The 115,343-nt window shown below is 71.7% G+C and carries 102 protein-coding genes (2 of these 102 running past the window's edge); 46 read left to right on the plus strand and 56 right to left on the minus strand.

Going from position 1 to position 115,343, the window contains the following annotated elements; translation table 11 throughout:
- The 3 genes in view from ACIQVT_RS10525 to ACIQVT_RS10535 are tightly spaced (at most 6 nt apart) and all read right to left on the minus strand, a layout consistent with a single transcriptional unit that may run on beyond the window.
- Positions 1–97 carry the start of an ABC transporter permease gene (locus ACIQVT_RS10525; RefSeq protein WP_403750460.1) on the minus strand. Its footprint begins 902 nt before the window's first position, so only the first 97 of its 999 coding nucleotides appear in the window; its start codon is at positions 95–97; its stop codon lies beyond the left edge, outside the window.
- A complete protein-coding gene (locus ACIQVT_RS10530) occupies positions 90–1,016 on the minus strand; it encodes an ABC transporter permease (RefSeq protein ID WP_403750462.1) in 927 nt (308 codons plus the stop codon). The genes ACIQVT_RS10525 and ACIQVT_RS10530 overlap by 8 nt, the downstream gene beginning before the upstream one ends.
- A 6-nt stretch (positions 1,017–1,022) precedes the next feature.
- Positions 1,023–2,654 (minus strand): ABC transporter substrate-binding protein, encoded by a 1,632-nt coding sequence (locus ACIQVT_RS10535; RefSeq protein ID WP_403750464.1) that lies wholly within the window; start codon positions 2,652–2,654, stop codon positions 1,023–1,025.
- 514 nt (positions 2,655–3,168) lie between these two features.
- On the opposite strand from ACIQVT_RS10535, the gene ACIQVT_RS10540 reads away from it, so the two are divergent.
- The 6 genes from ACIQVT_RS10540 to ACIQVT_RS10565 all read left to right on the plus strand — a co-directional run bounded on the left by ACIQVT_RS10540 (position 3,169) and on the right by ACIQVT_RS10565 (position 10,226).
- Entirely contained in the window at positions 3,169–4,158 is a 990-nt protein-coding gene (locus ACIQVT_RS10540; RefSeq protein WP_403750466.1) for an ABC transporter permease, read from the plus strand.
- 80 nt (positions 4,159–4,238) lie between these two features.
- Positions 4,239–5,999 (plus strand): ABC transporter substrate-binding protein, encoded by a 1,761-nt coding sequence (locus ACIQVT_RS10545; protein WP_403750468.1) that lies wholly within the window; start codon positions 4,239–4,241, stop codon positions 5,997–5,999.
- A 96-nt stretch (positions 6,000–6,095) separates the two neighbouring features.
- Entirely contained in the window at positions 6,096–7,076 is a 981-nt protein-coding gene (locus ACIQVT_RS10550; protein ID WP_403750470.1) for an ABC transporter permease, read from the plus strand.
- Positions 7,077–7,143: 67 nt separating this feature from the next.
- Positions 7,144–8,181: an ABC transporter ATP-binding protein gene (locus ACIQVT_RS10555; RefSeq protein WP_403750472.1), complete on the plus strand. Its 1,038-nt coding sequence runs from the start codon at positions 7,144–7,146 to the stop codon at positions 8,179–8,181.
- Between the two features lie 26 nt (positions 8,182–8,207).
- Positions 8,208–9,251 carry an ABC transporter ATP-binding protein gene (locus tag ACIQVT_RS10560; RefSeq protein WP_403750474.1) on the plus strand — a complete coding sequence of 348 codons (1,044 nt, stop codon included), beginning with the start codon at positions 8,208–8,210 and terminating at the stop codon, positions 9,249–9,251.
- A gap of 219 nt (positions 9,252–9,470) precedes the next feature.
- Positions 9,471–10,226, plus strand: coding sequence for a class I SAM-dependent methyltransferase (locus ACIQVT_RS10565; protein WP_403750476.1), 756 nt, complete (start codon positions 9,471–9,473; stop codon positions 10,224–10,226).
- A 75-nt stretch (positions 10,227–10,301) separates the two neighbouring features.
- Here the strand turns inward: ACIQVT_RS10565 and ACIQVT_RS10570 are convergent, their stop codons facing one another.
- From ACIQVT_RS10570 to ACIQVT_RS10600, 7 genes are all read right to left on the minus strand, one after another.
- The gene (locus tag ACIQVT_RS10570; RefSeq protein ID WP_403750478.1) at positions 10,302–11,429 is read right to left on the minus strand and encodes an ABC transporter ATP-binding protein; all 1,128 of its coding nucleotides are present in this window, start codon (positions 11,427–11,429) and stop codon (positions 10,302–10,304) included.
- A gap of 29 nt (positions 11,430–11,458) precedes the next feature.
- Positions 11,459–12,523: an ABC transporter ATP-binding protein gene (locus tag ACIQVT_RS10575; RefSeq protein ID WP_403750480.1), complete on the minus strand. Its 1,065-nt coding sequence runs from the start codon at positions 12,521–12,523 to the stop codon at positions 11,459–11,461.
- 10 nt (positions 12,524–12,533) lie between these two features.
- Positions 12,534–13,514 carry an ABC transporter permease gene (locus ACIQVT_RS10580; RefSeq protein ID WP_403750482.1) on the minus strand — a complete coding sequence of 327 codons (981 nt, stop codon included), beginning with the start codon at positions 13,512–13,514 and terminating at the stop codon, positions 12,534–12,536.
- An 85-nt stretch (positions 13,515–13,599) separates the two neighbouring features.
- Positions 13,600–15,408 carry an ABC transporter substrate-binding protein gene (locus tag ACIQVT_RS10585; protein ID WP_403750484.1) on the minus strand — a complete coding sequence of 603 codons (1,809 nt, stop codon included), beginning with the start codon at positions 15,406–15,408 and terminating at the stop codon, positions 13,600–13,602.
- Positions 15,409–15,485: 77 nt separating this feature from the next.
- On the minus strand, positions 15,486–16,520 hold the full coding sequence (locus tag ACIQVT_RS10590) for an ABC transporter permease (protein WP_403750486.1): 1,035 nt from the start codon (positions 16,518–16,520) through the stop codon (positions 15,486–15,488).
- Positions 16,521–17,084: 564 nt separating this feature from the next.
- Positions 17,085–18,992, minus strand: coding sequence for a translational GTPase TypA (gene typA, locus ACIQVT_RS10595; protein ID WP_403750488.1), 1,908 nt, complete (start codon positions 18,990–18,992; stop codon positions 17,085–17,087).
- A 193-nt stretch (positions 18,993–19,185) separates the two neighbouring features.
- A complete protein-coding gene (locus ACIQVT_RS10600; protein WP_403750490.1) occupies positions 19,186–21,354 on the minus strand; it encodes an ABC transporter family substrate-binding protein in 2,169 nt (722 codons plus the stop codon).
- A 315-nt stretch (positions 21,355–21,669) separates the two neighbouring features.
- On the opposite strand from ACIQVT_RS10600, the gene ACIQVT_RS10605 reads away from it, so the two are divergent.
- Genes ACIQVT_RS10605 through ACIQVT_RS10620 form a run of 4 tightly spaced genes read left to right on the plus strand, consistent with a single transcriptional unit; the run spans position 21,670 to position 25,530 of the window.
- The gene (locus tag ACIQVT_RS10605) at positions 21,670–21,960 is read left to right on the plus strand and encodes a hypothetical protein (RefSeq protein WP_403750492.1); all 291 of its coding nucleotides are present in this window, start codon (positions 21,670–21,672) and stop codon (positions 21,958–21,960) included.
- A gap of 28 nt (positions 21,961–21,988) precedes the next feature.
- Positions 21,989–22,810, plus strand: a complete 822-nt coding sequence (locus ACIQVT_RS10610) for a hypothetical protein (protein ID WP_403750494.1) — start codon at positions 21,989–21,991, stop codon at positions 22,808–22,810.
- A 24-nt stretch (positions 22,811–22,834) separates the two neighbouring features.
- The gene (locus ACIQVT_RS10615; RefSeq protein ID WP_403750496.1) at positions 22,835–24,763 is read left to right on the plus strand and encodes a fumarate reductase/succinate dehydrogenase flavoprotein subunit; all 1,929 of its coding nucleotides are present in this window, start codon (positions 22,835–22,837) and stop codon (positions 24,761–24,763) included.
- A complete protein-coding gene (locus ACIQVT_RS10620; protein ID WP_403750498.1) occupies positions 24,760–25,530 on the plus strand; it encodes a succinate dehydrogenase/fumarate reductase iron-sulfur subunit in 771 nt (256 codons plus the stop codon). Before ACIQVT_RS10615 ends, ACIQVT_RS10620 begins: the two co-directional genes overlap by 4 nt.
- A gap of 31 nt (positions 25,531–25,561) precedes the next feature.
- On the opposite strand, the gene ACIQVT_RS10625 is transcribed toward ACIQVT_RS10620, so the two are convergent.
- Positions 25,562–26,638 carry a hypothetical protein gene (locus ACIQVT_RS10625; RefSeq protein ID WP_403750500.1) on the minus strand — a complete coding sequence of 359 codons (1,077 nt, stop codon included), beginning with the start codon at positions 26,636–26,638 and terminating at the stop codon, positions 25,562–25,564.
- Between the two features lie 371 nt (positions 26,639–27,009).
- On the opposite strand from ACIQVT_RS10625, the gene ACIQVT_RS10630 reads away from it, so the two are divergent.
- Complete coding sequence (locus ACIQVT_RS10630; RefSeq protein ID WP_403750502.1) at positions 27,010–28,584, plus strand: hypothetical protein; 1,575 nt, start codon at positions 27,010–27,012, stop codon at positions 28,582–28,584.
- Positions 28,585–28,623: 39 nt separating this feature from the next.
- On the opposite strand, the gene ACIQVT_RS10635 is transcribed toward ACIQVT_RS10630, so the two are convergent.
- From ACIQVT_RS10635 to ACIQVT_RS10655, 5 genes are all read right to left on the minus strand, one after another.
- Complete coding sequence (locus ACIQVT_RS10635) at positions 28,624–31,209, minus strand: SpoIIE family protein phosphatase (RefSeq protein ID WP_403750504.1); 2,586 nt, start codon at positions 31,207–31,209, stop codon at positions 28,624–28,626.
- 268 nt (positions 31,210–31,477) lie between these two features.
- Positions 31,478–31,885, minus strand: coding sequence for an ATP-binding protein (locus ACIQVT_RS10640; protein WP_403750506.1), 408 nt, complete (start codon positions 31,883–31,885; stop codon positions 31,478–31,480).
- 625 nt (positions 31,886–32,510) lie between these two features.
- Entirely contained in the window at positions 32,511–32,972 is a 462-nt protein-coding gene (locus ACIQVT_RS10645; RefSeq protein WP_403750508.1) for a (deoxy)nucleoside triphosphate pyrophosphohydrolase, read from the minus strand.
- A 30-nt stretch (positions 32,973–33,002) separates the two neighbouring features.
- Positions 33,003–33,194, minus strand: a complete 192-nt coding sequence (locus ACIQVT_RS10650; protein ID WP_121787116.1) for an SPOR domain-containing protein — start codon at positions 33,192–33,194, stop codon at positions 33,003–33,005.
- A gap of 461 nt (positions 33,195–33,655) precedes the next feature.
- Positions 33,656–34,408, minus strand: coding sequence for a GntR family transcriptional regulator (locus ACIQVT_RS10655; RefSeq protein ID WP_403750510.1), 753 nt, complete (start codon positions 34,406–34,408; stop codon positions 33,656–33,658).
- Between the two features lie 396 nt (positions 34,409–34,804).
- On the opposite strand from ACIQVT_RS10655, the gene ACIQVT_RS10660 reads away from it, so the two are divergent.
- Positions 34,805–36,031 (plus strand): serpin family protein, encoded by a 1,227-nt coding sequence (locus tag ACIQVT_RS10660; protein ID WP_403750512.1) that lies wholly within the window; start codon positions 34,805–34,807, stop codon positions 36,029–36,031.
- Between the two features lie 442 nt (positions 36,032–36,473).
- Positions 36,474–37,412: a restriction endonuclease gene (locus ACIQVT_RS10665; RefSeq protein WP_403750514.1), complete on the plus strand. Its 939-nt coding sequence runs from the start codon at positions 36,474–36,476 to the stop codon at positions 37,410–37,412.
- A 67-nt stretch (positions 37,413–37,479) separates the two neighbouring features.
- Here ACIQVT_RS10665 and ACIQVT_RS10670 read toward each other — a convergent pair whose 3' ends face one another.
- Both ACIQVT_RS10670 and ACIQVT_RS10675 read right to left on the minus strand, forming a co-directional pair.
- Positions 37,480–38,010 (minus strand): NUDIX domain-containing protein, encoded by a 531-nt coding sequence (locus ACIQVT_RS10670; RefSeq protein WP_403750516.1) that lies wholly within the window; start codon positions 38,008–38,010, stop codon positions 37,480–37,482.
- 1 nt (position 38,011) lies between these two features.
- Positions 38,012–39,367 carry a tetratricopeptide repeat protein gene (locus tag ACIQVT_RS10675; RefSeq protein ID WP_403750518.1) on the minus strand — a complete coding sequence of 452 codons (1,356 nt, stop codon included), beginning with the start codon at positions 39,365–39,367 and terminating at the stop codon, positions 38,012–38,014.
- Positions 39,368–39,591: 224 nt separating this feature from the next.
- Between ACIQVT_RS10675 and ACIQVT_RS10680 the strand changes: the two genes are divergently transcribed.
- From ACIQVT_RS10680 to ACIQVT_RS10695, 4 genes are all read left to right on the plus strand, one after another.
- Positions 39,592–40,341, plus strand: coding sequence for a hypothetical protein (locus ACIQVT_RS10680; RefSeq protein WP_403750520.1), 750 nt, complete (start codon positions 39,592–39,594; stop codon positions 40,339–40,341).
- A gap of 80 nt (positions 40,342–40,421) precedes the next feature.
- Positions 40,422–41,333: an aminoglycoside phosphotransferase family protein gene (locus tag ACIQVT_RS10685; protein ID WP_403750522.1), complete on the plus strand. Its 912-nt coding sequence runs from the start codon at positions 40,422–40,424 to the stop codon at positions 41,331–41,333.
- A gap of 1 nt (position 41,334) precedes the next feature.
- Positions 41,335–42,027, plus strand: coding sequence for a class I SAM-dependent methyltransferase (locus ACIQVT_RS10690; protein ID WP_403750524.1), 693 nt, complete (start codon positions 41,335–41,337; stop codon positions 42,025–42,027).
- A gap of 31 nt (positions 42,028–42,058) precedes the next feature.
- The gene (locus ACIQVT_RS10695) at positions 42,059–42,604 is read left to right on the plus strand and encodes an HAD domain-containing protein (protein WP_403750526.1); all 546 of its coding nucleotides are present in this window, start codon (positions 42,059–42,061) and stop codon (positions 42,602–42,604) included.
- A 66-nt stretch (positions 42,605–42,670) separates the two neighbouring features.
- Here the strand turns inward: ACIQVT_RS10695 and ACIQVT_RS10700 are convergent, their stop codons facing one another.
- Together ACIQVT_RS10700 and ychF are read right to left on the minus strand one after the other, a co-directional pair.
- Positions 42,671–43,174, minus strand: coding sequence for a hypothetical protein (locus ACIQVT_RS10700; protein WP_403750528.1), 504 nt, complete (start codon positions 43,172–43,174; stop codon positions 42,671–42,673).
- A gap of 267 nt (positions 43,175–43,441) precedes the next feature.
- Complete coding sequence (ychF, locus tag ACIQVT_RS10705; protein ID WP_403750530.1) at positions 43,442–44,530, minus strand: redox-regulated ATPase YchF; 1,089 nt, start codon at positions 44,528–44,530, stop codon at positions 43,442–43,444.
- 365 nt (positions 44,531–44,895) lie between these two features.
- Here ychF and ACIQVT_RS10710 point away from each other — a divergent pair, with 365 nt between their 5' ends.
- Positions 44,896–45,261 (plus strand): DUF6542 domain-containing protein, encoded by a 366-nt coding sequence (locus tag ACIQVT_RS10710; RefSeq protein WP_403750532.1) that lies wholly within the window; start codon positions 44,896–44,898, stop codon positions 45,259–45,261.
- Between the two features lie 43 nt (positions 45,262–45,304).
- Here ACIQVT_RS10710 and ppgK read toward each other — a convergent pair whose 3' ends face one another.
- Positions 45,305–46,051: a polyphosphate--glucose phosphotransferase gene (gene ppgK / locus ACIQVT_RS10715; protein WP_403750534.1), complete on the minus strand. Its 747-nt coding sequence runs from the start codon at positions 46,049–46,051 to the stop codon at positions 45,305–45,307.
- 29 nt (positions 46,052–46,080) lie between these two features.
- Entirely contained in the window at positions 46,081–47,097 is a 1,017-nt protein-coding gene (locus ACIQVT_RS10720; RefSeq protein ID WP_403750536.1) for a 4-hydroxy-3-methylbut-2-enyl diphosphate reductase, read from the minus strand.
- A 166-nt stretch (positions 47,098–47,263) separates the two neighbouring features.
- On the opposite strand from ACIQVT_RS10720, the gene xseA reads away from it, so the two are divergent.
- From xseA to ACIQVT_RS10735, 3 genes are all read left to right on the plus strand, one after another.
- Positions 47,264–48,472 carry an exodeoxyribonuclease VII large subunit gene (gene xseA, locus ACIQVT_RS10725; RefSeq protein WP_403750538.1) on the plus strand — a complete coding sequence of 403 codons (1,209 nt, stop codon included), beginning with the start codon at positions 47,264–47,266 and terminating at the stop codon, positions 48,470–48,472.
- Complete coding sequence (locus ACIQVT_RS10730; RefSeq protein WP_403750540.1) at positions 48,469–48,717, plus strand: exodeoxyribonuclease VII small subunit; 249 nt, start codon at positions 48,469–48,471, stop codon at positions 48,715–48,717. The genes xseA and ACIQVT_RS10730 overlap by 4 nt, the downstream gene beginning before the upstream one ends.
- A gap of 157 nt (positions 48,718–48,874) precedes the next feature.
- Positions 48,875–49,465, plus strand: coding sequence for a malonic semialdehyde reductase (locus ACIQVT_RS10735; RefSeq protein ID WP_403750542.1), 591 nt, complete (start codon positions 48,875–48,877; stop codon positions 49,463–49,465).
- 68 nt (positions 49,466–49,533) lie between these two features.
- Here ACIQVT_RS10735 and ACIQVT_RS10740 read toward each other — a convergent pair whose 3' ends face one another.
- A complete protein-coding gene (locus ACIQVT_RS10740; RefSeq protein ID WP_403750544.1) occupies positions 49,534–50,061 on the minus strand; it encodes a DUF4245 domain-containing protein in 528 nt (175 codons plus the stop codon).
- 128 nt (positions 50,062–50,189) lie between these two features.
- Here ACIQVT_RS10740 and glpX point away from each other — a divergent pair, with 128 nt between their 5' ends.
- On the plus strand, positions 50,190–51,224 hold the full coding sequence (gene glpX / locus ACIQVT_RS10745) for a class II fructose-bisphosphatase (protein WP_403750546.1): 1,035 nt from the start codon (positions 50,190–50,192) through the stop codon (positions 51,222–51,224).
- 503 nt (positions 51,225–51,727) lie between these two features.
- On the opposite strand, the gene ACIQVT_RS10750 is transcribed toward glpX, so the two are convergent.
- Entirely contained in the window at positions 51,728–52,102 is a 375-nt protein-coding gene (locus ACIQVT_RS10750) for a WhiB family transcriptional regulator (RefSeq protein WP_403750548.1), read from the minus strand.
- 124 nt (positions 52,103–52,226) lie between these two features.
- Positions 52,227–52,928: a DUF1707 domain-containing protein gene (locus tag ACIQVT_RS10755; protein ID WP_403750550.1), complete on the minus strand. Its 702-nt coding sequence runs from the start codon at positions 52,926–52,928 to the stop codon at positions 52,227–52,229.
- A gap of 259 nt (positions 52,929–53,187) precedes the next feature.
- On the opposite strand from ACIQVT_RS10755, the gene ACIQVT_RS10760 reads away from it, so the two are divergent.
- The 4 genes from ACIQVT_RS10760 to ACIQVT_RS10775 all read left to right on the plus strand — a co-directional run bounded on the left by ACIQVT_RS10760 (position 53,188) and on the right by ACIQVT_RS10775 (position 59,586).
- Positions 53,188–54,858: a fumarate hydratase gene (locus tag ACIQVT_RS10760; RefSeq protein WP_403750552.1), complete on the plus strand. Its 1,671-nt coding sequence runs from the start codon at positions 53,188–53,190 to the stop codon at positions 54,856–54,858.
- A 155-nt stretch (positions 54,859–55,013) separates the two neighbouring features.
- Positions 55,014–56,411 carry a class II fumarate hydratase gene (locus tag ACIQVT_RS10765; RefSeq protein ID WP_403750554.1) on the plus strand — a complete coding sequence of 466 codons (1,398 nt, stop codon included), beginning with the start codon at positions 55,014–55,016 and terminating at the stop codon, positions 56,409–56,411.
- Between the two features lie 84 nt (positions 56,412–56,495).
- Positions 56,496–57,185: a DUF402 domain-containing protein gene (locus tag ACIQVT_RS10770; RefSeq protein ID WP_403750556.1), complete on the plus strand. Its 690-nt coding sequence runs from the start codon at positions 56,496–56,498 to the stop codon at positions 57,183–57,185.
- A gap of 307 nt (positions 57,186–57,492) precedes the next feature.
- Positions 57,493–59,586, plus strand: coding sequence for a SpoIIE family protein phosphatase (locus ACIQVT_RS10775; protein ID WP_403750558.1), 2,094 nt, complete (start codon positions 57,493–57,495; stop codon positions 59,584–59,586).
- Between the two features lie 76 nt (positions 59,587–59,662).
- Here the strand turns inward: ACIQVT_RS10775 and ACIQVT_RS10780 are convergent, their stop codons facing one another.
- Positions 59,663–62,011: a transglycosylase domain-containing protein gene (locus tag ACIQVT_RS10780; protein ID WP_403750560.1), complete on the minus strand. Its 2,349-nt coding sequence runs from the start codon at positions 62,009–62,011 to the stop codon at positions 59,663–59,665.
- Between the two features lie 274 nt (positions 62,012–62,285).
- Here ACIQVT_RS10780 and ACIQVT_RS10785 point away from each other — a divergent pair, with 274 nt between their 5' ends.
- The 5 genes from ACIQVT_RS10785 to ACIQVT_RS10805 all read left to right on the plus strand — a co-directional run bounded on the left by ACIQVT_RS10785 (position 62,286) and on the right by ACIQVT_RS10805 (position 67,083).
- On the plus strand, positions 62,286–63,179 hold the full coding sequence (locus ACIQVT_RS10785) for an SPFH domain-containing protein (RefSeq protein WP_403750939.1): 894 nt from the start codon (positions 62,286–62,288) through the stop codon (positions 63,177–63,179).
- Positions 63,125–63,451 carry a hypothetical protein gene (locus ACIQVT_RS10790; RefSeq protein ID WP_403750562.1) on the plus strand — a complete coding sequence of 109 codons (327 nt, stop codon included), beginning with the start codon at positions 63,125–63,127 and terminating at the stop codon, positions 63,449–63,451. The genes ACIQVT_RS10785 and ACIQVT_RS10790 overlap by 55 nt, the downstream gene beginning before the upstream one ends.
- A 94-nt stretch (positions 63,452–63,545) precedes the next feature.
- On the plus strand, positions 63,546–64,070 hold the full coding sequence (locus ACIQVT_RS10795; RefSeq protein ID WP_403750563.1) for a PadR family transcriptional regulator: 525 nt from the start codon (positions 63,546–63,548) through the stop codon (positions 64,068–64,070).
- Positions 64,067–64,756, plus strand: coding sequence for an ABC transporter ATP-binding protein (locus tag ACIQVT_RS10800; RefSeq protein ID WP_403750564.1), 690 nt, complete (start codon positions 64,067–64,069; stop codon positions 64,754–64,756). Before ACIQVT_RS10795 ends, ACIQVT_RS10800 begins: the two co-directional genes overlap by 4 nt.
- Positions 64,753–67,083, plus strand: coding sequence for an ABC transporter permease (locus ACIQVT_RS10805; RefSeq protein WP_403750566.1), 2,331 nt, complete (start codon positions 64,753–64,755; stop codon positions 67,081–67,083). Before ACIQVT_RS10800 ends, ACIQVT_RS10805 begins: the two co-directional genes overlap by 4 nt.
- 72 nt (positions 67,084–67,155) lie before the next feature.
- On the opposite strand, the gene ACIQVT_RS10810 is transcribed toward ACIQVT_RS10805, so the two are convergent.
- Entirely contained in the window at positions 67,156–68,112 is a 957-nt protein-coding gene (locus ACIQVT_RS10810; protein WP_403750568.1) for a LysR substrate-binding domain-containing protein, read from the minus strand.
- Positions 68,113–68,244: 132 nt separating this feature from the next.
- Between ACIQVT_RS10810 and ACIQVT_RS10815 the strand changes: the two genes are divergently transcribed.
- Together ACIQVT_RS10815 and ACIQVT_RS10820 are read left to right on the plus strand one after the other, a co-directional pair.
- Positions 68,245–68,799: a peroxiredoxin gene (locus ACIQVT_RS10815; RefSeq protein WP_403750570.1), complete on the plus strand. Its 555-nt coding sequence runs from the start codon at positions 68,245–68,247 to the stop codon at positions 68,797–68,799.
- Positions 68,800–68,802: 3 nt separating this feature from the next.
- Entirely contained in the window at positions 68,803–69,336 is a 534-nt protein-coding gene (locus ACIQVT_RS10820; RefSeq protein ID WP_356818321.1) for an alkyl hydroperoxide reductase, read from the plus strand.
- Positions 69,337–69,361: 25 nt separating this feature from the next.
- Here ACIQVT_RS10820 and ACIQVT_RS10825 read toward each other — a convergent pair whose 3' ends face one another.
- From ACIQVT_RS10825 to ACIQVT_RS10855, 7 genes are all read right to left on the minus strand, one after another.
- Positions 69,362–70,765 (minus strand): AI-2E family transporter, encoded by a 1,404-nt coding sequence (locus tag ACIQVT_RS10825; RefSeq protein WP_403750574.1) that lies wholly within the window; start codon positions 70,763–70,765, stop codon positions 69,362–69,364.
- A gap of 139 nt (positions 70,766–70,904) precedes the next feature.
- Positions 70,905–71,627 (minus strand): transglycosylase SLT domain-containing protein, encoded by a 723-nt coding sequence (locus ACIQVT_RS10830; protein WP_403750576.1) that lies wholly within the window; start codon positions 71,625–71,627, stop codon positions 70,905–70,907.
- 399 nt (positions 71,628–72,026) lie between these two features.
- On the minus strand, positions 72,027–73,352 hold the full coding sequence (locus ACIQVT_RS10835) for a PhoH family protein (protein ID WP_403750578.1): 1,326 nt from the start codon (positions 73,350–73,352) through the stop codon (positions 72,027–72,029).
- 403 nt (positions 73,353–73,755) lie between these two features.
- Complete coding sequence (locus ACIQVT_RS10840; RefSeq protein WP_403750579.1) at positions 73,756–74,529, minus strand: isoprenyl transferase; 774 nt, start codon at positions 74,527–74,529, stop codon at positions 73,756–73,758.
- A gap of 568 nt (positions 74,530–75,097) precedes the next feature.
- Positions 75,098–75,886, minus strand: coding sequence for a class I SAM-dependent methyltransferase (locus ACIQVT_RS10845; protein WP_403750581.1), 789 nt, complete (start codon positions 75,884–75,886; stop codon positions 75,098–75,100).
- Complete coding sequence (locus tag ACIQVT_RS10850) at positions 75,883–76,380, minus strand: GNAT family N-acetyltransferase (protein WP_403750583.1); 498 nt, start codon at positions 76,378–76,380, stop codon at positions 75,883–75,885. The genes ACIQVT_RS10845 and ACIQVT_RS10850 overlap by 4 nt, the downstream gene beginning before the upstream one ends.
- Positions 76,381–76,421: 41 nt before the next feature.
- Positions 76,422–77,294, minus strand: coding sequence for an LLM class flavin-dependent oxidoreductase (locus tag ACIQVT_RS10855; RefSeq protein WP_403750585.1), 873 nt, complete (start codon positions 77,292–77,294; stop codon positions 76,422–76,424).
- An 89-nt stretch (positions 77,295–77,383) separates the two neighbouring features.
- Here ACIQVT_RS10855 and ACIQVT_RS10860 point away from each other — a divergent pair, with 89 nt between their 5' ends.
- Positions 77,384–77,812 carry a DUF192 domain-containing protein gene (locus tag ACIQVT_RS10860; RefSeq protein ID WP_403750587.1) on the plus strand — a complete coding sequence of 143 codons (429 nt, stop codon included), beginning with the start codon at positions 77,384–77,386 and terminating at the stop codon, positions 77,810–77,812.
- Between the two features lie 10 nt (positions 77,813–77,822).
- On the opposite strand, the gene ACIQVT_RS10865 is transcribed toward ACIQVT_RS10860, so the two are convergent.
- The 14 genes from ACIQVT_RS10865 to ACIQVT_RS10930 all read right to left on the minus strand — a co-directional run bounded on the left by ACIQVT_RS10865 (position 77,823) and on the right by ACIQVT_RS10930 (position 89,339).
- The gene (locus ACIQVT_RS10865) at positions 77,823–78,446 is read right to left on the minus strand and encodes an OmpA family protein (RefSeq protein WP_403750589.1); all 624 of its coding nucleotides are present in this window, start codon (positions 78,444–78,446) and stop codon (positions 77,823–77,825) included.
- Positions 78,447–78,453: 7 nt separating this feature from the next.
- Positions 78,454–79,035 (minus strand): hypothetical protein, encoded by a 582-nt coding sequence (locus ACIQVT_RS10870; protein ID WP_403750591.1) that lies wholly within the window; start codon positions 79,033–79,035, stop codon positions 78,454–78,456.
- A gap of 20 nt (positions 79,036–79,055) precedes the next feature.
- The gene (locus ACIQVT_RS10875; RefSeq protein ID WP_403750941.1) at positions 79,056–79,664 is read right to left on the minus strand and encodes a pilus assembly protein TadG-related protein; all 609 of its coding nucleotides are present in this window, start codon (positions 79,662–79,664) and stop codon (positions 79,056–79,058) included.
- On the minus strand, positions 79,661–79,858 hold the full coding sequence (locus ACIQVT_RS10880; protein WP_121787164.1) for a Flp family type IVb pilin: 198 nt from the start codon (positions 79,856–79,858) through the stop codon (positions 79,661–79,663). The genes ACIQVT_RS10875 and ACIQVT_RS10880 overlap by 4 nt, the downstream gene beginning before the upstream one ends.
- Positions 79,859–79,983: 125 nt before the next feature.
- The gene (locus ACIQVT_RS10885; protein ID WP_403750594.1) at positions 79,984–80,748 is read right to left on the minus strand and encodes a response regulator; all 765 of its coding nucleotides are present in this window, start codon (positions 80,746–80,748) and stop codon (positions 79,984–79,986) included.
- Between the two features lie 11 nt (positions 80,749–80,759).
- Positions 80,760–82,157, minus strand: coding sequence for a sensor histidine kinase (locus ACIQVT_RS10890; protein WP_403750596.1), 1,398 nt, complete (start codon positions 82,155–82,157; stop codon positions 80,760–80,762).
- Positions 82,158–82,531: 374 nt separating this feature from the next.
- A complete protein-coding gene (locus ACIQVT_RS10895) occupies positions 82,532–83,419 on the minus strand; it encodes a DUF5936 domain-containing protein (RefSeq protein ID WP_403750598.1) in 888 nt (295 codons plus the stop codon).
- A 10-nt stretch (positions 83,420–83,429) separates the two neighbouring features.
- Positions 83,430–84,374: a type II secretion system F family protein gene (locus tag ACIQVT_RS10900; RefSeq protein WP_403750600.1), complete on the minus strand. Its 945-nt coding sequence runs from the start codon at positions 84,372–84,374 to the stop codon at positions 83,430–83,432.
- 4 nt (positions 84,375–84,378) lie between these two features.
- Positions 84,379–85,716: a CpaF family protein gene (locus ACIQVT_RS10905; protein ID WP_403750602.1), complete on the minus strand. Its 1,338-nt coding sequence runs from the start codon at positions 85,714–85,716 to the stop codon at positions 84,379–84,381.
- Positions 85,713–86,087: a TadE/TadG family type IV pilus assembly protein gene (locus ACIQVT_RS10910; protein ID WP_403750604.1), complete on the minus strand. Its 375-nt coding sequence runs from the start codon at positions 86,085–86,087 to the stop codon at positions 85,713–85,715. Before ACIQVT_RS10910 ends, ACIQVT_RS10905 begins: the two co-directional genes overlap by 4 nt.
- Before the next feature lies 1 nt (position 86,088).
- Positions 86,089–86,502: a TadE/TadG family type IV pilus assembly protein gene (locus tag ACIQVT_RS10915; protein ID WP_403750605.1), complete on the minus strand. Its 414-nt coding sequence runs from the start codon at positions 86,500–86,502 to the stop codon at positions 86,089–86,091.
- Between the two features lie 7 nt (positions 86,503–86,509).
- Positions 86,510–87,742, minus strand: coding sequence for a CpaE family protein (locus tag ACIQVT_RS10920; RefSeq protein WP_403750607.1), 1,233 nt, complete (start codon positions 87,740–87,742; stop codon positions 86,510–86,512).
- A gap of 9 nt (positions 87,743–87,751) precedes the next feature.
- Positions 87,752–88,456: a Flp pilus assembly protein CpaB gene (gene cpaB, locus ACIQVT_RS10925; RefSeq protein ID WP_403750609.1), complete on the minus strand. Its 705-nt coding sequence runs from the start codon at positions 88,454–88,456 to the stop codon at positions 87,752–87,754.
- A 61-nt stretch (positions 88,457–88,517) separates the two neighbouring features.
- Positions 88,518–89,339: a hypothetical protein gene (locus tag ACIQVT_RS10930; RefSeq protein ID WP_403750943.1), complete on the minus strand. Its 822-nt coding sequence runs from the start codon at positions 89,337–89,339 to the stop codon at positions 88,518–88,520.
- A gap of 337 nt (positions 89,340–89,676) precedes the next feature.
- Between ACIQVT_RS10930 and ACIQVT_RS10935 the strand changes: the two genes are divergently transcribed.
- The 7 genes from ACIQVT_RS10935 to ACIQVT_RS10965 all read left to right on the plus strand — a co-directional run bounded on the left by ACIQVT_RS10935 (position 89,677) and on the right by ACIQVT_RS10965 (position 100,378).
- The gene (locus tag ACIQVT_RS10935) at positions 89,677–91,401 is read left to right on the plus strand and encodes a chitinase (protein WP_403750611.1); all 1,725 of its coding nucleotides are present in this window, start codon (positions 89,677–89,679) and stop codon (positions 91,399–91,401) included.
- Between the two features lie 145 nt (positions 91,402–91,546).
- Positions 91,547–92,053: a hypothetical protein gene (locus tag ACIQVT_RS10940; protein ID WP_403750613.1), complete on the plus strand. Its 507-nt coding sequence runs from the start codon at positions 91,547–91,549 to the stop codon at positions 92,051–92,053.
- Entirely contained in the window at positions 92,050–92,646 is a 597-nt protein-coding gene (locus ACIQVT_RS10945) for a hypothetical protein (protein ID WP_403750615.1), read from the plus strand. Before ACIQVT_RS10940 ends, ACIQVT_RS10945 begins: the two co-directional genes overlap by 4 nt.
- Positions 92,646–97,337 (plus strand): putative T7SS-secreted protein, encoded by a 4,692-nt coding sequence (locus ACIQVT_RS10950; protein WP_403750617.1) that lies wholly within the window; start codon positions 92,646–92,648, stop codon positions 97,335–97,337. Before ACIQVT_RS10945 ends, ACIQVT_RS10950 begins: the two co-directional genes overlap by 1 nt.
- Before the next feature lie 242 nt (positions 97,338–97,579).
- Positions 97,580–97,819 (plus strand): hypothetical protein, encoded by a 240-nt coding sequence (locus ACIQVT_RS10955; RefSeq protein ID WP_403750619.1) that lies wholly within the window; start codon positions 97,580–97,582, stop codon positions 97,817–97,819.
- Between the two features lie 372 nt (positions 97,820–98,191).
- Entirely contained in the window at positions 98,192–98,755 is a 564-nt protein-coding gene (locus ACIQVT_RS10960) for a lamin tail domain-containing protein (protein ID WP_403750621.1), read from the plus strand.
- A 282-nt stretch (positions 98,756–99,037) separates the two neighbouring features.
- Positions 99,038–100,378, plus strand: a complete 1,341-nt coding sequence (locus ACIQVT_RS10965; protein WP_403750623.1) for a M14 family metallopeptidase — start codon at positions 99,038–99,040, stop codon at positions 100,376–100,378.
- A 10-nt stretch (positions 100,379–100,388) separates the two neighbouring features.
- Here ACIQVT_RS10965 and ACIQVT_RS10970 read toward each other — a convergent pair whose 3' ends face one another.
- From ACIQVT_RS10970 to ACIQVT_RS10990, 5 genes are all read right to left on the minus strand, one after another.
- Positions 100,389–101,021, minus strand: coding sequence for a hypothetical protein (locus tag ACIQVT_RS10970; RefSeq protein WP_403750625.1), 633 nt, complete (start codon positions 101,019–101,021; stop codon positions 100,389–100,391).
- A 37-nt stretch (positions 101,022–101,058) separates the two neighbouring features.
- Positions 101,059–102,537 carry a GntP family permease gene (locus ACIQVT_RS10975; protein ID WP_403750626.1) on the minus strand — a complete coding sequence of 493 codons (1,479 nt, stop codon included), beginning with the start codon at positions 102,535–102,537 and terminating at the stop codon, positions 101,059–101,061.
- A gap of 129 nt (positions 102,538–102,666) precedes the next feature.
- Positions 102,667–103,077 (minus strand): RidA family protein, encoded by a 411-nt coding sequence (locus ACIQVT_RS10980; protein ID WP_403750627.1) that lies wholly within the window; start codon positions 103,075–103,077, stop codon positions 102,667–102,669.
- Positions 103,074–103,838 carry an IclR family transcriptional regulator gene (locus tag ACIQVT_RS10985; RefSeq protein WP_403750629.1) on the minus strand — a complete coding sequence of 255 codons (765 nt, stop codon included), beginning with the start codon at positions 103,836–103,838 and terminating at the stop codon, positions 103,074–103,076. Before ACIQVT_RS10985 ends, ACIQVT_RS10980 begins: the two co-directional genes overlap by 4 nt.
- Positions 103,835–104,833, minus strand: coding sequence for a sugar kinase (locus tag ACIQVT_RS10990; protein WP_403750631.1), 999 nt, complete (start codon positions 104,831–104,833; stop codon positions 103,835–103,837). The genes ACIQVT_RS10985 and ACIQVT_RS10990 overlap by 4 nt, the downstream gene beginning before the upstream one ends.
- Positions 104,834–105,012: 179 nt before the next feature.
- Here ACIQVT_RS10990 and ACIQVT_RS10995 point away from each other — a divergent pair, with 179 nt between their 5' ends.
- The gene (locus ACIQVT_RS10995; protein WP_403750633.1) at positions 105,013–106,284 is read left to right on the plus strand and encodes an alanine racemase; all 1,272 of its coding nucleotides are present in this window, start codon (positions 105,013–105,015) and stop codon (positions 106,282–106,284) included.
- Positions 106,285–106,293: 9 nt separating this feature from the next.
- Positions 106,294–107,904 (plus strand): amidohydrolase family protein, encoded by a 1,611-nt coding sequence (locus ACIQVT_RS11000; protein WP_403750635.1) that lies wholly within the window; start codon positions 106,294–106,296, stop codon positions 107,902–107,904.
- Positions 107,905–107,921: 17 nt separating this feature from the next.
- Here the strand turns inward: ACIQVT_RS11000 and ACIQVT_RS11005 are convergent, their stop codons facing one another.
- Together ACIQVT_RS11005 and ACIQVT_RS11010 are read right to left on the minus strand one after the other, a co-directional pair.
- Positions 107,922–108,800: a trypsin-like serine peptidase gene (locus ACIQVT_RS11005; protein ID WP_403750637.1), complete on the minus strand. Its 879-nt coding sequence runs from the start codon at positions 108,798–108,800 to the stop codon at positions 107,922–107,924.
- 1,114 nt (positions 108,801–109,914) lie between these two features.
- Complete coding sequence (locus ACIQVT_RS11010; RefSeq protein ID WP_403750639.1) at positions 109,915–110,640, minus strand: hypothetical protein; 726 nt, start codon at positions 110,638–110,640, stop codon at positions 109,915–109,917.
- A gap of 125 nt (positions 110,641–110,765) precedes the next feature.
- On the opposite strand from ACIQVT_RS11010, the gene ACIQVT_RS11015 reads away from it, so the two are divergent.
- Together ACIQVT_RS11015 and ACIQVT_RS11020 are read left to right on the plus strand one after the other, a co-directional pair.
- Positions 110,766–111,977 (plus strand): pyridoxal phosphate-dependent aminotransferase, encoded by a 1,212-nt coding sequence (locus ACIQVT_RS11015; RefSeq protein WP_403750641.1) that lies wholly within the window; start codon positions 110,766–110,768, stop codon positions 111,975–111,977.
- Positions 111,978–112,102: 125 nt separating this feature from the next.
- Positions 112,103–112,522: a hypothetical protein gene (locus ACIQVT_RS11020; RefSeq protein ID WP_403750643.1), complete on the plus strand. Its 420-nt coding sequence runs from the start codon at positions 112,103–112,105 to the stop codon at positions 112,520–112,522.
- 208 nt (positions 112,523–112,730) lie between these two features.
- Here the strand turns inward: ACIQVT_RS11020 and ACIQVT_RS11025 are convergent, their stop codons facing one another.
- The gene (locus ACIQVT_RS11025; RefSeq protein WP_403750645.1) at positions 112,731–114,569 is read right to left on the minus strand and encodes a phosphoenolpyruvate carboxykinase (GTP); all 1,839 of its coding nucleotides are present in this window, start codon (positions 114,567–114,569) and stop codon (positions 112,731–112,733) included.
- 280 nt (positions 114,570–114,849) lie between these two features.
- Here ACIQVT_RS11025 and ACIQVT_RS11030 point away from each other — a divergent pair, with 280 nt between their 5' ends.
- On the plus strand, positions 114,850–115,343 hold the 5' portion of the coding sequence (locus ACIQVT_RS11030) for a hemolysin III family protein (RefSeq protein ID WP_403750647.1). 220 nt of this gene lie beyond the right edge of the window; only the first 494 of its 714 coding nucleotides appear in the window; the start codon lies at positions 114,850–114,852; the stop codon falls past the right edge of the window.

Raw genomic sequence — 115,343 nt, forward strand, 5'->3', positions numbered from 1 at the left:
CCTCCAGCGTGACGGCCTCGCTCGCGCCCAGGTCCATCGCGCCGCCCATGCCGGTGCCGGCGACGGCGCCCTCGGGCTCGTACGGCTGCTCAGGCATAACGGATCCTCGGGTCGAGTGCGGCGTAGAGCAGGTCGACGAGGAGGTTGGCGGCCAGGAAGACGAGGACCAGCACCGTCACGAAGCCGACCACCGTCTGGGTGTTCTGCCGCAGGATGCCCTGGTAGAGCTGGTAGCCGACGCCGTGGATGTTGAAGATCCGCTCCGTGACGATCGCACCGCCCATCAGCGCGCCGATGTCGAAGCCGATGAAGGTGACGACCGGGATCAGGGAGTTGCGCAGCAGGTGCCGGGTGATGACGCGGCGCCGGGGCAGGCCCTTGGCGACGGCGGTGCGGACGTAGTCGGACCGCTTGTTCTCCGCGATGGAGGTGCGGGTCAGCCGGGTGACGTAGGCGAGCGAGACGGAGGCCAGCACCAGGCCCGGCACGAGCAGCTCGCCGAAGCCGGCCTCCGGGGAGACGGACGGGCTGATCCAGCCCCATCTGACGCCGAGGAGCAGCTGGAGCACCAGTCCGGTGACGAAGGTGGGCACGGAGATCACCACCAGGGTGAGCAGCAGCACCCCGGTGTCGACGGGCCGGCCGCGCCGCAGACCGCCGAGCACGCCGAGCGTGATGCCGACGACGACCTCGAGCACGATCGCCACGACGGTGAGCCGGATGGTGACGGGGAACGCCGTCGCCATCAGCTCGGTGACCTTCTGCCCGTTGAACGCGGTGCCGAAGTCGCCGGTGAAGACCCTGCCCATGTAGGCGAGGTACTGCTGCGGGAAGACCGGCCGGTCGAGCCCCAACTCCCGCTCCAGCTGCGCGGCGGTCGCCGGGTCGCACTGCCGTTCCCCGCACAGGCCGGCGACGGGGTCGCCCATCACGTTCACCATGAGGAAGATCAGCAGGGTGGAGCCGATGAACACGGGGATCATCTGGAGCAGTCGCCGGGCGACGTAACGTCCCATCGCGGCTCAGCTGACCTTGATCTCGTTGTAGACGGGGACGCTGAAGGGGTTCAGTGCCACGCCGGACAGCCGCTGGGAGTAGCCGGCGCTGCCGTTCTGGTACCAGAGCGGGATGGCGGCCATGTGGTCCCGGACGACCTCCTCGGCCCGCTGGAACAGCCGGACGGACCGGGCCTGGTCCGTCTCGGCGTTGGCCCGGTCCACGAGCCCGTCGAACTCCGGGTCGGACCACTTGCCGTCGTTGGAGGACGCGTCGGTGTAGTACAGCGGCTGGAGGAAGTCCTGGATCAGCGGGTAGTCCATCTGCCAGCCCGCGCGGAACGGCCCGGTCATCCGGTGCTGGCCGATCCGGTTGCGGAAGTCGGCGAAGGTGCCGACCGGGTTGCCGACGCAGGCCCTGCCGTCGCCCAGGGCGTTGTTGATGGAGTTGCACACGGCGTCCACCCACTGCCTGTGCGAGCCGGTGTCCGCGTTGTAGGTGATCCTGACCTGTCCGCCGGGGATGCCGCCGCCCTCCCGGACCAGCTTCCTGGCCTGGTCCGGGTGGTACTCGCAGGCCCGGCCGCACAGCCCGGGTTTGTAGCCGCCGGCCGGGCCGAGCACCGGGGACGTCCAGTCGGTGGCCGGGGTGCGGGTCCGTTCGAAGATCCTGTCCGTGATCTGCCGGCGGTCGATCGCCATGGACAGGCCGGTGCGGACCTTCTCCGACCCCGGCCGGTTCCACGCCTTGTCGTAGTAGGGGAAGGCCAGGGTCTGGATGATGCCGGCCGGTCTGTTGAGGTAGCGGTCGCCGAGGTCGCCGCCGACGTTCTTCAGCTGGGCGGCGGGCACGTCGTCCACGAGGTCGAGGTTGCCGGCCATCAGGTCGGTGTAGGCGGTGTTGTTGTCCGTGTACACCTTGAGGGTCACCCCGCCGTTGAGCGCCTTGTCGGGGCCGGGGTAGCCGTCCCACTTCCGCAGGAACATCTGCGCGCCCTTGGTGTAGGACGAGACGGCGTACGGGCCGTTGCCGACCGGCTTGGCCAGCCAGGCCGCGTGGTGGGTGAAGAAGGCGCGGGGCAGCGGGGCGAAGGCCGGGTAGCCGAAGGTGTCGGGGAAGGCGGAGAACTTCTGGCCGAGCCGCACGGTGAAGGTGCGCTCGTCCACGACCCGCAGGCCCGACAGGGTGTCGGCGCTCTGCCTGCCGTGGGAGGGGTGGACCTTGTCGTACCCGTCGATGTAGGCGAAGAAGAAGGCGTTCTTCTGGCCGTTGCGCAGGCTCGCCCCGTAGTTCCAGGCGTCCACGAAGGAGTGGGCGGTCACCTTCTCGCCGTCGGAGAAGGTCCAGCCGTCCTTCAGCTTGATCGTGAAGTTCCGCGAGTCGTCGGTGACGATGGACTCGGCGAGCATGTCGGTGGCCCTGCCGGTCCTCGGGTCGTACTTCTTCAGGCCCCGGAAGATCATGTCGAGCACCTTGCCGCCCTGCACCTCGTTGGTGTTGGCGGGCTCGAGCGGGTTCTGCGGGTCGCCCCAGGAGGAGCTGAGCACCGCGGCGCCGGTGCCGCCGGAGGTGCCACCGCCCCCGCAGCCCGCGGCGGCGAGCGCCATCACCGCCGCCACCGCGCGGGCGGCACGTCGGGTGTGGGCGGTTCCCCGCATGGGCGTGCCTCCTCCACATGAACACCGATCCGGTAAAAACAAATATCAGTTGATATGACCAGCTTTGCCTGCCCTCAGTCCGATTGAGGGCCTTTTGGTCGTACAGGTCATCCGAATGCAGGCACGCCCCGTCCGCCGCCTTGATGATCTTGCGTGTGGAGTGCAACGGATCTCTGCGCAACGATGCGGAAACGTTGGATTCGCACGCGGCGATGTACGCATTCCGACACTCCACCGTCCGCATATCGAACTCATTGACCGTTTAGCCCGAATAGTCCGATGTGAAGCACGGATTGATTACGGCGTGCTACCCGCGTAGCTACGGAACGGCCAAGTACAGGCAAAGAAGGTAAAGAGAAACCCAAGCCGACCGAGAATTTATTGACCTTGAATGAATTGCGTTGAAAAAGTCCGCCGTAGCCCGTAGGGGAGCGCCCTGCGGAGTCATCAGACCCTCGCTTGGGCCAGGAGCACCATGACCCCCCCAACTCCATCCGCGGCTGCCCCGCTTGAGGTGACCGACGAGACCGCCGCGAAGTCGACCACTTCGGGCGTCTCGAAGGGCAGCGAGGGCCGCTCTCCGGGACGGCTTGCCTGGAAGCGCTTCAAGCGTGACAAGACGGGCGTCATATCCGCGTACGTCGTGATCTTCTTCTTCGTGATCGGCATCGCCGCACCGCTGATCTCCAAGCTCTACGGCAAGGACCCCTACACCACCTACGCGAGCAAGGACCCGAGCCTGCTCAACCCGTTCGCCTACCCCTCCGGCCCCAACGGCGGCATGAGCTCGGACTTCTGGTTCGGCGTCGAGCCGCAGCTGGGCCGGGACGTCTTCTCGTTCCTGCTGTACGCGATCCGGAACTCGCTGGGGATCGCACTCGCCGCCACCCTGCTCACCGTGTTCTTCGGTGTCGTGATCGGTGTCACCGCGGGCTACCTGGGCGGCCGGGTCGACTACCTCGTCGGCCGCATCATCGACATCCTGCTGTCGTTCCCGTCCACGCTGTTCTTCATCGCCTTCCTCCCCGTCGTCTACGGCCTGTTCGTGGCCGCCGACGACGACATCCCGGCCTCGCTGCGCGCCACCGCCCTGATCGTGGTCCTCACGTTCTTCGGCTGGGCGTCCATCGCCCGTCTGCTGCGCGGCCAGGTCCTCAGCCTGCGCGAGCGGGAGTTCGTCGAGGCGGCGAAGGTCACGGGCGCGTCACCGGCACGCATCGTGTTCAAGGAGCTGCTGCCCAACCTCTGGACGCCGATCATCATCCAGGCCACGCTCCTGCTGCCGGCCCTGGTGACCACGGAGGCGGGCCTCGCGTTCCTCGGTGTCGGCATGATCGACCCCACCCCGGACTGGGGCGTCATGATCGCCCGCGGCTCCCAGTTCTACTCCGAGGACCTCACCTTCATGCTCTTCCCGGGTCTGGCGATGATCATCTTCGTCCTCGCCTTCAACCTGCTCGGGGACTCCGTACGCGACGCCCTCGACCCCAAGTCCAGGCGGTAGCGCCCCGTTCCACCCGGCCCGGTTCGATGATGTCCGGCTGGCTCCGACCGTCCGAATTGACCCGTATAGGCAGGCTCAGCATGTCTTTTTCGCGTAGAAACTTCCTGATCGCCACCGGTGTGGCCGCGGCCTCCACCTCCGTGCTGAGCGCGTGCAGCAGCGGCGGCGACAGCGACGGCAAGGGGGACAAGGTCCCCTCGGTCAGCGGCAGCAAGACGACCCAGATCTCGGTCGGCACCAAGGCCGACTCGACGGGTCCGGCGACCGAGGTCACGGGTGCGGTCAAGGGCGGCACCATCTACTCCCTCGACCAGTTCGACATGGACCACCTGGACCCGGCCCAGATCTACTCCTCCACCGAGGCCGCGATCTCCGTCCCGATCCTGCGTGGTCTGACCGGCTACAAGATCGACGACAAGGGCGGCGCCGTCCTCGTCGGCGACCTCGCCACCGACGCCGGCACCATGAAGAACGGCGGCAAGACCTGGTCCTTCACGCTGAAGGACGGTCTGAAGTGGGAGGACGGCTCGGACGTCTCCATGGACGACGTGCGCCACACCTTCGAGCGCATCTTCGCCGACTTCATCACCGAGGGTCCGCGCTACGTCCAGAACTGGCTGGAGGGCGCCAAGGCCTACAAGGGCCCCTACGGCGGCAAGCACCTCGACTCCATCGAGATCTCCGGCAAGACCGTCACCTTCCACCTCAACGAGGCGCGCGGTGACTTCAACTTCACCCTGGCCATGCGCGGCTACGCCCTGGTGGCGAAGAAGCACGACAACAAGGAGAAGTACGACAAGCGTCCGTTCTCCTGCGGCCCGTACAAGATCGGCAGCCGTCAGATCGGCAAGTCGATGACCTACGAGCGCAACGCGCACTGGGACCCGAAGACGGACTCGATCCGCAACGCCTACCCGGACAAGTTCGTCTTCCAGTTCGGCTTCCAGAACCTGGCCTCGACCGACCGCTACATCTCGGACCGCGGCAACGACCAGTACACGATGTCGATCTTCAACGAGATCGCCGCCGAGCGCGTCGCCCAGGTGCTCCCGAACCCGAAGTACAAGGGCCGCATCCTCACCGCGATCGACACGGCCACCTACTACTGGCCGATCAACTCCAAGCGCATCACGGACGTCAAGGTCCGCCAGGCCATCAACTTCGCCTGGCCGCTCCAGCAGCTCCAGACGATCCGCGGCGGCGCCTCCGTCACCGAGATGGCGACCACGGTCTTCAGCCCGGTGACCCCCGGCTACCACAAGTTCGACCTGTACGGCAAGGCGCAGAAGCCGGGCGGCGACCCGGTCAAGGCCAAGGCCCTGCTGAAGGAGGCCGGCAAGGTCGGCACGAAGCTGGTCATCGCCTACCAGCAGTCCGACAACTCGGTGAAGCAGGCCATCGCGATCAAGAACGCGCTGGAGGCGGCCGGCTTCCAGGTGGTCAACAAGCAGGTCGACAAGTCGACCTTCTACACCCAGATCAGCAAGCTCGACAACGGCTACGACATGTTCGCCGCGGGCTGGAGCCCGGACTGGCCGGCCGGTTACTCGGAGTTCTACCCGACCTGGGACGGCAGCCAGATCCACGACGGTGGCCAGAACTGGTCGCAGTTCGACAACACGAGCGTCAACAAGGCGATCGAGGCCGCGTCGAAGATCACCGACCCCGAGAAGGCCAACGCCGCCTGGGGCGCGATCGACCGCCAGATCATGGAGCTCGCGGGCTGCGTGCCGGACTACCACCCCATCCGCCACTGGATGTACGGGTCCAAGGTCGGCCACGTCGTCTACGACAGCGCCAACACCTGCGTCGCGCTCTGCAAGCTCTACGCCAAGAAGTAGTCACGCCCGACCCCTGGGGGGCGGCCACCACCCGGCCGCCCCCTCCGGCCCACCCCTCACACCGGCGACGGCGCCCCGTCCGGAAAGTCACGCCCCATGTTCCGCTTCCTTGTCCGCCGAACCTTCGGCGCGCTGGTCATCCTCCTGATCATCAGCGCCGTCACCTTCTGGCTCTTCTACGCCATCCCGCGTGACCCCGCCATGATGTCCTGCGGCAAGAACTGCACCAAGCCGATTCTGGAACAGGTGCGGCACAACATGGGCATCGACCATCCGGTACCGGTCCAGTACTGGTACTGGCTCAAGGGCCTCTTCGTCGGCCGGGACTACGGCAGCTTCGGGCACTGCAACGCGCCCTGCCTCGGCTACTCCTTCGCCAACCGTGAGCCCGTCCTGGGCACCATCCTGGACCGGCTCCCGCTGACCCTCTCCCTCGCCTTCGGCTCCGCCGTCGTCTTCCTCTTCTTCGGTGTCGGCGCCGGCATGGCCGCCGCCGTCAAGCAGGGCAAGTGGCAGGACAAGGCGGCCAGCTCCGCCTCGCTGGTCGCGTCGTCGATGCAGATCTACTTCGTCGGGTACATCGCGATGTACTTCCTCGTCGGAAAGCTCGACATCCTCGACAACCCCTCCTACACGCCCCTCACCGAGAACCCCGGCGCCTGGATCTCCGGCCTGCTGCTGCCCTGGCTGGTGCTGGCCCTGATCTGGACCGCCAACTACACCCGTATGACGCGCTCCCAGCTGGTCGAGACGCTGAGCGAGGACTACGTCCGCACCGCCCGGGCCAAGGGCCTGTCCCGCCGCAACGTCTTCTTCCGGTTCGCCTGGCGCGGCGCGATGGGGCCGATCGTCACCATCTTCGGCATCGACCTCGCCACCCTCATCGGCGGCGCGATCATCACCGAGCAGGTCTTCAGCCTCCAGGGCGTCGGCCAGCTCGCGCTGAGGTCGGTGGAGCAGAGCGACCTGCCCATGGTGCTCGGCGTCACCCTGCTGGCCGCCGGTGCCATCGTCTTCTTCAACATCATCGTGGACGCCGTCTACGCCCTCATCGACCCGCGGATCCGGCTCGCCTGACCTCCGCCCCGCCCCCTTCCCCACCGCCCCACCCGGCGACCTCGCATCACCCCCCAGGAGCGTCCCCGTGACGAGCACCGATCAGCAGCCGTTCCTCTCCATCAGGGACCTCAAGGTCCACTTCTCCACCGAGGACGGCATCGTCAAGGCCGTCGACGGACTCAGCTTCGACCTCGCCAAGGGCCAGACGCTCGGCATCGTCGGCGAGTCGGGCTCGGGCAAGTCCGTCACCAACCTGACGATCCTGGGCCTCCACGACCGCGAGCGCACCGCGATCGAGGGCGAGATCGTGCTGGACGGCAAGGAGCTGCTCACCGCCTCCGAGCGGGAGCTGGAGCGGCTGCGCGGCAACAAGATGTCCATGATCTTCCAGGACGCGCTGGCCTCGCTGTCGCCGTACCACACCGTCGGCACGCAGATCGGCGAGACGTACCGCAAGCACACCGGCGCCTCCAAGGCCGAGGCCCGCAAGCGCGCGGTGGAGATGCTGCGCCGGGTGGGCATCCCGCAGCCGGACATGCGGGTGGACGACTACCCGCACCAGTTCTCCGGCGGTATGCGCCAGCGCGCGATGATCGCCATGGCGCTGGTCTGCGACCCCGAGCTGCTGGTCGCCGACGAGCCGACCACCGCGCTCGACGTGACGGTCCAGGCCCAGATCATGGACCTGCTCAAGGACCTCCAGCAGGAGTTCGGCACGGCCATCATCTTCATCACCCACGACCTCGGCGTCATCGCCGACATCGCGGACGACGTGCTGGTGATGTACGGCGGCCGGTGCGTGGAGCGCGGCACCAAGCAGGAGGTCCTGCGCGATCCGCAGCACCCCTACACCGTGGGTCTGCTCAACTCGATGCCCAGCCTGACCGGGCCGGTCGACGTGCCGCTGACGCCGATCCCCGGCTCGCCGCCCTCGCTGCTCAACCCGCCGACGGGTTGCCGCTTCCACCCGCGGTGCACCTTCACCGACAAGGTCGCCGGCGAGCGGTGCTCGGGTGAACGCCCGCTGCTGGAAGTGGTCGACGGCCGCGGTTCGGCCTGCCACCTCACCACGGAGCAGAAGCGGGAACTCTTCCCCGACTACGCCGCGACCCGGCACAACTGACGGACACGAGAGCGGACTTCACGAACATGAGCAACACGAACCCCCTCCTGGACGTCTCGGGGCTGACCAAGCACTTCCCGATCAAGGGCGGCTTCCCGATCCGCCGCACGGTCGGCGCGGTGCAGGCCGTCGACGGGCTGGACTTCCAGGTCGCCGAGGGCGAGAGCCTGGGCCTGGTCGGCGAGTCGGGCTGCGGCAAGTCGACCACCGGCCGGCTGATCACCCGTCTGCTGGAGCCGACCAGCGGCAAGATCATCTACCGGGGCCAGGACATCACGCACGCGGGTCGCAGGGGCCTGGCCCCGATCCGCTCCGAGATTCAGATGATCTTCCAGGACCCGTACGCCTCGCTGAACCCGCGGCAGACGGTCGGCAAGATCATCTCGGGCCCGATGGAGATCAACGACATCGACCCGGCCAGCGGACGCGAGGCCCGGGTCCGGGAGCTGCTGGAGATCGTCGGTCTCAACCCCGAGCACTACAACCGCTTCCCGCACGAGTTCTCCGGCGGCCAGCGCCAGCGCATCGGGGTCGCCCGCGCGCTCGCCCTGGAGCCGAAGCTGATCGTCGCCGACGAGCCGGTCTCCGCCCTCGACGTCTCCATCCAGGCGCAGGTCGTCAACCTGCTCCAGAAGGTGCAGCGCGAGCTGGGCATCGCCTTCGTCTTCATCGCCCACGACCTCGCCATCGTGCGGCACTTCTCCCAGCGCGTCGCGGTCATGTACCTCGGCAAGATCGTGGAGATCGCCGACCGCGCGGACCTGTACGACAACCCCCGCCACCCCTACACGCGGGCCCTGCTCTCCGCCGTCCCCGAGGCGACGGTCGACGAGGAGCCGCGTGAGCGCATCCGCCTGGTCGGAGACGTGCCGTCCCCGATCAACCCGCCCTCCGGCTGCCGCTTCCGCACCCGGTGCTGGAAGGCGACCGAGAAGTGCGCCACCGAGGCGCCGCCGCTGGTGCAGGTCGAGGGCAACAAGCCGGGCCACCTGACGGCGTGCCACTACCCGGAGACGGTCGACACCGTCCCCGCCCCGCGCCTCTCCAAGGACCCCGAGGCGGCGGTCTGACACACCCCTTTCCCGTCAGCCGCCCCCTTGCGGAACGGACTCTCACGGCCCATTGACCCGAGCCCACGAACGTCCGCTCCAGGGGACAAGGCCCGCACCTCCCCAGGTGCGGGCCTTCTTCCATGCCCGGCCGGCCACCCCGACGCTCCCCCCATCGGGAGGACTTGGATATTGCCTGTTCCTGACGCGCCGTTCAGCATGGTGTGGCAGACTGCCGCGGTGGTGGATCACGTCTTTGCCGATCTCTCGCTCGCCGCGCTGTACGACAGCCTCAACCCCTGGGGACCGGGTGACGACTTCTACCTCGGCCTGGTGCGGGAGGCGGGGTCCGTGCTGGACATCGGCTGCGGCACCGGGCAGTTACTGCGGCGGGCCCGCGAGGAGGGCCACCGGGGGCGGCTGATGGGGCTGGATCCGGCCGCCGCCATGCTCGTCCAGGCGCGGCGGGCCCGGCCCGACGTCGACTGGGTGCTCGGCGATGTGCGGGTGCGGCAGTGGCGGGCGGAGTTCGACCTCGTCGTCATGACCGGGCACGCCTTCCAGGAACTGGTGGGCGACGAGCAGATCCGGCACTGCCTGCGGGCCGTGCGCGCGGCCCTGCGGGACGGGGGCCGGTTCGTCTTCGAGACCCGCAATCCGGGCGCCCGGGCCTGGGAGCGGTGGACCCCGGACCGGGTCCACGAGATCACCGCCGCCGACGGCACGCCCGTACGCGTGTGGCACGAGGTCCAGGACGCCGGGCTCCGGCGGGACCGGGTGCACTTCACCGAGACCTACGCCGGCCCCCGCTGGCCCGAGCCCCGGGCCCACCACGGCGTCCTGCGCTTCCTGGACACCGCGGCCCTGGACGGTTTCCTCGCCGAGGCGGGCCTGACGGTGGCCGAGCGGTACGGCGACTGGCAGCGGGGACCGCTCACCCCGACCGCACCGGAGATCATCACCGTGGCCCGGCCCGCCCGGGCGCCCCGGCGCTGAACGTCCGCCGGGGCCGCGCTCGCCCGGGCCGGACCCCGCCGCCTCCACGACGCCGCTTCGGCCCGCCCGGTGACGCTACGGCTGTCCCGGCTTGCCCTCCTCCAACGCCGCCAAGGCCGGGTCCAGGACGATGTCCTCGTCCCGGGCCTCGACGGTCGGGTCCTCCGGGAAGTGGCAGGCCGTCAGGTGGCCGGCGTGGTTGCCGGTGATCCGGACGAGCGGGGGCTCCTCCATGGCGCACTTGTCCTGCGCCTTCCAGCACCGGGTGCGGAAACGGCAGCCGGACGGCGGGGAGATGGGCGACGGCACGTCACCGGCGAGTCGGATGCGCTCCCGCGGCGGCGCCTCCTCCTCGGTGAGGCTGACCTCGGGGACGGCGGAGAGCAGGGCGTGGGTGTAGGGGTGGCGCGGACGGGCGTAGATGGAGTCGCGGTCGCCCACCTCGATGATCTTGCCGAGGTACATGACCGCGACGCGCTGGGAGAAGTGCCGCACGATGGCGAGGTCGTGGGCGATGAAGACGAAGGCGATGCCCAGCTCGCGCTGCACCTTCTGGAGCAGGTTGACGACCTGCGCCTGGATGGAGACGTCGAGGGCGGAGACCGGCTCGTCGGCGACGATCAGCTTCGGCTCCAGGGCGAGCGCGCGGGCGACCCCGATGCGCTGGCGCTGGCCGCCGGAGAACTCGTGCGGGAAGCGGTTGTAGTGCTCGGGGTTGAGACCGACGATCTCCAGCAGCTCCCGGACCCGGGCCTCGCGTCCGCTGGCCGGGTCGATATCGTTGATCTCCATCGGGCCCGAGATGATCTTGCCGACCGTCTGCCGCGGGTTCAGCGACGAGTACGGGTCCTGGAAGATCATCTGTATCTCGGAGCGGATCGGGGTCAGCTGCCTGCGCGTGGCACGGCTGATGTCCCGGCCACGGTAGGCGATCGTGCCGCTCGTCGGCTCCATGAGACGAGTGATCAGCCGGCCGGTGGTCGACTTGCCGCAGCCCGACTCGCCGACCAGGCCGAAGCTCTCCCCCTCGTACACGGTGAGGTCGACGCCGTCGACGGCCTGCACCGCGCCGACCGTGCGACGGATCGGGAAGCCGCCCTTGACCGGGAAGTGCTTGGTCAGCCCCGAGACCCGGAGCAGCGGCTCCCCCTCCGGGCCGGCGCTCGTGTCGGCCGGGGCCGGGAGGACCAGGTCCTCTTTCATGACGGTGTCCTCCTAGGACGACTGACGACCTAGCCCAGTCGGGGCTTGATCTCCTCGATGAAGATGGTCCGCTTCTGGTCGGCGGTGAGGTGGCACGCCGACGCCCGGCCGGGGCCGATCGGCGGGCGCTCCGCCACGCAGCGCCCCGTGCCCTCCACCCGGTCCTGGAAGGTGCAGCGGGGGTGGAAGCGGCAGCCGGACGGCGGGGTGAGCAGCGACGGCGGGGCACCCGGGATCGGGGCCAGCGGGGCGCCCGGGTCGGAGTCGAGCCGCGGCATCGAGTTGAGCAGGCCCCAGGTGTACGGGTGCTGGGGTGTGCGCAGCACCTCGGCGGTGGTGCCCCGCTCCACCGCGCCGCCCGCGTACATCACCATGATGTCGTCGGCCATGTCGGCGATCACCCCGAGGTCGTGGGTGATGAAGACGATGCCGGAGCCGAACTCCTGTTGGAGGCTCTTGAGCAGGTCCAGGATCTGCGCCTGCACGGTCACGTCCAGGGCGGTGGTCGGCTCGTCGGCGATCAGCAGGTCCGGGTCGCAGATCAGCGCCATGGCGATCATCGCGCGCTGGCGCATCCCGCCGGAGAACTGGTGCGGGTAGTCCTTGGCCCGCTCCCGGGGATGGGGGATGCCGACCTTCCCGAGCATCTCCACGGCCCGTTCCCACGCCGCCTTCTTGGAGGCGCCGGTGTGCTTCCGGTACGGCTCGGCGATCTGCCGGCCGACGGTGTAGTACGGGGACAGCGCGGTCAGCGGGTCCTGGAAGATCATGGCGACCTTGTTGCCGCGCAGTTTCTCCAGCTCCGACTCCCGGGCCGAGGTCAGTTCCCGCCCGTCCAGGAGGATCTCCCCCTCGACGGTGGTGAACATCGGGTTGTGCAGGCCGAGGATCGTCAGGTTGGTCACCGACTTGCCCGAGCCGGACTCCCCCACGATGCCGAGCGTGCTGCCGCGCTCCACGTCGAAGGAGAGGCCGTCCACGGCCCGTACGACGCCGTCCTCGGTCCGGAAGCTGACGTGCAGGTCCCGCACCGAGAGCAGGGGACCGGCACCGGCCGGGGCCGGCACGCCGGCCTCCTTGGTCACTGTGGTCACGACGGTGCTCCTAGGCCAGCCGCACGCGCGGGTCGATGAAGGCGTACGCGGCGTCGACGACGATGTTGAACAGCAGGATCATGCTGGCGGAGAAGAGCATCACGCCGAGCAGGAGCGGCAGATCGCTGAAGCTGACGGCCTGGACGGCGAGTTGCCCGAGCCCCGGCAGCGAGAAGGTGAACTCGGTGATGATGGCGCCGCCGAGCAGTGAGCCGAGGTCGATGCCGAAGATGGTGACGATGGGGATCAGCGAACCGCGCCAGGCGTAGCGGAAGAAGACGTACCGCCGGGACATGCCCTTGGCGCGGGCGGTGCGGACGTGTTCCTCCTGGAGCTGTTCGATCATCGAGGACCGCGACATACGGGTGTACTGCGCCGCGAAGATCGTGGAGAGGACCACCCAGGGGATGATCAGGCCCGTGAACCAGGTGGCCGGGTCCTGGGTGAACTCGTTGTACGCCGGCTTGTCGAACCAGTGCGTCTGGTAGACGAGGATCGCCAGCGCCAGCGGGCCCAGGAAGTAGATCTGGAGCGAACTGACCACCATGGCGCCGCCGGTGGCCGCCTTGTCGATCAGCGTGCCCCGCCGCCACGCGGCGAGCAGGCCGGTGCCGAGACCGACGATCAGGAAGCACACAGCCGCGCCCAGGGTGAGCGAGACGGTGGTGGGCAGCCGGTCCATCAGGGTGGCCCACACCTGCTCGTTGGTGTGGTACGAGTAGCCGAAGCAGGGGGCCGGGCAGGGACCCTGGGCGAACCGGTCGCTGCCCATGAGCAGGTTGTGCAGGAACAGCCAGTACTGCTCGGGGATCGACTTGTCGAGGCCGAGCACGTGGTGGATGTTCGCGATGCTGTCCGGGTTGCAGGTCTTGCCGCACATCAGCAGCGCCGGGTCCCGGGGCACCCCGAAGAACAGCAGGAACGCGACGATGCTCAGCAGGAAGAGGATGACGACGGCACCGAGGGTCCGGCGCATGAGGAAGCGCAGCATGGCAGGGGCAGCTCTCTGACGTCGGCGGTCCGGGCGGTACCCGGCGCACTGCCGGTGCGGTGTGCCGGGTACCGGACAGGGACGGTTACTTGATGTAGAGGCGACGCGGGTCGACGCCGCCCAGCACGTCGTCGTAGACGAGGCCGCCGACCTTGGAACCGGCGATCTGGGTCTGCTTGTAGTACCCGGTGGGGACGACGTTGACGACGTCCTTGATGAGGTACTGGTCCAGCTTCTCCCACGCGGCGGCCGACTTGACCGGGTCGGTGATCTTGTTGATCCGGTCGATCTCGCTGTTGACCTTCGGGTCGTTGACCTGCGAGTAGTTCTGCGCGCCCTCGGCGATCAGCCGGCCGTCGTACAGCGGCGGGATGACGGTCGAGGCGGACGGCCAGTCGGCGCCCCAGGCGGTGTGGAAGATGTCGTAGTTGTTGTCCAGCTTGGAGACCTGGTCGTAGTAGGTCTCGGCCGGGATCTCCTGGCGCTGGACGTTGAAGCCGGCCTTCTCCAGGCCCGCGGCCATGGCGGTGGAGTACTGCTGTCCCTCGGGCGTGTTGATGTAGCCGAAGGTCAGTTTGAGGTTGAGCTTGCCGGCCTTCTTCAGCAGCGCCCTGGCCTTGTCCGGGTCACCGGCGGGCTTCTTCTTCTTGCCGTGCGGGTCGAAGGCGGCGTCGTAGCCGGAGACGGTGGGGGAGATCGCGCCGCCCGCGACCTCCATGGCGTCGTTGCCGCCGTAGGCGCGGACGAAGGGGGTGATGGGCAGGGCGTAGGCGATGGCCTCGCGGACCGTCTTGTCCTTCAGCGCCGGGTGGCTCATGTTGATGTTCATCTGGCCCACGTACGGCTGGTAGCCGGAGACCGTGCGGGACTTGAGCTTCGGGTCCTTCAGGACCTTGGACAGGTTGCCCGCGTCGACCTGGTTGTTGAGGCTGACGCCGGTCCGGTCCGCGCCGCTGTCGGCGAGCAGGGCCTTGGTGGAGGTCTCGTACTGCTGGTTGAAGGTGATGGTGAACCGGTCCACGTACTGGTGGCGGATCGGGTCGGTCTTCGGGTCCCAGTTGGTGTTCTTGACCAGCACCATCGACTTGCCGGACTTGAACGACTGGATCTTGTACGGGCCGGTCACCACCGGCGCCTTGTCGTACCGCTGCTTGGTGTCGCCCTTCTGGGAGACGACCGCGTAGCCGGCCATCGCCAGCGCGTAGGGCAGGTCGGGGTGCGGGGTCTTGAAGTGGAAGACGACCGTCTTGGCGTCCGGCGTCTCCAGGACGGAGGAGGGCAGGTGCTTGCCCTTGTACGGGCCGTCCTTGAGCAGCTTGCGGTAGGCGGTGCCCGGCTGGTCGGCCAGCCACTGCTGGAGGTAGGTGGGGCCCTGGTTGATGAACGGCGCGAAGAGCCGCTCGATGCTGTGCCGCACGTCCTTGGACGTGATCGGGGACCCGTCCTCGAACTTGACGCCGTCCTTGAGGGTGTACTTCCAGGTCTTGCCGCCGTCGGTGGTGGTACCGGAGTCGGTGGCGAGGTCGCCGACCACCTCGTGCTTGCTGCCGTCGTCGCTCGTCGCCTTGTAACCGGTCAGGCCCCGGTGGATCAGCGAGGCGAGGGAGCCCTCGTTGGAGACGTAGATCTGGCCCGGGTCCAGGTGGGCGTAACTGTCGCGCTGGAGCACCTCCATGGTGCCGCCGGGCTTGGCGCCGGGCACCTCGGCCGCGGGGCCCGTGGAGGCGGCGGCGTCGCCGAACTCGATGGACGCCTGCTGCCGTTTGGCGTTCTCCTGCTGCTTCTTGTCGTCACCGCCGCCGTCGCTGCCGCCCTTGCTGCAACCGGTGAGCACAAGAGCCCCGGCCGCGAGCACGGAGAGTGCGCCGTAGGCATGGCGTCCGCCCCTACTCATCACGAAGATTCCCACCCATCTGTGTGTCACCAGTGCGATCTGTGTGTCACCAGTGCGAAAGAGAGAGCCCGCTCCGGTCAGCGCGCCGTCTTGGGATCGAAGGCGTCCCTGACCGAGTCCCCGAGCAGGTTGAACGCGACCACGAAAATGATCATCGAGATGCCGGGGAAGAACATGTAGGTGATGTCGTTCTGCATCACCAGTTCGGTGGACGCCTTGGAGAACATCTGCCCCCAGTCCGGCGTCGGTTCGACGATGCCCACGCCGAGGAAGGACAGACCGGCCTCGGCGGTCACGAAGCCGGGCAGCAGGTACGTCGACTGCACCAGCAGCGGGGTGACGATGTTCGGCAGGATCTCCTTGCGGATGATCCGCCACGGCGAGGCCCCGCTGACCCGGGCCGCCTCGATGAACTCCCGTTCCCGCAGGGAGAGTGCGGTGCCGCGCAGGATGCGTCCGAGGCCCATCCAGCCCAGGAGCCACTGCACGAGGATCAGCGCCACCACGCGGACGTAGGTGGGGGTCTCGTCACGCGGGCTGACGAACAGGGAGACCACGACCGGCATGCTCGCGATGAAGAACAGCTGGGCCGGGAAGGCGAGCAGGAAGTCGGTGATCCGGCCGATGGCGTAATCGGTCTTGCCGCCGAGGTAGCCGGCGGTGACGCCGAGCAGGATGCCGGTCACGACGACCGCGACGGTGACGGCGACCGAGATCATCAGCGAGGTGCGGATGCCGTAGATCAGCTTGGTGAACACGTCGTAGCCGTTGCCGGGTTCGAGACCGAACCAGAAGTCGCCGCTGATACCGCCGTTGGGCTGCACCGGCACGCCCGCGCTGTCGAAGAGGTCGGGACGCTCGTCCGCGTACACCGTGTACGGGTCCTTGCCGTACACCTTGGATATCAGCGGGGCCAGCAGCCCCACCAGGAAGAAGAAGCCCACGACGCAGGCCGAGATGATTCCCGTGCGGTCACGCTTGAAGCGCGTCCACATCAGCTGGCCGGGGGACCGGCCTTCGAGCCTGACGGGTTCGTTCCTCGCCGGCGGCCCTGGTTCGCCGCCGACGACGACCGAAGTCCCGCCGTCCTCGATGTCGATAGGACTTGTCACGGTTCGTCCGTTTCACAGGTATGAGTGTGAGAGGTGCCCGGGTACTCCGAGGACGCGCGGGACCGCAGTCGGACGCGCGTAGTTCTACAGCCGAATCACACCGCTGGAAGCGACGAACTGACCCACTTGGTGTTCGTGACACCGCGCATGGGGGTTCCTCCTCATGACTCCACGTGTTCACCAACAGGAGAGGGTTTCCGTCTTCCCTCCGACACCCCTGACGGAGGGTCAGACACCCCCTGGTGCTCGTGAGTCGGCGCTGTCCCCACAGCGCGTGACCCATTGACCCGAGCGCTACGCGGCTAACTATCTGGCATGAGGCAGGTGGCGACCACTGTCTTTAAATCTCAATTCAGTCACAGCTGACGCGAAGAACTTCCAAAAACTGGACAAACTGTTCGCGGTGAGAAGGCCGCGAAACGGACGTGTTACATGGGTATCGGTCCGGGATCACCGCAATCCGGACACCATCGCCACGTCACCGCCCGCCGGCCCCCGGAAAACGGGTTGCAAAAAGCCCGGGCACCCCCGTCATGGGGGTGCCCGGGCTCAAGTCGCCTCGGATCAGCCGTGCTTGGCGCGGCTCGCGGCGCGGGCGCGCTCCCGCTGGTCCAGGTTGACCTTGCGGATGCGAACGGCCTCCGGGGTCACCTCGACGCACTCGTCGTCGCGGCAGAACTCCAGCGACTGCTCCAGGGAGAGCTTGCGCGGCGGCACGATCGCCTCGAACGAGTCGGCCGAGGACGACCGCATGTTCGTGAGCTTCTTCTCCTTGGTGATGTTGACGTCCATGTCGTCGGCGCGCGAGTTCTCGCCGACGATCATGCCCTCGTACACCTCGGTGCCCGGCTCCACGAAGAGCACGCCGCGCTCCTGGAGGTTCGTCATCGCGAACGCGGTGACGGCGCCGGCGCGGTCGGCGACCAGCGAACCGTTGTTACGGGTCGTCAGGTTGCCGAACCAGGGCTCGAAGCCCTCGTGGATGGAGTGGCCGATACCGGTGCCGCGGGTCTGGGTCAGGAACTCGGTACGGAAGCCGATGAGACCGCGCGAGGGCACCACGAACTCCATGCGGACCCAGCCGGAACCGTGGTTCGACATGTTGTCCATGCGGCCCTTGCGGACGCCCATGAGCTGCGTGACGGCGCCCATGTGCTCCTCGGGCACGTCGATCGTCATGCGCTCGACCGGCTCGTGGACCTTGCCGTCCACGTCCTTGGTGACCACCTGCGGCTTGCCGACGGTCAGTTCGTAGCCCTCGCGGCGCATCTGCTCGACCAGGATGGCCAGCGCCAGCTCGCCGCGGCCCTGCACCTCCCAGGCGTCGGGGCGCTCGGTGTCGAGGACCCGCAGGGAGACGTTGCCGATCAGCTCGCGGTCCAGCCGGTCCTTGACCTGGCGGGCGGTGACCTTGCGGTCCTTCACGGCGGCCTTGGCGTCGGCGCCCTTGCCGGTGCCGCCGCGGCCGACCAGCGGCGAGGTGTTCGTCCCGATGGTCATCGAGATCGCGGGCTCGTCCACCGTGATCAGCGGCAGCGGGATCGGGTTCTCGGTGTCGGCGAGGGTCTCGCCGATCATGATGTCCGGGATACCGGCGACCGCGCAGATGTCACCCGGGCCGGCCTTCTCGGCGGGCTTGCGGGTGAGCGCCTCGGTCATCATCAGCTCGCTGATGCGGACGTTGCTGATGGTGCCGTCGCGCTTGATCCAGGCGACCGTCTGGCCCTTGCGCAGCTCGCCCTGCTCGACGCGGAGCAGCGCGATGCGGCCGAGGAAGTTGTCGGCGTCGAGGTTGGTGACGTGCGCCTGGAGCGGCGCTTCCTCGTCGTACGTCGGGGCCGGGATGTGGTCCAGGATCGTGGAGAAGAACGGCTCCAGGCTGTCGCTGTCCGCCGGGACCGTGCCGTTGTCCGGCTTGGTCAGCGAGGCGATGCCGTCACGGCCGCAGGCGTAGACGATCGGGAACTCGATCTGCTCCTCGTCGGCGTCCAGGTCGAGGAAGAGGTCGTACGTCTCGTTGACGACCTCGTCGATCCGGGCGTCGGGGCGGTCCGTCTTGTTGATGCACAGGATGACGGGGAGCCGGGCCTGGAGGGCCTTGCGCAGCACGAAGCGGGTCTGCGGGAGCGGGCCCTCGGAGGCGTCCACCAGCAGCACGACACCGTCCACCATCGACAGACCACGCTCGACCTCGCCACCGAAGTCGGCGTGGCCGGGGGTGTCGATGATGTTGATCGTGATCGGGTCCCCGCCGTCCTTCGGGTGGTACTTGACCGCCGTGTTCTTGGCGAGGATCGTGATGCCCTTCTCACGCTCCAGGTCGTTCGAGTCCATCATGCGGTCGTCGACGCCCTCGAGCTGGTGGGCGGCGAACGCGCCGGCCTGCTTCAGCATGCCGTCGACGATGGTGGTCTTGCCGTGGTCGACGTGGGCGACGATAGCGACGTTGCGGATGTCGTGGCGCGTGGCCATATTGCGGCGTACTCCCGGAGTGGTGAGAAGGCCCTGCTCTGACGTCCGTGTGACGCGGGCCTGCCGGGCTTGACACGCCACGGCCTCACCCCATGGTACGTGTCCTTCGCGGCGGGGGCGCGCCGGGCCGACGTAAGGGGCGCGGAGCGGCGCCGCCCCCCTCACGTCCGCGGGCCGCCGGGCGGCCGTGCCGTCACTTGTCCGGGCTCGCGCTCGCGGGGCTCGGGGAGACCTTCACGCCCTTCTTCAGGAAGCCCATGTCCTCGTACACCGGCGTCTGGAATCCGAACGCGCCCGCGTTGACCAGGTTCTTGCGCGCCCCCAGCAGTTGCGGCCGCTGGTAGAGCGGGATGGAGCCGGCGGCGGCCCAGATGCGGGCGTCCGCCTTCCTGATCAGGTCCCGCTCCTCGTCCTCGTCCAGCGTGGTCGCCGCCTGGTCGAAGAGCTGGTCGACCTGATCGGTGCCGACCCGGGTGAAGTTCTGCTCGACGTTCACCGAGCCGTCGGCCGCCGCGACCGGCTTGGCGTAGACCGGCCGGGCGTCGGTGGCCGGGTAGGCCGAGGACGGCCAGGAGTACAGGGCAAGGTCGTAGTCGCCGGAGGCGATGTGGTCCTTGAAGTAGCTCGCGTCCGGGACCCGGGTGATCGTGGTGCGGATGCCGACCCGCTCCAGCATCGTGGAGATCCGCGCGGCGACCGCGCCCAGGGTGTCCGAGCCCGGGCCGGAGGGCAGGACGAAGCGGAGCGTGAGCGCCTTGCCGTCCTTGGCGAGCGGTCCGGCCGGCGCGGCGGCCGGGGCGGCCGTGCCCCGCGGGGCGTACGCGCCGGGCGCGCCGCCGCGCCGGCCCTCCTGGGCGAGGTCCTTGTCGCGGTGCTCGCGCTTGTCGTCGCCGGGCGCGTGCCTCTTCCCCTTGTCGTCGTCGTCCTCTCCGACGATGTACTGGCCGTCCTTGCCACCGTCCGAGACGTCCTCGGAGGGTTTCTGCGGGCCGGCCGCCTTCTCGCCCTTCTTCTCCGCCTTGACCGGGCCGCCGGCCACCCAGCCGGCGTCGGCGAGCAGCGCCTGCGCCTCCTTGGTGTCCTGGTCGCCGATCGCGCCGCTGCTGTCGGCGTAGGCGGCCTGCCCGGACAGGGCGAGGTGGCTGCCGACCGGTACGGCGGGCAGGCCCAGCGGGGTGAGGACGAGCCGGGCCAGTTCGGCGCGGTCCAGGGCGCGGGCGACCGCCCGGCGGACGCGCTCGTCGGCGAGGGGGCCCGCGGAGCCGTTGAGGGCGAGCTGGGTGTAGGCGGGCTCCAGCGACTTGCGGACCTCGAAGTCGCGCAGCGCCTCCTGCTGCTCCAGGTACCGCTTGACGGCCTTCCGCAGCTTCTTCTGCCCCCGGGGCACCTTCTCGGAGTCGACGCCCTGCGCGAGCATCCAGGAGCGGAGCTTCTTCGCGGACGTGCGGCCCGCCCCCTGGAGCGGGGTGCCGGCGCCCTTCTGCCGGTTGGCGAGGCCGATCCGCTGGGCCTCGGTGGAGTCGACCTCGGCCAGGTCGACGCTGCCGTCGGCGAGCGCGGCGGCCCGCTTCTCCCGGGACACGGCGTGCAGCACGATCGTGTTCAGCTTGGCCGGCCGGCCCCACCAGCGCGGGTTGCGAGTGAGGACGACGTCCTTCCGGGCGGTGTCGACCTTGTCCACGCGGAACGGCCCGGCGGTGATCTTCAACTTGCGCCGGGCGCCGTCGTTGAAGGCGTCCGGGGTGCCCGTGACGTCCTTCGGGTAGAGGGGGGAGAACAGCGACTTCCAGTCGGCGTAGGGGCGGGCGAAGGTGACCCGGACCTGGAGGTCGTTGGCGCCGCGCTCGATCGAGGCGATGCGGTCGTACCCGGCGTTGCGGGCGGTCCAGTAGGCGCTGTTCTTCCCGGACAGGGCACGCCACTGGGCGGCGAAGTCGGCCGCGCCGATCTCCCGGCCGTCGCTCCAGACGGCCTGCTGGTTCAGCTTGTACAGCACGACCTGGCGCGGCTCGGTCTCGATGACCTTCGCCGATTCCAGGTAGGCGGGATCGGCCACCGGGCGGCCGTTCGCGTCGAGCCGGAACATCGCCGGGAGCACGGCCTGGGCGACGCGGCTGGTCCCGGCGTCGGCGTCGGCCTGGAAGGTGTTGAGGGTCTCCGGGACGGCGTCCACGGCCCATTTCAGGGTGCCCCCGTCGGCGACCTGGGCGCGGGCCACGGGGACGATGTCCTGCCGGGCCAGCGGGCCGGCGAGTGCGTCGTCGGAGCCGCAGCCGGCCAGGAGCGGCACCGCGAGCGCGCCCGCGGTGAGGAAGACGGCCGAGCGCATGACGGCGCGCGGGCCGACGCCGTGGTGGGACATCTCTGCTACCTCCGGGAAGCCGCGGGGCTTATGCTCACTTTTGTAGCCATATGGAACTGATCACTTTTGGCGGTATATGGAGCTGATCAGATCTATGCGGCCACTGAAGTGGAAAGGTTCCAGCCACAGCGGGCGACACGGCGACAGCGGGCGGTAACCCCACCCGTGCGGCGCAACACCCCCGGAGATGCATCCGTGCGCCTCCGTCAATCGCTGCACACGCCTTCACACCGGCACGTGTGACGCGCGAGACTCCAAGGCGCATGAACGTTGCCGCCCAGGGCCCCCGGGGCCCGTCAGAGTGAGGGGCAAGTCATGACCGTGCACGACGACATCACCTCCGCCCAGCGCTCCCTCGACGACCTGCACCGGTCGCTGGGACGCCTGGAGCACCAGCTCGACCGCGGCAGCCTGGAGATGCGCCGCGTCCGGCTGGACGCCGATCACCTGCGGGAGAGCCTGGCGCTGCTGCGGGCGGCGGTCGCCACCCCGGACGCGGCCCTCCGGCCGGACCTCGTGACCATCTCCGACACGCCCTACGACATCAGCCTGTGGACGGACTCGGACGACGAGGGCTTGGGCGCCCGCGACCGTCGCGCCCCCTGAGGATCCCCTACCGAACCGGAGTGCTGACGTGGCCACTGGTACGGAACCCCGACCGGACAGCGGCGGCGTGCGGGCCCGTCCGCGCGCCGCGATTCCCGCCCCGCACCTGCGGACCGACCGCTGGTGGCTGGCGCCCGCCATCACCGCGGCCGGCCTGTTCGCCTTCGTCGTCTACTCGACCTGGCGGGCCTTCGCCGACACCCACTACTACGCGGCGCCCTACGTCTCGCCGTTCTACTCGCCGTGCCTGGCGGAGAACTGCCGGACCATGCGGGCCGGGCCGAACGCCGCCCTCCTCGGCGGCTGGTGGGGCCTGTCCCCCGCGATCATCATCCTGATCTTCCCGCTCGGCTTCCGCCTGACCTGCTACTACTACCGCAAGGCCTACTACCGCGCGTTCTGGGCGTCCCCGCCCGCCTGCGCGGTGGCCGAGCCGCACCGCCGGTACACCGGCGAGACCCGCTTCCCGCTGGTCCTCCAGAACATCCACCGGTACTTCTTCTACGCCGCCCTGCTGGTCGCCGGGGTGCTGAGCTACGACACCGCGCTGACCTTCCGGGACACCCACTACCGGTGGGGCCACATGGGCCTGGGCACCCTGGTCTTCCTGGCCAACATCGCGCTGATCTGGGCTTACACCCTCTCCTGCCACTCGTGCCGGCACATCGTCGGCGGCAAGCTCAAGCACTTCTCCCGCCACCCCCTGCGCTACCGGGCGTGGCGGTTCGTCGGACGGCTCAACGGCCGCCACATGCAGCTGGCCTGGGCGTCGCTGCTGAGCGTGGCGCTCACCGACTTCTACGTGTACCTCGTCGCGTCCGGCGTCTTCGACGACCCGCGCTTCTTCTAGAGAAACCAGTGAGGGACCGAACTGATGTCCGTGGTGGACCGGCAGGAATGGGATGTCGTCGTGGTCGGTGCCGGCGGCGCGGGGCTGCGGGCCGCGATCGAGGCACGCGAGCGGGGCGCCCGTACGGCCGTCATCTGCAAGTCCCTGTTCGGCAAGGCGCACACCGTGATGGCCGAGGGCGGCATCGCGGCGGCGATGGCCAACGCCAACGAGCACGACACCTGGCAGGTCCACTTCCGCGACACCATGCGCGGCGGCAAGTTCCTCAACCAGTGGCGGATGGCCGAGCTGCACGCCCAGGAGGCCCCCGACCGCGTGTGGGAGCTGGAGACCTGGGGCGCGCTGTTCGACCGGACCGCGGACGGCCGCATCTCGCAGCGCAACTTCGGCGGCCACGAGTACCCGCGGCTCGCGCACGTCGGCGACCGCACCGGCCTGGAGCTGATCCGCACCCTCCAGCAGAAGATCGTCGCGCAGCAGCAGCGCGACCACGCCGAGACCGGGGACCACGAGTCCCGGCTGAAGGTCTTCCAGGAGTGCACGGTCACCCGCATCCTCAAGGACGGCGACCGGGTCTCGGGAGTCTTCGCCTACGAGCGGGAGACCGGCCGCTTCCTCGTCCTGGAGGCGCCCGCCGTGGTCCTCGCGACCGGCGGCATCGGCAAGTCCTTCAAGGTCACGTCGAACTCCTGGGAGTACACCGGCGACGGCCACGCGCTGGCCCTCCTGGCGGGCGCACCCCTGCTGAACATGGAGTTCGTGCAGTTCCACCCGACGGGCATGGTCTGGCCGCCCTCGGTGAAGGGCATCCTGGTCACCGAGTCCGTGCGCGGGGACGGCGGGGTGCTCAGGAACTCCGACGGCAGGCGGTTCATGTTCGACTACGTGCCGGACGTCTTCAAGGACAAGTACGCCGAGGCGGAGGACGAGGCCGACCGCTGGTACGAGAACCCCGACGACAACCGCAGGCCCCCCGAGCTGCTCCCCCGCGACGAGGTGGCCCGGGCGATCAACGCCGAGGTCAAGGCCGGCCGGGGCTCCCCGCACGGCGGCGTGTTCCTGGACGTGTCGACCCGGATGCCCGCCGAGGTGATCCGGCGCCGGCTGCCGTCGATGTACCACCAGTTCAAGGAGCTGGCCGACGTCGACATCACGGCCGAGGCGATGGAGGTCGGGCCGACCTGCCACTACGTGATGGGCGGCGTCGCCGTCGACTCCGACACCGCGGCGGCCCGCGGGGTGCCGGGCCTCTACGCGGCCGGCGAGGTGGCCGGCGGCATGCACGGCTCCAACCGGCTCGGCGGCAACTCCCTCTCCGACCTGCTGGTCTTCGGCCGCAGGGCGGGCCGGCACGCCGCGGAGCACGCCCGGCGGCCGGAGCGCCGGCCGCGGGTGGACGACACCCAGGTCGACACGGCCGCCGCGGAGGCGCTGCGCCCCTTCTCCGCCGAGACGCAGAGCGCCACGGACGCGCCGGAGAACCCCTACACCCTGCACCAGGAACTCCAGCAGACCATGAACGACCTGGTCGGCATCATCCGCCGCGAGGGCGAGATGGAACAGGCCCTGCACCGGCTGGGCGAACTGCGGGCCCGGGCCCGCAGGGCCGGCGTCGAGGGCCACCGCCAGTTCAACCCCGGCTGGCACCTCGCCCTCGACCTCCGGAACATGCTGCTGGTCAGCGAGTGCGTGGCCCGGTCCGCGCTGGAACGCACCGAGTCGCGCGGCGGGCACACCCGCGAGGACCACCCGGCGATGGACCGCGCCTGGCGCAACGTGAACCTGCTGTGCGCCCTCGCCGACCCCACCGGCGGCCTCGCGGCGGCCGACCCCGCCCGCGGCCAGATCCGGCTGACCCGCGAGAGAACCGACCCCATCCGCCCGGACCTGCTCGCCCTCTTCGAGAAGGAGGAGCTGGTCAAGTACCTCGCCGAGGAGGAGCTGTACGAGTGAGCAGCTACGAGGCCCGTTTCAGGGTGTGGCGGGGCGACGCGCAGGGCGGCGGCCTGACGGACTACACGGTCGAGGTGAACGACGGCGAGGTGGTCCTCGACATCGTCCACCGGCTCCAGGCCACCCAGGCACCCGACCTGGCCGTGCGCTGGAACTGCAAGGCCGGCAAGTGCGGTTCGTGCTCCGCCGAGATCAACGGCCGACCGCGGCTGCTGTGCATGACCCGCATGTCCGTCTTCGACCGCGCGGAGACCATCACGGTCACCCCGCTGCGCGCGTTCCCGGTGATCCGGGACCTGGTGACCGACGTCGGCTTCAACTACCAGAAGGCGCGGGAGGTCCCGGCGTTCGTACCGCCCGCCGGGGTCGGGCCCGGCGAGTACCGCATGATGCAGGAGGACGTGGACCGCTCGCAGGAGTTCCGCAAGTGCATCGAGTGCTTCCTGTGCCAGGACACCTGCCACGTCGTGCGCGACCACGAGGAGAACAAGCCGGCGTTCGCGGGCCCGCGCTTCCTGATGCGGATCGCCGAACTCGACATGCACCCCCTGGACGCGGCCGCCGCGACTGGCCTCGACCGCGCGCGCACCGCCCAGGACGACCACGGCCTCGGCTACTGCAACATCACCAAGTGCTGCACGGAGGTCTGCCCCGAGGGCATCCACATCACGGACAACGCCCTCATCCCGCTGAAGGAACGGGCGGCCGACCGCAAGTACGACCCGCTGGTGTGGCTGGGCTCGAAGATCAGGCGGCGGTCCCCGTAGCGCCGGGCTCCCGGACACCGCGGGCCCCGGATCAGCCGGCCCAGCCCTCCCCGTAGGCCCGCCAGTCCGCCTCCGTCGCCGCGAAGTCCACGTACAGGGCGACACCGAAACGGGCGCGGCGGGCGTCGGTGCGGGACAGCCCGAGCCGGACACCGCGCACGGCGGCCGGCACCGTCTCCGCGCGGGCCCGGTGGCCGACACGGTTCTCGTGGTAGAAGGGCAGGCCCATCAGGAGGTCGGTGGTGTCCGGGGTGACCTCCAGGGCGAGGCGGGTCTGCTCGGCCACGTACCCCCCGTACAGGCTCGCCAGCGGCTGCATCGTGTCGTACGACATCACCGCGATCTGGTCCACCCGGCGCGCCACCTGCCCGAAGTACGACTGCGACCACCACTTGGGGTGCCCCGACGCCGCACCCCACACGGAGTGCAGCGCGGGCAGCGGGTCGATCTGGTGAGCGGCCACGGAGAGCAGCGCGTGCCGGGAGCGGGTGAGCGTCCGCAGGTCGTCGAGGAGGCGCAGATAGTCACGGTCGCCCGAGTGCAGGGGCTCCAGGTCCAAGTGCACGCCCTGGAAACCGGCGTCCAGCACCCGGCCGGCGGAGACGGCTGTCGCGGCCCGCGTCGCCGGCCGCTCCAGCCGCAGCCCGTCCGGCCCCTCACTGGCCAGCGTGTCACCCAGCCAGGCCTGGACCCGGACACCGGGCAGCTCCCGGTGCACGGCCCCGACCAGCCACCGGGACCTCCGGTAGGCGGAGGCGGGAAGCGTGCCGTCGTGCTCCAGCGGCCCCGCGTGCACGTACAGGTCCCGGACGCCGGTGCCCCGCAGCCGTCCGGCCAGCGCCCTGACGTCCCGGCCGCTCTTCCGCCCGTCCACCCAGGCGTGCCCCAGCCACAGCGCGTCCCGGTGCCGGGTACGGGTGCCGGGGGCCGGGTCGCCGGTGTACTCCAGCCGCAGGGCGCTCTCCGCGACGAGGACCGGGAGCAACAGCACGACGAGAACGACACCGCCCCAACGGCCCACCCGCCACCACCGGGGCCGCGCCTTCTTCCCCGACGCCCCGGGTTCCGGTTCGGGGTCGGGTTCCAGTTCGGGGTCGGGTACGGGCACGGGTGCGGGTTCCAGTTCGAGGTCGGGTACGGGTTCGGACCTGTCAGCCGGTCCGGCGTCGATTTGGGGGCCGTCAGCCGGGCGGGAGTCGGCTTCCGGTCCGGCAACCGGTCCGGCATCCGGTGCGGTTGTCAGGTCGTCGGCGCTTCGGGGGGCGTCTGCTCGGTGGGCATCGGCTCGGGGATCGTCCGACCGGCGGGCGTCGGTTCCTGGGAGGGCGGGGTGGTGGGGGGTGGGACCGGGGTGACCGGGGTGGTCCCCGCTCGCGTCGGTGTGCCGGTGTTCGTCCATCGCGTCCCCCTGTCCACCTGGTCCCCCACCCGTCCCCGCCCCGCTCGCGGAGCCGCCGACCTGCCCATACGCTCCGAAAGGTGACGTCCTCCCTGATCCGGGGCCGGTCCCGGCGTGCCGCGGTGCACACGAGGGTGCGGGTGGCGCGTGCGGTGCTGGGCGGCCTGGCCGGAGCCGGGTGGCTGGTGTTGCCGTTGATGACGGTGGCGGCGCATGATCCGGTTCCCGTGGCCTCGTCCGGCGCGGTGGCCGGTGCCGCCGCGCAGCGGGACGAGACGTCCTCGGCCGACCTGGTGCTGCCGCTCGTCGCCGGCGCCGCGGCCGTGTCCCTGGCCGGCTACGGCTACCTGCGCCGCACCCGGCGCGCCCGCACCCGCACCACCCCGGGCAGGGTCTCCGCGCAGCCGCCCGCGCCCACCGCCGCCGACACCGAACGGCAGGCCGGCGCCGCGCTGCTGCTGGCCGACGAGTGCGTGCGGACCAGTCGGGAAGAACTGTCCTTCGTCACGGCCCTGTTCGGGGAGGAGCGGACGGAACCGTTCACGCACGCGTTGCGGGCCGCCGGGACCGAGCTGTCGGCCGCGTTCGCGATCTGGCGGCGGTACGAGCAGGGCGCCCCGGAGGACGCGGGGGCCCGGCGGCAGGCCCTGGTGGGCGTGATCGGCCGGTGCGCGGAGGCCGGCCGCCGCCTGGACGCGGAGGCGGCGGCGCTGGACGCGCTGCGCGGGCTGGAGGCCACTGGGCCCGGCGGTGTCGGTGGTGCCGGCGCGGCGCTGGAGGTGGCCGAGGGGCGGTTCCGCGAGGTGGCGGGCCGGACGGTGACCGCGCAGGAGACCCTGGCCGCGCTCGCGCAGCCGTACGCGCCCACCGCGTCCGTGTCCGTCGCCGGGTACGTCGAACAGGCCAAGGACCGCTTGGTGTTCGCCACGTCCCGGCTCAACGAGGCCCGTCAGGCCGCCGATCTGGACGACGGGGCCCGGACCGCCCGGCACCTGCGCGCCGGGGAGGCCGCGGTGGCCCAGACCGAGATCCTGGTGGACGCGGTGGAACGGCTCGCGGCGCGGTTGCGGGAGGCGGCGGCGCTGGTGCCGGCCGCGCTGACCGGCGCGGAGGCGGAGCTGGCGGCGTTCCGGCCCGGTGGGCGGGGCTCGCCGGCGTCGGACGAGCCGCGTGGCCCCCTCGCCCACGCCGACGGTGTGCTGGCGGCGGTCCGCGAGGAGCTGACCGGTGGACCGTACGACCCGCTGGACGCCCTGCGCCGGATCAGCCGGGCGGTGGAGCGGCTGGGCGGGGCGCGGTTCGGGGTGCTGCACACCGCGGCGCTGCTGGTGGCCGGTGGTTGCGTCGCCGGGGCGGAGGAGTTCGTGGCGGTGCACCGGGGAGCGGTGGGCACGCCGGCCCGGGCCCGGCTGGCGGAGGCGGTGCGGGAGCTGGGCGCGGGCCGCCCCGGCCGGGCCGACCCGGTGGCCCGGGAGGCGCGGGAGCTGGCCGAACGGGACGTCCGGGCGTACGGCGGCCGGTACGCCGGTGCCGGAGGGGATGCGGCCGGTCCCACCGGTGCAGTGCTGGGCGGCATCGTGCCGGCCGACGACCCGGACGGCGGTCCCCCGGCGAGCTACGGCGGTCCCCTCACCCGGTACCGCCACCACCTCTGACCCGCTCGGCCCCGGCGCGCCAGGTGGGCCGGGGTGATGTCAGAACAGGCTCAGCAGTGCCTCCGCCGGGTCCGTGAGGGCCTCGCCGCCCGGCAGGGGCAGCTCGAACCAGACCGTCTTGCCGAGCGGTGTCCGGCGCGATCCCCAGGCCGCGCTGAGCAGTCCGACGAGCTGGAGTCCCCGGCCGCCCTCGTCGGTGTCCCGGGCCCGGCGTCGCCGCGGCTGGACCAGTCCGGAGTCCCAGACCTCGCAGACCAGGGTGCGGTCCAGCAGCAGCCGTAGCCTGATCTCCCCCTCGCCGTACCGCAGCGCGTTGGTGACCAGCTCGCTCACCAGCAGCTCCGCGGTGTCGATCAGCGGCTCCAGGCCCCAGCCGGCGAGCTGTCCGCGGGCGTACTCCCGGGCCCGTCCGACGCTGCGCGGTTCGCGAGGCAGCGTCCAGTCGCCGACGGACTCCTCGGGCAGCCCCTGCACCCGGGCCATGAGCAGCGCGATGTCGTCCTCGCCGTGGTGGGTGTCGAGGGTGTTGAGGACGTGGTCGCAGACGTCCTCCAGCGGGCGGGAGGGGTCGGTGAGCGCGCCGACGAAGGCCTGGAGCCCCTCGTCCAGGGGGTGGTCGCGGGACTCGACCAGTCCGTCGGTGTAGAGGGCGAGCAGCGCGCCCTCGGGGAGTTCGACCTCGACCTCCTCGAACGGCTCCCCGCCCACGCCGAGCGGCATCCCGGGCGGCACGTCCAGCATCAGCGCGGGCTCGCCGGGCTCGACCAGGACCGGCGGCAGATGGCCGGCGTTGGCGAACGTGCAGCGCCTGGTCACCGAGTCGTACACGGCGTACACGCAGGTCGCCAGGTACACCTCGGACAGGTCGGCGTCCCGGGGCTGGCGGGCGGCCCGGGTGGCCTGCTGGACCCCGCCCGGGGTGCCGAGTCCGCGCGCGATCTCGTCCAACGCCGAGAGCACCTCGGCCGGTTCCAGGTCGAGCAGGGCCAGGGTGCGGACAGCGGTGCGGAGTTCACCCATGGCGACGGCGGCGCGCAGGCCCCGCCCCATCACGTCACCGACGACCAGCGCCGTACGGTGACCGGGCAGTTCGATGACGTCGAACCAGTCGCCGCCCACCTCGGTGGCCGCGTTGCCGGGCAGGTAGCGGCAGGCGATGTCCAGGCCGGACGCCTCGGGGTCGCCGGGCGGGAGCAGGGACCGCTGGAGTATCAGCGCCCGTTCATGCTCACGCCGGTACAGGCGCGCGTTGTCGATGCAGACCGCGGCCCGTGCGGCCAGCTCCACCGCCAGGTCCCGGTCGCGGTCGCCGAACGGCTCGCTGCCCTTGGTCCGGGCGAACTGGGCGAGTCCGACGACCGTGTCGTGGGCGACCATCGGCACGGCCAGCGTGGACTGCACCAGTCCGCCCTCCTCGGCGGGCACGCGCTGCGGGCGGGCGGTGCGCAGGGCGTCCGCGCAGGGCGAGCTGAACGGGAAGTGGTGGACGGCGCCGACCTCGACGGGTTCGCCGGAGCCGCTGAAGGGGGCGCCGGAGACGGCGCTGGCGAAGGCGACGCGCCGCAGTTCGGCGCTGCCGTCGGCGAGACCGGGCGGGGCCTCGTCGCCGGACAGCAGGCCCTGGTAGAGGTCGACGGTGGCGAGGTCGCAGAAGCCGGGGACGACGACGTCCAGGAGTTCGCGGGCCGTGGTCTCCAGGTCGAGGGAGTTCCCGATGCGCGCGCCGGCGTCGTTGAGGAGGGCGAGATTGCGCCGGGCGGCGGCGGCCTCGCGGGCGGCCTCGCGGCGGGCGGTGATGTCGGTGCCGAGCCAGGCGATGCCGATGGGCCGGCCGCTGCCGCTGTGCACGCGGTAGAGGTTGATGGACCAGTGCCGGCGTTCCTCGGAGCCGGGGACGAACCCGGTGACGTGCATGTCGGTGATCGACTCACCGCTCTCCAGGACCCGCCGCAGGGTGGCCGAGACCCGCTCGGCCTCACCGCGCGGCAGATAGTCGTTGACCTGCCGGCCCCGGTGGTCCTCCGGGGTTCCGCCGAAGATGGAGGCGAAACGGTGGTTGGCCCGACGGACCCTCAGGTCGTCGTCGATGAGCAAGAATCCGAACGGGGACTGACCGAAAATCGCCTGCGAGGCGGCGAGGTCGGTCTCGATGCTGCGCAGTGTGCGGACGTCCACGACGATACAGACGGCGGCCTTGTCGCCCTCGGCGGTGCGGGTCGGCATGACGTAGACCTCGGCCAGCCCCTCCTCGCCGCGCGCGCCGTCCGGGCGGTCCGGCATCCGGAAGGGGACCACTCCGGTCCACTCGCGGCCGTCGAGTATTTCGGCCATCTTCCGCTGCCCGCGGTCGTGCAGGTCGGGATCGACGAACGCCTCGATGGGGTCCATCCCGACGGCGTGCGCGGCGGGGATGCCGAACAGCTGCTCGGCGCGCAGGCTCCACTGGTCGACCAGCCCGCCGGGACCGATGGCGAAGGACGCGACCTTGATGTAGTCGTAGATCGAACCGGGCGGACTGCTCTGCCACATGGCGTCGCCGGGTGCCGCGGCCGCCTCCGCGGCCTGGTTCCTCGCGCCGTCCGACGGGTCCTCGGACTCCGTGGCCTTCGCTGGTATCTCGCTCACGCGAACCGTCCCCTCCAGCTCACCGCACCCGGCACCGGTCACCGGGGGCGGCTGCCCGCAGTATCCAGCACTACGGCGCCGCACGACACGGTGTTCACGATCACAGCTCGGTCCAGGTGTTTTTCGGACCGGTCCGTGACAACACTCCCACTCTTCTAACCAGGGAACACACCGCCGAACCACCCTCCTCGGGACCGGGCGCGTACCCGGCGCGCACCTGGACGCCGCACCGGCGGCTGTACACCCCCGTGCGCCCGCGGCCGCCGCCTCACCCGGGCACCGCCAATTCGAACCAGACGGTCTTTCCGCGGGCCCCGGGCCGGGTGCCCCAGCGCCGCGCGGACCCGGCGAGCAGCTGGAGGCCACGCCCGCCCTCGTCCTCCGGCCGGGCGACACGCTCGCGCGGCGGGTCGGGGAGCGGGTCGGACACCTCCACCCGCAGGGTGCCGTCGACCGCGTCGGGCCGGACCAGCCGCACCCCGATGGGGCCGGTGGCATGCCGCAGGGAGTTGGTGACCAGCTCACTGACCAGCAGGGCGGTGAGGTCGGCCAGGCAGTCGAGGTCCCAGCCGCGCAGCTGGTCCCGGACGGCCGCGCGGGCGCTGCGCACGGCACCCGGGTCCGCGGGGAAGGACCACTCGGCGCAGTCACCGTCGGTGTCGATCACGCCGCTCACTTCCCCGGCCAACAGAGCCCGCCCATGTCCGTTTTCATAGGATTAATGGGCCCATACCCGATATTCGACGGGCAGTACCGCGCGCGAGGGCGCACTGTGGCACGAACGGCGTATGCGGCGCTCCGGGGGGCCGGCGCGAGCGCCGTGTGCCGCGGGGACGGCGGCGCCTGGCTCCCCGCGCGGGCATTCCGCCCCCTCCGGCACCCGGCCCGGGGGCGTCGTTCGGGTCCGGAACCGGGTGCGGGGAAGGGAACGGGGTGCGGGAGAGGCGGACGGGCGGGTGCGGCGGCGCCGGCCGGCGCCCCGGGGGGGGCGGGCCGGGATCCGGGGCGCGGGACATCGGAGCGCGGGGGTCGGGTGGCGCCGGGAGGAAGTAGCCGCCGGCGGACTCGACCGGACCATCGGCGGATCCGGGCGGACCGTCGGTGGACGACACCGGGCGGTCGACGTGCTCACCCAGGCCATCGGCGGACCCGCTCGGGACCATCAGCGGACTGGACTCGGCCGGACCGGCGACGGACACGCCCCAGTCATCGGCGGACCCGGTCCGACCGCCGGCAGACTCCACCGAACCGCCGGCGGCCGCTCCCCGGCCCCGGGCGGCCTCGACCGGACGGTCAGCGGACTAGGTCGGGCCGTCGACGGACCCCTCCGAGCCCTCGGCGGGCCCGGTCGGCCGGAGTCCCGCGGCCTCGCGGACCGCCGGGACGTCCTGGTCCAGCCACGGGACGTCCCAGAGCCGCGCCGGGGTCAGCCAGCGCAGCTCGTCATGGTCCTGGAGGGGCCGGGGCGCGGGCGAACCGGGGCGCAGCCGAGCGGTCCACACCCACAGGACGTACGGCGCGCGCAGCGGCCACTCCCCCGGCACCCGCCGGACGGGCTCGGCGTCGACACCGAGTTCCTCGCGCAGTTCGCGCACCAGGGCGTCCTCGGGCCGCTCGCCGGGCTCCACCTTGCCGCCGGGCAGCTCCCAGCGCCCGGCCAGGTCGGCGGGGGCGCTGCGGCGCGCGGCGAGCAGCTTGTCGCCGTCGAACAGGGCGGCTCCCACCACGACGATGCGTTCCGTCCGGGATGGCGTGCGCGTCATGCACGGGAGCCTATGCCAGGGCGCGACCGGTCAGTTGCGCGCTCCGTCCCCGTTCTGGCCGATGCGCTCGACCCAGTACATCTGCTTGTGCCCACGGTCGTCGAAGCTGTCGGCGATCTTCTGCGCCTCCGCCCGGGTCGCGTACCGGCCGACGCGGTAGCGATTGCCGTTGTCGTCCTGCCGTATCACGATCCAGGGCAGTGAGACCGTGCCCTCACTCATGCCCCCCACCGCCCGCGTTCCTTCCCGCACCGCACCGCCCTCCCCCACGTTCGGCTGCGCTCTCGGGCCCCCGTCGCGCACCGCCTAAGGAAACCGCAATCCGCATATGCCCGAGCGTACGCCCAACCTTCACGCTGCGCATACGACTTTTCACAAAGAGGTACGCAACCAGCCAGACCGTCGGGGGCGCATCGAACCGAACGCGCCGTCGCGAGCACCGACACCCCGGGTCGGGGGTGCGCCGGGCACATGCGGACCACCTGCAAGAACGGCCGGATCGCTGCGGGCCCCCGAACGCCGGTGACGGCCGGGGAGGGCGCGACGAGCATTCACCGGGTGCGCCGGAGTGTGCGCTACCTCACTCCCAGCCGCACGCGCCGTACGCCCGGCGCCCCGTCACCCCCGCCGCCCCACCCCGACACCATGACGGCCCGCCCCGCCCAACGGCCGTACGTCACAGCTCACTTGACGGGCAAGTGATAGGCGACCCGATAACGGTCGGCCGGGACGACCACGTCGGCGGTCTCGACCGGGCGGCCCGAGGCGTAGTACGTGCGCTGGACGACCAGGACCACGTGCCCGGGGACACCGCCGAGCAGGTGCAGTTCCTCGGCGAGGCCGGGGCGCGCGCCGACCTCCTCGGTGACGTTGTCCACGATGACGTCGATGGCCCGCATGCGCTCGACCACGCCCATCCCGCCGAGCGGCCCTTCCTCGGGCAGCATCACCGGAGTGCGTCCGGTGACGGCGAGGGGCTCCCAGGAGGTGGAGAGCATCATCGGCTCGCCGCCCTGCCGGAAGAGGTACTTGGTGCGCATGACCCGGTCGCCGGGCTGGATCGCGAGGCGCTCCGCGAGCGCCACACCCGCCTCGGCCTGTTCGCTGCTGGACTCCCAGGTGCCGCGCACGGTGGCGTCGGCCTGCTCCTGCCGGAACGGGGTGGCGCCGCCGGCCGGACGGAATCCGGAGCGCGCCACCTGCCGGGGCACGGGCCGCTCACGCACGTACGTCCCCGAGCCGGACCGGCCCTCGACCAGCCCCTCGGCCATCAGCACCTTGCGGGCCTCCAGCGCGACCGTGTCCGAGACGCCGTACTCCTCGCGGATGCGGGCCTGGGACGGGAGCCGGGTGTGGGGCGGGAGCGAACCGTCGACGATCTTCTTGCGGAGGTCACCCGCGACACGCAGATACGCCGGCTGCTCACCGAAACTCACTGGCCGCTCCCATCAGGTTGTACAGACAGCAAGAGCCTGGCAACCCTGGGTTCCGCCGTGCAAGCAAAGGCCAGAGAATCACTCGATGTGATGACAAAGAGCGGAGGAGCCCTTTACCCAGGCGCTTTCTTTCCCGTACGGGCGGGCTCACACCTGAGGGCCGGCCCTCACGACGATCACCGCAGTGGCGGGACGGCACCCGAACCGTGACGGCAAGTCAACTGACCCCGACGGTACGGGGGTCTGCTCGCAAGGGCTCCGGAGGCACGGACGGAACACCGGTACCGTGCTCCTGGGGCGGGGCGGTGACGCACGGGACCGGTGATCGACCGGTGACCGGGCTCCCGCGGGGACCGGCCGCATGACGAGCGGGACACGAACGGGGGCGGAACGAGGGTGGAGACCAGGCCGGACGGCCGGGTGGGCGACGAGGTCGTCCACGCGGTGAACGGACTCACGGCCCGATGGGCGACGACCACGCACCACGGGACGGCCTTCTCCGCGGCCGGCGTCTGGCCGCTGCTGGCCTTCCTCGCCGACGGCGCGGCAGGCCCGGCGCGGGCGGAACTGGCCGGGGCGCTGGGCGTCCCCGCGGAGCGGGCGGCCGGTGCCGCGCGGGAGCTGCTGGCCCGGCTCGCGGCGGTGCCCGGCCTGGAAGCGGCGCTCGGCCTCTGGACGCACCACGGCCTGCCCCTGCGCGAGGAGTGGCGGGCCGGACTGCCCGCCGGGACCCAGGGCGTCTTCGGCGACGACCTGGTCACGGCCCAGGAACGGCTGGACCGCTGGGCGGCCGAGCGGACCGGCGGACTCGTCGAGCGCATGCCGGTGACGCTGACCCGGGAGGCACGGATGGTGCTGGCCGGCGCGCTCACGCTGCGCACCGACTGGCGTCAGCCGTTCACGGAGCTGCCGCTGCGCCCCGCCGCCGGACCCTGGCAGGGCCGCATTCTGCGCGGACTGCACCGGCGCAGCGTCCGGCCGGACCGCGTCGGCGTGGCGGGCACCCCCGACGGCTTCGTCACCGTGCTGACGGTGCCCGGGGGCGGCGGCATCGACGTCCACCTGGTGCTCGGCGAGGAGCGGATGACCTCGGGTCAGGTGCTGACGGCCGGCGTGGGCGTCGTGGGACGCGGCCTGCCCCTCACCGGGGGCGGTGGGCTGCCGCACGGGCACGTCGGCCCCGGCGTGCACGTCGAGCAGCAGCCGGCCGCCGGGCCGGAACCCCGCACCCTCGACATGACGACCGTCTCCTACGAAGTGCGGGCCGACCACGACCTGCTCGCCCTGCCCGGCCTGTTCGGTCTCACGACGGCCTCGGACCCCCGGACCGGCCACTTCCCCGGGGTGAGCCCCCACCCGCTGGCCGTCGGCGAGGCACGCCAGTCGGCGGTGGCCCGGTTCGGCGCGCTCGGTTTCCGGGCGGCGGCGGTCACGGCGGTCATGCCGGCACCGGCCGGCGGGGCCCCGTCCTACACGCACGAGACGACGGTCGTCCGCGTCGCCTTCGACCGCCCCTTCGCCTTCCTCACCACCGATCGCGAGTCCCGCCTGATCCTGCTCGCAGGCTGGGTGACGGACCCGTCCCCGCACCCGACCCCGGGCTTCGGCCCACCATCACGCTGACGCGGGCCCGCGACATCGCGCTTCGCAGCCTGGCCGAGCTGACGAGCGGGAAAGCGGCTACAGCGGAGCGAAACGAGCCTCACTCGGCGCCCTCGGCGGCGTCCCGGGCGTCGGGGTCGATCAGCTCGTGTTCCGACACGTTGGTGTGGGCCAATCTGTCTTGCCATCGTGCCGACCATCCAGCGGCTGCGGCGCCGCCAGTAGAACGAGGCGTTCAAAGCCGACCGACCGGCACCAACCAGAACGCTGCTCGACTGCTGAGCAGCGTTCCTGGCGGACCGTCAGGCACGGAAGCAGAATGTACGCGGACCAACCCTGACCTGCGGCGCCGCACAGGACGGGCAATCCAACGCGAAGGCAGGTAAGCACCCGACTTCCCTCTGTAGCATCATCTGACCAGGCGTTAGCAGCCCCGCACAGAGACTGGGAGGTCGGACGAGGGATGACGAGCACGCCGAAACCAGCGCAGCCGATCAGCCCAGCCGCTTACGGAGCCCTGGCCGGCGCGCTTAAGTCGATCTTCTGGTACAAGCGCGACCTCGAACGATTCATCCGCTTATGGGCCACGGACCACCCTTCACTGCTGGCCCACATGGACTTCAGTGGCTACAAGTGGGCCACCGCAGATGAGTTCGTGGACCGGTTGATGGCAAATGAGCGCCAATACCGCGACCTTTCGCTTCGGATGATGGCGGAAGTTTCTCAGCTGACGAGCTTCCCTGCACTGAAACGGCACGAGAACGCCGAATCCCTGATCGCCGAGGCAAAGGAAGCAGTCGACCATCTCAGGGGGCTGGTGGACCGCCAGCGCGTTGCCCACGAGCAACAGTCGAAGTTCGATGACGAACTTCTCACGTACCGCGCCGTGGTAGAGACCCAGCATAGCTTTGAAGCTAAGCTTTCCGCCCTTAAGGAACGCTTTCTCGAACTGGAGCGTATGGATAACCGCCAGAAGGCTGGCAGACTTTTCGAACCATTCCTGAATGACATCTTCAGGCTATTCGACATGGAACCTCGCCTGTCATACAGCCTGGAGTACGAGCAAATCGACGGCTCGCTTACTTTCGACACGGACGACTACATCGTTGAGGCCAAGTGGTGGCGGGAGGCGATCCAGCCCCACCACCTCTACAGCTTCAATGAGAAGGTGAGACGGAAGGGAAAAAATTCGCTTGGAATCTTTATCAGCGTAAATGGATTCACTAGCGGAGCCCGAGAAGCATACAGGGAGAGTACGCCGTTCCTAACGATGGAGGGCCTCGATTTCTTCTATGTTCTCGACGGGCGCCTCACGCTCGACGAACTTTTGCGACGCAAGAAGCGTCATGCAAATGAGACCGGAAGCTGCTACTTCCCAGCCACGATGTTCCCGGGTGAGTAGCCTAACCAGACCGTCGCCATCAAGCCGAAGTCGGCGGAAGGTGCTGCCCCACACTCAGGAGGCGCAACTAGCGCCACCCGTTAAGTGACACCTGAGAGCTGCCTCGCAGGTACTGACGGAGAGCACTGGCAGTCGTGTCGACAAAGGCGTCAGGGATTACGTTGGCATCAACCCAGCAGACCCGGGAGTGCTTGCGCGGTTCGCGGTTCTCGGGTTCGCCAGTCCACTCGTGGACGGCGAAGACGACCGTCAGGAAGCCGTTGGGGGCTTCGACGCCCCAGGCGCCGTGGATGATGTGGGCGACCTTGAGGGACTCGGGCTTCACCATGAGGCCGGTCTCCTCGTAGAGCTCGCGGACCGCGGTTTCGGTGATGGGCTCGCCGGGCTCGCTCTTGCCGACGGGGAGGTCCCACAGGCCCTGGGCGAACTTGGCGTTCTCGCTGCGCTGGAGGAGGACGACGCGGTTGGTGGCCTTGTCGTGGACGATGACAGCCGCGACCAGCAAGGTCATCGATTTGAGCGCCGGCTTGAGGGCTTGGGAGCGGTCGTCGGTCTGCTGGGCCACGGTGTTCCCTTCGTCGGGCGGGTTGTTGGGCATGTTAGGCGAGGGCCTCGCGGGCGCGGCGGGCGAGATCGGCGGCACCAGGAACGCGGCGGCGCTGGTAGACCGCGAGGGTGGAGCGGATCGAGGTGATCGCCTTGCGGGTGCGGTCGGAGGTCATGCCTTCCATGAGGACCACGGCTTGGGTCCAGGCGGCTACGGCCTCGTCGGCGCGGGCCTGGGCGGCGAGGCTGTCGCCGAGATCTGCGTGGGTGAGGGCGTGGACGCGCTTGTATTTCGCGGGGTCCCAGCGGGTGAGGGCGTCTCGGTGCTGCTGCTCGGTGCCAATGTGGTCTGCGAGGTCGGTGAGGGTGCGGGCGGTGTGGCTGGCCACGGTGCCGGCGGCGGGGCCACTCACGCGGGAGTAGCTGGGCTGGGGGTCGTCATCGCGGAGGAGGGCGTCCTCGGCGGCGAGCAGGGCGCGTGCAGCCGACGGGTTCTCGTCGGTGGCTGCGTAGGCGCGGGCGTGGGTGATGTGGAGGAGCGCCTCGGTCTGGCCGTCTACGTGGTCGAGGCCGCGCTTCAGGGCGCCTTCGACGAGGTCGACGCAGTGGTGGGGCTGTTTGAGGCTCAGGGCTTGGTGGGCGAGAGCGCGCATCATCCAGGCGGCGTGGCCGTGGGGGTCGGCTTCGCAGGCGAGCTTGTAGCCGACCTGGTAGTAGCGCTGGGCGGCGCCTTCCTGGCCGAGGTCGTGGTGTTTCCAGCCTGCGAGGTAGGCGAGTTCGGCGACGGCGCCGAAGGCGGCCCGGCGTAAGGCTTCGCTGGGGAAGCGTCCGCGCAGCATGGGGGCGGCGGTGTCGGCGAGGTACGCGGTGACGGTGGTCAGGCCGTGCCCGCCGCCGAGGCGCTCGTCGGCGGCGCTGAAGGCCGCGGTGATCTGGCGTACGACGTCCACGTCCTCCACGCCGACCAGCGACGTGCCCGTGCGGGCGCGGAGCATGCGGGCGGTGGCTTCGTGGTCGTATCCGAGAGGCATGGCGACGCCGGCGGTGGTGAAGGCCGCGATGGCGAGGAAGCGGCGGCGCTCGACGTCGGCCCGGCCCAGGTCGGTGACCGCGAGGACGGGGTCGGATTCCGCCGGCTCTTCGTCATCACCGACGTGAAGGCCGATCTCGGTCTGGGTGATCGTACGCCCCGCTCGCCGGGACAGCGCCTCGGCCAGGTACTGACCTACCCGGCCCGACGGGGTACGGGTCCCGTTCACCCAGTGCGAGATGGCCGACTTGTTGGTCTGGAGGATCTCGCCGTTCTCGGCGGCGATGCGCCGCACGTCTCTGGCGAGGGCCTCGTAGGTGCAGTCGACCGCCGCGATGACGTCGCGCAGACGGGAGTTGGCTTCTCTCGGCGCCGCCACGATCGCCTCCACTCCGGACCTGTAAACCGCGTATACCGCTTCAACTGCCTTCCACCGTACCCACTCAGCGTGACCACCGGTTCACTTATCAGCAGCCGCCCGGAACGGTGTGACCGTGTTCCAGGCTCCCCCTTGGTCCGGGCGGCACCCCGAATTTCCGTACGTCCACACCGGGCTCGGGCATTCCTGTGCCCGAACCCGGCCAATCAGAGACGGAGAACACGGTGACCACCATCGACACCACGGCCATCACGGTCGAGCTGCCCGAGGCGTTCGACCCGCGCTGGAGCCGCCTGCCCGGCATCCAGGTCGACGGCCGGCACATCACGATCGACCCGGCCGAGTACTTCTTCCGCTTCGAGTCGAACACCTGGCTCGTCGCCGACTGGGAGCTGGTCAAGTCCCAGCTCCTGAACGTGGACGAGACGACCGAGAGCGCGGTCGAGCAGCTCGCGCTCGACTTCATCAAGCAGCACAGCGAATCCACCTCCGACTCCACCCGCGTCCTGGTCACCGCGTACGAGGTGTACGCGTACCTGTTCCGCGAGGAGCACCTGGCCGGCCTCGGCCTGCCGCAGATCACCGCCGACCACCTGCGGATGCTCCGCGAGGCCGCCACGCTCATGGCGCTCAACAAGGTCGAGCTCGACGGGCACATCTCCAACGTCGGCCCGTGCTGGTTCTTCCCCGCCGCCACCTCCGTCGTCTTCGACCTGGACGACCAGATGGGCGGGATGCTCGACGAGGTCTACCACGGCGGCTGGTTCAACGAGCACCGCCGCATCGAGTCCATCAAGGCCCACGCCGCCCTCGGCGGCCGGCTCGTGCACGGCTGCCAGTCCGTGCCGGACCAGTCCGGCGGCGTGGTCGCGCCCTACGGTGCCTCGATGGCGAACTTCCGCGACGACCTCGCGGCCTTCAAGGCGGGCTGGATCGAGCAGGTCTACGCCCACCGCGTGAACCCCGCCGCGTAACCCACACCAGCTCAGGCTCCAGGGCGGGCTGGCATCCCTCGCCCGCCCCGGACGCCACCACCCCTCCCCGGAGCCCTTACGTGACCACGAACCCCAGCGCCGAACTCCTCGACAACCTGCTCACCGCGACCGGCCAGACCACCGCCCTACGGGAGGAGGTACGCGTGTGGTCCATGTCCGGCGTCGAGCGCGTCACCTTCCCCGACGGCACCACGGCCATCTTCAAGTACGCCAAGAAGCCCTTCGACAGCGAGGACCAGGCCCTCCGCCTGGCCCACACCCTCGGCGTACCCGTCCCCCAGGTCCACGCCTCCGCCGTCCTGGACGGCTGGCTCGGCATGCTCATGGAGGACCTCGGACCGTCCGTCCGCGAGGCCGACGACCTCGACGGCGTCGCCGCGGCCGTGGTGCTGCACGGAACCCGTACCGCTCCGCCCTTGCCCGTACTCGACCAGAACCAGCTGCGGACGCTGCCAGCCAGAACGCTGGAGCATCTCGAACAGCTACGCAAGGCCGACCGGTGGCAGGACGCCGACGACGTCGAGGACGCGCTCGACCGGATCGCCCAGGCCGCCGAGGCCCGCTCGGCCGGAGCGACACTGGAACCCTTCGGCTGGGTGCACTCCGAGTTCCACCCCACCAGTCTCCACATCGGCGAGCGCGGCTGGCGGCTGCTCGACTTCGCCCGCGCCTTCACGGGTCCCGGCCTGCTCGACCTCGCCAGCTGGCACGGAACGATCGATCCCCCACACCCCGTGCGCCTGCGCGTCTTCCTGGAGCAGTACGTCACCGCCGGCGGCACCCCCGACGCCCTCGCTCCGCGCGGCGGGCTCACCGCCGAGAACTGGGCCTTGGGCTGGCACCGCATGTGGGCCGTCGAGTGGTTCATGGAGCAGGCCATCCGCTGGATCAACGACCCGGCAACCGACCCCGCCTACATCAAGGCCGTCCGCCGCCACCTCACCGACGTCCTCCACCTCCTGGAGATCTGACGTGCTCGCCCAGGCATCCCCCTGGCACGCCCACGCCCTCCAACGCACCGCCACCGGACTCGCCGAACCTCTGGCAGTACCCGCCCGGATGGAGTGGACGACGAGACCCGGCCAAGGTCCCGGCGCCGACGTCCTCGGCCCCGACCTGCACGGCAAGCGACTCCTGGAACTCGGTTGCGGCCCTGGCCACAACGCCGCCCACCTCGCCACCCGCCATGGCGCCCGTGCCACCGGCGTCGACCTGGTCGGCCTCCAGGTCCGCCGCGCCCGCTCCCACTACGGACGACTGAACAACCTCACCTTCGCAGCCGGCCACGCCCTGCACTACCTGCAAGCCTCCGACGAGCAGTTCAACGCGATCTACTCCGTCTTCGGCGCCGTCGGTCTCGTCGCCCCCGAGCTCCTGCTCCCGGCTATCGCCCAACGCCTCACGCCCGGCCGGGTACTCGCCTTCTCCATCCCCCACCCACAGCGCGGCGGCCGCAGCCCCTCCGGCGACGACTGGCCCCGCCGCGACCACGTCACCCTGCCCGACCGCTCCCGGCTCCCCATCGCCCGCTGGGAGTTCTCCACGGACCGCTGGGAGAGGCACCTCAGCCGGGCGGGCTTCTGGCTCACCTCGGCCCAGGAGTTCCACGACCCCCGCATGGGCCACTGGCCCACCACCCTGCTGATCCGCGCCCGCAAGCTCTGACATCCGCGTTCATCCGGACTATGGAGGACCGATGCGCCCGCCTTACCTGCTCCTCGACATCGACGGCGTCCTCATACCCTTCCCCGACGAGCACGGCTCGACCCCGGCCACCCACGCCCGCCACGACGTCGTCCCCGCCGGCCGCAGCGCCGACAACCCGGTGACCATCTGGCTCCACCCTGCCCACGGCCGCCTGCTCATGAACTTGATCCGTACCGGCCTGGTCACCCCTGTCTGGTGCACCAGCTGGCGGCAGGACGCCGCCACCCTCATCGGCCCGCTCCTGGGCCTCCCGGACCTGCCGCACGTCGACCTGCCGCGTCCGCAGATCACCACCAGCCACCCCAACGGCTACCTGTGGAAGCGCGACCACGTCGACGCCTGGCTGGCAGACGCACCCGTCGTCTGGATCGACGACGACTTCACCGGTCTTGACCTCGCCTGGGCGGCGGAGCGCACCGCCAAGGGAACACCAACACTCCTTGTTCAGCCCGACCCGTGCCTTGGGCTGCAGCCCGAGCACCTGAACGAGGTCACGAGGTGGGTCGCGCAGTTTCGCGCAGTCCGCGCCACCTGACGACTGATGCCATCCCTGCCACGAACAGCGAGAGCATCAGGGTGCGCTGCGGGTCCTGCACCAGGACTATTGCAACAAGTCCGCTCCATCGCGCCCACTCGGGTCCATGGCCAAGAGATCTTCGTGCAGGCCCGAGAGGGCTCGACCAGTCGGGGCGCCGTCTTCGGCTGACTCCATGACGAGCCAGCCGACATCGATGCCCGATACGTTCACATCACTCCCGGTGTCGAGCTCATCGAGCGTTGCGAACACTGCCTCATAGGCGACCGCTCGCGCCAGGCGAGCGAGATCCTCCTTGTTGGCCCCAGCAGCAATGAGCCGCTGGGCAACAGGAAGCTGATCGATGGCATCCGGATCGGCCCAATAGCCGATCGGACCGCGCCACAGACTTCGCAGCAGCATGAACCGCGCGAGGTGTGGAAGGTCCTCGCGGATCTCCGATTTGGCCCAGTCGCCAGCATCGGCTGCTCCGAGTGCTTCGAGTCGCGCGCGCAGCGACTCCGCTGCCGCCCTTCCACGCGCGTCCAGACTGTTCAACCAAGCCTGCCACCCGCTCGAGGATTCACTCACCGTGACAGCATGCCCCACGCGTACCTCGGCTGGAGATCCGCCAGCACTATCAGCAGCTTGGCAGCCCAAGCCGATCGCTACTGTTGTCTGCGACTGAGGCGACGAATCCGGCGCAAGCTAGCACCCCTCTCCCGTAAAGCAGAAGAACCCCCGGCCGAATCAGCTGGGGGTTCTTCTGTGTACGCGACTTGACAGTCTCAGTGCACTAGGCGCTCAGGAAGGGCATGGCGGAGAAGACGTTCAACTCCTGACACGAGAAAACGAATGTCAGACGTTGAACCGGAACTCCACCACGTCCCCGTCCTGCATCACGTACTCCTTGCCCTCCATGCGGGCCTTGCCCTTGGCGCGGGCCTCGGTGACCGAGCCGGTCTCGACGAGGTCGGCGAAGGAGACGACCTCGGCCTTGATGAAGCCCTTCTGGAAGTCGGTGTGGATCACACCGGCGGCCTCGGGGGCCGTGGCGCCCTTCTTGATCGTCCAGGCGCGGGACTCCTTGGGGCCGGCCGTCAGGTAGGTCTGGAGGCCGAGGGTGTCGAAGCCGACGCGGGCGAGGGTGGCGAGGCCGGGCTCGTCCTGGCCGACGGACTGGAGGAGCTCGAGGGCCTCCTCCTCGTCCAGCTCGGCGAGGTCGGACTCCAGCTTGGCGTTGAGGAAGATCGCCTCGGCGGGGGCGACCAGGGCGCGCTGCTCGTTCTTGAACTCCTCGTCGACCAGCTCGTCCTCGTCGACGTTGAAGACGTAGAGGAACGGCTTCGTGGTGAGCAGGTGCAGGTCGTGCAGGAGCTCCGCACGCTCGCTGCCCTGGACGATGCCGTGGGCGAAGAGCGTGTCGCCCTTCTCCAGGATCTCCTTGACCTCCTCGACCGCCTTGACCTTGGGCGCGATGTCCTTCTTGATCCGCGACTCCTTCTGGAGGCGGGGGAGGACCTTCTCGATGGTCTGGAGATCGGCGAGGATCAGCTCGGTGTTGATCGTCTCGATGTCGTCCTTCGGCGAGACCTTGCCGTCGACGTGGACGACGTTCTCGTCCTTGAAGGCCCGGATGACCTGGCAGATCGCGTCCGACTCGCGGATGTTCGCGAGGAACTTGTTGCCGAGGCCCTCACCCTCGGAGGCGCCGCGCACGATGCCGGCGATGTCGACGAAGTCGACCGTGGCCGGGATGATGCGCTCCGACTTGAAGATCGCGGCGAGCTGCGCGAGGCGGCCGTCGGGGACGCCGACCACGCCGACATTCGGCTCGATCGTGGCGAACGGGTAGTTGGCCGCCAGCACGTCGTTCTTGGTCAGGGCGTTGAACAGGGTCGACTTGCCGACGTTGGGCAGGCCGACGATTCCGATCGTGAGCGACACGTTGCGACTTCCCGTTGATGAGTGGGCCAGGGGCTGCCAGGCCAGAGACCGACACTGGCCGATCCACCAGTTTACGGCGTCCGGGGCACCGGGCTCGCGGGAGCGCGGGACGGCCGGCCGAGCGCTCCCCGTCGGCGTGTCTGAGGGCTGATTGGGCACATAAACAGACCTAAGTTGGTCCAATGGAGCAACGCAGGACGCGACGTCCGAACAACGGACCGCGACGTGGACAACCGCCCGCCCCGCTGCCACCGCAGGCCCGGCGCGGGCCGGCCGATGAGCGCGGGCCCGCGCCCGGGGCCGCCCGCGCGGCACGGGCACGCCGTACGGTGCGGCCGGCGGGAGCCGGCGGACGGCCGGCCGACATGAAGCTCACCGGGCTCGGCGGCGGGCTGTTCTGCGTCGTGGCGATGCTCCTGCTCGGCTACCTGGACCAGCTGCTGTTCGGGCGGTCCGGCACGGTGTACGGGCTGCTGTTCCTGCCGGTGTGCCTGCTCACGGCGGTATGGGTGCGCGACGGGGACGTGCTGACGGCCCCGGTGGTCGCGCCCATCGCGTTCACCCTGGGGCTGCTGCCCCTCGCCGACGGCACCGGAGGACTCGCCGGCCGGCTGATGGGGCTGTTCACCGGGCTGGCCACGCAGGCGGGCTGGCTGTACGCGGGGACGCTGGCCGCCGGGGTGACCGTGCTCGTGCGCCGGACGCGCTGGGCGGGGAGGCGACGCACCTGAAGCGGCCGGGCCGCCCGGGACCGGGTCCGGGCGGCCCGTACGGTCAGGACCGCTGGGCCGCTCGCATCGCCGCTCCCACGATCCCCGCGTTGTTCTGGAGCTGCGCGGGGACGATCTCCGCCTGGACGCCCTCGATCAGGTGCAGGAACTTGTGCGCCTTGCGGCTGACCCCGCCGCCGATGACGAACAGCTTCGGCGAGAACAGCATCTCCACGTGCGCCAGGTACTGCTGCACGCGGTGCGCCCACTGCTCCCAGCTCAGGTCGTGGTCCTCCTTGGCCTTGCTGGAGGCGCGCTTCTCGGCGTCGTGGCCGTGCAGCTCCAGGTGGCCCAGCTCCGTGTTGGGGACGAGGACGCCGTCCACGAAGAGGGCACTGCCGATGCCGGTGCCGAAGGTGAGCAGGATGACCGTGCCGCGGCGGTCGCGCCCGGCGCCGAACTGCATCTCGGCGACGCCCGCCGCGTCCGCGTCGTTGACCACGGTCACCGGGAGGCCGCCGAGCCGGTCGGAGAACAACGCGCGCGCGTCCGTGTCGATCCAGCCCTTGTCGACGTTGGCCGCCGTACGGACCGTGGCACCGCCGGTGACCACTCCGGGGAAGGTCAGGCCGACCGGGCCGGTCCAGCCGAAGTGTTCGACGACCTGTCTGACCCCGTCGGCCACGCCGTCGGGCGTCGCCGGATGCGGGGTGAGCACCTTGCAGCGCTCCTGGGCCAGGTCGCCCCGGTCCAGGTCCACAGGGGCGCCCTTGATGCCGGAACCGCCGATGTCCACACCGAAGATCTGCATGGCTCCACGTTACGACGGACGACTGACAGTCATTCCCCGGGTGTACCGGTGCCGCCGCGCTCGGCGGTCAGCGCGGCCGCCTCCTCGCGCAGGTCGCGGCGGAGTTCCTTGGGCAGCGAGAAGGTGATCGACTCCTCGGCGGCCTTGACGATCTCCACATCGGCGTAGCCGCGCTCGGCGAGCCACTCCAGGACCTGTTCGACGAGGACCTCGGGCACGGAGGCGCCGGAGGTGACGCCGACCGTGCGGACGCCCTCCAGCCAGGCCTCGTCGATCTCGTCGGCGAAGTCCACCAGGTGGGCGTCGCGGGCGCCGGCCAGCTTGGCGACCTCGACCAGCCGCTTGGAGTTGGAGGAGTTGCGCGAGCCGACGACGATGACCAGCTCGGCCTCGGCGCCCATCTGCTTCACGGCGAGCTGACGGTTCTGCGTGGCGTAGCAGATGTCGTCGCTGGGCGGGGAGACGAGACCGGGGAACTTCGCCGTCAGGGCGTCGACGGTCTCCATGGTCTCGTCCACGGAGAGCGTGGTCTGGGAGAGCCAGACGACCTTCGAGGGGTCGCGGACCTCGACCTTGGCGACGTCCTCGGGACCGTCGACCAGCTGGATGTGGTCGGGGGCCTCGCCGGAGGTGCCGATGACCTCCTCGTGGCCCTCGTGCCCGATGAGGAGGATGTCGTAGTCGTCGTTGGCGTAGCGGACGGCTTCCTTGTGGACCTTGGTGACCAGGGGGCAGGTGGCGTCGATGGTGGCGAGCCGGCCCTGCCGGGCCTCGTCGTGCACGGCCGGGGCGACGCCGTGGGCCGAGAACATCACGATGTTGCCCGGCGGCACCTCGTCGGTGCGCTCGACGAAGACGGCGCCCTTCCTCTCCAGGGTCTGCACGACGTACTTATTGTGGACGATCTCGTGCCGGACGTAGATCGGGGCCCCGTACTGCTCCAGGGCCTTCTCGACGGCGATCACGGCGCGGTCCACACCGGCGCAGTAGCCCCGGGGGGCGGCGAGCAGGACACGGCGGCCAGGCGAAGCGGTCATGCGACCCATCGTAAGGCCGCGTCCGGTGGCCCGGAGATCACGCGCCCGGGGTCACGCGGGGAGATCCGGCGCCCGCGGGGGGCGAGGGCGTCCCCCGCGTCGCACCCCTGGCCGGTGTCGCCGGTGTCGTCTCGTGTCGGCCGGGTTGTCGGTACCGAGCGTTACGCTCGGGCGCATGGCTGTGAACACGTCCCCCGAGGCCCCGCTCCCCGTCGGCGCGGTGTCCCGCATGATCGGGGGCTGGATCGACCGGCTGGGCGCCGTGTGGGTCGAGGGGCAGATCACCCAGCTGTCGCGCCGTCCGGGCGCCGGCGTCGTGTTCCTCACGCTCCGCGACCCCTCGCACGACATCTCCGTCGGGGTCACCTGTTACCGCCAGGTGTTCGACGCCGTCGCGGACGTCGTCGGCGAGGGCGCCCGGGTCGTCGTACTGGCGAAACCCGAGTGGTACGCCCCCCGGGGCCAGCTGTCGCTGCGCGCCGCCGAGATAAGACCCGTGGGCGTCGGGGAGCTGCTGGCCCGGCTGGAGCAGCTGAAGAAGGCGCTGGCGGCCGAGGGTCTGTTCGCGCCGGAGCGGAAGAAGCCGCTGCCGTTCCTGCCGCAGCTGATCGGGCTGGTGTGCGGCCGGGCCTCCGCCGCGGAGCGGGACGTGCTGGAGAACGCCCGGCACCGCTGGCCCGCCGTCCGTTTCGAGGTGCGTAACGTCCCGGTGCAGGGCGTGCACGCCGTGCCGCAGGTGGTGCAGGCCGTCAAGGAACTGGACGCGATGGACGAGGTGGACGTCATCGTCGTCGCCCGGGGCGGCGGCAGCGTGGAGGACCTGCTGCCGTTCTCCGACGAGCAGCTCGTACGGGCCGTGGCCGGGTGCCGTACGCCGGTGGTGTCCGCGATCGGGCACGAGCCGGACAACCCGCTGCTGGACCACGTCGCCGACCTGCGCGCCTCGACGCCGACGGACGCGGCCAAGAAGGTCGTACCGGACGTGGGCGAGGAGCTGGAGCGGGTGGGGATGCTGCGGGACCGGGCGCGGCGTTGTGTGCGCGCGTCGGTGGAGCGGGAGGAGCGCGGACTGGCGCACGCGCTGGCGCGCCCCTCGATGGAGGACCCGCACCGGATGATCGACACCCGCGCGGACCAGGTGGGTTCGCTGCTGGACCGCAGCCGGCGGACCGTGGGGCACCTGCTGGACCGCGCGGAGTCGGAGCTGACGCACACGCACGCGCGGGTGGTGGGCCTCTCCCCCGCGGCGACGCTCCGGCGCGGTTACGCGGTGCTCCAGCGGGCCGACGGGCACGTGGTGCGGGACGCGGGAGAAGTGGCGGAGGGCGAGACGCTACGGGCTCGCGTCGCCGACGGTGAATTCACGGTGAAGGTGGGCGAATGACGGGCAAGGTGGACGAGGCGCTCTCGTACGAGCAGGCGCGCGACGAGCTGGTCGAGGTCGTACGACGGCTGGAGGCGGGCGGTACGACGCTGGAGGAGTCCCTGGCGTTGTGGGAGCGCGGCGAGGAGCTGGCCAAGGTGTGCCGGCGCTGGCTGGAGGGGGCACGGGCCCGGCTGGACGCCGCGCTGGCCGAGGAGGAGGCCGAGGAGGACGGGGGCGCCACGGGCGGGGAGCGGGCCGGGTAGGCGCCCGCGGGGTGGCGGTCGCGGTCCGGTGATCCCAGGGGGTTGTGAGGCGGGTCACCACACCCCCGTTTTTGTTGAAGATTAAACCTCACCTGCCGTAGGGTCGAGCCGTCAGCCGGTCCGGCCCCGGACCGACGCGCACCCGAGGAAGGCACGCATGTCTCTCGTTCTTGACCCCGCCGCCCAGGACCTGCTGTTCCGCGAGGCCCGCACCGCGAACACCTTCACCGACGAGCCGGTGACGGACGAGCAGGTCCAGGCGATCTACGACCTGGTCAAGTACGGCCCCACCGCCTTCAACCAGAGCCCGCTGCGCATCACGCTGGTCCGCTCCCCCGAGGCCCGCGAGCGCCTGCTGCCGCACATGGCCGAGGGCAACCGCGCCAAGACCGGCTCGGCCCCGCTGGTCGCGATCCTCGCCGCGGACAACGAGTTCCACGAGGAGCTGCCGGCCCTCTTCCCGGCCTTCCCGCAGGCCAAGGACCTCTTCTTCGCCGAGCGCCCGGCCCGCGAGAGCGCCGCCGCGCTGAACGCCGCCCTTCAGGCCGCCTACTTCCTCGTCGGCGTCCGCGCCGCCGGTCTGGCCGCCGGCCCGATGACCGGCTTCGACTTCGAGGGCGTCCGCAAGGAGTTCCTGGACGACGACCACACCCCGCTGATGATCGTCAACATCGGCCGGCCCGGCCCGGACGCCTGGTACCCGCGTTCGCCGCGCCTGGCCTACGAGGACGTCGTCACGACCGTCTGAGCAGCCCGCCCGCATGTGAAAGAGGCCCCCGGCGATCGCCGGGGGCCTCTTTCACATGCGGGTCGCGGTCACTTCATCCGCAGCGCAGCCGCCATCGCCGTCAACTCCTTGAACGAGGCGGTGCCGGCCACCACCGTCGTGGAGCCGGGGGTGTCCTGGAGCACCAGCGCGTCGTAGCGGCCGCCGGTGTAACGGGTCCAGGTGTGGCCGCCGGCCCGCTCGGTTCGCCGCGTCGCCGACGCTCCCTGGCTGGCCTGGTCGATGAACTCGGCGGGCTTCTCCGTGGACTGCTCGACCTGCGCGTACTGGCCGGCGGGCGTCTGGAAGCCGAGGTGCCAGCGGTCGCCCTTCTGCCCCTGGAAGCGCACCGATGTCGCCTTCCAGGTGTCCGGAAGGCCTTCGGGGGCGGCCACCGGATAGCTCACCGCCCGGCGGGCCGTGATCAGCTCGATCCGGTAGTCGACCCGCTTGAGGTCGGGAGCGCGATCGTTGTGCGGGAGGGCGATGAAGTAGACGACCGCCGCCGCGAAACCGATCAGGGCCAGGGAGATGATCATGTCCCGGGCCGTCTTCTGCTTGCCGTTCGAACCTGCCACGCCCACTATCGTCGCAGGTGCCCCGTGCGCTCATCCGTGGGGTCCCCTGCTCATTTTGTATGGTCAGCGATAGAGTCAGGGTCCAATACCCTCATCCGGCCGTCGTCGTATCAGAAAGGTGCGCACCGATGACCGAAAATCATCAACTGCCGTCCGAACTCGATGTTCCTTCGGAGGCTCCTGACCGCAACCTCGCCCTGGAGCTCGTCAGGGTGACCGAAGCCGCCGCGATGGCGGCGGGCCGCTGGGTGGGGCGCGGTGACAAGAACGGCGCCGACGGTGCCGCGGTGCGTGCCATGCGGACCCTCGTCTCCACCGTGTCGATGAACGGCGTCGTCGTCATCGGCGAGGGGGAGAAGGACGAGGCCCCGATGCTCTTCAACGGGGAGCACGTCGGCGACGGCACCGGGCCCGAGGTCGACATCGCCGTCGACCCGATCGACGGCACCACGCTGACGGCCAAGGGCATGCCGAACGCGATCGCGGTCCTCGCCGCCGCCGAGCGCGGCGCCATGTTCGACCCGTCCGCCGTGTTCTACATGGACAAGCTGGTCACCGGCCCCGAGGCCGCCGACTTCGTCGACATCGACGCGCCCGTGGCCGTCAACATCCGGCGGATCGCCAAGGCCAAGCGGTCCTCGCCCGAGGACGTCACCGTCGTCATCCTGGACCGGCCGCGGCACGAGGGCCTGATCCGGGAGGTCCGGGAGGCCGGCGCCCGTATCAAACTCATCTCCGACGGTGACGTCGCCGGCTCGGTGTACGCGCTGCGCGAGGGCACCGGCGTCGACCTGCTGCTCGGCATCGGCGGCACCCCCGAGGGCATCATCTCGGCCTGCGCCGTGAAGTGCCTGGGCGGGACGATCCAGGGCAAGCTGTGGCCCAAGGACGACGAGGAGCGGCAGCGGGCCATCGACGCCGGTCACGACCTCGACCGCGTGCTGACCACCGACGACCTGGTCTCCGGGGAGAACGTCTTCTTCGTGGCGACCGGCATCACCGACGGTGAGCTGCTGCGGGGCGTGCGGTACCGGTCGGAGACCGCGCTGACCGAGTCCATCGTGATGCGGTCCAAGTCCGGGACGGTCCGCAGGATCGACTCCGAGCACCGGCTGCGCAAGCTGCGGGCCTACAGCGCGATCGACTTCGACCGGGCCAAGTAGGCCCCGGCCGAACCGACCCCGGCAGGGCCGTGTCCCGCCGGGGGCGGCCTCGCCCCGGCCGACGCGTGCGGGCGTCGGCCGGCCGGCGCGGTGCGCTCCGGCGGGCGCGGCCCTGCGTGTTCGTACGGCCACTTGCCGACGGGCAGGATCGGCGTGCGGCCGCACCGGCGCGCCCCGTTCACTCCCCTCACCGAACTTGAGAGCGTGCGGCCACCGACGCGACCGTAGACCGCCGGGGCACCGCACACCGACCGGAGCGCCACCGACGTGCTCCTACGATCACCTGTCGACGGGCGCCGGACGGCCGCCTCCGTCGCGGCCGTGCCCGCGCTCTCCCCCGCAAGCCGGGGGACGCGGGGGCGCCCGGTGGAGAAGACGCGCGCAGGGCCGTGGACCACCGCGCTCCCGGCCCGCGCGGGCCGGTGTGCGGTCGCCCGGCGGCGGGCGTCGGACGCCCGCCGCCATCGCGGCCGTGCCGGCGCCGCGCGCCCGGCGGGGTGCGGTCAGCCTGCTATGCGGTTCGCCGTGGGGCGGGCCGTCTTCTTCAGGTCCATCTCGCGGCGCCGGCGTCGGGCCAGGACCACGCGGCGCTCGGCCGCCGTGAGGCCGCCCCAGACGCCGTAGGGCTCGGGCTGGAGGAGCGCGTGTTCACGGCACTCGACCATGACCGGGCAGCGGGAACAGACGCGCTTGGCCGCGTCCTCGCGGGAGAGCCGGGCGGCGGTGGGCTCCTTCGACGGGGCGAAGAACAGGCCGGCCTCGTCGCGCCGGCACACCGCCTCGGTGTGCCAGGCGGCGTCTTGGTCCCTGTCCCGCGCCGGCAGCCGCTGCGCAGGAACGGCAGCTACTTGCACAGACGAATGCGGCGGTTGCAGCACGGTCTACTCCTGACGACGGCTTCGCGAGCGAGAGACGATGCAGCAAGGCCTACCCGCTGTGCGCGCGCCTATGCACAGAGTTCCCGACCGCGGGCGTGTGGCGTCTTCTTCACCCCCCCCGGAGTCAATGCCCCAGCTGTTTGCGGAGCTTGCGGTCGACCTTGTCGTGGACGCGCTCCAGGATGTCCGCCACCCGGCTGCCCCGGCGGGCCCGCGCCTCCACGTTGCCGAGGACGGCCCAGCCGTCCACGTAGACCACCGGTGCCCGGGAGTCGGCCGAGTCGAGCGGGCTCACCTCGAAGTTGCCGAGGACACCGCCCCCGGTGCCGCGCAGCGAGACGTTCTCCGGGACGCGGATCTGGATGTCGCCGAAGACGGAGACCGCCTTGATCACCACCTGCTGGTACTCGAAGATCGCCTCGCTGAGGTCGATCTCGACGCTGCCGAAGACGGCGTACGCGTGCAGCCGACGCCCCGCGCGCCAGCGGCCCCGGCGCACGGCGCTGCTGAAGACCGCCACCACGCCGGCGTCGGCCTCCTCCGGGAGTGTGCCCGGCACGGGGCGCGGCGGGACGGCCGTATGGGCGGGGCCGGCGGACCGCTGGTGGGCGGCGGGCAGGTCCCGTACGAAGACCTCCAGCTCCGCCACCGTCTTGGCGTGCAGCACGCCCTCCACGCGCTCGGCGTGTTCCTCAGCGGTCAGCCGGCCCTCGGCGAGGCCCTCGCGGAGGATGTCTGCGGTGCGGTCACGGTCGGCGTCCGAGGCGCGCAGCTCGGCCACGCGCGGCGCGGTGTCCCGGGGCTGAGCCTGCTTCTGAAGGTCCACGGCAGCAGCGTACCCAAACGCGATAGATCGCGACTAGGGGTGTGGACGGCCCCGGGCGTGTCACCGTCGCGCCCCCGCCCCCGCCCCTCCCCCCGGACAGCCGGGGACGGACAGCCCGGGACGGCTGCGGCGGCTGAGCCTTACGTCACAGCCGCCGAGTCGCACCTCACGGGTTCCCGGCCGGCGGCAGGTCCTAGGCTGGTGAGGCCCGCCAGCGTCGGCGGGCGGCCGTCCGTCAGAGTGAGGAATGGGCTGAGAGATGCCTGAGTTCGCGTACACCGATCTGCTCCCGCAAGGAGAGGACACCACTCCGTACCGGCTGGTGACGTCCGAGGGCGTCTCCACGGTGGAGGGGCCCGACGGGCGGACGTTCCTCAAGGTGGAGCCCGAGGCGCTGCGCAAGCTGGCCGAGGAGGCGATCCACGACATCCAGCACTACCTGCGTCCGGCCCACCTCGCGCAGCTGCGCCGCATCATCGACGACCCCGAGGCGTCGGGCAACGACAAGTTCGTGGCGCTGGACCTGCTTAAGAACGCGAACATCGCGGCGGCCGGCGTGCTGCCGATGTGCCAGGACACCGGCACGGCGATCGTCATGGGCAAGCGCGGGCAGGACGTCCTCACCCGCGGGGAGGACGAGAGGCACCTCTCGCACGGCATCTACGACGCGTACACGAAGCTGAACCTGCGCTACTCGCAGATGGCTCCGCTCACCATGTGGGAGGAGAAGAACACCGGTTCCAACCTCCCCGCGCAGATCGAGCTGTACGCGACGGACGGCGGCGCCTACAAGTTCCTGTTCATGGCGAAGGGCGGCGGCTCGGCCAACAAGTCCTTCCTGTACCAGGAGACGAAGGCCGTCCTGAACGAGGCCTCCATGATGAAGTTCCTGGAGGAGAAGATCCGTTCGCTGGGCACGGCCGCCTGCCCGCCGTACCACCTGGCGATCGTCGTCGGCGGCACCAGCGCCGAGTACGCCCTGAAGACCGCGAAGTACGCCTCCGCGCACTACCTGGACGACGCGCCCACCGAGGGCTCGCCGCTCGGCCACGGCTTCCGGGACGAGGAGCTGGAGGAGAAGGTCTTCGAGCTGACCCAGAAGATCGGCATCGGCGCGCAGTTCGGCGGCAAGTACTTCTGCCACGACGTGCGGGTGATCCGGCTGCCCCGGCACGGCGCGTCCTGCCCGGTCGCGATCGCCGTCTCCTGCTCGGCCGACCGCCAGGCCGTCGCGAAGATCACCGCCGAGGGCGTCTTCCTGGAGCAGCTGGAGACCGACCCGGCGCGCTTCCTGCCGGAGACCACGGACGAGCACCTCGACGAGGCCGGCGACGTCGTGCGCATCGACCTGAACCAGCCGATGGACACGATCCTCGCCGAGCTGTCGAAGTACCCGGTGAAGACCCGGTTGTCCCTGACCGGCCCGCTGGTCGTGGCCCGCGACATCGCGCACGCCAAGATCAAGGAGCGGCTGGACGCGGGCGAGGAGATGCCGCAGTACCTGAAGGACCACCCGGTGTACTACGCCGGCCCGGCGAAGACCCCCGAGGGTTACGCGTCCGGTTCCTTCGGCCCGACGACGGCCGGCCGCATGGACTCCTACGTCGAACAGTTCCAGGCGGCGGGCGGCTCGAAGGTGATGCTCGCCAAGGGCAACCGCAGCAAGCAGGTCACCGACGCCTGCGCCGCCCACGGCGGTTTCTACCTCGGCTCCATCGGCGGCCCCGCCGCCCGCCTCGCCCAGGACTGCATCAAGAAGGTCGAGGTCCTGGAGTACGAGGAGCTGGGCATGGAGGCCGTCTGGCGGATCGAGGTCGAGGACTTCCCGGCCTTCGTCGTCGTCGACGACAAGGGCAACGACTTCTTCCAGGACCCGGCGCCGCAGCCGACCTTCACCTCCATCCCGGTGCGCGGGCCCGGCCTCGGCTGACCCGCCGGCGCGACGCGTGACACGGGCCCCCGGCCGCCGGCCGGGGGGCTCCGCGCGTCCCGCGGGGATGGTGGCCGCCCGCTGGGTGTACTCGTGGGGAGCCGACGGGGAATACGGGTTCCGCGTCAGCTGCTCACGTGTGCGGAGGTAGGACGATGACGAGCGAAGAGCCCCAGTACCGGATCGAGCACGACTCGATGGGTGAGGTCCGGGTCCCGGCCCATGCCAAGTGGCGGGCGCAGACCCAGCGTGCCGTCGAGAACTTCCCGGTCTCCGGGCAGCGCATCGAGCGGGCCCACATCGAGGCGCTGGCCCGCATCAAGGCGGCCGCGGCGAAGGTCAACGCCGAGCTGGGGGTGCTGGACGGGGACGTCGCCCGGGCGATCCAGGAGGCGGCCGGGGAGGTCGCCGACGGCCGGTGGGACGAGCACTTCCCGGTGGACGTCTTCCAGACGGGCTCGGGGACCTCGTCCAACATGAACACCAACGAGGTCGTCGCGACGCTGGCGACCGAGCGGCTCGGCCGGGACGTGCACCCCAACGACCACGTCAACGCCTCCCAGTCGTCCAACGACGTCTTCCCCTCCTCGTTGCACATCGCGGCGACCTCGGCCGTCACCCATGACCTGATCCCGGCCCTGGAGCACCTCGCGGCCTCCCTGGAGCGCAAGTCCGCGGAGTTCGCGGACGTGGTGAAGTCGGGACGCACCCATCTGATGGACGCGACGCCGGTGACGCTCGGGCAGGAGTTCGGCGGCTACGCGGCCCAGGTGCGATACGGCGTCGAGCGGCTGCGGGCCTCCCTGCCCCGGCTGGCGGAACTGCCGCTGGGCGGCACGGCGGTCGGCACCGGCATCAACACCCCGCCCGGGTTCTCCGCCGCGGTCATCGCGGAGGTCGCCCGGGTCACCGGGCTGCCGCTGACCGAGGCCCGCGACCACTTCGAGGCGCAGGGCGCCCGGGACGGCATCGTGGAGACCAGCGGGCAGCTGCGGACCATCGCGGTCGGCCTGACGAAGATCGCCAACGATCTGCGCTGGATGTCGTCCGGGCCGCGCACCGGCCTGGCCGAGATCCGGCTGCCCGACCTCCAGCCCGGCTCCTCGATCATGCCGGGCAAGGTCAACCCGGTCGTCCCCGAGGCCGTGCTGATGGTGGCCGCGCAGGTCATCGGCAACGACGTCACCATCACCACCGCCGGGGCCGCCGGGAACTTCGAGCTGAACGTGATGCTCCCGGTCATCGCCAAGAACGTGCTGGAGTCGGTCCGGTTGCTCGCCAACGCCTCGCGGCTGCTGGCCGACCGGACGGTGGACGGCATCACCGCGGACCGCGAACGCACCCGTGAGTACGCCGAGTCCTCGCCGTCGGTGGTGACCCCGCTGAACAAGTACATCGGCTACGAGGAGGCCGCGAAGGTCGCCAAGAGGTCCCTCGCCGAACGGCGGACCATCCGCGAAGTCGTCCTGGACGGCGGGTACGTGGAGCGCGGCGACCTCACCCTGGAGCAGCTCGACGAGGCACTGGACGTTCTGCGGATGACGCACCCGTGACCGCGGGCGCACCTTTCCGGCCACGCCCGGGCCACCGTGACGCGCGCCGCAGCGTCGCGTGACCGGTGCACCTAATATCTGTCCATGGACGACGACGGAGCGATGACACGAGCGGCGGCGGAACCCGCGACGTACTGGGCGCCCGGGACACAGATCCTGTGGCGTTACCGGGAGAACGCCGGCGAGCGCGTCCACATCGCCCGTCCCGTCACCGTCGTGCGGGACGACGCGGATCTCCTCGCGGTGTGGCTGGCCCCCGGCACGGAGTGCGTGAAGCCGGTGCTGGCGGACGGCACGCCCGTGCACCTGGAGCCGCTGGACTCCCGGTACACCAAGGCGCGTACGGTCCAGCGGGACCGCTGGTTCGGCACGGGCGTGCTCAAGCTGGCCCAGCCGGGCCGGCCGTGGTCGGTGTGGCTGTTCTGGGACCCGGGCTGGCGGTTCAAGAACTGGTACGTGAACCTGGAGCAGCCGCTGGCCCGCTGGGCGCGCGGGGTGGACTCCGAGGACCACTTCCTGGACATCTCCGTGCACCCGGACCGCGGTTGGCACTGGCGGGACGAGGACGAGTTCGCGCAGGCCCAGCGCGACGGGCTGATGGACGCGGCGACCGCCGAGCGGGTGCGGGCGGCCGGCCGGGAGGCGGTCGAGGTGATCCGCGCGTGGGGACCGCCGTTCTCGGACGGGTGGGAGCACTGGCGCCCGGACCCGTCCTGGGCGGTACCTTCTCTCCCCGAGGACTGGGACCGTACGCCCGCGCACGTGTCCTCATGAGACCCTTGATGCGCCCCCCGGCAAGAAACGTAGGATCGTCCTCCGCAAGGGCGCACGACAGCAACTCCCGGAGCAACCGCCGGGCTTGACCGAACGTCACCGAGGGGCGGCAGGACGTGAGCGAGGGGCACCACGGCACCACCGCGAGGACCTGCGGCGACACCGCCGCGAGCCGCGCGCACCTCGCCGCCGGCACAGGTACCACCCCCGACCACGCGGGAATTCCGTTCCTGGGGCACGTATTGCGGGTATCGGAATTTCGGCGGGTCCAACTGCCCTTGGCCCCGGACGGATGGATGCGACACGCGTGACGGAGCAGCCCACCTCCTTCGAACGCCCCCAGCCGGGCGTCGACCCCGCGGAGCGCCGCGGGGCACTTCTGCGTTCCCCGGAGCCCCTCGGCGCCCCGGCGTTACCGGCGCAGTCCCGGGCCGACGGAGCACCGTCCGCCGCGGGCACGGCCGCGCCCCGCGGCAAGGGACAGGACGGCAAGGTGAAGGAGCCCCCAGTCAACGGCCCCGAGCACTCCCAGCCCGCCGCCGCCGAGCCCGGCGCTCATCGCCCGCGGCCCGCGCCGGAGGCCATCCCGGCCCAGCCCGGCGCCGAGCAGGAGCGGACGCCGACCGGTGACGAACGCCGTACCGGGCGGGGACTGCCGCCCGGGCGGCCGATGCCCATGCGGCGGGACGGGGACCGGCTGCGGTTCGTGGGCGCGGCCACCCGGCGGATCGCCCGCGGACTCGACCTGGACGAGATCGTGATGGGCCTGTGCCGGGCGACCGTGCCGACGTTCTCCGACGCCATCCTGGTCTACCTGCGCGACCCGCTGCCGGTCGGTGACGAGCGGCCCACCGGCCCGGTGGTGCTGCGGCTGCGCCGCACCGACCGCATCCCCGAGGAACGGGACACCGAGGGGGCGCTGCTGCCGCCCGCGTTCGATCCGGAGCCGGAACCGACCGCGCTGGCGGAGCTGTCGTCCCTGACCACCGAGTTGTGCGAGGTACGGCCGGGCGGCGCGCTGAACGAGGTGCTGCGCGGGGTGCGCCCGGTGTTCGCGGACACGCCCGCCGCCCGGGCCGCGCTGCCGGAACTGCTCGGTGAGGGCGGCGAGGCGGTGGTGCCGGGCGGGCAGCGCGCGATCCTCGCGCCGCTGCGCGGCCGGCGCCGGGTGATCGGCGCGGCCCTCTTCCTGCGCCGCCCGGACCGGCCCGCGTTCGAGGCGGACGACCTGCTGGTGGCCGCGCAGTTGGCCACCCACAGCGCGCTCGGCATCGACAAGGCGGTGCTGTACGGCCGTGAGGCGTACATCGCCGACGAGCTCCAGCGCACCATGCTGCCCGAGACCCTGCCCCGCCCGACCGGCGTCCGGCTGGCCTCCCGGTACCTGCCGGCGGCGGAGACCGCGCGGGTCGGCGGCGACTGGTACGACGCGATCCCGCTGCCCGGCAGCCGGGTCGCGCTGGTCGTCGGCGACGTGATGGGTCACTCCATGACCTCGGCGGCGATCATGGGCCAGCTGCGGACGACGGCGCAGACCCTGGCCGGCCTCGACCTGCCTCCGCAGGAGGTGCTGCACCACCTGGACGAGCAGGCGCAGCGGCTGGGCACCGACCGCATGGCGACCTGCCTGTACGCGGTCTACGACCCGGTCACGCACCGCATCACCATCGCCAACGCCGGTCATCCGCCGCCCGTGCTGCTGCACCTGGGCGGGCGGGCCGAGGTGCTGCGGGTGCCGCCGGGCGCGCCGATCGGCGTCGGCGGGGTGGACTTCGAGGCGGTCGAGCTGGACGCGCCGGCGGGCGCGACCCTGCTGCTGTACACCGACGGGCTGGTGGAGTCCCGGCTGCGGGACGTGTGGACCGGCATAGAGCAGTTGCGGGAGAAGCTCGCCGCGACCGCCCGGCTGACCGGCCCGGACCATCCGCCGCCGCTGGAAGCGCTGTGCGACGAGGTGCTCGACATGCTCGGCCCGGGCGACCGGGACGACGACATCGCGCTGCTCGCCGCCCGCTTCGACGGGATCGCACCGAGCGACGTCGCCTACTGGACGCTGGAGCCGGAGGACTCCGCGCCCGGGCAGGCCCGCCGGCTGGCCCGGCGCGCGCTGTCCCGCTGGGACCTGGAGGACCTGACGGACTCGGTGGAGCTGCTGGTCAGCGAGGTCGTGACCAACGCCGTACGGTACGCGTCCCGGCCGGTGACGCTGCGGCTGCTGCGCACCGACGTGCTGCGCTGCGAGGTCGGCGACGACGTGCCGCAGCTGCCGCGGCTCAGGCAGGCGCGCGCCACGGACGAGGACGGGCGCGGCCTGTACCTGGTCAACCGGCTGGCCCGGCGCTGGGGAGCGACCCGGCTGAGCACCGGCAAGGTGGTGTGGTTCGAGCTGAACCGGGGCTGAGCCCCTGGTGCGCGAAGACGGCGAGGTACTCCCGGAGGATTCCGGGGGGCACCTCGCCGTCGTGCGTCCCGTGCCGCTACCGGTCGAGGCCGGCGTCGGGGACGGGGTCGAGCGGGTCCTCGGTGGCCGGGGTGGTCGGCGGCCGGCTCGTCGGCGGCTGGCTCGGCGTCTCGGACGGCGTCTCGGACGGGGTCCGGGACGGCGTCGGGGACGTCGGGGGAGGCGACGTGGGCGGCTCGGACGTGGGCGGCTCGCTGCTGGGCGTCCGCGACGGCGTCGGGGACGGCGTCGACGGCGGCGGCGTGTACGTCTCGGTCGGGGCGACGGCCGCGCCCTGGGTGGTCTCGAGGTCGAACTCGGCCCCGTCGGTGACGCCGAAGGTGTACGCGGCCCAGATCTGCGCGGGGTAGCCGCCGCCGTTGACCCGGCCGGGCGGCGGGATCAGCCCGGTCGCGCCCTTCAGGGAGACCTGGGCCCGGGTCTTCTGGTCCTGGCCGAACAGGCCGACGGAGGTGACCAGGTCGGGGGTGTAGCCGGTGAACCAGGCCGACTTGTCCTCGTCGGAGGTGCCGGTCTTGCCCGCCACCTGCTGGCCGTCGCGCAGCGGGTTGTCGGCGACGGAGATCTTGGCCGTACCGTCGTCGACCACGCCCGTGAGCACCGAGGTGACCGTGTCGGCGGCCGTGCGGCTGATGACCTGGCCGCCGACCGGGTCCGGCAGCTGGGCCGTCCGGCCCTTCTTCTCCGCCGACTTCAGGATGCTGGGGGTCACCTTGTGGCCGTGGTTGGCGAAGGTGGCGTAGATCCCGGCCATCTCCAGGGGGCTGGCGCCCATCGAGCCGAGCGTCTGGGCGGGCACGGCCTGCATGCCCTTGGTGTCCATGCCGAGCTTGCCGGCCGTGCTCATCACGTTGCCCATGCCCACGTCCACGCCCATCTGCGCGAAGACGGAGTTGACGGACTTGTTCATCGCCTCCTGGACGGTGATCGGGCCGTAGCTGCGGTCGTCCTCGTTCGGCGGGGCGAAGCCGACCTTCCTGCCGTGGTCCAGGACCGGGCGGCGGGTGGTGCCGTCGTAGACGGTGTCGGCGGTGATCTGCCGGCCGGCCTGGGTGGTGGCGTTCTGCTCCAGGGCGGCGGCGAGGATGACCGGCTTGAAGGTGGAGGCGGGCTGGTAGTCCTCGCGCGTGGCGTTGCTGATGTAGTGCTTGTAGTAGTCCAGTCCGCCGTACAGCGCGACGATCCTGCCGGTCTTGGGGTCGACCGAGACGGCGCCCGGCTGGACGTCCCCGTCGACGCCGCGCTTCTTCGGGTCGAGCTTGCCGGTCAGCCGGCTCCGGACCGCCTTCTCCAGCGCGACCTGCTTCTTGCGGTCGATGTTCAGGGTGATGGTCCAGCCCTTGCGGAAGACCGCGGTCTCGGCCTCCGACTGGGTCAGGCCGTCCTCGGCCATGAGCCGCTGCTCCAGCTGGTGGTTGGCGAGGTCGACCAGGTAGCCCTTCTGCCCGCCGAGGCCGGGGGCGCCCCTGGGCTCCAGGGGTTTGGGGAAGTGCATGCCGGCGCGCTCGGACCGGGACAGCCAGTGCTCCTCGACCATGTTGTCCAGGACGTAGTTCCAGCGGGCCGTGACCAGCCGCCTGCCGGTGTCGCTCGCGGCCTGCCAGTCGTACTGGCTCGGCGCCTGGAGCAGCGCGGCGAGGTAGGCGCCCTGCTGGACGGAGAGCTTCTGCGCGTCGGTGTGGTAGTAGGCCTGGGCGGCGGCCTGGATGCCGTAGGCGCCGCGGCCGTAGTAACTGGTGTTGATGTAGCCGGCGAGGATGTCGGCCTTCGACGTCTCGCGCTCCACCTTCAGCGAGATGACCAGTTCCTTCAGCTTGCGCGTGACGGTCTGGTTCTGGTCGAGGTAGTAGTTCTTCACGTACTGCTGGGTGATGGTGGAGCCGCCCTGCTTGCCCCTGCCGGAGAGCGTGTTGAGCAGACCGCGGGCCGTGCCCTTCAGGTCGACGCCGGGGTCGTGGTAGAAGCTCTTGTTCTCCGCCGCGACGAAGGTCAGCTGGACCTTGCGGGGCACCTTGGAGAGGTCCACGATCTCGCGGTTGGTCTTGCCGTCGCGGGTCAGGATCGTGCCGTCGCTGTACTTGTAGACGTTGCTCTGCTGCTGGGCGGCGGCGTTGCCGGCCGGTATGTCGACGTACAGGTAGAGCCCGATGAAGGCCGCCACGACGAGCAGGCACGCGCCGAAGAAGGTCCCGAGGATCTTCTTCCAGGTGAACATCCGGCGTATGAGGCCCCGGGCGGGCTTGCCGCCGGGGGCCTGACCGGTGCGGGCCGGGACGGTGGCCGCGGGGTCGGGCGCGGGGCGGCGGCGTCGGGGCGCCGCGCGGTGGCCGCCCTGTCGCGCTCGTCTCTCTTCCGCTCGTCCCATGGGTCCCTACGCTCGCTTCCGTCTCGGGGTCAGCTCCGAAAGCTAACACCCCTCTATATGACAAAGGGCGTCTGATCCGTTCTTTTACGGACGTGACAATCAGCACCCACCTCCAGGGAACCGACGCCGAACGGGTGGCGCCGGGTTGCCTGCGGGCGTAAAGTGATATCACTTTGCTAGAGCGGAGCGGGGCGCACACGGTGCCCAACTCCCTGAGAACCGGGGGTCCCCTGTGTCCATATCCGAGCCGGCCGTCCAGGCCGACATCCCCGAGATGCCCGCGCCGAAGGTCCGGGAGTTCGCCGCCCACAGCATCGGCGGCGGGCTCGCCCTGCTGCTCGGACTGGCCGGCCTCGCCGCCGCGGCCGCCCTCTTCGTCGCCTCCGGGGCGACCTCCTCCGCCGGCGCCCGGGGCGGCCTCGTCACCGCCGGGATCCTCGTCCTGCTCGCGGCCGTCATCGCGATGCGCGGCCTGAACACGGTCGCCCCCGGCGAGGCACGGGTCGTCCAGCTCTTCGGGCGCTACCGGGGCACGATCCGGCAGGACGGCCTGCGCTGGGTGAACCCCTTCACCTCCCGGACCCGGATCTCCACCCGGGTGCGCAACCACGAGACGGCGGTCCTCAAGGTCAACGACGCCTACGGCAACCCGATCGAACTGGCCGCGGTCGTGGTCTGGAAGGTCCGGGACACCGCGCAGGCCACCTTCGAGGTGGACGACTTCGCCGAGTTCGTCGCCACGCAGACCGAGACGGCCGTGCGGCACATCGCGATCGAGTACCCCTACGACGCCCACGAGGAGGACGGCCTGTCGCTGCGCGGCAACGCCGAGGAGATCACCGAGAAGCTGGCCGTGGAACTCCAGGCGCGGGTGGAGGCGGCCGGGGTACAGGTCGTCGAGTCGCGGTTCACGCACCTCGCGTACGCCCCCGAGATCGCCTCGGCGATGCTCCAGCGGCAGCAGGCGGGCGCGGTCGTCGCGGCCCGGCGGCAGATCGTCGACGGCGCGGTGGGCATGGTCGAGGCGGCACTGGCACGGATCGCGGAGGCGGACATCGTGGAGCTGGACGACGAACGCAAGGCGGCGATGGTGTCGAACCTGATGGTGGTGCTGTGCGGCGACCGCGCCCCGCAGCCGGTCCTCAACACCGGGACGCTGTACCAGTGACGGACGGCACGGAGCCGGAGTCCCCGGACCCCCCGGAGGCACCCGACCCCCCGGAGGCACCGAAGCGCCGGCCGCAGCAGCGCAAGCAGGTGCTGCTGCGGCTGGACCCGTCGGTGTACGAGGCGCTGGCCCGGTGGGCCGGGGACGAACTGCGGTCGGCCAACGCGCAGATCGAGTTCCTGCTGCGCCAGGCGCTGGCCGACGCGGGGCGGCTGCCGAAGGGCGCCGGACCATTGCCCCGGCGGGGCCGGCCGCCTGTGTCAGAACCGTGACAATCGGCCCCCACCTGCGGGGCCGTACCGCCGGCGACCAACTGTCCACGCGGTGTATACATCCGGCGTATACACCGTGTGTAGAGTGCTCCGCATGTCCATCGGTCACACCCTCCTAGGACTCCTGGAGTCCGGCCCGCGCCACGGTTACGACCTCAAGCGGGCCTTCGACGAGAAGTTCGGTCACGACCGGCCGCTGCACTACGGCCAGGTCTACTCCACGATGTCCCGGCTCCTGAAGCACGGACTCGTGGAAGTCGACGGCATCGAGGCGGGCGGCGGTCCCGAGCGCAAGCGGTACGCCGTCACCGACGCCGGCGTCACCGACGTGGAGCACTGGCTCGCCACCCCGGAGAAGCCGGAGGAGTACCTCCAGTCGACCCTCTACACCAAGGTCGTCCTCGCCCTCCTCACCCACCGGGACGCCTCCACCATCCTCGACACCCAGCGTGCCGAGCACCTGCGCAGCATGCGGATCCTGACCGACCGCAAGCGCCGGGGCGATCTCGCCGACCAGCTGATCTGCGACCACGCCCTGTTCCACCTGGAGGCCGACCTGCGCTGGCTGGAACTGACCGCGGCACGCCTGGACAAGCTGCGTGAGGCGGTGACCCGATGACTCCTCCGCCCGGCTCCCTGCTCACCGCCGAGAACCTGTGCAAGGCCTACGGCCCGACCGTCGCGCTCGACGGCGCCGAGTTCTCCATCCACCCCGGCGAGGTCGTCGCCGTGATGGGCCCGTCCGGGTCCGGCAAGTCGACGCTGCTGCACTGCCTCGCCGGCATCGTGCCGCCCGACTCCGGTTCCATCACCTACGACGGCCGCGAACTGGCCGGCATGAACGACGCCCGGCGCAGCGCGCTGCGCCGCAGCGAGTTCGGCTTCGTCTTCCAGTTCGGGCAGCTCGTGCCCGAACTGACCTGCGTGGAGAACGTGGCGCTGCCGCTGCGCCTGAACGGCACCTCCCGCAAGGCCGCCGAACGGGCCGCGCTGACCTGGATGGAACGCCTGGAGGTCGATGACCTCCGGGGCAAGCGGCCCGGCGAGGTCTCCGGCGGCCAGGGCCAGCGGGTCGCGGTCGCGCGGGCCCTGGTCACCCAGCCGCGGGTGCTGTTCGCCGACGAACCGACCGGCGCGCTGGACTCCCTCAACGGCGAACGCGTGATGGAGCTGCTCACCGACGCCGCCCGCTCCACCAACGCGGCCGTGGTGCTCGTCACGCACGAGGCCCGGGTGGCCGCCTACTCCGACCGGGAGATCGTCGTACGCGACGGCAGGTCCCGGGACATGGAGCGCGCCGTATGAACGCGCGGCAGTGGGCCCGGGACCTCGGCATGGGCGTCCGGTTCGCCTGCACCGGCGGGCGCGAGGGATGGGTCCGGATGGTGCTGACCGCGGTCGGCGTCGGCCTGGGCGTGGCCCTGCTGCTGCTGACGACCGCGCTGCCGAACGTGCTGGCCGTGCGCCACCAGCGCGAGGAGGCCCGCCAGGACCTCACCTTCGGCGCGACCACCCCGCCCAGGAGCGACCACACCCTCCTGGTCGCCACCACGGACACCGAGTGGCACGCGAAGGACGTCCGGGGCCGGCTGCTGGAGGCCGAGGGGCCGCGGGCGCCGCTGCCGCCGGGCGTGGACCGCTTCCCGGCGAAGGGCGAGATGTTCGCCTCGCCCGCGTTGAAGGAACTGCTCGCCTCGGACGGGGCGAAGCTGCTGCGCGAGCGGATCCCGTACCGGGTCACCGGCACCATCGGCGAGCCCGGGCTGATCGGGTCGCGGGAACTCGCCTACTACGCGGGCGCCGACGGCCTGAAGGCGAAGGTCGACCGTACGGTGCAGCGGCTGTCCGCGTTCGGGGACCCGCACCCGACGACCGAGCGGGCCGACCCCGTGCTCATCCTGATGATGCTGGTCGTCTTCGTGGTGCTGCTGATGCCGGTCGCCGTGTTCATCGCCGCGGCCGTGCGGTTCGGCGGCGAACGGCGCGACCGCCGGCTGGCCGCGCTGCGGCTGGTGGGCTCCGACAGCCGGATGACCCGCCGGATCGCGGCCGGCGAGGCGATGGCCGGAGCACTGCTCGGACTGGTCGTCGGCACCGTGTTCTTCCTGATCGGACGTCAGGTGGCGGGCTCCGTGGAGGTGCTGGGCGAGAGCTTCTTCCCCAGCTACCTGAACCCCTCCCCCGCGCTGGTCGCGCTGGTCGCCGTCGCGGTCCCGGCGGCCGCGGTGGCGGTGACGCTGCTGGCGATGCGCGGGGTGGTCGTCGAACCGCTCGGCGTGGTGCGGGCGGCGCGGCCGGCCCGGCGGCGCCTGTGGTGGCGGCTGCTGCTGCCGGTGGCGGGCCTGGCGATGCTGTACCCGATGATCGGCAACGGCCGCTCCCACGGCGACTTCAACCAGTACCTGGTCGTCGGCGGCGTGATGCTGCTGCTGGTCGGCGTGACCGCGCTGCTGCCCTGGCTGGTGGAGGCGGTGGTGGCCCGGCTCGGCCCGGGCTCGGTGTCCTGGCAGCTGGCCGTCCGGCGGCTCCAGGTCGGCAGCGGCTCGGCGGCCCGCATGGTCAACGGCATCGCCGTGGCGGTGGCCGGGGCGATCGCGCTCCAGATGCTGTTCGCGGGCGTGGAGAGCCAGTACACGAAGGACACCGGCCGCGATCCCGGGCGGGTGCAGATGGAGGTCGACCTGTCCCGCCGGACGCAGGTGCGCGTCGCGGGGCGGGAGTTCGAGCACACCAAGGGCGTCAGGTCCACGGTCGCGATCTCCACCGGCGAGCTCGGTGACCGGCGCCGCGCCCCGAACGACAGCACGTCCTTCACCGTCGGCGACTGCCGGGCCCTGCGGGAGCTGGCCCACCTGCCGTCCTGCCGGGACGGCGACGTCTTCGCCGTGCACGCCGCCGACGGCGACGCCGGCCTGCGCGCGCTGCGTCGGTCGGGCGGGACGGGTTACCTCGACCCGACCTACTCGGACAGCGACCGCGGACGCGAGATCCCCTGGAAGGTGCCGGCCGGGCTGCCGCAGGTCACCGTCCGCAAGGACGCGCTGAACACCGGGGTCGGCGGCCTGCTGGTCACCCCCGCCGCCCTGCCCCCCGCGGCCACGCCGACGCTCTACAGCCAGGTGTACGTCCGCATCGACCCGTCGGTGCCGGACGCGGGGGAGTACGTGCGGAACACGGCCGCCCGGGTGGACCCCCTCGCCGACGCGTGGCAGTGGTCCTCGACCGAGCAGTCCCGGAAGTACACCTCGCTGCGCACCGGCCTGTTCGTCGGCGCGGTCGGGGTGCTGGCGCTGATCGGGGCCAGCCTGCTGGTCTCCCAGCTGGAGCAGTTGCGCGAGCGGCGCAAGCTGCTGTCGTCGCTGGTCGCCTTCGGCACCCGGCGCCGCACGCTGGGCCTGTCGGTGCTGTGGCAGACGGCGGTGCCCATCACGCTGGGCCTGCTGCTGGCCTCGGCGGTGGGGCTCGGCCTCGGCGCGGTGCTGCTGAGGATGACGGCCACCCCGGTGACCGTCGACTGGGTGAGCGTGCTGTCGATGACCGGCGCCGGCGCGGCCGTGGTCCTCACGGTCACCCTGCTGAGCCTGCCGCCACTGGCGCGGCTGATGCGGCCGGAGGGGCTGCGGACGGAATAGGCGGGCCCGCACGCGCAGGGGCTCTCTCCCGAGGGGATCGTCTCCCCCACGGGAGGGAGCCCCCCGCGCGTCTCAGGCGTCGTCGTCCACGACCCGCACCGGCAGGGCGCGCAGCGCCTCGCGCAGGGCCGCCGCCAGCTCCTCGTACTCGGCGGCGCGGGCCGCGCCGGCCCGCATCGCGAAGGCGACGCGGCGGCTGGGGGCGGGATCGGCGAAGTAGCCGGTCAGCAGCTGGCTGCTGCGGGCGGTCTCCAGCTTCTGCGCGGTGCGCGGCAGCAGGGTGCAGCCCAGACCGCCCGCCACCAGCTGGACCAGCGTGGACAGTCCGGCGGCCGTGGTGGTGACCGGCGCGTCCGCGCGGCCGGCCTCCCGGCAGATGTCCAGGGCCTGGTCGCGCAGGCAGTGCCCCTCGTCCAGGAGCAGCAGGTTCAGCTCCCGCAGCGCCTCGCGCGGGATGCCCTCCCGGCCGCCGAGGGCGTGGTCGAGCGGGGTGACGAGCACGAAGTCCTCGTCGAACAGGGGCAGTTCCACCACACCGGGGACGCCCAGCGGTACGGCCAGCAGCAGCAGGTCGAGCCGGCCGGAGTGCAGGCCGTCGACCAGGCTGGCGGTCTGCTCCTCGTGCACCTGGAGGTCGAGGTGCGGGTAGCGCTCGTGGACGAGCCGCAGCACGGCCGGCAGCAGGTACGGCGCGACCGTGGGGATCACCCCGAGCCGCAGCGCCCCCGTGAACGGCGCCCGGACCGCCTCGGCCTCCTCCATGAGCGCGGCGACCGCGTCCAGCACCGCCTTGGCCCGCACGGCCAGCCGCTCCCCCGCGGGCGAGAGCAGTACCTTGCGGGTCGTACGCTCGAGGAGGGTCACGCCGAGGGTCTCCTCGAGCGTCGAGACCGCGCCGGACAGGGCCGGCTGGCTCATCCCGATGGCCGCCGCCGCGTCCCGGAAGTGCAGGTGCTCCGCCACGGCGGCGAAGGCCCGCAGCTGCGCCAGGCTGGGCTGTCGGCGCCTGCTTCCGTTACCTATAGTCACTGATAGCTACCTCCGATCAACACGACCGAGTGTAGCTATTTCCCTAATCAATGCACCCTGTGCCAACATCAATAACGTCCAACCCATGGGAAACGCCCCAAAAGGGAAGTTTCTTCGCTGCAAGGAGAGCGTGTGCTCACTGTCGGTGACAAGTTCCCCGAGTTCGAACTGACCTCCTGCGTCTCGCTGGAGAAGGGTCAGGAGTTCGAGCAGATCCACCACAAGTCCTACGAGGGCAAGTGGCTGGTCGTCTTCGCGTGGCCCAAGGACTTCACGTTCGTGTGCCCGACCGAGATCGCCGCGTTCGGGAAGCTGAACGACGAGTTCGCCGACCGCGACGCGCAGATCCTCGGCTTCTCCGGTGACTCCGAGTTCGTCCACCACGCGTGGCGCAAGGACCACCCGGACCTGACCGACCTGCCGTTCCCGATGATGGCCGACTCCAAGCACGAGCTGATGCGCGCGCTGGGCATCGAGGGCGAGGACGGCTTCGCGCAGCGTGCCGTCTTCATCGTCGACCCGAGCCACGAGATCCAGTTCACGATGGTCACCGCCGGTTCCGTGGGGCGCAACCCCAAGGAGGTCCTGCGGGTCCTGGACGCCCTCCAGACCGACGAGCTGTGCCCGTGCAACTGGAGCAAGGGCGAGGAGACCCTTGACCCGGTCGCGCTGCTGGCTGGTGAGTGACCCATGTCGCTCGACTCCCTGAAGTCCCGGGTACCGGACTACGCCAAGGACCTGAAGCTCAACCTGGGCTCGGTCATCGGCAACTCCGAGCTGCCCGCGCAGCAGCTGTGGGGCACGGTGCTGGCCACGGCCATCGCCTCCCGCTCCCCGATCGTGCTGCGTGAGCTGGAGCCCGAGGCGAAGGCCAACCTGTCGCCCGAGGCGTACACGGCCGCCAAGGCCGCCGCCGCGGTGATGGCGATGAACAACGTCTTCTACCGCACCCGGCACCTGCTGTCCGACCACGAGTACGGCACCCTGCGCGCGGGCCTGCGGATGAACGTCATCGGCAACCCGGGCGTGGAGAAGGTCGACTTCGAACTGTGGTCGTTCGCGGTGTCCGCGATCAACGGCTGCGGCATGTGCCTGGACTCGCACGAGCAGGTGCTGCGCAAGGCCGGCGTGGAGCGCGAGACCGTCCAGGAGGCGTTCAAGATCGCCTCCGTGGTACAGGCCGTCGGCGTCACCCTCGACGCGGAGGCGGTGCTGTCCGAGTAGGACAGCCGCCCACCGTCAACCCCGCTCACCCCTGGTGGGCGGGGTTCCGCGCGTCTTCGAGGGGGACGTCCTCCGCGCTGGCGTCGGCGATCCCGTCGCCCGCCCCGTCGTCGTCCCCGCCGGTGCCACCGGTGTCGCCGGTGCCGTCCGCCTCGGCGGCCCCGTCCTCGGGCGTCTCGCCGTCCTGGGCCTCCTGGGCGTACGTCCGCAGGTAACCGACCACCGTGTTCGTCACCGCCACCAGCGGTACGGCCACCACGGCGCCGCCGATGCCGGCCACCATGCCGCCGGCCGCCACGGTCAGCACGACCGCCAGCGGATGGACACGGACCGCGCGGCCGAGGATGAACGGCTGGAGGACGTGTCCCTCGATCTGCTGGACCGCGAGGACCACGGCGAGGGTCATGACGGCGGCGAAGACACCCTGGGTCACCAGCGCCACGATCACCGCGAGCGCGCCGGAGGCCACCGCGCCCACCAGCGGGATGAAGGAGAACAGGAAGATGAAGACGGCCAGCGGCACGGCCATCGGCACGTCGAGGAAGTAGATGCCGATACCGATGAAGATGGCGTCGATCAGGGCGACCAGGACCGTGCCGCGGACGTAGGCGGTCAGGGTCCGCCAGGCGCGCGGGCCGGCGCCGGCCACACCCGGCCGGGCCGCGGACGGCACCAGCTTCAGGAACCACTGCCAGATGCGCTCACCGTCGTAGAGCAGGAACAGCGTCGAGAAGAACACCAGCAGGATGCCGGTCAGGGCCTCCACGACGACCTGGACGCCCTCCAGGCCGGCCGACGTTATCTGGTCGGCGTTGGCGCCGATGGCCTCACGGAGGTTCTTGGCGATCTGGTTGATCTGCTTGTCGGTGACGTGGAACGGGCTCTTCAGCAGCCAGTTGCGCAGGTCGTCGATGCCGCTCTGTATCTGGGTGGAGAGCGTGTCGATGTTCTCCATCACCTGCCACGTCACGAACCAGCCCATCAGGCCGATGACGACGAAGCCGGCGACGGCGGTCAGCGCGGTGGCCGGGCCGCGCGGCACCCCGCGCCGCCGGAGCCGGGCGACCGTCGGCTGGAGCAGCGCGGTGACCAGCAGGGCGATGACGAAGGCGAACACCACCAGCTGGATGGCGCTGATGACCCGCATCAGCACCCACACCGTGCCGGCCAGCACCAGCAGCCGCCAGCCGGCCTCGGCGGCGACCCGCACGCCCCACGGCACGGCCTGGGCGGGATCGGGGCGCGGACCCGAGGGCGGCGCGGGCCGGGGCGGGGGCGGGGGCGGCTCCGCGGCGGGCGCCTCGGCCCGTCTGCGCCGGGCGGGCCCGGTGCCGTCCTTCTCCACCTCGGCACGGCGCTCGTCGAGGCGCTCGCTCATCTCGGTGAGGCCGGCTCCGAGCCGGCCGAGCCACCCTGGTACTCGCGACATGTCCGTCCTCTTCCCCCGCGTCCCCGGGTGCTAGCCACCACTCCCCCCTGGAGTCGTTCCGGGTACGACCGTACAGTGCGAAAGCCCCTCCCCCGAGGACGGGGAGGGGCTGCGCGGGGCCGGACGTGTACCGGTCGGCCTAGTACCAGTGGTTGGCCTGCCAGAACGACCAGGCCTGGCACGGGCTGCCGTAGCGGTCGTTCATGTAGTTGAGGCCCCACTTGATCTGCGTGGCCGGGTTGGTGCGCCAGTCGGCACCGGCGGAGGCGTACTTGCCGGCGGGCAGGGCCTGGAAGAGACCGTAGGCACCGGAGGAGGCGTTCACCGCCTGGTAGTTCCAGCTGGACTCGTGGTCCACGATGTTGCTGAAGCACTGGAACTGACCGCCGGCCACCATCTGACGGGCCATCGCCTGGATCTGCGCCGCGCTGTAGCTGCTCTGGGTCGGGAAGCTGGAGGAGTCGCGGACGTCGACGCGGACGTCGTCGCGGCTCGCCGCCGCGGCCTTCGTCTCGGCGCGCTCCTTGGCCGCCTTCTCGGCTGCCTTGGCCGCGTTCTCCGCGGCCTCCTTCTTCGCGATCGCGGTCTCGGCGGCCGCCTTGCGGGCCGCTGCCTCCGCGTCCTTCTTGGCACTCGAGTCCGCGGCGATGGCCTGTGCGTCGGCCTGCTGCGTGAGGGACGCGGTCTGCACCTGCGCCTGCTGAGACGCGGGGATGTCCGCGAGGAGCGTCGCGTCGGCTGCCGTCGCCTCGGCGTCGTTGGTCTGCGCGGTGCTGCCCGAGGCAACTCCGACGACGCTTCCGACGGCGGTGACCGCGGTGGCCGAGGCCACTGCGAATCCCCGGACCGAAATCCGGCTCACACGGTTTCCTTCCAGCACCGTCCGCTTCGGTGACCCTGGCGGACGCGATCGTGCCCCTGACACTGGCCTCCCAACTGCGGGGTCACGGGAGGCGCGGGCCCGGTGGGCAACTCCCCCTGGAGGGAGCGCCGCGTGGTGCTCGGGCGGCATACGGCGTCGTTATGGAGTTGGAGGTGCTGCTGTGGTGCCATACCGCTGGGGGTACACGTGTGCCGTATGCGGGGCCTGACAGGACTGAGACTTTGCCGTAACCCGAGGGCGGGTGGCAATTCTGTGTTGCGTGTGAAAGCTCACATCCTGTTTGCGCCCGGTGATTTCAGGAAACCCCCACACACGAAGGCGCCGCCCGGCTAGGCTCCTGAGCCTTTGCCGAACGGCGCCTCGTGGCGTGCCCCGGGGTCAGATGTGGCCGTCCTCCAGCATTTCGGTCACAAGCGCCGCGATCTGGGACCTCTCGGAACGCGTCAGGGTGACGTGGGCGAAGAGGGGGTGCCCCTTCAGCTTCTCGACCACGGCCACCACGCCGTCGTACCGGCCGACGCGCAGGTTGTCCCGCTGGGCCACGTCGTGGGTCAGCACCACCCGCGAGTTGGCGCCGATCCGCGACAGCACCGTGAGCAGCACGTTGCGTTCGAGGGACTGCGCCTCGTCCACGATGACGAACGCGTCGTGCAGCGAGCGCCCACGGATGTGGGTGAGCGGGAGCACCTCCAGCATCCCGCGCGCGGTGACCTCCTCGATGACCTCGCGGCTGGTGACCGCGGAGAGGGTGTCGAAGACGGCCTGCGCCCAGGGGCTCATCTTCTCGGACTCCGAGCCCGGCAGATAGCCCAGTTCCTGCCCGCCGACCGCGTACAGCGGCCGGAAGACCATCACCTTCTTGTGCTGGCGGCGCTCCAGGACCGCCTCCAGGCCCGCGCACAGCGCCAGCGCCGACTTGCCGGTGCCGGCCCGGCCGCCCATCGAGACGATGCCCACGTCCGGGTCGAGCAGCAGGTCCAGCGCGATGCGCTGCTCGGCGCTGCGGCCCTTGATGCCGAACGCCTCCCGGTCCCCGCGCACCAGACGGACGTTGCCGTCGGCGGTGACCCGGCCGAGCGCCTTTCCGCGCTCGGACTGGACGGTCAGCCCGGTGTGCACGGGCAGGTCGGCCGCCTCCGGGACGTACACCCGTCCTTCCTCGAACAGGATGTCCACCTGCTCGCCCGGGAGGACGAGTTCGGACATCCCGGTCCAGCCGGAGTTCTCCGTGATGGCGAGTTCGGCCCGGTACTCCTCGGCGAGGAGCCCGACCGAGGACGCCTTGATGCGCAGCGGCAGGTCCTTCGACACGACGGTGACGTCGTACCCCTCGGCCTGGAGGTTGCGGGCGACCGCGAGGATGCGGGAGTCGTTGTCCCCCAGGCGGTAGCCGCTGGGCAGCACGCTGGGGTCCGAGTGGTTCAGCTCGACACGGACGGTCCCGCCGAGTTCGCCGATCGGGATGGGGGCGTCGAGGCGACCGTGCTTCACCCGGTAGTCGTCCAGCAGGCGCAGCGCCTGGCGGGCGAAGTAGCCGAGCTCGGGATGGTGCCGCTTGGCCTCCAGTTCCGTGACCACCACGATGGGGAGCACGACCTCGTGCTCGTCGAAGCGGGTCAGGGCGTTGGGGTCGGCCAGCAGGACGCTGGTGTCGAGGACATAGGTGCGCCGGTCTGGCTTGTGGCGCTTTGTGCTGGTCACCACGGAAGGACGTACCCCCTCGGATGAGGTCGGGGAGCGACGGAGTGGGAGCAGGGCCGGGAGGGCGGAGAGGCTGGGAAGACACAGCCCGGCACGACGGAGGAGTCCGTGCCGGCCGTCGGCCGCCCCGCGTCGGGCCGGCGACCGGCCCTCCGCCGCTTCGTCCGTGCCGTGACCGCACGATCGGGCTGGTGCAAGGGGCCTCCCGGGCGGACGGCCCCGAGCCGCCCGCTGAGATACGACACCCGTGGTTCGGGTGTCGACCTGTCTGGACTATGCCCTCGAACACGCGCCGCCATGCAAATGCGGCCAACAGCGCGACGGTGAACTCCTGCTTGCGTCCGCCCCACGCGGGGGGTACGAACAGGCCCCGTCACCGGCCGGGTGACGGGGCGGGAACCGCGGGTCAGCCGCCGTAGCGCCGGTGACGTGCGGCGTAGTCGCGCAGGGCGCGCAGGAAGTCGACCTTGCGGAAGGCCGGCCAGAAGACCTCGCAGAAGTAGTACTCCGAGTGCGCGGTCTGCCAGAGCATGAATCCGGACAGCCGCTGCTCCCCGCTGGTGCGGATCACCAGGTCCGGGTCGGGCTGGGCGCCGGTGTACAGGTGCCGGCCGATCATGTCCACGTCGACGGAGTCGGCGAGTTCCGCCAGCGGCACGCCCTTGTCCTGGGCGTCCAGCAGCATGGAGCGCACGGCGTCGGCGATCTCCTGCCGGCCGCCGTAGCCGATGGCCACGTTGACGACTATGCCGGCGGTGTCGGCGGTGGCCTCCTCGGCTTCCTTCAGCGTGCGCTGCATGCCCGCGGGGAGCAGGTCCAGGGTGCCCACGTGGTGCACGCGCCAGCGGCCGTCGGCGGCGAGGGTGCGCACGACGTCCTCGATGATGCCGAGCAGCGGGACCAGCTCGTCCCGCGGCCGGTCGAAGTTGTCGGTCGACAGCAGCCACAGGGTGACCACCTCGACGTCCGTCTCGGAGCACCAGCCGAGGAACTCCTCGATCTTCTCGGCGCCGGCTCGGTGCCCGTGCACGGTGGTGGAGCCGCTCGCCTTCGCCCAGCGGCGATTGCCGTCCATGATGACGCCGATGTGCTTGGGCACCTGAGCGTGGTCCAGGTGGCCTTCCACCCGGCGTGCGTAGAGCCTGACGAGCAGGCCGCGCAGCTTGTCGCGCAGGTTCACGTGACCCTCCGGGGGTTGGGCGCTGAGCAGGGGTGCCGGAGCCGTTGAGCCTACCCCTGCCGAAGGCCTGGTTCCGGCCCGGGGCTTGGGGGTCCGGGGGGGTTCCGGGGGTTCGTACGGTTTCGCCACCGGGCGGTCCGCCGGGGCGGCGCCACCGGGGCGAGCCGCCGCCGTGCGGCGGGGCCCTCGCCGGTCAGGACGCCGGACCGGCGGCCGGGGGTTCCGGCCCGGGGACGAAAAAACGGGCCGGTCCGTGGGGGGGAGACGGACCGGCCCGAGGGGGGGTTTCCACCATAACCCTTCGTAAGTGATGGTGGGTGCATCGGCGCGCCACAACTACTCTCCGGAATCACGCGGCGACGCCCCGATGGTGGCGGAATGCTGGATTCAGCGGTGCGCTCCGGCCGGATCGCTGCGCAATCCCAGGCAGATCCGGCCGAATGCACGTGCATTCGTAAGGATTGGGCCATCTTGGGATGTGTCGGCGCGGCGCCCGCGCGTCCCCCCGTCGGGCGATGCCGTCAGCGCGCGGTGACGCGGCGGTCCCGCCGCCGGCCGGCGCGCGCGCTCACCGGCGGACCGGCTTGCGCACGTCGAACAGGTGCCGGGAACTGTGCGCCACGAACGGCCCGCGCGCCCCGATGTGCGCGTGCAGCTCGCGCAGGCGGGACTCGTACGCCTCGACGGTGAAACCGGGGACCATCCAGACCACCTTGCGCAGGAAGTGGACGACCGCGCCGACGTCCCGGAACTCCATCCGCAGCCGCTCCGCCCGCAACCCCACCACCTCCAGGCCCGCCGCCTCGGCATCGGCCCGCTCCCGCTCCGGGTCGCGCGCGGACCGCACCCCGGCGGGCTGCGGTCCGAGGAAGTACTCGACCAGCTCGAAGACGCTCGCCGGGCCCACGTGCTGGGCGAAGTACGTGCCGCCGGGCCGCAGCACCCGGGCGATCTCGTCCCAGTGGGGGCGCACCGGGTGCCGGCTGAGCACCAGGTCGAACGTCCCGTCCGCGAACGGCAGCGGCGCGTCCTCCGGCGCGGCGACCACCGCCACACCGCGCGGTCTCAGCAGCGCCGTCGCCCGGGCCACGTTCGGCGGCCAGCCCTCCGTCGCCGCGAGCAGCACCGGCCGGTCCGGCTCCGCCCGGCCCAGCGCGAAGTCCAGCACCTCCCCGCCACCGGTCTGGACGTCCAGCGCGGCCCCGGCGCCGGCCAGCCGCTCCCCGGCCGAGCGGGCGTACCCCCACGAGGGGCGCGCCTCGGTGGCCCGCCCCTCGAACCAGGAGAAGTCCCATCCCTCGGTGGGTACGGCGGCACCTTCGGCCACGAGGTCCTCGAACGAGCGGTCCACCGTCATCTCTCCATGCTCCCGCCGGCCGCGGGGGCGGGCTCCCCGAGGGCCAGCAGTACGTGCTCGCGCTCCCCGTCCCGGACCGTGCCGATCCGCTCGAAGCCGTGTCTTCCCAGCAGCCGGACGGAGGCGGTGTTGCCGGCGAACGGGTCGGCGTACAGCGGACGCACCCGCTCCAGCTCCAGGAAGAGGCCGAGCGCGCGGGTGCCGACGCCGCGGCCCCAGAAGGCCCGGCCGAGCCAGTACCCGACGTACCGGCGGCCGTCCATGGTCCACGACACGACGCTGCCGGCGACCTCCCCACCGACCGTGACCGCCCGCACCAGGGAGTCCGGGTCCGGCAGCACCCGCTCCCGCCAGTGCCGGAAGAAGGCGTCCCGGGGCCGGGGCGTGAACGCCGAACGCCGGACGGCTACCGGGTCGTGCTCGTAGCCGAAGAGGATCTCCAGATCCTCGTCCGAGACGTTCCGCAGGGCGACGGTGTCGGATGCTTCGGTCATGCGGGCAGTGTGGCAGGCGCCACTGACAACGCCCCTGTCGTTCACGGCAGCAGGGGCCTGACCCGCTCGGCGGCGAAGCGCACGAAACCCTCCGGGTCGGGTTCGTCCGCCGTCGGCTGGAGGACGACGGTGTCCGCCCCGGCCTCCGCGAGGCGCCGCACGGCCGCGGCCACTTCGGCGGCGTCCCCCGCCACCCCCACGTCCGGCACCGACGCGACCCCCTCGGCGGCGAGTTCGGCGCGCAGCCGGTCGGCGGCGCCCGCCCCCGTGGCGGCCAGGAGGTAGACGACCACCCGGTGGTGGCCGTCGCGCCCGGCGGCCCGCCGCCCCTCCTCGGCGAGCCGCCGGGCCCGCCGTACGCCGTCCACGGAGGTGGTCGCCGTCAGCAGGGTGCCGTCGGCCTTCTCACCGGTGAGCCGGAGGGTGCGGGGGCCGGTGCCGCCGGCGAGCACGTCGACCGGGTGCGGCGGGGGCCAGTCGAGGGCGACGTCGTCCAGCCGGACGTACCGTCCGCGCACGCTGACCCGCTCCCCGCGCAGCAGGGCGCGCAGTGCGTCGAGGTGCTCACCGAGCAAGGCGAGCGGCGAGTCGGCCCGGGCGCCGACCTGCCCCATCCAGTCCTGCACCCCGTGGCCCACCGTCAGCACGGCCCGGCCGGGGAACAGGCGCTCCAGGGTGGCGGCCTCCATGGCGGTGACCGCCACGTTCCTGAGCGGCACGGGCAACAGGCCGATGCCGACCCGGACCCGCTCGGTCCAGGCGAGCGCCGCGGCGGCCGTGGACACCCCGCCCTCCAGGAAGCAGTCCTCCCACAGCCACAGCTCCTCGATCCCCGTCTCGTCCGCGAGGCGGGCGACGGCCCGCAGCCGTTCGGGCGGGAGCTGGGGACGAAACACGACACCGAATGTGGTCATGGACCCTTCGTAGTGGGGAGGACGGAGGAAGGGCAACGCATTTACGCACGGGGGGCCGTCCCGCTCCCCGTGGGGGAGGGAGACGGCGCATGCGGAAGGGCACGGGCACGGGCGGGGGTGCGCGGGGGGCCTGGGGCCGGAAGCGGGGTGGGTGGCGGCGGGACGGGCGTGGTCTGCTGGTCCTGCGGGCCGGTACCGGGGAGGCGCTCGGCGCCGCCGTCCCCCTGGAGATCGCCGCCTCCTACCGGGCGCGGACGCGGGGCCTCCTGGGCCGGGACGCGGTCGACGGGGTGCTGCTGCTGACACCGGCGAGCGGGGTGCACACGTTCGGGATGCGGATCCCCATCGACGTCGCCTACCTGGACCGGCGCCTGACCGTGCTCGCCGTCCGCACGATGCGCCCGGGCCGCCTGGGCCTGCCCCGGCCGCGGGCCCGGCACGTGCTGGAGGCGGAGGCCGGGGCGATGGCGAGGTGGGGGCTGCGGCCCGGGGTGCGGGTGGAGGTGTCCGTCGGGTGAGGGACGGGGCTCACGGCCCGGTGCGCGGGAAGGACACCTCCACCCGGCGGTTCTTCTTCCGGCCGGCCTCGGTGGAGTTGTCGGCGATCGGGTACTGCTCGCCGTAGCCGCGGACGTCGAACGTGACCCCCGGGTCGTCGAGATCCTGGTCCAGGACGGCCTGCACGGCGTCGGCGCGCTTGCGGGAGAGGACGTCGCCGTGGGCGGCGGAGCCGAGGTCGTCGGTGAAGCCGAAGACGCGGACGCGGGTCGCGTGCTGCTTCCTGATCTCCTCCACGATGACCGAGACACGGGCCTTCGCCGCGCCGCCGAGTTCGGCGCTGTCCTTGCCGAAGAGCACCTCGGCCTGGAGCGCGAAGGTGACGTCGGCGTTGGTGTCCTCGCGCCGTTCGTCCCCGCTCTGGTCCTCCACGACCGACTTGATGTCCAGCACCTTGGCCCCGGCCAGCGTGGCGCCCTCCGGGAGCTTCAGGTCCGGATCGGTGGGGTCCACCCGCACCGGGGCGGCGGCGGAGGGGGCGGTGCCGGGCGGGGCGCTGGGACCGGCGTCGTCGGCGACCGCGGGGGCGGCGTGCGCGTACGCCGCGAACAGCAGGACGGCGGCCGTGAAGGCGAGCCGGGGCGTGGTGGTCACTGCTGCCTCACCCGGAGATCTTGATGGTGGCGGAGGAGAAGGTCGGCAGCTGGAGGTCCACCTCGGACGCGGTGGCGGGCGGCGCCGGGAACTGCATGAAGACCGCCAGGTCGGCGCCTGCCCTGAGGGTCGAGAAACCCGTCGTCGTCAGGGGGCGGCCCTCGGTGTCGCGCAGGACGTAGTACCGCTTCTTGCCCCGGGGGTCGATGAGCGTGGCGCCGCCCAGGGATCTGCCGTTCCTGAGGATCTCGGTCTCGTTGCCGCTCAGGGCGGAGGGGATGACGACGCTGCCGGCCCCGTCGTTCTTCAGCGTGCCGTTGACGGTGACGAAGCCTCCCGAGTCGCGTTGCGCCGACGTGACCTGGAGCAGGAGTCCGTCCGAGCCCTTCAGTTCGGCGAGCGGTCGCTCGGTACGTCCTTCCTGGGCGCTCGGGCCGGAACCGGTGGCCTTGGAGGCCGACGCCGAACTGTGGGGCTTCTCGTCGTCACCGCCGCTTCCCCCGCAGCCGGCCGCGCCGACGGCCAAGCCGGCCGCGACCGACCACGCGACCACCCCCCTGCGGACCTTCGCAGTCATCCGAATGCTCATCGCTCCGCTTCCTTCGTCACTCATCGTTCGCTTGTCAGCCGGCCCAGATGGACGTCGAAGAGGTCCTCGGGCTTCGGCAGGTCCGACGGATCGTCGGGATCCGGCTCCCAGACCGTGCCCCCGTCGCAGCTCAGCCGCGGCAGCGCGTCGCCCTTCACCCCTTCGTGGGGCGGGTCGAAGCTGCACAACCGGTCCACCACTGCGGTCGCGGACGCCCTGGACCTGAAGTTCTCCGTCCCGGGCACGACGGAACGGCCGACGGACTTGTTCGTCTCCACGTCGACCTCGTACGTCAGTGCCTCCGGTGACCCACAGGCTCTCAGGAGGGCGTCGTTCTGCGCGGCGAGCTGTCCGGCCCGCGGGCACGGGTCGTCGACGGGCACCCTGCCCTCGAAGACGTCCTGCCACTTCGTCGGGTCGGTCAGCACGCGCAGCCAGTCGGCCGTGAGCTGGGCACGGGCGTCCTGGGCCGCCGCGAGCGCCGCCGCGTCGGCAGCGGTCTGGGCACCGCTGCGGTTCACCGCGCCCTGGCCGACGGCGAGGTAGGCCAGAGCAAGAAAGAGCAGGCCCGCCACCACCGTGAGGTAGATGGGGAAGGCCTGCCCCGAGTCGTGTCGTGGCGGAATCAGCCGCCGGTGACCTGGGCGATCTTCTGGGTGATCGCGTCGTAGATCGACTGGCCGATGCTCGTACCCGTGATCGCCAGCACGATCGCCACCACCACGGCGATGATGCCCAGGTACTCCACCGCGGTCTGTCCCCGGTCGTCGCGGGCCGCACGGGACCGTAGGTACGCGACGGTGGTGTGGAACCATCTGCTCACGGTGTTCCCCTCCAGCTTGGCCTCGGTTGCCGGCAGCGTACGGCGCGGCGCCCGGCCCGTCGGAGGGTCCCAGGGCCCAGGGGCGGGCCCAAATCCGGGTGGGGGTGTTCGGGCGGGGGGTCATGTCAGGAGACCCCCAGCCACTTCGCCGTCGCCTGGGAGCGGGTGGTGCTGTGGAGCTTGGCGAAGATGTGGTTGATGTGGTTCTTGACCGTCTTCTCGCTGATGAAGCAGGCCGCGGCGATCTGCTGATTGGTCATGCCGGACGCGATGAGGTCCATGATCTCCGCCTCCCTGGTGCTCAGCCGGAACCGCGGTCGGGTCGACTGTCCCACAGGGCGTTGCAAACGCGAAAGCGGTTCGGCGGAGAAAACCGTTTCGGTGTCGGGAGATTGCTCCGCGCCGTGTGCTGGTGCACCTTCGCTCAGCCCGGTCAGGAGGGCGCGTGCCGCGCCCGGCGTGACGTGCGGCCGTCCCTCGCGCACGTCCCGTACCGCCCTCACCAGCTGCTCCGTCGTGAACTCGCCGTGCACCAGGTATCCCCCCGCTCCCAGCCGCAGTGCCTCCCGCACGGTCTCCGTCTCGTGGCTGTAGGTGAGCATCATGACGGGGGCGAGCCGCACCAGGTGGGGCAATGCCGAGATTCCGTCGACCCCGGGCATCCGGACGTCGAGCAGGACGACGTCCGGCCGGTGCCGCAGCGCCGCCTCGTACGCCTCGCGGCCGTCCGCCGCCTGAGCCACCACCGTGGTGTCCGGGCGGCCGGACAGCAGGGCCGTCAGTCCCGCGCGGACCACGGGGTTGTCGTCGGCGACCAGCAGCCGCAGCGGCGGCGGGTCCGGCGCCGACGGCGGGAAGTCCGGCCGGGGTTCGCTGTGCGAGGCGCGCACGGTGGCTCCTCTCAGGCTTCCTGGGGAACGGGGCCGGCCGGCGGCAGGCGGAGGTCCAGGCGTACCTCCGTGCCGCGTTCGTGGCCGCCCCGCCCGATCCTGATGCGGGCGCCCGCCTGCGCGGCCCGTTCGACCATGCCGAGCAGGCCGAAGTGGCCCGCGTCGCGGAGCCGTTCCAGGGCGGTGCCGGGCGGGAGGCCGGTGCCGTCGTCGTGGATCGTGAGGGTCAGCAGGCCGCCGTGGACCGCGGCGCGGACGTCAACCCGGGTCGCGGACGCGTGGCGGTGGGCGTTCTCCAGCGCCTCGGTGGCGATGGAGAGGACGGGGCGGGCCACGGTGGCGGGCAGGGACGGGAGCGCGCCGACGTCCTGGGGCCAGTGGCAGGTCACCCGGAGCCCGGTGCGGGCGGCGAAGGCGCGCGCGTGGTCGGACAGGGCGGGCCACAGGGGGACGGCCGCCGCCGGGTCCGGCGGGTGGCGGCGCAGGTCCGTCAGCAGTTCCCGGGACTCCGCCGCCGCCCTGCGCGCCGAGCGGGAGACCAAATCCGCCTGTTCCCGGACCCGGGTTGGGTCGGGCGGCTCCGCCGCGGCGGTGACCGCGAGACCGTCCGCGGCGAGCGCCACGCCGTACAGGGTCTTGGCCACCGAGTCGTGCATCTCGCGGGCCAGCCGGGCGCGTTCCGCGCTCACCGCCTCCGTCGCCGCGAGCCGGGCCTGGACGGCCGTCAGGGCCTGGGTCGCGGCGCCGAAGCGGAGCATCAGGCCGCGCAGGGTGGAGCCCATCGCGCCGGTGATGACGCACAGGCCGGGCAGGAGGAGGGCCTCGGCGACCGGGGCGTGCCGGCCGGCCTTCAGGGTGGTGTGGACCAGGAGCAGGATCAGGGCCTCCAGGGAGGCGAAGCCGGCGGCGCCGCGCCAGCTGTAGACCAGGCCGGCCAGGAGCGGGGTGCAGACGCTGACGTAGGCGAGGGTGGTGTCCGGGCCCGCCGAGACGAGGAGGAAGGCCCCGCAGAGGGTGTCGGCGGCCAGGAGGCTGGGGTGGCGCAGGAGGAGGGGGCCGAAGCGTTCCCAGTCGCGCAGCAGGACGTAGGACACCATGAAGGTGACGACGACGGCGGCACCGACCAGCCGGACGCCCAGGCCGGGGGCGGCGTTGAGGAGGGCGGCGGGGGCGGACAGGGCCGTCATCGCCAGGCGGAAGCCGAAGACCTGCCGGCAGAGCGCTTGGAGGGCCCGCAGCTGGAGCTTCTCGGACGGTTCGGCGGGAGCGGCCGCCGGTGCCGCGGCGACCCCGGGTTCCAGAGGCTCCCCGGGTTCCAGGGGCTCCCCGGGTTCCAGGGGCTCCCCGGGCTCCCCGGGCTCCCCGGGTTCCGTGGGTTCCGTGGGTTCCGTGGGCTTCCTCGGTGCCAAGGACTCCCCAGGTTCCGTGGGCTTCCCAGGTGCCAAGGACTCCCCAGGTTCCAGAGGCTCCCCGGGTTCCAGGGGCTCCCCGGGTTCCAGGGGTCCTCCAGCCACCCGGTCCTCGCCGGGGCCCGCATGCCGCGGTGCCGCGCCGCCGGGCACCGTGTCCCGTAAGGCCGCGTCCTCCCGCGCCTCGGCCGGGGAGTCGGTGCCCGCGGACGGACGCGGCGCCTCCGGCCGCGCCGGTCCCGCCGGTCCGCCCCCCGCCGCCCCGGCCCCCGGCCCGGTTCCCGTCCCGGCGCGGTGGGTCAGGCGGCGCCAGGCGGCGGCGCCCGCGCCGGTGCGGCCGGTGTGTCCGGGCAGGGTCACCGTCATCGCCGCCCTCACTTCCCCGTGAGCGAGCCGAAGTCGACCCCGGAGCCCAGCAGCAGTCCCGCGCCCAGCAGGAGCATCGTGGCCGGGACCATGAACGTGGTGATCATCAAGGTGGCCTTGGGTACGGCCCGGGCGGCCTTGCGGCGGGCGTTCTGGGCGTCGGTGCGGCGCATGTCCCGGGCCAGCGAGACCAGGGTGTCCACGATCGGGGCGCCGAGTTCCTCGCCCTGCTGGAGCGCGGTGACGAACATGGCCACCTGTTCGGAGTCGTTCCTGCGCCGAAGTTCGGCGAAGGCCTGGCGGCGGCTCATGCCGAGGTCCATCTGGCGCAGGGTGATGCGCAGTTCGTCCGCCCAAGGACCCTCGTAGCGGGCGGCGACCCGCTCCAGGGCCTGGCGGAAGCCGAGCCCCGCGCTGACCACCACCGCGAGCACGTCCAGGAAGTCGGGCAGTGTGCGCTCGATGACGTCCCGGCGGACCCGGATCGCCGACCAGATGCCGACCTCCGTCCAGAACGCCCCGAAGGCCAGCAGGAGCAGGGCCACGAACCACTGGCCGCGCAGGAGGAAGACGAGGAAGCCGACGCCGCCGAGTGCGCCGTAGACCGCGCGGCGGGCGGCGTAGCGGTCGATGGTGAGGCCACCGGGGTTGCCCGCCAGGTCGATCCGGCGGCGGTACCGCGCCACGCGTCGCGGCCCCATCAGGCGCAGCACCGCCGGGGCCCAGCGCATGCCCATGCGGTCGACGGCCGAGCCGACGGCGCCGGTGCGGGTGGCGCCGATCTCGAGGGCGACGGCGAGGTCGGCGGGCAGCCGGGCGTCGGCGCGGTACATGCGCAGGCCCGCGAAGGCGCCCCACACCCCGAGGGCCGTCAGCAGCGCGAGCAGGAGTGCCACGGCGTCCTCCTCAGACGTCGATCCGGCTCATGCGCCGGATGAGGACGAAACCGACGGCGTACAGGGCGAACGCGACGATCACGCAGACCTGGCCGACCGGTGAGCCGGTCATGCGGTCCAGGGCGCCGTCCCGGACGCCGTTCATGAGGAACAGCGCGCCGATCCCGAGCACGGGGACGGCGTACGAGGTCATGGTGACCTGGGAGAGCTGGGTGCGGATCTCGCGCCGGGTCTCCTTGCGTTCCTCCAGGGTGTCGGTGAGGTTGCGCAGGGCGGAGACCACCTGGCCGCCCGCCCGGTTGGACAGGACCAGGGTGGTGACCAGGACGACCAGTTCGCGCGAGGGCAGCCGGTCGGCGAGTTCGCCGAGGGCGTCGTCGAGGGAGTGGCCGACGGCCAGCTGGTCGGCGACCTTGCCGAGTTCCTCGCCCGCCGGAGCCTCCAGTTCCTCGGCGGCCATGCCGATCGCGGTGCGCAGGGCGAGCCCGGCCTGGGTGGCGTTGGCCAGGATGCGGGCGAGTTCGGGGAGTTGGCCGATGAAGCGTTCGATGCGCTTGCGGCGCTGCCAGTTGAGGAACTGGACGGCCGCCCAGATGCCGAGAAGTCCGGCGAGGGGGCCGAAGAAGGGGGCCAGGGCGGCCTGGCCGATCAGCCAGAGCGCGGCGACCGTGAAGAGGACGCCGGCGGTGAACTCCCCCGCGGTGACGTCGAGGCCGGTGGCGGCGAGCCGTTGTTCGAGCCGGCGGCCGGGGCGGGTGCGGCGCACGCGCCGGTCCAGGTCGCGGAAGTGGCGCCGGCGGCCGGCCGGCGGGAGCGCGCCGGTGTGGGCGAGGCGGTCGGCGAGGGCGGCGCGCCGGGCCCGGCCCGAGGCGTAGAGCTGGCCGCCGGCGACCGCCAGCACGCAGGCCAGCAGCGTCACGCCGGTGGTGAGCTGGACGAGGGTGCGCAGTTCCATGGTCCTACCTGGCTTCTCGGGTGGCGAGCTGGTCCGCGTGCCGGGCGACGCCGAAGGCCTGCGGGACGGGCTGGCTCGCCATGTAGAGGCGGTCGGCGGTGCGGCGGGGCAGCGGGAAGTACCGGAAGGTGCCGTGGACCCGGCCGTCGGGCGTCATGGGCCGGGCGTCGAACCGGGCGACGGTGGCCAGCCGGTACGGCTCCCCGCCGTGGCTGTCGAGCAGCGCGATCTCGGTGATGCGGCGGGCGCCGTCGGCGAACCGGGTGAGCTGGACGATGACGTCGACGGCGCTGTTGATCTGGTCGTGCAGGGCGACGAAGGGGACCTCGACGTCGGACATGGAGGCCAGGGTCTGGAGCCGGGTGAGGGCGTCCTCGGCGCTGTTGGCGTGCACGGTGGCCAGGGAGCCGTCGTGGCCCGTCGACATCGCCTGGAGCATGTCCAGGGACTCGCCGCCGCGGACCTCGCCGACCACGATCCGGTCCGGGCGCATGCGCAGCGAGTTGCGGACCAGGTCGCGGATGGTGATCTGCCCCTTGCCCTCCACGTTCGGCGGCCGGGACTCCAGGCGCACCACGTGGGTCTGCTGGAGCTGGAGTTCGGCGGAGTCCTCGATGGTGATGATGCGTTCGTGCGGGGGGATCAGCCCGGACAGGGAGTTCAGCAGGGTGGTCTTGCCGGTGCCGGTGGCGCCGGAGACGATGATGTTGAACTTGGCCTGCACCAGCCCGGCCAGCAGGTACACCATGTGTTCGTCGAGCGAGCCGAAGCCGATCAGTTCCTGGAGGGTGAAGGAGCGCGGGAAGCGGCGGATGGTGAGGACGGGGCCGGTCAGGGAGAGCGGCGGGATGATGACGTTGACGCGTTCGCCGGACGGCAGGCGGGCGTCGACCATCGGATTGGACTCGTCCACGCGGCGGTTGACCGTGGAGACGATGCGTTCGATGGTCTGCATCAGCTGGTCGGTGGAGACGAAGCGGAGCGGCAGCTGCTCGACCCGGCCGCCGCGCTCCACGAAGATCGCGTCGGGGCCGTTGACCATGATCTCGGTGACGGAGGCGTCCTCCAGGAGCGGTTCGAGGATGCCGAGGCCGAGCGCCTCGTCGACGACCCGGCGGATCAGCTGGGCCCGTTCGACGGTCGACAGGACCGGGCCCTCGCGGCTGATGATGTGCCCCAGCACGCGTTCCAGCCGGGCCCGGCGTTCGGCGGCGGCCAGCGCGCTCATCTCGGCGAGGTCGATCTCCTCCAGCAGTTTGGCCCGGTAGGAGGCGACCAGGTGCCCGTCGCCGCCCCGGCCGCCTTGGTCCTCGGGGGTGGTGATGCGTGCCCGCAGGCTCATGGGGTGCTGCTCCTCGGCTGGTGGTCGAGCGGCATGGTGGCTTGCTTGCGGGCCGGGTCGAAGGACCAGCCGGGGACGATCCGCGGGACGGACACGGTGGCGGTGACCGTCACCGACCCGGCGCCCCCACCGTCCTCGGCGCAGGACACCGACAGCGCGCCGCTGACCGCCTGCGCGCAGGCCTGCTGGGCGTCCTGGCCCAGGGATGCCGCCCGCGCCCCGGCCCGGGCCGCGGTGCCGGCCTGCTCGGCGGCGTAGGCGACGGCGCCGAGCTGGATGCCGGCCATGGCCACGATCAGCAGGACCGGGACGAACCCCAGGTACTCGATGGCCACTTGGCCGGTGTCGCGTCGTGCGCGCCGGTACGTCATCTCAGCGCTTCACCTCCTCGACCGCCCCGGCGCGGCCGGTCACCCGGACGGGGAAGTCGATCAGCCCGGGGAAGAGGACGGGTACGCGCAGCGTGACCCGGGCCGTCACGTAGCCGCTCGGGTTGCAGTCCACCTCGGCACTCCCCTTCCAGGCGGCCGACAGGTCCTTCAGTCCCGCCGCCGAGCAGGCCGCCTGCCGCGCCCCGCCCCGCGGTGCGGCGGTTCCCGCCCGCGCCGCCTCGTCCGCAGCATTCCCGGCGAGCGTGAAGGTGTACCCCACCAGTACGGCCTGCCACACGAGCACCAGCGTCAGGACGATCAGCGGTGTCATCCCGAGGAACTCGACGCTGACCTGTCCGCGGTCCCCGCGGCCTCCGCGGCCTCCGGGAGCCGCGTGGTCCCCTTCCCGTGTCATGGGCCGCTCACTCCTTCCGCCGCCGCAGTCCGGCCGCCCCGCGGCCGCTGCCGCGGTGGGTGGTCTCGCCCGGCTTCGCCAGCCCCAGCTCCGCCGCGAGCGCCCACAGCGCCTGCTTCACCGTGCTCCTGCCGTCCAGTTCGTGGACCCGTCCGGCGTCCACGACCCCCTGTAGCTCACGGAAGTTGGCGGGGACGGTGGTGCGGGCGAGGGCCGTGCCGGTGATGCGCCCGATCAGGGCGGGCTGGATCTCGGTGTTCCGCGCCTGCCGGTTGACGACGACGGTCGTCTCCTCGGCCTTGCGGATCTGGAGCCGGTCCCACATCCGCACGGTCCGTTTCGCGGCGCGTACGGCGATGACGTCCGGGGTGGTGACCAGCAGCGCGGTGTCGGCCATCTCGACGGCCACCGCGCCGGCGCCGCTGAGCTGGGAGCCGCAGTCGACGACGACGGTCTCGTAGCGGGCGCGCAGGGCGCTGACGATCTGGCGGGCGGCGCGGTCGGTGACCTCCTCGCCGCGCTCGCCCTCGCCGGGGGCGAGGAGCAGGGCGAGACCCGTGTCGTGGCGGAAGACGGCGTCGGCGAGGACGCGCGGCGAGATGTCGGTGATGGCGGCGAGGTCGACCACCGAACGGCGGAACTGGATGTCCAGGTAGGAGGCGACGTCGCCGGTCTGGAGGTCGAGGTCGACGAGCACGGTGGCCCGGCCGGAGGCCTGCGCGGCCAGGGCGAGCTGGACGGCGGTGAGGGTGGCGCCGGTGCCGCCCTTGGCGCCGCTGACCGTGACGACCGTACCGCCGGCCCCGGCGCTCACGTCGGCGCCGTGGCCGAGGTGGCGCCGTACGCCCGTCGACCACTGGGCGACGGCCTGGACGCGGCCGGCCAGTTCCTCGTACGACAGCGGGAGCGCGACCAGGCCGCGGGCGCCGGCGTCCATGGCGGCGGCGAACAGGCCGGGGCTCGCGTCGGTGGTGACGAGGACGACGCCGACGGCCGGGAAGCGCAGGGCGATCTCCCGGATCAGCTCCAGGGCCGGGACGGGACCGATGCGTTCGTGGACGACGACCACTTCGGGGAGGTCGGCCACCGACTCGGCGGCGAGCCGGGCGAGGGTGTCGACCAGCCCGGTGGAGTCACCGGCCGGAGGCTGCGGTTCGGCGTCGGGGAGCTGGCTGAGCAGGGTGGTGAGGGAGCGGACGGCGTCCGGGTCCGCGCCGGCCGGGAGGATCCTGGTGGGCATGGCCGCCTCTCACTTGTCCGTCGCGAGTTCGTAGGTGCGGTCCTTGTCGGAGACGCTGGTGTCGCTGCCGGGGGCGACGAGCGCCAGCCGGACGCGCTGGGCGAAGGACTCGGCGTAGGTGATGCGCTGGGCGTCGATGGTGGACAGCGCGAAGGTGATGGGGACGGCCTCGGTGGGCTGCTGGTCCCTGTCGCGGTCGGGGTTGAGGGCGGTGATCCGGCCGACGTCGAGGACCCGCGCGTCGGTGACGATGATCTTCGACTGGTCGGGGGCGCCCTCCTTCTTCCCCTCGAAGGTGGCGTAGACGTTGACGCGTGACCCGGGGGTGATCTTGCCGGCGACGCCGGTCGCCGCGTCGATCATGATGGCGACCTCCTGCTGGCCGGGCCGGAGGGCGGGCCGGTCCACGATCATGTCGGTCTGGAGCAGGGAACCGGGATGCAGCGTGGTCACGGCGATCTTGCCGCGGAGCTGGCCGAGGTCCGTGACGGCCTGGTCGGACAGCCACCGCCTGGGCATCCGGATCCGCTGGAACTGGCCCGTGTCCAGCGCGGTGTACGGCTTCACCTCGGACCTGACCCGGTAGGCGGTGACCTCGGGCCCGACCTTGGAGTTCGCGTCGTGGACGACGGAGAGCACGCCGGCGAACGCGCCGAGGGCGCACAGGACCGACAGGATCAGGAGTATCACGCCGCGGCGCTGACGGGAGTTCATGAACCGTGCAACCTCATTGGGGGACTCGGTCGAGCGGGATGTGGGAGCGGGGCCGGGCCGGTCAGGCCGGTGCCCGCCGGTCCGGTGCGCGGGGCGGCTCGTGGGCGGGCGGGGTGGCGGAGCAGAAGACGCAGCGGTCGCCGATGACGTCCATGGCGCACCAGTGGCAGGTGGTCCGGCGCACCGAGGTGACCAGCTGGTAGAGGACGGAGAGGTCGGCGAGGTAGCTACAGAACTCGATCAGGCGGCCGGTCCCCCACCACACCGGGGACTCGGCGGGCAGCGGGACCTCGCGCCGGCCGTGCACGTTCCACGCCGCGCCGAGTCCGGTGGCCCAGTCGCTCTCCAGCTGCCCCTTGGCGACCAGCATCCAGGTGCCGAACTCGGGTCCGTCGAGGGTGGCATCGGGGCCGACCCTGACGAGCTGGGGCTCGGGGTGGGCGACGACCGCGAACTGGCTCCCGGGCACCCAGGACCGGGCGTGCGCCTTGAGTCCGACGGGCACCCGGTCCAGCTTGGCGACGGAGCCGAGGACGGCACCGGCGTGCAGGTAGTGGGTGAGCAGCCGTCCGGCGGAGGCGAGCACGCCCGGGCTCAGGTCGCAGGAGGCCAGCTGGCGCAACTGCCGGGCCAGTACGGCGACGCCGAGGGGCGGCAGCGCGGGCCGGAACAGGGCGATGCGGTCGCTCTCCAGCAGGGAGCGCAGGGTGTGGAGCCGCCGGACGACCGGTTCCGGGGTGGCCTGCGAGCAGACGACGACGACATGGCCGTACTGCTCGGTGAGGGTGTGCAGTTCGGTCAGCGCGTGGTCCAGGGGCCGGTCGGCGAGGCCGCTCAGCACGGCGGCGGGCATGGTCCGTTCGTCCTGCGCGGGCAGTGCCATGTCGGCACTGGTCACGGCGATGGCAGTTGGCACGCGCAGCTCCCCGCTCTTCACACCCTCCGGCCCGTCGAGGTGACTCGCGTGCGCCGGACGACTTCATTGCGTGACTACCTGAGCACTGTATCCACGGGTGTATGGCCGGAGAACAGCGTTTGTGGTGCCGGTGTGGAAGTCTCGCTGCGCAAGTCCCGCCAAACCGGTACAGGTTGCTCCGGCGCCCCGGAACGGGTTTGGTCTGGACCTCTTGACACCCCGATTGGTCTGGACCAACTTGGAGGCGAGCGGTGGCCACCGCGCTCTCCCCCTCTCCCCGCCAACTCCCCACCGGAGGCTCCCCGTGGACCGCGCACCAGGCATACCCAGACCCCGCGGACGGCGCATCGCGGCGTGGTCCGCCGCCACCGCCCTCGCCCTCTCGGTGGCGGGCCTCGCCACCGCCGGCCCGGCCTCCGCGGCGGACATCAACAACGTCAGGAACGCCGGCTTCGAGTCGGGCCTGGCCAACTGGACGTGTACCGCGGGCAGCGGCGCGACGGTCTCCTCCCCCGCCCACGGTGGCACCGCCGCCCTCAAGGCCACCCCGGCGGGCCAGGGCACCGCCCAGTGCACCCAGCCGGTGGCGGTCAAGCCCAACTCGACCTACACGCTGAGCGCGTGGGTGCAGGGCGGCTACTCCTACCTGGGCGTGACGGGCACCGGCACCACGGACGTCTCCACCTGGACCCCCGACTCCTCGTCCTGGAAGCAGCTGTCGACGACCTTCACCACCGGCGCGTCGACCACCTCCGTCACCGTCTACACCCACGGCTGGTACGGCCAGGCGGCCTACTACGCCGACGACGTCTCGGTCTACGGCCCCGACGGCGGCGGCGGCAGCGACCCCGCCCCGACGGTCCCGGCGGCACCGGGCGGCCTCTCCGTGACCGGCACCACCTCCTCCTCCGTCTCCCTGTCCTGGTCCACCGTGTCGGGCGCCACCGGCTACAACGTCTACCGCGACGGCACCAAGGTGACCGCGGTGACCGGCACCTCCGCGGTGGTCTCCGGCCTGTCCGCCTCGACGGCCTACAGCTTCCAGGTCACGGCGACCAACGCCGCCGGCGAGTCGGCCAGGTCGGCGTCCGTGAGCGGCACCACGTCCACCGGCACGGGCGGCGGGGGCGGCGGGGGCGGCACCCTCCCCAAGCACGCGGTCACCGGCTACTGGCAGAACTTCAACAACGGCGCCACCGTCCAGAAGCTCTCCGACGTGCCCTCCGCCTACGACATCATCGCCGTGGCCTTCGCGGACGCGACCTCCACCCCCGGAGCCGTCTCCTTCACCCTGGACTCGGCGGGCCTCGGCGGCTACACGGCCGACCAGTTCAAGGCCGACATCAAGGCCAAGCAGGCGGCCGGCAAGAAGGTCGTCATCTCGATCGGCGGCGAGAAGGGCTCCGTGTCGGTGAACGACGCGGCCTCGGCGACGAACTTCGCCAACTCCGTCTACTCGCTGATGCAGACGTACGGCTTCGACGGCGTCGACATCGACCTGGAGAACGGCCTCAACCCGACCTACATGACGCAGGCGCTGCGCGCGCTGTCGTCGAAGGCGGGTTCGTCCCTCGTCCTCACGATGGCCCCGCAGACCATCGACATGCAGTCGACCTCCGGTGCCTACTTCAAGACGGCCCTGAACGTGAAGGACATCCTCACGGTCGTCAACATGCAGTACTACAACAGCGGTTCCATGCTGGGCTGCGACGGCAAGGTCTACAGCCAGGGCTCGGTCGACTTCCTCACCGCGCTGGCCTGCATCCAGCTGGAGGGCGGCCTCGCCCCGTCCCAGGTGGGCCTCGGCCTGCCGGCGTCCACGAAGGGCGCGGGCAGCGGCTACGTCTCCCCGACCGTGGTGAACAACGCCCTGGACTGCCTGGCCAAGGGCACGGGCTGCGGCACCTTCAAGCCGTCCCGGACCTACCCCGACCTGCGCGGCGCGATGACCTGGTCCACGAACTGGGACGCGGCGTCCGGCAACGCCTGGTCGAACGCGGTGGGGGCCCACGTGCACGCCCTGCCGTGACCTGACCCGCACCCCGAAATCCGGCGCCCGGACCCCCCACGGTCCGGGCGCCTCCCCGTGTACCCCCCGTCCCCGTTGGCCGGACATGGCCGGTCGACCCGCTATCGCTTTGCGGCCGCCGAGCCCCGAATGTGATGATCCGGCGATGGCCGAGCACGGGGCACGAGCCGAGGCCGCGGGGCATGCCCGCAGGTCACGGTTGTACGACTACGCGGAAGCGACCGCGTCCGAACGGGTGACGGTCCCCCCGGAGGCGCCCGGCGGTCCCGGCGCCGACGCCGTCGAGCGCGGGCGCCGCGCGTTCGCCGTCCTGCTGGGCGAGTTCCGGCGTATGGCCGTACTCGTCCCCCTCGACCGGGACACCGGTGGCCCATTGACCGCCGACCACGGCGGTGTCCGCTGGTTCCACGCCTTCTCCGACGAACGGGCCCTGGCCCGGTTCACGCTCGCCCGGGGCGAGGGCGGCCGGGAGTGGCCGTACCAGCGGTGGCTGGGCGCCCGCCTGCTGGACGCGGCCGTGCCGGCGGCGGGCGTGCCGTGCGGGGTGGCGCTGGACTGCGCGGACGGACCGGACGGCGCGGTGTTCCCCCCGCTGCGCGGGATCGTGCCGGACGAGGTGGCGGTGGACGGCGGAGCGGAGGACGAGCGGTGACCGACGGTGGCAAGAACCTGAGGGCTCACGGCCTCGACTTGATCGCGAAGGGACTGACCGACGCGCTGGGCGAGTTGAAGGAGCTGGGCATGGTCGGTGAGGCCGGGGCCGGGCGCGGCTTCTCCGGCATTGCGCTGTCCGGGCTGGAACTGGGCCACGAGGGGCTGACGGGGGATTTCCGGTCGTTCTGCGAGCGCTGGGAGTGGGGCGTGCGGGCGCTGATCGCCGAGGGCAACGGCTTCGCGGTGAAGACGGGCCTGGCGGCGGGCACGTACTACGAGGACGACACGTACGTGGAGGGCACGTTCAAGGTCGTCGCCAACTCGGTCGCCGGCAACCCGTACGCCTCGGAGGAGGAGGTGGAGAAGTCGGGCTGGGGCGACATCGCCGAATCGGGCGCGTACGGCGGTGATGTCGACTACAGCGAGGAGTCCTTCCAGCGGGCCTGGGACACCAGCGAACAGGGCTGGAAGACCGCCGGGCACGACGCGCTGACCTCGCACACCGTCGGCCCGCTGCCGGGTGCGGGCCTCGGTGACCTGCGGGACGCGCTCGGCCACCCGGACGACGAGTCGCGGGACGGGGCGCGCTGATGGGCCTGGGTGACATCACCAACTCCCTGCTCAGCGGTGGCGAACACCTCGTCGACCGCGGGAAGAAACTCCTCGGTGAGGGCGTCGACCACGCCACCGATAAGGTCGGCGAGGGCCTGAACCGCCTCGGGGCGCACGACTGGGCCGACAAGGTCGAGGACTGGGGCGACGGGATCGCCTCCGATCTGGGCGCGACGCCGGGCGAACGGCGGCTCGGCGAGACCGAGGAGGCGGACGAACTCGTCCACGGCGATCCGGGGAAGATCCGGGAGAGCGCCAAGCACCTGCGGGACTTCCACCGCGCGTTCGCCGAGGTCGGCCAGGGACTCAGGAAGGTCGACTCCGGCGGCTGGCAGGGCGAGGGCGGCGACGCCTTCCGCGAGAAGTTCGGCGTCCACCCCGCCAGGTGGGCCCGGGCCGCCGAGGCGTGCGCGACGGCGGCCGGGGCGCTGGAGTCGTACGCCGACACCGTCGAATGGGCGCAGCGGCAGGCCGAGGAGGCCGTCAGGCGATACAGGAAGGGCGTGAAGGCGGCGCGGGAGGCGTTCGAGGTGTACAGCACGAAGGCCGACGCCTACGAGGCGAAGCTCGGCGCCGGCGAGGACCCGGGACCGAAGCCGCGGCAGGACCACGAAGCGGGCAAGACCGACGCCGATGCGGCCGCGCACCAGCTCGCCGAGGCCCGCAAGCAGCGCAACACCGCAGCCGCCCGGGCCCAGGGCAAGGTCCGCGAGGCCCTGTCCCACGCCCCCGCCGAACCAGCGCCCCTGGACCGCGTCCGCGACGACCTGGGCGACGGCTTCCGGAGCGCCACCACCGAACTCACCCACGTGGTGGGCGGCGCCCTCAAGGGCACGGCGGGCCTGGTGACCTTCGTCCGCGGCCTCGACCCCGTCGACCCCTACAACCTCACCCACCCGGCCGCCTACCTCCAGAACGTCAGCATGACGCTGTCCGGCCTGGTCTCCACCGCCGCCCACCCCGATCACGCCGCGAAGACCATGTACGACGAGTTCCGCAAGGACCCGTCGGAGTTCGGCGGCCGCCTGCTCACCCAGTTCCTCGGCACCGAGGGCGTCGGCATGGAGGCCGGCCTGGCGAAGGACGCGGCGCAGGCGGGGCTGGCCCGCCGAGCGGCGCGAACCGCGGCGGCCCGGGAGGCGCGGGCGGGCGCCGAGGACGCCGGGAGGTCCGCCCGGGACATGGTCGACCACGACCCGGCACGCCACTCGCACGACGAGAACAGCGTCAAGGGCTGCGGCGACCCGGTCGACGTGGCCACCGGCCGGATGTACCTGCCGCAGACGGACGTCGCCCTCTCCGGCGTGCTGCCGCTCCTCCTCACCCGGCGGGCCGAGTCCGGCTACCGTCTGGGCCGGTGGTTCGGCCCCTCCTGGTCCTCGACGCTGGACCAGCGCCTGGAGATCGACGCCTGCGGCGTCGTCTTCGTCACGGAGGACGGCCGACTCCTGTCGTACCCGCACCCGGCCCCCGGACTGCCCACGCTGGCGAGCCACGGCCCCCGCCTCCCCCTGGACCGGGTGGACGGCGGTTACACGGTCATCGACCCCTGTACCGGCCGCACCCGGCACTTCGCCGACCGGGGGCCCGGCCTCGCGGTCCTGGAACAGATCGACGACCGCAACGGCAACTGGATCACCTTCGAGTACGACGCCGGAGGCACACCCGTCGGCGTCGTCACGAGCGCCGGCCAGGGCGTCCGCGTCACCACGGAGCACGGCCGCGTCACGGCCTACCACTTGACCGCGACCGGCACCGAACTCAAGCGGTTCGGCTACACGGACGGCGACCTCACCGAGGTCGTCAACTCCTCCGGCCGCCCGCTGCACCTCACCTACGACGAGCGAGGCCGCGTCACGTCCTGGACGGACACCAACGACCGCGGCTACGCCTACGAGTACGACGACCGGGACCGCTGCGTCGCCCAGCGCGGCACGGCCGGCCACATGGCCGTATCCCTGGCGTACGAGGGCCCGGACCCGGCGACGGGGCTGCGCACCACGACGGCGACGACGGCCGGCGGCCACACGCACCGCTACCTGGTCAACGAGACCTGGCAGGTGGTCGCGGAGACCGATCCGCTCGGCGCGACCGTCCGCCACGCACGCGACCGCCACCACCACCTGCGCTCCACGACGGACGCGCTGGGGCGCACGACGACGTTCGAGTACGACGCGTACGGCAACCTGACGCGGGTCGTCCGCCCCGACGGCCGTGAGGCGCGGGCGGAGTACAACGGCTTGGGCCTGCCGGTGAAGGTCATCGACCCGGCCGGCACGGTGATCCACCAGACGTACGACGAGCGCGGCAACCGTACGTCGGTGACGGACGCGGCGGGCCGGACGACCCGCTTCGGTCACACGGACGCCGGCCACCTCACCACGGTGACCGATGCCATGGGCAACACGACACGGGTGGTCACCGACCGCGCCGGTCTCCCGCTGGAGATCACCGATCCGCTGGGCGCCGTCACCCGCTACGAGCGTGACGCACTCGGCCTCCCCACCGCGATCACCGGCCCCACCGGCGCCACCACCCTCCTCACCTGGTCCGTCGAGGGCTTGCTCACCCGCCGCACGGCACCCGACGGCACGACGGAGACATGGACGTACGACGGCGAGGGCAACTGCACGAGCCACACCGACCCGCTCGGCGGCGTCTCGCGTTTCGAGTACACCCATTTCGACCTGTTGACGGCCCGCACCGGCCCGGACGGCGTCCGCCACGAATTCGACCACGACACCGAGCTGCGCCTGACCCGGGTCACGAACCCGCAGGGTCTGACGTGGACGTACGAGTACGACGCGGCCGGACGCCTGCGCTCCGAGACGGACTTCGACGACCGGGTGCTGAGTTACGCCTACGACCCGGCGGGACGACTGGCCTCCCGCCGGAACGCGCTCGGCGAGGAGGTGACGTTCGAGCGCAACGCGCTCGGCCAAGTCACCCGCAGGACCGTCGCTGGCCGGACCACCACCTACGCCTACGACCTGACCGACCGGCTCGCCGCGGCGACCGGCCCGGACGGCACGACCCTGACGCTGCTGCGCGACCGCCACGGCCGCCTGCGCTCCGAGACGGTCGACGGCCGGACACTGACGTACACGTACGACGCCGCGGACCGCCGGACGGGCCGCACGACCCCGACGGGCGCTGTCTCCATCTGGTCCCACGACGCGGCGGGCCGCCGCACCGGCATGGTCGCGTCCGGCCGCGCCATCGACTTCACCTACGACGACGCGGGCCGCGAACTGATCCGCCGGATCGGCGGGACGGTCACCCTGGAGCACACCTTCGACGCCCTGGGCCGCTTGACGACCCAGTCCGTCACTGGCACGCACGACCGCACAGCGGTGCGCCGGGCGTACACATACCGCGCCGACGGCAATCTCACCGGCATCGAGGACCACCTCACCGGGCCCCGCCGCGTCGGCCTGGACGCGGCGGGCCGGGTGACGGCGGTGCACGCGGCGGGGTGGACGGAGCGGTACGCCTACGACGAGGCGGGGAACCAGACCCGGGCGTCCTGGCCGGCGGACCACCCCGGCGCAGAGGCGGTCGGCCCCCGCACCTACGCGGGCACCCGCGTCACCCGGGCCGGCAACGTCCGCTACGAGCACGACGCCCTGGGCCGCGTCACCCTGCGCCGCAAGACCCGCCTGTCCCGCAAGCCGGACACCTGGCGCTACACCTGGGACGCCGAGGACCGGCTGACCTCGGTGGTCACCCCGGACGGCACTCAATGGCGCTACACGTACGACCCGCTGGGACGCCGCACGGCCAAGTTCCGCTTGGCGGACGACGGCGAGACCGTGCGGGAGCGGGTGGACTTCACCTGGGACGGCACCACCCTCTGCGAACAGACGACGACCTCCGCCGACCTCCCCCACCCGGTCACCCTCACCTGGGATCACGACGGCCCGCGCCCGCTCGCCCAGACGGAACGCGTCCTCCATGCCGACGACCCCCAGCGGGAGGTGGACTCCCGCTTCTTCGCCATCGTCACCGACCTGATCGGCACCCCCAGCGAACTCGTCGACGAACAGGGCGACGTCGCCTGGCACACCCGGAGCACCCTGTGGGGCACCACGGCCTGGTCGAGAAGCAGCACCACCTACACGCCTCTGCGCTTCCCCGGCCAGTACTACGACCCGGAAACAGGCCTCCACCACAACTACTTCCGCCACTACGACCCAGAAACAGCCCGCTACCTCACCCCCGACCCCCTGGGCCTCACCCCGTCCCCAAACCCGTCCACCTACGTACTGAATCCACATGTCTGGGCGGATCCGCTCGGACTTTCCCCCGAGTGCACGAGCGGAAACGGCGCCTCCAGGGAGAAGAAGGACTATTTCGAGAGCTACAACGATGCCCGGGACCACGCCCGTCATCGAGCGGGACTCGGGCAGGACGCCGTCCCGTTCGTCCAGGAGATCGGGCCTCATGCCGGTCGGGTAACAGGTATGCAGAGCCCGGACGGCATGCGTGGCTGGCGCGTCGACTTCGATCCCCGGGATCCGGAGAAGGGTTTCCACGTGAATTGGTGGGTGAGGAACGGACCGAAGAGAAGCGACGGCTGGGAATACGGAGCGAGCATGGTCGGGAAGGACGACCCCGAGGCGGCCCAGCAGGCATACTACGAGGCGTTGGCCCATCTTCCGCACACTTAGGAGCGATATTGGATATCGAGAACCGATTCGTGAGGGAATGGCGAAATAGCCATGAGTGCAGAGTTGTGGGCCCTGAAGAGGTACAGCGACTTTTCGACTATCTCGACACTCTCTCGTGGGCGGCTAGCCGAATCGACTGGACGGACACTCCGGGCCTCCACGTCCCTTTCGATGAAGGAGACCCCCAACCGGAGTGGGTCGGCAGGTTCTCCGGTACTCCACTCGGACGGCACCCATTCATCATGGTCGCCTACGCCCCGGGCAGAGAAGCGCTCCTGTGCGACAGGGACGATGTGCTGGCCGATCTGGACCTGCTGTATGCCGGCGCGCCCGGCGCGCGCTATTTCTGCGGTGCCGATCTGGACGAGGACCGTCTCGTCCTGACGGTCGAGGACTTCGCGGAGTTCTCGGACCAGGGCGTAACCGTGCATGTCCGGGACGAGCCACGCAGCCGGCGCCCCGGCGCGGACGCCCCGCGGTAGGAGCCGAGCCGAACGAATCGCTCACCGTCGTGACGTCTACGACCGGGCACCCCACCTCCCGCCCTTCGCCACCCACGGCAGCACGCCAACCCCGCGGAAGCCTGTTACTCACTTTCGGGTGAGCGGGGGGCTGCGGGGTGGGGGAGTTGGGCGCTCAGTTATGAGGTGGGGCATAAATGGACATTGCAGCCGTGAGTCACAGAAATGTGCGTGAACCGTAACGGACACTGGCGTTTCCGCGTTCGGCGCCGCACGCCGCTGCATGGTGTGGATGTGCGGCCGACCGGCCGCCACCCGTACACCGCATCCCGCCGCCACACGCCCCCGGGCCCCGGCGGCGGGGTGTGTACAGCCCTTGCGAAGGGGGACTTCGTGTCCGTTTCCGTATCCGTCACCGCCCGCCGTCTCGCCGCCGCCACCGCCGCGGCAGCCGCCGTCGTGGGTGCGGTGGCCCTGCCGGCCTCGGCCGCCGACCGTGACCACGGCCGCTGGCACCGCACCGAGGTGGTCATCAGCGGCGTGCAGCACCCCTCGTCGGTCCGGCACGACCGCTCCGACCGCCCCCTGAACCGGGAGTGGGTGGAGATCTCCAACGAGAGCCGCCGCGCCGTGAACCTCGACGGGTGGACGCTGTCCGACGAGGACGGCCACACGTACACCTTCCGGCACTACCGGCTGGCGGGGGACGCGACCGTCCGCGTGCACACCGGCTTCGGCCGGGACAACCGGAACGACCTGTACCAGGACCGCCGCCAGTCGGTGTGGGACGACCGCGAGGACACCGCGACCCTCCGCAACGACCGCGGCCGGCTGGTCGACTCCGTCTCCTGGAACGACGACGACCGGGACCACCGCGACCACCGCGGCGACCGGGACCGCGGTGACCGCGACCACCGTGGTCACCGCGACGGCGGCCGGCACGGCGGGCGCCACTGATCCCTGCCCGCTCCCGCGGGCGTGAGCACCGACTCACCGAACCGGCAGCGCGCCGTTCCTCCCGGGGACGGCGCGCTGTCCGCTTGCCACCCTTACGCGTACTTGACCCAGGCATGCCAACCCCTCACCATGAGCGCCAACCCGCACAGCGAACTCACAGCGGACCCACAGCGGACCCACAGGGGGTCCGCGTCGGCACGTCGCAGTGACGCACCCCCCGCTCCCCAGCTCCACCCCCCACTTCCGGCGATCCCGGAATTCCTGGAGACCCAAGGAGAGTTCATGCGACTTCGTATCCGCGGCTCCGGCACGCGCGGCGGCAGACGTACCGCCGCCCTCGGCGCCCTGCTGGCCCTCGCCCTCGCCGCCCCCGTCTCGGCCACCGTCGGCCGGGCCGACGCGGACGGCGTCCACCGGGCCGCGCCCTCCGGTGACGACGTCCGGCAGTACGAGATCCACCAAAGCACGACCCCCGTGACCCGTACGGCCATCCAGGCGACCGGGGTCACCGTCGACGAGGCCGACGAGGAGAGCGTCGTCGTCTCCGGGCGGGCGGAGCAGATCAAGCGGCTGCGCCGGCTGGGGTACGACGTCCAACCCCTGGGCGCCGCGCCGCAGCGGGCCGGGGCCCGGCTGTACGACTTCCCGAGCGCCGACTCGAAGTACCACAACTACGCCGAGATGAACGCCGAGATCGACCAGCGGCTCGCCGCCTACCCGGGCATCATGAGCCGGCGGGTGATCGGGAAGTCGTACCAGGGCCGGGACATCGTGGCCATCAAGGTCAGCGACAACGTCGCCACCGACGAGGACGAGCCCGAGGTGCTCTTCACCGCCCACCAGCACGCGCGTGAGCACCTGACCGTGGAGATGGCGCTGTACCTGCTGCGCGAGCTGGGCGCGGGGTACGGCACCGACCCCCGGATCACCCGTCTGGTCGACAGCCGGGAGATATGGATCGTCCCGGACCTGAACCCGGACGGCGGCGAGTACGACATCGCCAGTGGTTCCTACCGGTCCTGGCGCAAGAACCGGCAGCCCAACGCCGGCTCGTCGTACGTCGGTACGGACCTCAACCGGAACTGGAACTTCGAGTGGGGCTGCTGCGGCGGTTCCTCCGGGTCGACGTCCTCGGAGACCTACCGCGGGTCCGCGGCCGAGTCCGCGCCCGAGGTGCGGGTGGTCGCCGACTTCGTGCGCGGCCGGGTCGTCGGCGGGCGGCAGCAGATCCGGGCCGGGATCGACTTCCACACCTACAGCGAGCTGGTGCTGTGGCCGTTCGGGTACACGTACGCGGACACGGCGTCCGGCATGACGGCGGACGACGCGGCCGCGTACCAGGCGGTGGGCCGGAAGATGGCCGCGAGCAACGGGTACACGCCCGAGCAGTCCAGTGACCTGTACATCACCGACGGGTCGATCGACGACTACCTGTGGGGTACGCAGAAGATCTTCGACTACACCTTCGAGATGTATCCGGCCTCCGGCGGGGGCGGGTTCTACCCGCCCGACGAGGTGATCGAGCGGGAGACCTCCCGGAACCGCGACGCGGTCCTCCAGCTGCTGGAGAACGCCGACTGCATGTACCGGGCCATCGGCAAGGCGGCCCAGTACTGCGGCTAGCCCGCGGTGGTCACGCCTCCTCGAAGTAGGCGTCGAGCACCGCGTCCAGCGCCGACTCCCACTCCGTGAAACGCGCCCTGGCCGCCGCCTCGATCTCGATCGGGTACCAGCGGCGGTCGGGGGTGTGCACGGTCACCGTGAAGCGCTTGCCGAAGCGGGGCGACTCCGTCTCCACCGCGGCGATCTCCTCCCAGCGGAAGTCGCAGGACTCCTCGTCCAGGCGGAGGCGGACCCCCCGGTGGTCGGCGACGATCCGGGCGCGCCGGTCGGCCGCCTCGAACACCGGCCCTTCGGCCGCCTGTTCGTCGTCCGCCCGTTCGTCGTCCGCGGGGTCGGCGGACGACGACGGGTCCGCTTCCGCGCCGGCGGTCGTCGCCACGGACACCGGGTCGTCCGCGACCGGGTCCCCGGCCACCGGTTCCCCGGCGGCGGATCCCTTCGCGTCCGGGGTCCCGGAGCCCCGCGGCCCCGGCCCCTTCGACCCGGGGCCCTTCGTCACCGGGCCCGCGGGTGACGGGCCCGTGATGCCCGGGATGAAGGCGGGGTCGAAACCGGCGCCCGTCACGGGCTCGGCCTTCAACGGCTCGGCGTCCAACGGCTCGCCCTCCGACGGCTTGCTGCTCGCTCCTGTGCGCTGCTCCACGGCGGCAGTATGGACGACTTCCCTGTGCCGTAACCAGTCAGGTCACGAACACGCTGACCACACCGGCCACCGCGAACCCCGCCAGCGACAGCACCGACTCCAGGACCGTCCAACTCCGCAGGGTGTCGCGCTCGCTGATGCCGAAGTACTTGGCCACCATCCAGAAGCCCCCGTCGTTGACGTGCGAGGCGAAGATGGAGCCGGCCGAGATCGCCATGACGACGAGGGCGGTGAAGGCCTGGGAGTGGTGGTCCGCCGACAGCAGGGGGGCCACGATGCCCGCCGTCGTCACGATGGCCACCGTCGCCGAGCCCTGGGCGACCCGCAGCACCAGCGAGATCAGGTAGGAGAGGGCGATCACCGGCAGGCCCACGCCGTGGAACGTGTCCGACAGCGCCTGGGCGACCCCGCCGGCCTTCAGTACGGCGCCGAAGACGCCGCCCGCGCCGACCACCAGCAGGATGTTGCCGACGGGCTTCAGGGACGACGTCGCCACCCTCTCCAGGGAGGCGCGGGACCAGCCGCGCCGGATGCCGAGGAGGTAGCAGGCGAGGAGCAGGGCCACGGTCAGGGCGACGAAGGGGTTGCCGGCGAACTCCAGCACCGAGCGGCCCGGGGACGGGTCGAGGGCGATGGAGGAGAAGGTGGCGGCGAGGATCAGCAGCAGGGGCGTGCCGATGATGGCGAGGACCGTGCCGAGCGGCACCGGGTGCTCCCGCGGTGCCACGCCCTGCTCCCGCTGTTCGGCCAGGACGGTCCGCCGCGCCTCCTCCGCGGCGTCGGCCATGTCCTGCGGTACGGGGACGAAGACGCGCTCGCCGATCCAGGCGGCGTACGCCCAGGCGGCCAGGACGGCGGGGAGACCGCAGAGGGCGCCCATGAGGACGATCCAGCCGAGCTGGACGTGCAGCAGCCCGGCGGCGGCGACCGGGCCGGGGTGCGGCGGCAGGAAGGCGTGGGTCATGGACAGGCCGGCGAGGAGCGGCAGGCAGTAGAGCAGGACCGACCGGCCCGAGCGCCTGGCGGCGGCGTAGACGAGGGGCGCGAGGACGAAGATGCCGACGTCGAAGAAGACGGGAATGCCGAAGAGCAGGCCGGTCAGGCCCATGGCGAGGGGGGCGCGGCGTTCGCCGAACAGGCCCAGCAGACGGCCGGCGAGCACCTCCGCGCCACCGCTGACCTCGAGGACCGCGCCGAGCATGGTGCCGAGGCCGATGATGATCGCGACGTGGCCGAGGATGCCGCCCATGCCCGACTCGACGACCGAGACGGCGTCGGAACGCTGGACGGTGCCGAAGAGTTCGGTGACCGACAGGCCGGCGAGCAGGCCGACGGTTATGGAGACGACGAGGAGGGCGACGAACGGCTGGAGCCTGACCTTGATGATCAGCAGGAGGAGCAGGGCGATACCGAGGGCCGCGACCGTGAGCAGGCCGGGGGTGCCGTCGAGGAGGAGGAGCAGCCCCCCGGTGTGGGGCGGTACGGCGGGGGCGGGTGCGGCGAGCGGAACGGGCATGCGGGGGTCCTCTTCGTGACGGCATGCTGCTTCCGGGCAGGGGGGATCGCGGCACGGCGCCCCGGAGGGTGCCGTGCCGTGCGGGAGGTACGGGTGGGGCGGGCGGCGCCGGGCCGTCGGGGGCGGGGGTCAGCCCAGGACGGCCAGCGCGTCGATCTCGACGAGCAGGCCGGCGGGCAGGCCGACGTAGACCGTGGTGCGGGCGGCGGGCGGCTGGGTGAGGCCCTGCTCGGCGAAGTAGGCGTTGTAGACGTCGTTCATCTCGGCGAAGTGGGCGACGTCGGTGAGGTAGACGCGGATCATCATGACGTCGTCCCAGCCCGCGCCGCCCTCCTCCAGGACCGCCCGTACGTTGGCGAGGGTCTGGAGGGTCTGCTCGCGCAGGGTGGGACCGGCGGGCGTGGGCGGCCGGCCCTCCTCGGCGGGCAGGAAGCCGACCTGGCCGGCGACCTGGAGGATGTTGCCCTTGCGGACGCCGTGGGAGAACGCGGCGGGCGGGGCGGTGTGGGACTTCGGGGTGAGCGCGGTCTTCTCGGTCATACGGGGGTGCCCTTCACTGGTGTGCGTCCGGAGTACTCGCCGCTGATCGCGTCCGCGGTACGGCGCACCAGCGGGAGCAGGGTGAGGAGTTCGTCGGCGGTGACGACGACGTTTGGCGCGGAGACCGACATGGCGGCGACGACGCGGCCGTCGGCGCCGCGGATCGGTGCGGCCACGCAGTTGATGGACTCCTCGTGGCCGCCGAGGTCGGTGGCCCAGCCCTGTTCGCGCACCTGCTCCAGCTCCCGCAGGAACGCGGCCGCGTTGGGGGTGGAACGGGCGGTGTAAAAGGGGTAGTCGAGTTTGTCCGCGAGGGCGCGGCGCTCGGGTTCGGGGAGGTCGGCGAGGAGCAGTTTGGCCACGGCGGCGACGGTGATGGCGACGGGCTTGCCGATCCGCGAGTACATGCGGACCGGGTAGCGGCTCTCCACCTTGTCGATGTAGAGGACCTCGTTCTCCTCGTACACGGCGAGGTGGACGGTGTGTCCGCACGTCTCGTTCAGGCGCGCGAGGTGGGGGTGGGCGATCTCGCGGACGTCGAGGTTCTCCATCGCCTCCTGGGCGAGGGCGAAGAGCCGGGCGCCGAGCCGGTAGCGCTGGTCGGACTGGCGGTAGACCAGGCCGTGTTCGTGCAGGGTACGCAGGAGGCGCAGGGCCGTGGACTTGTGGACGCCCAGGCGGTCGGCGACCTGCCCGAGGTCCGCCGGGCCCTCGGCGAGCAGCGGCAGGATGCTCAGGGCGCGGTCGACGGTCTGACTCATGGGGTGTTCGCCTCCTCGGTGGCCCGGTCGGCCTTTGTCCAGCCCGGGCCGAGTCGAAGTCTCCCCCATGCGTCGTCGTCCAGGGCGGCGAGGCGGTCGGCGTGGGCGCGGGCGGGGGGTGCGGCGAGGTCGCCGCGGGTGGTGAGGGCGGCGGCGGCCATCAGGTGGCCGTGGCGCAGGCGGTCGCGTACCGGCAGGCCGCGCAGGGTGGCGGAGAGGAAGCCGGCGGCGAAGGCGTCCCCGGCGCCGGTGGGCGCGACGACGCTCGTGCGCGGGGCCGGCTGGAAGGCGGGGCCGCCGTCGAACGCCGTCGCTCCCCGCGCCCCCTGTTTGACGACCAGGACCGCCGGTTCGGGCAGCGCCTCGCGGATCGCCGCCGGTCCGCCGGTGACGCCCCACGCCTGTTCCGCCTCGTCCTCCCCGACGAAGGCGAGGTCGGCGCCGCGGGCCAGCTCCAGGAGGGCGGCCGGGTCGGTTCCGGGCAGGCCGGGGCGGTGGTTGACGTCGAAGGAGAGCAGGGGGCGGCCGGGGGCCCGGGCGGTGAGCGCGCGCATCAGCTCCAGGCAGTCGCCGGAGAGGGCGGCGGTGATGCCCGACAGGTGCAGCACGCGCCCGGCCCGTACGGCGGCCAGGTCCACCGTGGCGGTGCTCATCGCGGAGGCGGCCGAGCCCTCGCGGTAGTACGCCACCTCGTGGGCGCCGGTCCCGCGGTCCCCGGCGGTGCGGAAGTACACGCCGGTGGGGCGCGCGGGGTCCCGGCGGACGGCGGAGACGTCGACCCCGTGGCCGGCGATGCGCTCCACCAGGTGGTCGCCGAAGCCGTCGGCACCGACCCGGCCGACCCAGCGCGCGGTGTGCCCGAACGCGGCGAGGGCGCAGGCCACGTTGGACTCGGCGCCGCCGATGGCCCGGTCGAAGGAGGGCACGTCGGCGAGGCGGCCGGCCCGGCCGGGCAGGAAGGTGACCATGGATTCGCCGAGCGTCACCACGTCCACGACGTCCCACGGGTGCGCAACGGCCGGGGCGTAAGCAGCGTCGTCGATGATGGCTCCTGTCGATTGCCGGGTGACGGTGCTCCGTTGACCCGGTGTTCGGCGAGATGCTAGACACCAGTCAGCACCACACGCAATGGCCGTTGCACATATCGCAATGCACGGACCGAGAGAGGGGCTCCATGAGCACGGAAGCGCTCGCCCGCCTGGCCGGGGAACGTGTCGACCACCGCTTCAAGGGCCTCCCGGCGGACGCCGACGGGCTGACCGTCGGCGAGCTGACGGCCCAGCGCCGCAACGTGTTCCGGACGGAGGACGGGTACACCACCCCGCTGCTCACCCTGTCCGCCGAGCGCCTGGCGCACAACCTCGCGCTGATGGAGGCGTACACCGCCCGGCACGGCCTGGCCTTCGCCCCGCACGGCAAGACCTCCATGGCCCCGCAGCTCTTCCACCGCCAGCTCGCCCACGGCGCCTGGGGGATCACGCTGGCCGTGCCGCACCAGGTGCGGGTCGCCCGCGCGTTCGGCGTCCGGCGGATCTTCCTCGCCAACGAGCTGGTGGACGCCTCGGCGCTGCGCTGGATCGCCGCCGAGCTGGCCGCCGACCCCGAGTTCCGGTTCGTCTGCTACGTCGACTCCGTGCGCGGGGTGGAGCTGATGGACGCGGCGCTGCGGGGCGCGGCCCGCCCGGTGGACGTGGTGGTGGAGCTGGGCGCGGGCGAGGGCGCCCGGACCGGGGTGCGCACCGGGACGGAGGCCGTGGCGGTCGCCGACGCGGTGGCCGGCACCGGCACCCTGCGGCTCGTCGGTGTGGCGGGGTACGAGGCCCAGGTGCCGGGCGCCTCCCCGGAGCGGGTGCGGGACTGGCTGGAGCGGCTGGTGGGCCTCGCGGTGGAGTTCGACCGGGCCGGGCGGTTCGCCGGGGCGGACACCGTCGTGGTCAGCGCCGGCGGCAGCGAGTGGTTCGACGTGGTCGCCGACGTCCTCGCCGGCGTCCCCGGCCTCTCCCGGCCGGTGCTGCGGCTGCTGCGCTCCGGCGCCTACGTCTCCCACGACGACGTGCACTACGACCGGCTGACGCCGTTCAACCGGGTGCCCGAGGAGGGCGCGCTGGAGCCCGCGTTCCGGCTGTGGGCGCAGGTGGTGTCCCGGCCCTCGCCCACGGAGGCCTTCGTGAACGCGGGCAAGCGCGACGCCGCCTACGACCTGGACCTGCCGGTGGCCCACGTGGTACGCCGGGACGGCACCGAGCGCCCGGCGGCCGGCATCGAGGTGAGCGCCCTGTCCGACCAGCACCTGTGGCTGCGCACCGCGCCCGGCGCGGACCTCGCGGTCGGGGACCTGATCGGCTTCGGGCTGTCCCATCCGTGCACGATCTTCGACAAGTGGCAGCTGATCCCGGTGACCGAGGCCGACGGCACGGTCGTCGACCACGTCCGCACGTTCTTCTAGGAGGCCCGCGTGGAGGACCTGGTCATCCGCGACGCCGACGTCGTCGACGGCAGCGGCGCGGACTCCTACCGCGCCGACGTCGTGGTCGACGGCGGCCGGATCGTCTCGATCGTGAAGGAGGCCGCCGCGGCGGGCTGCCAGCGGCCGGGTGCCGTGCGGGAGCTGGACGCCGAGGGCCTGGTCCTCTCCCCCGGTTTCATCGACATGCACGCCCACTCCGACCTGGCCCTGCTGCGCGACCCCGACCACAGCGCCAAGGCCGCGCAGGGGGTCACCCTGGAGGTGATCGGCCAGGACGGGCTGTCGTACGCGCCGGTGGACGACCGCACGCTGACCGAGGTGCGGCGGGCGATCACCGGCTGGAACGGGTACGGCGACGACGTCGACTTCGACTGGCGGTCGGTGGGCGAGTACCTCGACCGGCTGGACCGCGGCATCGCCGTCAACGCGGCCTACCTCGTCCCGCAGGGCACCGTGCGGGCCCTGGCCGTCGGCTGGGAGGACCGCGAGGCCACCCCCGGCGAACTGGACCGGATGCGGCGGCTGGTGGCCGAGGGACTGGAGCAGGGCGCGGTCGGACTGTCCTCGGGACTGACGTACACGCCCGGCATGTACGCGCCGGACGGTGAACTGACCGAACTCTGCCGGGTGGTGGCGTCGTACGGCGGCTACTACTGCCCGCACCACCGCTCCTACGGCGCCGGCGCCCTGGCGGCATACGCCGAGATGGTCGACCTGACCCGGGAGGCGGGCTGCCCGCTGCACCTGGCCCACGCGACGATGAACTTCGGCGTGAACCGGGGCCGGGCGCCCGAGCTGCTGGCCCTGCTCGACCGCGCCCTGGACGAGGGCGCCGACATCACCCTGGACACCTACCCGTACACCCCCGGCTGCACCACCCTGGCCGCGCTGCTGCCCAGCTGGGCCGGCGAGGGCGGCCCGAAGGAGGTCCTGGCCCGGCTGGCGGACCCGGGGACGGCCGAACGCGTCCGGCACGACCTGGAGGTCACCGGCTCCGACGGCTGCCACGGCGTGCCCGTGGAGTGGGAGACCGTGGAGATCTCCGGGGTCACCGACCCGGCGCTGGGCGGCCTGGTGGGCCGTACGGTGCGGGAGGCGGCCGAGCTGCGCGGGGAGACGCCCTGGGCCACGGCCCGTGAACTGCTGCTGCGGGACCGGCTGGGCACGACGGTCCTCCAGCACGTGGGCCACGAGGAGAACGTCCGCGCGATCATGCGGCACCGGGCGCACACCGGTGGTTCCGACGGCATCCTGCGGGGCAGCAAGCCGCACCCGCGGGCGTACGGCACCTTCCCGCGCTATCTCGGGCACTACGTGCGGGAGTTGGGCGTGCTGACACTGGAGGCGTGCGTCGCCCGGCTGACCGGACGGCCCGCGGCCCGGCTGCGGCTGCCGGACCGGGGACTGGTACGCGAGGGGTACCGGGCGGACCTGGTGCTGTTCGACCCGCGGACGGTCGCGCCGGGCGCCACCTTCGCCGAGCCGCGCAGGCTGCCGGAGGGCATCCCGTACGTCCTGGTCGACGGCCGGTTCGTCATCGAGGACGGCCGGCGCACCGACGTGCTGGCGGGGCGGGCGGTCCGCCGTACTCCGGTGTGACCGCCCGCCGCCGGCGGCTACGGCTTGGGCAGCGTGCAGCCGGACGCGCTCAGGTTGAGCTTGTTGCCGGTGGTGAAGCAGGCCGGGATGTTGTAGGTCTCCTCGGCGTAGTTGATGCCCTGGCGGACGGTGACGTTGCCGTTGGCGTCCACCTCGCACGGGTTGTTCTCCGTGCAGCGCTGTCCGTCCTCGTTGCCGGTGTTGTTGACGGCGACGACCTTGCCGGTGGTGGTGTCGATGACCGGGGAGCCGGAGGTGCCGCCGATGGTGTCACAGGCCGAGGTGTAGCGGAGGGAGTCCTTCCAGGTCCAGTCGCCCTCCTTCAGGCGGTACACGAACCCGTCGACGTTGCAGCTGTAGATGCGCTTCCAGTAGCCCGAGACCACCTTGATGGCGGTGCCGGCCACCGGGTGCGTGTCCTGCACGGTGAGCGGGCTGATGCCGTAGGAGCTGCGGATCGCCGCGTACGTGGTGGTGGTGCGGTAGATCGTGACGTCGGTGTCCGTCATGGTCGAGTAGACGACCTGGTTGGCGCGGAGCGTGGCGACCTTGGTGCCGGCGGAGTTCAGCAGCCCGAAGGTACGGCTGGAGGACTGGCCGGTGATGACCTCGCCGGGCTCCGGGAACCCGGTCTCCAGGCAGTGGCCGTTGGTGAGCACGAGGGCCGGGTCGGTGTCGGCGGAGTTGGGGAAGCGGATGACCGAGCCGGAACAGTTGCTGAGCGAGACGGTGCCGGCGAAGTTGACGGTCACCGCGGCGGCCTTGGCGGTGTGCGGGGCCGCGGCGTGCGGGGCGGCGGTGTGCGGGGCGGCGGTGTGCGGGGCGGCGATCGCCGGCGTGGCACCCAGCCCGGCTATCGCCAGGGAGGAGAGCGCGGCAAGGAGAGGCTTGTTCATGTGGGGGTCCCCTCTTACGACTCGGGCGACCGGAGTGCATCCGGCCGCCCATCGATTGTCATGCGCATTCTCAGGCGCCGAAGGGCCCGGGGACAAGAAGCCGCGTCAGGTCATAGGGGTTTCCCTGTGCGCGGGGTCAACTCTCGCATCACGGGCGCTAACACGACAGCCCTGACATCCAACTCCTGTCCCTTGCAGCAGCGTTCGGAGTACCGGACGGGTCAGTTGCGGCCACCACGACCGACGGAGGTGGACCACGTCGGGGCGGCGGCCGGGGCCGTGGGCACAGTGACGGACGGCGCGGTCGACACCGTGACGACCGGGGTCGCCCCAGGCCTAGCCGGACGGGTGCTCACGACCGCGCCACCGGAAGGTCGGACGGCGGCCGCGCGGGACGCGCCGGCGGCGCCGCCGGTACGACGCTCCCGGCATGAGACCGCTCCGCCACGCACCGACGTTCGGGGTACCGGAGGGGTCAGTACGGCTGCCACGGCCACCGGCGCCCCCAACCGCCCGGACCGACGGAGGCGGACCATGTCGGGCCCATGGGCACAGTGACGGACGGCGCGGTCGACACCGTGACGACCGGGGTCGCCCCAGGTCTAGCCGGACGGGTGCTCACGACCGCGCCACCGGAGGGTCGGACGACGGCCGCGCTCGGCGGCGCAGGCGATGACCGCGACCGTGACGACCGGGGACGGTGCGGACCGGGCCGGACATGTCGGCGACGCCGTCGGTATGGCCACCCCTGCACCCAACCACTGCGCCGCGCGCCGACGTTCGGGGCGCCGGGCAGGTCAGTGCGGCCGTCCCGGCCACCGGTGGCCGTGGCCCCGGCCGCCCGGGCCGACGGAGGTGGACCACGCCGGGACGGTGGGCACGGGGGTGGCCGTGACCGTGCGAGCCGGGATCGCCCGGGACCCGACCGGACAGGTGCTCACGGCCGCGCCGCCGGAGGGACGGGCGGCGGCCGCGCTCGGCGACGGGGCCGCGACGGAGGCGGAGGTCGTGGCCGGGGACCTCGCGGGCCGGGCCGCCACGGCCGCGCCGTCGGTATGGCCACCCCTGCACCCAACCACTGCGCCGCGCGCCGACGTTCGGGGCGCCGGGCAGGTCAGTGCGGCCGTCCCGGCCACCGGTGGCCGTGGCCCCGGCCGCCCGGGCCGACGGAGGTGGACCACGTCGGGGCGGGGGGCACGGTCGCGGACGGGGTGGCCGTGACCGTCGCGGACGGCGTGGCCGACACCGTGACGGCCGGGGTCGCCCCGGGCCCGGCCGGGCGGGTGCCGGCGGCCGTGCCGCCGGAGGGGCCGGCGGCCGTGCTCGGCGGCGGCGCCGCGACGGAGGTGGAGGCGGAGGCCGGGGCCGTGACGGCCGGGGACGTCGCGGGCCGGGTCGGCGCGGCCGCGTCGGACGTGCCGGTGGCGCCGTCGGTGGTGGGGGTGCCGCCCGCGGTACGCCCGCCGTCGACGGGGCGGGACCCGGCCGGGGTGTGCGCGCCGGACAGCGCGGCGATCACCGCCGCGACGGTCCCGGCCGCGGCGAGGGCACCGGCGAGCACGACCACCCGGCGGCGGCCGCCCGCGCGCCGCCCCGCCCGCCGCCGCTGCGCCCGGCCCGCGTCCGGTCCGCGCGGCAGGGGCCGCGCGGGCACCGGGGGCAGCTCGCGCGTGGCGTCGTACGCGTCCTGCCAGCCGTGCGCCGCGGCGGGGTCGGCGTACTCCTCGTAGGCCGGGGCCGGGGCGGACCGCGGGTGGTAGACGTTCGGCCGGACGCCCGGCGCGCCGGACGCCTCCTCAGGGGCGTGCGGCGCCGCCTCGTGCTCCCGTTCCGTGGACATGTCAGCGGATTCTAGAGACGCAAGTGGCTCCTGAGACAGTCAGCGGCGATATCCGGTCAAACCTCTGTGTCTCACGTAATGAAAAACACGGCCCACGAGGCGTTACCGGGCCGTAAGCTCACGACATGCAGGTGATCCAGTCCACGAAGCTCGCCAACGTCTGTTACGAGATCCGCGGCCCGGTTCTCGAGGAGGCCATGCGGCTGGAGGCGGCGGGCCACCGCATCCTCAAGCTGAACACCGGCAACCCGGCGGCGTTCGGTTTCGAGTGCCCCCCGGAGATCCTCGAGGACATCCTCCGCAACGTCTCCACCGCGCACGGCTACGGGGACGCCAAGGGCCTGCTCGCCGCCCGCCGCGCGGTCGTCATGCACAACCAGACCATCGGCATCGAGACGGACGTGGAGCACGTCTTCATCGGCAACGGCGTCTCCGAGCTGATCGTGATGGCGATGCAGGGCCTGCTGGACGACGGTGACGAGGTCCTCGTACCCGCCCCGGACTACCCCCTGTGGACGGCGGCCGTCTCCCTCTCCGGCGGCACGGCCGTGCACTACCGCTGCGACGAGCAGGCGGACTGGATGCCCGACCTCGCCGACATCGAACGCAAGGTCACCGACCGCACCAAGGCGCTCGTCATCATCAACCCGAACAACCCCACGGGCGCGGTGTACGACGAGGCGATGCTCAAGGGCCTGACCGACATCGCCCGCCGGCACAACCTGCTGGTCTGCTCCGACGAAATCTACGACCGGATCCTCTACGACGGCGCCACGCACACCCCGACCGCCAAGGTCGCCCCCGATTTGCTCACCCTGACCTTCAACGGCATGTCGAAGGCCTACCGGGTGGCGGGCTACCGCGTCGGCTGGATGTCGATCTCCGGCCCCCGCGCGCACGCCGACTCCTACATCGAGGGTCTGACGATCCTGGCGAACATGCGGCTGTGCGCCAACATGCCGGGCCAGCACGGGGTGGTCGCCGCGCTCGGCGGGCGCCAGACGATCAACGAGCTGGTGCTGCCGGGCGGGCGACTGAAGGAGCAGATGGACACCGCCTACGAACTGCTGACGCAGATCCCGGGCGTGAGCTGCGTACGGCCCAGGGGCGCGCTGTACCTGTTCCCGCGCCTGGACCCGAAGGTCTTCAAGGTCAGGGACGACCGGCAGCTGGTCCTGGACCTGCTGCGGCAGGAGAAGATCATGGTCGTGCAGGGCTCGGGCTTCAACTGGCCGGAGCCGGACCACTTCCGGGTGGTGACGCTGCCGACCGTCGCCGACCTGCGGGACGCCGTCACGAGGATCGGCACCTTCCTGGACGGGTACGGCCAGCCGTAGCCGGCCCGGCCGGGCGGCCGTGGCGCACGGAGGGCCAGCGGCGGACCGCGTTCCGTGACCTGACTCAACTTTAGACGAAATCCAAGCTAGGATGGTTTCCTGTCAGAGCACAGGAGGCCATCCCCATGTACGAACCGATCCGCACCAAGTCGGTCCACACCACGATGGCCGGCACCGTTTCCGGCGGCCCGCACCGCTCACGCGAGGAGGAGCTGGACATCCAGCTCGCCGGTCACCTCTCGGCGCTGCTCGCCGTCACCGACGAACTGCGCGCGCTGACCCCGGCCGCGGACCTGGACACGGCCGCGGAGCGCCTCGTGGCACAGGTGACCCGGCTGCGCGACGGACGTACCCCCCTGCGGGCGGCGCCGGGCGCGGCGGGCGACCCGCAGGCCCTGCACCGGCGCGCCCACACCCTCGCCGGACGCGCGCTCCTCGTCGCCGCCTCCCGCGCGGACACGGCCGCGGCCATCCTCGCGGCCCAGCGGATGGACGCCCACGGCGCCGCGCTGTCCGGGCCGAAGGAGCTCAGCACCACCCGCTGACCTCCCGCCCGGCTCCCCCGATCGGCCCCGGTCCGCGTGCACCCGCAGCGACGCGCGGACCGGGCGCCACACACCATGCCGTCCCCGGACGGCGGAAGGGGCCCCGCACGCCGTTGTGCGGGGCCCCTTCCGGTCAGGTGGGTCCCACGGCCGGCCGTGACGATCGCTGGTCAGGGCACGCGACCGGCCGTGGAGTCGTCGGGGGCGCTCAGCCCAGGCGCTCCACCAGCGCGCGGTACTGGTCCCACAGCTCCTTCGGCGTGTGCTCGCCGAAGGTCTCCAGGTGACCGGGGATCAGGGCGGCCTCCTCGCGCCACACGTCCTCGTCGACGGTGAGCAGGAAGTCCAGGTCGGACTCGGACAGGTCGAGGCCGTCGGTGTCCAGCGCGCCCTTGGCCGGCAGCACGCCGATCGGGGTCTCGACGCCCTCGGCCGTGCCCTCCAGCCGCTCCACGATCCACTTCAGGACGCGGGAGTTCTCGCCGAAGCCGGGCCAGACGAACGCGCCCTCGTCGTTCTTGCGGAACCAGTTGACGTAGTAGATCTTCGGCAGCGCCGACGGGTCGCCCCCGTGCCGCGCGGCGGACTTGCCCATGTCGATCCAGTGGGCCATGTAGTCGCCCATGTTGTAGCCGCAGAACGGCAGCATGGCGAACGGGTCGCGGCGCAGCTCGCCGACCTTGCCCTCGGCCGCCGCGGTCTTCTCCGAGGCCACGTTGGCGCCGAGGAACACGCCGTGGTTCCAGTCGAAGGCCTCCGTCACCAGCGGCACCGCGCTGGCGCGCCGGCCGCCGAAGAGGATGGCGGAGATCGGCACGCCCTTGGGGTCCTCCCACTCGGGCGCGATGATCGGGCACTGCGAGGCCGGCACGGTGAAGCGGGCGTTGGGGTGGGCGGCCGGCGTGCCGGCGGCCGGCGTCCAGTCGTTGCCCTTCCAGTCGGTCAGGTGGGCCGGGGGCTCCTCGGTCATGCCCTCCCACCACACGTCGCCGTCGTCGGTGAGCGCGACGTTGGTGAAGACGGCGTTGCCCCAGAGCGTCTTCATCGCGTTGGCGTTGGTGTGCTCACCGGTGCCGGGCGCGACGCCGAAGAAGCCGGCCTCGGGGTTGATCGCGTAGAGGCGGCCGTCCTCGCCGAACCGCATCCAGGCGATGTCGTCGCCGATCGTCTCCACGGTCCAGCCGGAGATCGTGGGCTCCAGCATGGCGAGGTTGGTCTTGCCGCAGGCGCTGGGGAACGCGGCGGCGACGTACTTGGACTCGCCGCGCGGCGGGGTGAGCTTGAGGATCAGCATGTGCTCGGCCAGCCAGCCCTCGTCGCGGGCCATGACGGAGGCGATGCGCAGGGCGTAGCACTTCTTGCCGAGCAGGGCGTTGCCGCCGTAGCCGGAGCCGTAGGACCAGATCTCCCGCGACTCGGGGAAGTGCGAGATGTACTTGGTGGAGTTGCACGGCCACGGCACGTCCTGCTCGCCCTCGGCCAGGGGTGCGCCCAGGGTGTGGACGGCGCGCACGAAGAAGCCCTCGTCGCCCAGTTCGTCCAGGACGGCCCGGCCCATGCGGGTCATCGTGCGCATGGAGACGGCGACGTAGGCGGAGTCGGTGATCTCCACGCCGATCGCGGACAGCGGGGAGCCGACGGGGCCCATGCAGAAGGGCACGACGTACATGGTGCGGCCGCGCATGGAGCCGCGGAACAGGCCCTGTTCGCCGGTGAAGATCTCCCGCATCTCGGCGGGGGCCTTCCAGTGGTTGGTCGGGCCCGCGTCCTCCTCCTTCTCGGAGCAGATGAAGGTGCGGTCCTCGACGCGCGCGACGTCCGTCGGGTCGGAGGCGGCGTAGTAGGAGTGGGGGCGCTTGACCGGGTCCAGCTTCCGGAACGTGCCCTTGGCGACCAGTTCCTCGCACAGCCGCTCGTACTCGGCCTCGGAGCCGTCGCACCAGACCACGCTGTCCGGCTGCGTCAGTTCGGCGATCTCGTTGACCCACGAGATCAGTTCCTGGTGGTGGGTGGGGACGACGGTGGGAGCCGCGATGTCGCGCGCCACGATTGCTCCTAGATGAGGGATTTTTGGGTTGTTCGCCCCGTGGGGGCCGCGACCCGGATGCTTCGTAGCCCGCTCATCCGGTGCCGACCGCACTCATTTGATCATCCGAGTTTAGTGCCCATCTGTCCAGAGGGCATCACAGGTGAGCAGCGTGAGGAATCCCACGGTTTCCGCGATTCTTTGCGTCCACGTTGGGTTCAACTGAAGGACTTTTTGCCTCGGGGCCTTCAAAGGGTGGCACCCGTGGGCGGTTTCGGACCGGCTGGGTACCATGCGGTCCATGACTGCGTCCGCCCCCGACACGCCCTCGGACACGCCGGCCGCCGGCCGCGGTCCCGTCGAGATCTCCCTGCCGCACCCGGTCAAGCCCCGGCTCCGCGGCTGGCTGCACCTGGGCATGTTCCCGGCCGTGCTCATCGCCGGACTCGTGCTCACCGCCGGCGCGCACTCCTCCCGGGGACGCCTCGCCTGCGGCATCTACGTCCTCACGGCCTGCCTGCTCTTCGGCGTCAGCGCGCTGTACCACCGGGGCGACTGGAGCCCCCGGACGGACCGGGTCCTGCGCCGCCTGGACCACGCCAACATCTTCCTGATCATCGCGGGCACCTACACCCCGCTGACCCTGCTGCTCCTGCCCGGCGGCAAGGGCCGGTGGCTGCTGTGGGGCATCTGGGGCGCCGCCGCGGCCGGCATCGCCTTCCGCGTCCTCTGGGTCGGCGCCCCGCGCTGGCTCTACACGCCCTGCTACATCGCGATGGGCTGGGCGGCCGTCTT

Origin of the sequence: Streptomyces sp. NPDC100445 (assembly GCF_044759735.1) — a bacterium.
GTDB lineage: Bacteria > Actinomycetota > Actinomycetes > Streptomycetales > Streptomycetaceae > Streptomyces.

Coding starts and splice junctions, on each gene's coding strand:
- ACIQVT_RS10530 (WP_403750462.1), bottom strand. CDS start 1,016: ATGGGACGTTACGTCGCCCGGCGACTGCTCCAGATGATCCCCGTGTTC.
- ACIQVT_RS10535 (WP_403750464.1), bottom strand. CDS start 2,654: ATGCGGGGAACCGCCCACACCCGACGTGCCGCCCGCGCGGTGGCGGCG.
- ACIQVT_RS10545 (WP_403750468.1), top strand. CDS start 4,239: ATGTCTTTTTCGCGTAGAAACTTCCTGATCGCCACCGGTGTGGCCGCG.
- ACIQVT_RS10550 (WP_403750470.1), top strand. CDS start 6,096: ATGTTCCGCTTCCTTGTCCGCCGAACCTTCGGCGCGCTGGTCATCCTC.
- ACIQVT_RS10560 (WP_403750474.1), top strand. CDS start 8,208: ATGAGCAACACGAACCCCCTCCTGGACGTCTCGGGGCTGACCAAGCAC.
- ACIQVT_RS10570 (WP_403750478.1), bottom strand. CDS start 11,429: ATGAAAGAGGACCTGGTCCTCCCGGCCCCGGCCGACACGAGCGCCGGC.
- ACIQVT_RS10580 (WP_403750482.1), bottom strand. CDS start 13,514: ATGCTGCGCTTCCTCATGCGCCGGACCCTCGGTGCCGTCGTCATCCTC.
- ACIQVT_RS10585 (WP_403750484.1), bottom strand. CDS start 15,408: ATGAGTAGGGGCGGACGCCATGCCTACGGCGCACTCTCCGTGCTCGCG.
- typA (WP_403750488.1), bottom strand. CDS start 18,992: ATGGCCACGCGCCACGACATCCGCAACGTCGCTATCGTCGCCCACGTC.
- ACIQVT_RS10600 (WP_403750490.1), bottom strand. CDS start 21,354: ATGTCCCACCACGGCGTCGGCCCGCGCGCCGTCATGCGCTCGGCCGTC.
- ACIQVT_RS10605 (WP_403750492.1), top strand. CDS start 21,670: ATGACCGTGCACGACGACATCACCTCCGCCCAGCGCTCCCTCGACGAC.
- ACIQVT_RS10615 (WP_403750496.1), top strand. CDS start 22,835: ATGTCCGTGGTGGACCGGCAGGAATGGGATGTCGTCGTGGTCGGTGCC.
- ACIQVT_RS10645 (WP_403750508.1), bottom strand. CDS start 32,972: ATGACGCGCACGCCATCCCGGACGGAACGCATCGTCGTGGTGGGAGCC.
- ACIQVT_RS10650 (WP_121787116.1), bottom strand. CDS start 33,194: ATGAGTGAGGGCACGGTCTCACTGCCCTGGATCGTGATACGGCAGGAC.
- ACIQVT_RS10665 (WP_403750514.1), top strand. CDS start 36,474: ATGACGAGCACGCCGAAACCAGCGCAGCCGATCAGCCCAGCCGCTTAC.
- ACIQVT_RS10670 (WP_403750516.1), bottom strand. CDS start 38,010: ATGCCCAACAACCCGCCCGACGAAGGGAACACCGTGGCCCAGCAGACC.
- ACIQVT_RS10695 (WP_403750526.1), top strand. CDS start 42,059: ATGCGCCCGCCTTACCTGCTCCTCGACATCGACGGCGTCCTCATACCC.
- ACIQVT_RS10710 (WP_403750532.1), top strand. CDS start 44,896: ATGAAGCTCACCGGGCTCGGCGGCGGGCTGTTCTGCGTCGTGGCGATG.
- ppgK (WP_403750534.1), bottom strand. CDS start 46,051: ATGCAGATCTTCGGTGTGGACATCGGCGGTTCCGGCATCAAGGGCGCC.
- ACIQVT_RS10720 (WP_403750536.1), bottom strand. CDS start 47,097: ATGGGTCGCATGACCGCTTCGCCTGGCCGCCGTGTCCTGCTCGCCGCC.
- xseA (WP_403750538.1), top strand. CDS start 47,264: ATGGCTGTGAACACGTCCCCCGAGGCCCCGCTCCCCGTCGGCGCGGTG.
- ACIQVT_RS10730 (WP_403750540.1), top strand. CDS start 48,469: ATGACGGGCAAGGTGGACGAGGCGCTCTCGTACGAGCAGGCGCGCGAC.
- ACIQVT_RS10735 (WP_403750542.1), top strand. CDS start 48,875: ATGTCTCTCGTTCTTGACCCCGCCGCCCAGGACCTGCTGTTCCGCGAG.
- glpX (WP_403750546.1), top strand. CDS start 50,190: ATGACCGAAAATCATCAACTGCCGTCCGAACTCGATGTTCCTTCGGAG.
- ACIQVT_RS10760 (WP_403750552.1), top strand. CDS start 53,188: ATGCCTGAGTTCGCGTACACCGATCTGCTCCCGCAAGGAGAGGACACC.
- ACIQVT_RS10765 (WP_403750554.1), top strand. CDS start 55,014: ATGACGAGCGAAGAGCCCCAGTACCGGATCGAGCACGACTCGATGGGT.
- ACIQVT_RS10770 (WP_403750556.1), top strand. CDS start 56,496: ATGGACGACGACGGAGCGATGACACGAGCGGCGGCGGAACCCGCGACG.
- ACIQVT_RS10780 (WP_403750560.1), bottom strand. CDS start 62,011: ATGGGACGAGCGGAAGAGAGACGAGCGCGACAGGGCGGCCACCGCGCG.
- ACIQVT_RS10785 (WP_403750939.1), top strand. CDS start 62,286: ATGCCCGCGCCGAAGGTCCGGGAGTTCGCCGCCCACAGCATCGGCGGC.
- ACIQVT_RS10795 (WP_403750563.1), top strand. CDS start 63,546: ATGTCCATCGGTCACACCCTCCTAGGACTCCTGGAGTCCGGCCCGCGC.
- ACIQVT_RS10800 (WP_403750564.1), top strand. CDS start 64,067: ATGACTCCTCCGCCCGGCTCCCTGCTCACCGCCGAGAACCTGTGCAAG.
- ACIQVT_RS10805 (WP_403750566.1), top strand. CDS start 64,753: ATGAACGCGCGGCAGTGGGCCCGGGACCTCGGCATGGGCGTCCGGTTC.
- ACIQVT_RS10820 (WP_356818321.1), top strand. CDS start 68,803: ATGTCGCTCGACTCCCTGAAGTCCCGGGTACCGGACTACGCCAAGGAC.
- ACIQVT_RS10825 (WP_403750574.1), bottom strand. CDS start 70,765: ATGTCGCGAGTACCAGGGTGGCTCGGCCGGCTCGGAGCCGGCCTCACC.
- ACIQVT_RS10845 (WP_403750581.1), bottom strand. CDS start 75,886: ATGACGGTGGACCGCTCGTTCGAGGACCTCGTGGCCGAAGGTGCCGCC.
- ACIQVT_RS10850 (WP_403750583.1), bottom strand. CDS start 76,380: ATGACCGAAGCATCCGACACCGTCGCCCTGCGGAACGTCTCGGACGAG.
- ACIQVT_RS10855 (WP_403750585.1), bottom strand. CDS start 77,294: ATGACCACATTCGGTGTCGTGTTTCGTCCCCAGCTCCCGCCCGAACGG.
- ACIQVT_RS10860 (WP_403750587.1), top strand. CDS start 77,384: ATGCGGAAGGGCACGGGCACGGGCGGGGGTGCGCGGGGGGCCTGGGGC.
- ACIQVT_RS10870 (WP_403750591.1), bottom strand. CDS start 79,035: ATGAGCATTCGGATGACTGCGAAGGTCCGCAGGGGGGTGGTCGCGTGG.
- ACIQVT_RS10900 (WP_403750600.1), bottom strand. CDS start 84,374: ATGGAACTGCGCACCCTCGTCCAGCTCACCACCGGCGTGACGCTGCTG.
- ACIQVT_RS10905 (WP_403750602.1), bottom strand. CDS start 85,716: ATGAGCCTGCGGGCACGCATCACCACCCCCGAGGACCAAGGCGGCCGG.
- ACIQVT_RS10910 (WP_403750604.1), bottom strand. CDS start 86,087: ATGACGTACCGGCGCGCACGACGCGACACCGGCCAAGTGGCCATCGAG.
- ACIQVT_RS10915 (WP_403750605.1), bottom strand. CDS start 86,502: ATGACACGGGAAGGGGACCACGCGGCTCCCGGAGGCCGCGGAGGCCGC.
- ACIQVT_RS10920 (WP_403750607.1), bottom strand. CDS start 87,742: ATGCCCACCAGGATCCTCCCGGCCGGCGCGGACCCGGACGCCGTCCGC.
- cpaB (WP_403750609.1), bottom strand. CDS start 88,456: ATGAACTCCCGTCAGCGCCGCGGCGTGATACTCCTGATCCTGTCGGTC.
- ACIQVT_RS10930 (WP_403750943.1), bottom strand. CDS start 89,339: ATGGCACTGCCCGCGCAGGACGAACGGACCATGCCCGCCGCCGTGCTG.
- ACIQVT_RS10940 (WP_403750613.1), top strand. CDS start 91,547: ATGGCCGAGCACGGGGCACGAGCCGAGGCCGCGGGGCATGCCCGCAGG.
- ACIQVT_RS10950 (WP_403750617.1), top strand. CDS start 92,646: ATGGGCCTGGGTGACATCACCAACTCCCTGCTCAGCGGTGGCGAACAC.
- ACIQVT_RS10955 (WP_403750619.1), top strand. CDS start 97,580: ATGGTCGCCTACGCCCCGGGCAGAGAAGCGCTCCTGTGCGACAGGGAC.
- ACIQVT_RS10965 (WP_403750623.1), top strand. CDS start 99,038: ATGCGACTTCGTATCCGCGGCTCCGGCACGCGCGGCGGCAGACGTACC.
- ACIQVT_RS10975 (WP_403750626.1), bottom strand. CDS start 102,537: ATGCCCGTTCCGCTCGCCGCACCCGCCCCCGCCGTACCGCCCCACACC.
- ACIQVT_RS10980 (WP_403750627.1), bottom strand. CDS start 103,077: ATGACCGAGAAGACCGCGCTCACCCCGAAGTCCCACACCGCCCCGCCC.
- ACIQVT_RS10985 (WP_403750629.1), bottom strand. CDS start 103,838: ATGAGTCAGACCGTCGACCGCGCCCTGAGCATCCTGCCGCTGCTCGCC.
- ACIQVT_RS10995 (WP_403750633.1), top strand. CDS start 105,013: ATGAGCACGGAAGCGCTCGCCCGCCTGGCCGGGGAACGTGTCGACCAC.
- ACIQVT_RS11005 (WP_403750637.1), bottom strand. CDS start 108,800: ATGAACAAGCCTCTCCTTGCCGCGCTCTCCTCCCTGGCGATAGCCGGG.
- ACIQVT_RS11010 (WP_403750639.1), bottom strand. CDS start 110,640: ATGTCCACGGAACGGGAGCACGAGGCGGCGCCGCACGCCCCTGAGGAG.
- ACIQVT_RS11015 (WP_403750641.1), top strand. CDS start 110,766: ATGCAGGTGATCCAGTCCACGAAGCTCGCCAACGTCTGTTACGAGATC.
- ACIQVT_RS11020 (WP_403750643.1), top strand. CDS start 112,103: ATGTACGAACCGATCCGCACCAAGTCGGTCCACACCACGATGGCCGGC.